The 115343-nt window shown below is 63.5% G+C and carries 97 protein-coding genes, 1 pseudogene and 2 riboswitches (2 of these 100 running past the window's edge); of the genes and pseudogenes, 46 read left to right on the top strand and 52 right to left on the bottom strand.

What is annotated here, in order from left to right:
- The 6 genes from AK81_RS08165 to AK81_RS08190 all read right to left on the bottom strand — a co-directional run.
- Window positions 1-652 carry the 5' portion of an esterase-like activity of phytase family protein gene (locus tag AK81_RS08165; RefSeq protein ID WP_043198151.1) on the bottom strand. It extends 335 nt beyond the left edge of the window, so 652 of the gene's 987 nt are visible here — the first part of the coding sequence; its start codon is at window positions 650-652; the stop codon falls past the left edge of the window.
- Window positions 649-2553 (bottom strand): DNA topoisomerase IV subunit B, encoded by a 1905-nt coding sequence (gene parE / locus AK81_RS08170; protein WP_043198153.1) that lies wholly within the window; start codon window positions 2551-2553, stop codon window positions 649-651. The genes AK81_RS08165 and parE overlap by 4 nt, the downstream gene beginning before the upstream one ends.
- Window positions 2554-2589: 36 nt before the next feature.
- The gene (locus tag AK81_RS08175) at window positions 2590-3198 is read right to left on the bottom strand and encodes a YqiA/YcfP family alpha/beta fold hydrolase (RefSeq protein WP_012274480.1); all 609 of its coding nucleotides are present in this window, start codon (window positions 3196-3198) and stop codon (window positions 2590-2592) included.
- A 252-nt stretch (window positions 3199-3450) separates the two neighbouring features.
- On the bottom strand, window positions 3451-4248 hold the full coding sequence (cpdA, locus tag AK81_RS08180; protein ID WP_043198155.1) for a 3',5'-cyclic-AMP phosphodiesterase: 798 nt from the start codon (window positions 4246-4248) through the stop codon (window positions 3451-3453).
- 1 nt (window position 4249) lies between these two features.
- Window positions 4250-4702, bottom strand: a complete 453-nt coding sequence (locus tag AK81_RS08185; RefSeq protein WP_016501905.1) for a DUF1249 domain-containing protein — start codon at window positions 4700-4702, stop codon at window positions 4250-4252.
- The gene (locus AK81_RS08190; protein ID WP_033701837.1) at window positions 4693-5310 is read right to left on the bottom strand and encodes an NUDIX domain-containing protein; all 618 of its coding nucleotides are present in this window, start codon (window positions 5308-5310) and stop codon (window positions 4693-4695) included. The genes AK81_RS08185 and AK81_RS08190 overlap by 10 nt, the downstream gene beginning before the upstream one ends.
- A 185-nt stretch (window positions 5311-5495) precedes the next feature.
- Between AK81_RS08190 and AK81_RS08195 the strand changes: the two genes are divergently transcribed.
- The gene (locus AK81_RS08195) at window positions 5496-6242 is read left to right on the top strand and encodes an RsiV family protein (RefSeq protein ID WP_043198160.1); all 747 of its coding nucleotides are present in this window, start codon (window positions 5496-5498) and stop codon (window positions 6240-6242) included.
- Here AK81_RS08195 and cytX read toward each other — a convergent pair.
- Both cytX and thiC read right to left on the bottom strand, forming a co-directional pair.
- The gene (gene cytX / locus AK81_RS08200) at window positions 6211-7494 is read right to left on the bottom strand and encodes a putative hydroxymethylpyrimidine transporter CytX (protein ID WP_043198162.1); all 1284 of its coding nucleotides are present in this window, start codon (window positions 7492-7494) and stop codon (window positions 6211-6213) included. The genes AK81_RS08195 and cytX overlap by 32 nt on opposite strands.
- A gap of 130 nt (window positions 7495-7624) precedes the next feature.
- Window positions 7625-9505 (bottom strand): phosphomethylpyrimidine synthase ThiC, encoded by a 1881-nt coding sequence (thiC, locus tag AK81_RS08205; protein ID WP_043198163.1) that lies wholly within the window; start codon window positions 9503-9505, stop codon window positions 7625-7627.
- A gap of 155 nt (window positions 9506-9660) precedes the next feature.
- Window positions 9661-9767: riboswitch (TPP riboswitch) on the bottom strand.
- Between the two features lie 160 nt (window positions 9768-9927).
- Here thiC and AK81_RS08210 point away from each other — a divergent pair.
- Window positions 9928-11364, top strand: a complete 1437-nt coding sequence (locus AK81_RS08210; protein ID WP_043198165.1) for a TolC family outer membrane protein — start codon at window positions 9928-9930, stop codon at window positions 11362-11364.
- A gap of 157 nt (window positions 11365-11521) precedes the next feature.
- Here the strand turns inward: AK81_RS08210 and waaA are convergent, their stop codons facing one another.
- Window positions 11522-12793 (bottom strand): lipid IV(A) 3-deoxy-D-manno-octulosonic acid transferase, encoded by a 1272-nt coding sequence (gene waaA, locus AK81_RS08215; RefSeq protein ID WP_043198166.1) that lies wholly within the window; start codon window positions 12791-12793, stop codon window positions 11522-11524.
- Between the two features lie 11 nt (window positions 12794-12804).
- Window positions 12805-13695, bottom strand: a complete 891-nt coding sequence (locus AK81_RS08220) for a LysR family transcriptional regulator (protein WP_043198168.1) — start codon at window positions 13693-13695, stop codon at window positions 12805-12807.
- Window positions 13696-13782: 87 nt separating this feature from the next.
- On the opposite strand from AK81_RS08220, the gene AK81_RS08225 reads away from it, so the two are divergent.
- From AK81_RS08225 to AK81_RS08240, 4 genes are all read left to right on the top strand, one after another.
- Window positions 13783-14115, top strand: coding sequence for a DMT family transporter (locus AK81_RS08225; protein ID WP_008095055.1), 333 nt, complete (start codon window positions 13783-13785; stop codon window positions 14113-14115).
- Between the two features lie 165 nt (window positions 14116-14280).
- The gene (locus tag AK81_RS08230) at window positions 14281-15456 is read left to right on the top strand and encodes an NAD(P)/FAD-dependent oxidoreductase (protein WP_043198169.1); all 1176 of its coding nucleotides are present in this window, start codon (window positions 14281-14283) and stop codon (window positions 15454-15456) included.
- Window positions 15453-16265, top strand: a complete 813-nt coding sequence (locus AK81_RS08235) for an aldo/keto reductase (protein ID WP_043198170.1) — start codon at window positions 15453-15455, stop codon at window positions 16263-16265. The genes AK81_RS08230 and AK81_RS08235 overlap by 4 nt, the downstream gene beginning before the upstream one ends.
- Before the next feature lie 52 nt (window positions 16266-16317).
- On the top strand, window positions 16318-17286 hold the full coding sequence (locus AK81_RS08240; protein ID WP_043198171.1) for a hypothetical protein: 969 nt from the start codon (window positions 16318-16320) through the stop codon (window positions 17284-17286).
- Between the two features lie 129 nt (window positions 17287-17415).
- Here AK81_RS08240 and hldE read toward each other — a convergent pair whose 3' ends face one another.
- The 3 genes from hldE to AK81_RS08255 all read right to left on the bottom strand — a co-directional run bounded on the left by hldE (window position 17416) and on the right by AK81_RS08255 (window position 21967).
- On the bottom strand, window positions 17416-18837 hold the full coding sequence (gene hldE / locus AK81_RS08245; protein ID WP_043198172.1) for a bifunctional D-glycero-beta-D-manno-heptose-7-phosphate kinase/D-glycero-beta-D-manno-heptose 1-phosphate adenylyltransferase HldE: 1422 nt from the start codon (window positions 18835-18837) through the stop codon (window positions 17416-17418).
- A 130-nt stretch (window positions 18838-18967) separates the two neighbouring features.
- Window positions 18968-20776 carry a lipid A export permease/ATP-binding protein MsbA gene (gene msbA, locus AK81_RS08250; RefSeq protein ID WP_043198173.1) on the bottom strand — a complete coding sequence of 603 codons (1809 nt, stop codon included), beginning with the start codon at window positions 20774-20776 and terminating at the stop codon, window positions 18968-18970.
- A 15-nt stretch (window positions 20777-20791) separates the two neighbouring features.
- Window positions 20792-21967, bottom strand: a complete 1176-nt coding sequence (locus tag AK81_RS08255) for an O-antigen ligase family protein (protein WP_043198174.1) — start codon at window positions 21965-21967, stop codon at window positions 20792-20794.
- A gap of 101 nt (window positions 21968-22068) precedes the next feature.
- Between AK81_RS08255 and AK81_RS08260 the strand changes: the two genes are divergently transcribed.
- Window positions 22069-22674 carry a toluene tolerance protein gene (locus AK81_RS08260; protein ID WP_043198175.1) on the top strand — a complete coding sequence of 202 codons (606 nt, stop codon included), beginning with the start codon at window positions 22069-22071 and terminating at the stop codon, window positions 22672-22674.
- 3 nt (window positions 22675-22677) lie between these two features.
- On the opposite strand, the gene AK81_RS08265 is transcribed toward AK81_RS08260, so the two are convergent.
- The 9 genes from AK81_RS08265 to putP all read right to left on the bottom strand — a co-directional run bounded on the left by AK81_RS08265 (window position 22678) and on the right by putP (window position 33528).
- Window positions 22678-23769: a glycosyltransferase gene (locus AK81_RS08265; protein WP_043198176.1), complete on the bottom strand. Its 1092-nt coding sequence runs from the start codon at window positions 23767-23769 to the stop codon at window positions 22678-22680.
- A 37-nt stretch (window positions 23770-23806) separates the two neighbouring features.
- Window positions 23807-24580, bottom strand: a complete 774-nt coding sequence (locus tag AK81_RS08270; protein ID WP_043198177.1) for a glycosyltransferase family 2 protein — start codon at window positions 24578-24580, stop codon at window positions 23807-23809.
- Between the two features lie 64 nt (window positions 24581-24644).
- Entirely contained in the window at window positions 24645-25601 is a 957-nt protein-coding gene (locus tag AK81_RS08275) for a glycosyltransferase (protein WP_019472402.1), read from the bottom strand.
- A gap of 48 nt (window positions 25602-25649) precedes the next feature.
- Window positions 25650-27053: a PIG-L deacetylase family protein gene (locus tag AK81_RS08280; RefSeq protein ID WP_043198179.1), complete on the bottom strand. Its 1404-nt coding sequence runs from the start codon at window positions 27051-27053 to the stop codon at window positions 25650-25652.
- Window positions 27050-27946, bottom strand: a complete 897-nt coding sequence (locus AK81_RS08285; protein WP_043198180.1) for an antimicrobial resistance protein Mig-14 — start codon at window positions 27944-27946, stop codon at window positions 27050-27052. Before AK81_RS08285 ends, AK81_RS08280 begins: the two co-directional genes overlap by 4 nt.
- Window positions 27946-29076: a glycosyltransferase gene (locus tag AK81_RS08290; RefSeq protein ID WP_043198181.1), complete on the bottom strand. Its 1131-nt coding sequence runs from the start codon at window positions 29074-29076 to the stop codon at window positions 27946-27948. Before AK81_RS08290 ends, AK81_RS08285 begins: the two co-directional genes overlap by 1 nt.
- Window positions 29060-30817 (bottom strand): carbamoyltransferase family protein, encoded by a 1758-nt coding sequence (locus tag AK81_RS08295; protein ID WP_016501928.1) that lies wholly within the window; start codon window positions 30815-30817, stop codon window positions 29060-29062. The genes AK81_RS08290 and AK81_RS08295 overlap by 17 nt, the downstream gene beginning before the upstream one ends.
- 210 nt (window positions 30818-31027) lie before the next feature.
- The gene (locus AK81_RS08300; protein ID WP_043198183.1) at window positions 31028-31864 is read right to left on the bottom strand and encodes a 23S rRNA (adenine(2030)-N(6))-methyltransferase RlmJ; all 837 of its coding nucleotides are present in this window, start codon (window positions 31862-31864) and stop codon (window positions 31028-31030) included.
- Between the two features lie 185 nt (window positions 31865-32049).
- Window positions 32050-33528 (bottom strand): sodium/proline symporter PutP, encoded by a 1479-nt coding sequence (putP, locus tag AK81_RS08305; RefSeq protein WP_043198185.1) that lies wholly within the window; start codon window positions 33526-33528, stop codon window positions 32050-32052.
- A 357-nt stretch (window positions 33529-33885) separates the two neighbouring features.
- Here putP and putA point away from each other — a divergent pair, with 357 nt between their 5' ends.
- Window positions 33886-37839: a trifunctional transcriptional regulator/proline dehydrogenase/L-glutamate gamma-semialdehyde dehydrogenase gene (gene putA, locus AK81_RS08310; RefSeq protein ID WP_043198187.1), complete on the top strand. Its 3954-nt coding sequence runs from the start codon at window positions 33886-33888 to the stop codon at window positions 37837-37839.
- Between the two features lie 343 nt (window positions 37840-38182).
- On the opposite strand, the gene AK81_RS08315 is transcribed toward putA, so the two are convergent.
- Complete coding sequence (locus AK81_RS08315) at window positions 38183-38743, bottom strand: hypothetical protein (RefSeq protein WP_043198310.1); 561 nt, start codon at window positions 38741-38743, stop codon at window positions 38183-38185.
- A 951-nt stretch (window positions 38744-39694) separates the two neighbouring features.
- Here AK81_RS08315 and AK81_RS08320 point away from each other — a divergent pair.
- The gene (locus AK81_RS08320) at window positions 39695-41344 is read left to right on the top strand and encodes an ABC transporter ATP-binding protein (RefSeq protein ID WP_043198189.1); all 1650 of its coding nucleotides are present in this window, start codon (window positions 39695-39697) and stop codon (window positions 41342-41344) included.
- Between the two features lie 124 nt (window positions 41345-41468).
- Here the strand turns inward: AK81_RS08320 and AK81_RS08325 are convergent, their stop codons facing one another.
- The 3 genes from AK81_RS08325 to AK81_RS29240 form a co-directional block, all read right to left on the bottom strand.
- Window positions 41469-41732: a DUF3077 domain-containing protein gene (locus tag AK81_RS08325; RefSeq protein WP_043198192.1), complete on the bottom strand. Its 264-nt coding sequence runs from the start codon at window positions 41730-41732 to the stop codon at window positions 41469-41471.
- Window positions 41733-41887: 155 nt separating this feature from the next.
- Window positions 41888-42130, bottom strand: coding sequence for a hypothetical protein (locus tag AK81_RS08330; RefSeq protein WP_043198194.1), 243 nt, complete (start codon window positions 42128-42130; stop codon window positions 41888-41890).
- A gap of 1097 nt (window positions 42131-43227) precedes the next feature.
- A complete protein-coding gene (locus AK81_RS29240; RefSeq protein WP_154100745.1) occupies window positions 43228-43737 on the bottom strand; it encodes a hypothetical protein in 510 nt (169 codons plus the stop codon).
- A 417-nt stretch (window positions 43738-44154) separates the two neighbouring features.
- Here AK81_RS29240 and AK81_RS08340 point away from each other — a divergent pair, with 417 nt between their 5' ends.
- The 7 genes and pseudogenes from AK81_RS08340 (at window position 44155) to yccS (ending at window position 55255) form a co-directional block, all read left to right on the top strand.
- Window positions 44155-45942, top strand: a complete 1788-nt coding sequence (locus AK81_RS08340; protein ID WP_043198198.1) for an acyl-CoA dehydrogenase — start codon at window positions 44155-44157, stop codon at window positions 45940-45942.
- Between the two features lie 32 nt (window positions 45943-45974).
- Window positions 45975-47417 (top strand): TldD/PmbA family protein, encoded by a 1443-nt coding sequence (locus AK81_RS08345; RefSeq protein WP_043198199.1) that lies wholly within the window; start codon window positions 45975-45977, stop codon window positions 47415-47417.
- Window positions 47417-48736, top strand: a complete 1320-nt coding sequence (locus tag AK81_RS08350) for a TldD/PmbA family protein (RefSeq protein ID WP_043198201.1) — start codon at window positions 47417-47419, stop codon at window positions 48734-48736. Before AK81_RS08345 ends, AK81_RS08350 begins: the two co-directional genes overlap by 1 nt.
- 127 nt (window positions 48737-48863) lie before the next feature.
- Window positions 48864-50291: a multidrug transporter subunit MdtD gene (gene mdtD / locus AK81_RS08355; protein WP_043198203.1), complete on the top strand. Its 1428-nt coding sequence runs from the start codon at window positions 48864-48866 to the stop codon at window positions 50289-50291.
- Between the two features lie 113 nt (window positions 50292-50404).
- Window positions 50405-51653, top strand: a pseudogene (dbpA, locus tag AK81_RS08360) (ATP-dependent RNA helicase DbpA).
- 153 nt (window positions 51654-51806) lie between these two features.
- Window positions 51807-52988 (top strand): NAD(P)/FAD-dependent oxidoreductase, encoded by a 1182-nt coding sequence (locus AK81_RS08365; protein WP_043198205.1) that lies wholly within the window; start codon window positions 51807-51809, stop codon window positions 52986-52988.
- A gap of 83 nt (window positions 52989-53071) precedes the next feature.
- Complete coding sequence (yccS, locus tag AK81_RS08370; protein ID WP_043198207.1) at window positions 53072-55255, top strand: YccS family putative transporter; 2184 nt, start codon at window positions 53072-53074, stop codon at window positions 55253-55255.
- Between the two features lie 130 nt (window positions 55256-55385).
- Here the strand turns inward: yccS and AK81_RS08375 are convergent, their stop codons facing one another.
- Complete coding sequence (locus tag AK81_RS08375) at window positions 55386-56123, bottom strand: substrate-binding periplasmic protein (protein WP_043198209.1); 738 nt, start codon at window positions 56121-56123, stop codon at window positions 55386-55388.
- Window positions 56124-56278: 155 nt separating this feature from the next.
- Here AK81_RS08375 and AK81_RS08380 point away from each other — a divergent pair, with 155 nt between their 5' ends.
- A complete protein-coding gene (locus tag AK81_RS08380) occupies window positions 56279-56731 on the top strand; it encodes a GNAT family N-acetyltransferase (protein WP_043198211.1) in 453 nt (150 codons plus the stop codon).
- A gap of 114 nt (window positions 56732-56845) precedes the next feature.
- On the opposite strand, the gene AK81_RS08385 is transcribed toward AK81_RS08380, so the two are convergent.
- From AK81_RS08385 to tkt, 9 genes are all read right to left on the bottom strand, one after another.
- A complete protein-coding gene (locus tag AK81_RS08385) occupies window positions 56846-57142 on the bottom strand; it encodes a winged helix-turn-helix domain-containing protein (RefSeq protein ID WP_003249396.1) in 297 nt (98 codons plus the stop codon).
- 12 nt (window positions 57143-57154) lie between these two features.
- Window positions 57155-57655 carry a M48 metallopeptidase family protein gene (locus AK81_RS08390; RefSeq protein ID WP_043198213.1) on the bottom strand — a complete coding sequence of 167 codons (501 nt, stop codon included), beginning with the start codon at window positions 57653-57655 and terminating at the stop codon, window positions 57155-57157.
- Between the two features lie 39 nt (window positions 57656-57694).
- Window positions 57695-59827, bottom strand: a complete 2133-nt coding sequence (locus AK81_RS08395; RefSeq protein WP_043198215.1) for a putative bifunctional diguanylate cyclase/phosphodiesterase — start codon at window positions 59825-59827, stop codon at window positions 57695-57697.
- Between the two features lie 213 nt (window positions 59828-60040).
- Window positions 60041-61105: a class II fructose-bisphosphate aldolase gene (fba, locus tag AK81_RS08400; RefSeq protein ID WP_016501943.1), complete on the bottom strand. Its 1065-nt coding sequence runs from the start codon at window positions 61103-61105 to the stop codon at window positions 60041-60043.
- Window positions 61106-61205: 100 nt separating this feature from the next.
- Window positions 61206-61535, bottom strand: coding sequence for an MliC family protein (locus AK81_RS08405; protein WP_043198218.1), 330 nt, complete (start codon window positions 61533-61535; stop codon window positions 61206-61208).
- A gap of 177 nt (window positions 61536-61712) precedes the next feature.
- Window positions 61713-61964 carry a hypothetical protein gene (locus AK81_RS08410; protein ID WP_043198220.1) on the bottom strand — a complete coding sequence of 84 codons (252 nt, stop codon included), beginning with the start codon at window positions 61962-61964 and terminating at the stop codon, window positions 61713-61715.
- A complete protein-coding gene (locus tag AK81_RS08415; protein ID WP_043198222.1) occupies window positions 61964-63127 on the bottom strand; it encodes a phosphoglycerate kinase in 1164 nt (387 codons plus the stop codon). Before AK81_RS08415 ends, AK81_RS08410 begins: the two co-directional genes overlap by 1 nt.
- A gap of 12 nt (window positions 63128-63139) precedes the next feature.
- Window positions 63140-64201, bottom strand: coding sequence for an erythrose-4-phosphate dehydrogenase (epd, locus tag AK81_RS08420; RefSeq protein WP_043198225.1), 1062 nt, complete (start codon window positions 64199-64201; stop codon window positions 63140-63142).
- Window positions 64202-64390: 189 nt separating this feature from the next.
- Window positions 64391-66388 (bottom strand): transketolase, encoded by a 1998-nt coding sequence (gene tkt, locus AK81_RS08425; protein WP_043198226.1) that lies wholly within the window; start codon window positions 66386-66388, stop codon window positions 64391-64393.
- A gap of 227 nt (window positions 66389-66615) precedes the next feature.
- On the opposite strand from tkt, the gene AK81_RS08430 reads away from it, so the two are divergent.
- The 4 genes from AK81_RS08430 to AK81_RS08445 all read left to right on the top strand — a co-directional run bounded on the left by AK81_RS08430 (window position 66616) and on the right by AK81_RS08445 (window position 71188).
- The gene (locus AK81_RS08430) at window positions 66616-67608 is read left to right on the top strand and encodes an ArsR/SmtB family transcription factor (protein WP_043198228.1); all 993 of its coding nucleotides are present in this window, start codon (window positions 66616-66618) and stop codon (window positions 67606-67608) included.
- 18 nt (window positions 67609-67626) lie between these two features.
- Window positions 67627-68817, top strand: a complete 1191-nt coding sequence (gene metK / locus AK81_RS08435; protein WP_043198231.1) for a methionine adenosyltransferase — start codon at window positions 67627-67629, stop codon at window positions 68815-68817.
- A 145-nt stretch (window positions 68818-68962) separates the two neighbouring features.
- The gene (ligB, locus tag AK81_RS08440) at window positions 68963-70648 is read left to right on the top strand and encodes an NAD-dependent DNA ligase LigB (RefSeq protein ID WP_043198233.1); all 1686 of its coding nucleotides are present in this window, start codon (window positions 68963-68965) and stop codon (window positions 70646-70648) included.
- 147 nt (window positions 70649-70795) lie between these two features.
- Entirely contained in the window at window positions 70796-71188 is a 393-nt protein-coding gene (locus tag AK81_RS08445) for a DUF1090 domain-containing protein (protein ID WP_043198235.1), read from the top strand.
- A gap of 128 nt (window positions 71189-71316) precedes the next feature.
- Here the strand turns inward: AK81_RS08445 and AK81_RS08450 are convergent, their stop codons facing one another.
- The gene (locus AK81_RS08450; RefSeq protein WP_043198236.1) at window positions 71317-71763 is read right to left on the bottom strand and encodes a c-type cytochrome; all 447 of its coding nucleotides are present in this window, start codon (window positions 71761-71763) and stop codon (window positions 71317-71319) included.
- Window positions 71764-71882: 119 nt separating this feature from the next.
- On the opposite strand from AK81_RS08450, the gene mltA reads away from it, so the two are divergent.
- Window positions 71883-73034, top strand: a complete 1152-nt coding sequence (gene mltA / locus AK81_RS08455; protein ID WP_043198238.1) for a murein transglycosylase A — start codon at window positions 71883-71885, stop codon at window positions 73032-73034.
- Window positions 73035-73145: 111 nt separating this feature from the next.
- On the opposite strand, the gene AK81_RS08460 is transcribed toward mltA, so the two are convergent.
- On the bottom strand, window positions 73146-73532 hold the full coding sequence (locus tag AK81_RS08460; RefSeq protein WP_043198239.1) for an MAPEG family protein: 387 nt from the start codon (window positions 73530-73532) through the stop codon (window positions 73146-73148).
- A 27-nt stretch (window positions 73533-73559) separates the two neighbouring features.
- A complete protein-coding gene (locus tag AK81_RS08465; protein ID WP_043198240.1) occupies window positions 73560-74393 on the bottom strand; it encodes a DMT family transporter in 834 nt (277 codons plus the stop codon).
- Window positions 74394-74683: 290 nt separating this feature from the next.
- Here AK81_RS08465 and AK81_RS08470 point away from each other — a divergent pair, with 290 nt between their 5' ends.
- On the top strand, window positions 74684-75919 hold the full coding sequence (locus AK81_RS08470; protein WP_043198241.1) for a cation:proton antiporter: 1236 nt from the start codon (window positions 74684-74686) through the stop codon (window positions 75917-75919).
- 117 nt (window positions 75920-76036) lie between these two features.
- Here AK81_RS08470 and AK81_RS08475 read toward each other — a convergent pair whose 3' ends face one another.
- Complete coding sequence (locus tag AK81_RS08475) at window positions 76037-76438, bottom strand: acyl-CoA thioesterase (protein WP_016489524.1); 402 nt, start codon at window positions 76436-76438, stop codon at window positions 76037-76039.
- Between the two features lie 178 nt (window positions 76439-76616).
- A riboswitch (S-adenosyl-L-homocysteine riboswitch) is annotated at window positions 76617-76713 on the top strand.
- Window positions 76714-76734: 21 nt separating this feature from the next.
- On the opposite strand from AK81_RS08475, the gene ahcY reads away from it, so the two are divergent.
- The 5 genes from ahcY (at window position 76735) to AK81_RS08500 (ending at window position 83407) form a co-directional block, all read left to right on the top strand.
- Window positions 76735-78144 (top strand): adenosylhomocysteinase, encoded by a 1410-nt coding sequence (ahcY, locus tag AK81_RS08480; RefSeq protein ID WP_043198243.1) that lies wholly within the window; start codon window positions 76735-76737, stop codon window positions 78142-78144.
- A gap of 109 nt (window positions 78145-78253) precedes the next feature.
- Entirely contained in the window at window positions 78254-79099 is an 846-nt protein-coding gene (metF, locus tag AK81_RS08485; protein WP_043198245.1) for a methylenetetrahydrofolate reductase [NAD(P)H], read from the top strand.
- Window positions 79100-79190: 91 nt separating this feature from the next.
- Complete coding sequence (locus AK81_RS08490) at window positions 79191-80267, top strand: hypothetical protein (RefSeq protein ID WP_043198246.1); 1077 nt, start codon at window positions 79191-79193, stop codon at window positions 80265-80267.
- 229 nt (window positions 80268-80496) lie between these two features.
- Window positions 80497-81285, top strand: a complete 789-nt coding sequence (locus AK81_RS08495; protein ID WP_043198249.1) for a substrate-binding periplasmic protein — start codon at window positions 80497-80499, stop codon at window positions 81283-81285.
- A 217-nt stretch (window positions 81286-81502) separates the two neighbouring features.
- Entirely contained in the window at window positions 81503-83407 is a 1905-nt protein-coding gene (locus AK81_RS08500; protein ID WP_043198251.1) for a DEAD/DEAH box helicase, read from the top strand.
- 93 nt (window positions 83408-83500) lie between these two features.
- Here AK81_RS08500 and AK81_RS08505 read toward each other — a convergent pair whose 3' ends face one another.
- The 3 genes from AK81_RS08505 to AK81_RS08515 form a co-directional block, all read right to left on the bottom strand.
- Window positions 83501-84079, bottom strand: a complete 579-nt coding sequence (locus AK81_RS08505; RefSeq protein ID WP_043198252.1) for a YceI family protein — start codon at window positions 84077-84079, stop codon at window positions 83501-83503.
- Window positions 84080-84113: 34 nt separating this feature from the next.
- Window positions 84114-84665, bottom strand: a complete 552-nt coding sequence (locus AK81_RS08510; protein WP_043198254.1) for a cytochrome b — start codon at window positions 84663-84665, stop codon at window positions 84114-84116.
- A gap of 256 nt (window positions 84666-84921) precedes the next feature.
- Entirely contained in the window at window positions 84922-86784 is a 1863-nt protein-coding gene (locus tag AK81_RS08515; RefSeq protein WP_043198255.1) for a flavin monoamine oxidase family protein, read from the bottom strand.
- A 211-nt stretch (window positions 86785-86995) separates the two neighbouring features.
- Between AK81_RS08515 and AK81_RS08520 the strand changes: the two genes are divergently transcribed.
- From AK81_RS08520 to AK81_RS08530, 3 genes are all read left to right on the top strand, one after another.
- On the top strand, window positions 86996-87487 hold the full coding sequence (locus AK81_RS08520; protein WP_043198259.1) for a hypothetical protein: 492 nt from the start codon (window positions 86996-86998) through the stop codon (window positions 87485-87487).
- Between the two features lie 79 nt (window positions 87488-87566).
- Window positions 87567-88973 (top strand): adenosylmethionine--8-amino-7-oxononanoate transaminase, encoded by a 1407-nt coding sequence (locus AK81_RS08525; RefSeq protein WP_043198260.1) that lies wholly within the window; start codon window positions 87567-87569, stop codon window positions 88971-88973.
- Window positions 88974-89120: 147 nt separating this feature from the next.
- Window positions 89121-89840: a 16S rRNA (uracil(1498)-N(3))-methyltransferase gene (locus AK81_RS08530; RefSeq protein WP_043198264.1), complete on the top strand. Its 720-nt coding sequence runs from the start codon at window positions 89121-89123 to the stop codon at window positions 89838-89840.
- Here AK81_RS08530 and trhA read toward each other — a convergent pair whose 3' ends face one another.
- From trhA to AK81_RS08565, 7 genes are all read right to left on the bottom strand, one after another.
- Window positions 89841-90458: a PAQR family membrane homeostasis protein TrhA gene (gene trhA, locus AK81_RS08535; RefSeq protein ID WP_043198266.1), complete on the bottom strand. Its 618-nt coding sequence runs from the start codon at window positions 90456-90458 to the stop codon at window positions 89841-89843.
- A gap of 158 nt (window positions 90459-90616) precedes the next feature.
- Window positions 90617-91090 carry a chemotaxis protein CheW gene (locus AK81_RS08540; RefSeq protein WP_043198267.1) on the bottom strand — a complete coding sequence of 158 codons (474 nt, stop codon included), beginning with the start codon at window positions 91088-91090 and terminating at the stop codon, window positions 90617-90619.
- Window positions 91083-96026, bottom strand: a complete 4944-nt coding sequence (locus tag AK81_RS08545; protein ID WP_043198269.1) for a hybrid sensor histidine kinase/response regulator — start codon at window positions 96024-96026, stop codon at window positions 91083-91085. The genes AK81_RS08540 and AK81_RS08545 overlap by 8 nt, the downstream gene beginning before the upstream one ends.
- 23 nt (window positions 96027-96049) lie before the next feature.
- Window positions 96050-98074 (bottom strand): methyl-accepting chemotaxis protein, encoded by a 2025-nt coding sequence (locus tag AK81_RS08550; RefSeq protein WP_241496066.1) that lies wholly within the window; start codon window positions 98072-98074, stop codon window positions 96050-96052.
- A 47-nt stretch (window positions 98075-98121) separates the two neighbouring features.
- Entirely contained in the window at window positions 98122-98676 is a 555-nt protein-coding gene (locus tag AK81_RS08555; RefSeq protein ID WP_043198273.1) for a chemotaxis protein CheW, read from the bottom strand.
- Window positions 98673-99038 carry a twitching motility response regulator PilH gene (gene pilH / locus AK81_RS08560; protein ID WP_016489541.1) on the bottom strand — a complete coding sequence of 122 codons (366 nt, stop codon included), beginning with the start codon at window positions 99036-99038 and terminating at the stop codon, window positions 98673-98675. Before pilH ends, AK81_RS08555 begins: the two co-directional genes overlap by 4 nt.
- Window positions 99039-99085: 47 nt before the next feature.
- Window positions 99086-99487, bottom strand: coding sequence for a response regulator (locus AK81_RS08565; RefSeq protein ID WP_043198274.1), 402 nt, complete (start codon window positions 99485-99487; stop codon window positions 99086-99088).
- A 152-nt stretch (window positions 99488-99639) separates the two neighbouring features.
- Here AK81_RS08565 and gshB point away from each other — a divergent pair, with 152 nt between their 5' ends.
- The 14 genes from gshB to AK81_RS08635 all read left to right on the top strand — a co-directional run bounded on the left by gshB (window position 99640) and on the right by AK81_RS08635 (window position 113536).
- Complete coding sequence (gene gshB / locus AK81_RS08570) at window positions 99640-100593, top strand: glutathione synthase (RefSeq protein WP_043198276.1); 954 nt, start codon at window positions 99640-99642, stop codon at window positions 100591-100593.
- Window positions 100594-100684: 91 nt separating this feature from the next.
- Window positions 100685-101590, top strand: a complete 906-nt coding sequence (locus tag AK81_RS08575; protein WP_043198277.1) for an energy transducer TonB — start codon at window positions 100685-100687, stop codon at window positions 101588-101590.
- Window positions 101591-101760: 170 nt separating this feature from the next.
- Window positions 101761-102330, top strand: coding sequence for a YqgE/AlgH family protein (locus tag AK81_RS08580; RefSeq protein ID WP_043198278.1), 570 nt, complete (start codon window positions 101761-101763; stop codon window positions 102328-102330).
- On the top strand, window positions 102330-102755 hold the full coding sequence (gene ruvX / locus AK81_RS08585) for a Holliday junction resolvase RuvX (RefSeq protein WP_016489546.1): 426 nt from the start codon (window positions 102330-102332) through the stop codon (window positions 102753-102755). Before AK81_RS08580 ends, ruvX begins: the two co-directional genes overlap by 1 nt.
- A gap of 49 nt (window positions 102756-102804) precedes the next feature.
- Entirely contained in the window at window positions 102805-103323 is a 519-nt protein-coding gene (pyrR, locus tag AK81_RS08590; RefSeq protein ID WP_016489547.1) for a bifunctional pyr operon transcriptional regulator/uracil phosphoribosyltransferase PyrR, read from the top strand.
- 12 nt (window positions 103324-103335) lie between these two features.
- Window positions 103336-104340, top strand: coding sequence for an aspartate carbamoyltransferase catalytic subunit (locus tag AK81_RS08595; RefSeq protein WP_008099987.1), 1005 nt, complete (start codon window positions 103336-103338; stop codon window positions 104338-104340).
- Window positions 104337-105608 (top strand): dihydroorotase, encoded by a 1272-nt coding sequence (locus AK81_RS08600; RefSeq protein WP_043198279.1) that lies wholly within the window; start codon window positions 104337-104339, stop codon window positions 105606-105608. Before AK81_RS08595 ends, AK81_RS08600 begins: the two co-directional genes overlap by 4 nt.
- 212 nt (window positions 105609-105820) lie before the next feature.
- The gene (hslV, locus tag AK81_RS08605) at window positions 105821-106351 is read left to right on the top strand and encodes an ATP-dependent protease subunit HslV (protein WP_043198280.1); all 531 of its coding nucleotides are present in this window, start codon (window positions 105821-105823) and stop codon (window positions 106349-106351) included.
- 76 nt (window positions 106352-106427) lie between these two features.
- Window positions 106428-107771 carry an ATP-dependent protease ATPase subunit HslU gene (gene hslU / locus AK81_RS08610; RefSeq protein WP_043198282.1) on the top strand — a complete coding sequence of 448 codons (1344 nt, stop codon included), beginning with the start codon at window positions 106428-106430 and terminating at the stop codon, window positions 107769-107771.
- Window positions 107772-107943: 172 nt separating this feature from the next.
- Window positions 107944-108321: a gamma-butyrobetaine hydroxylase-like domain-containing protein gene (locus AK81_RS08615; protein ID WP_016489550.1), complete on the top strand. Its 378-nt coding sequence runs from the start codon at window positions 107944-107946 to the stop codon at window positions 108319-108321.
- A gap of 268 nt (window positions 108322-108589) precedes the next feature.
- Window positions 108590-110269 carry a class II poly(R)-hydroxyalkanoic acid synthase gene (gene phaC / locus AK81_RS08620; protein ID WP_043198283.1) on the top strand — a complete coding sequence of 560 codons (1680 nt, stop codon included), beginning with the start codon at window positions 108590-108592 and terminating at the stop codon, window positions 110267-110269.
- A gap of 62 nt (window positions 110270-110331) precedes the next feature.
- On the top strand, window positions 110332-111183 hold the full coding sequence (gene phaZ, locus AK81_RS08625; RefSeq protein WP_016501982.1) for a poly(3-hydroxyalkanoate) depolymerase: 852 nt from the start codon (window positions 110332-110334) through the stop codon (window positions 111181-111183).
- A gap of 42 nt (window positions 111184-111225) precedes the next feature.
- Window positions 111226-112908, top strand: a complete 1683-nt coding sequence (gene phaC, locus AK81_RS08630; protein WP_043198284.1) for a class II poly(R)-hydroxyalkanoic acid synthase — start codon at window positions 111226-111228, stop codon at window positions 112906-112908.
- 13 nt (window positions 112909-112921) lie between these two features.
- Complete coding sequence (locus AK81_RS08635) at window positions 112922-113536, top strand: TetR/AcrR family transcriptional regulator (protein WP_043198286.1); 615 nt, start codon at window positions 112922-112924, stop codon at window positions 113534-113536.
- Window positions 113537-113704: 168 nt separating this feature from the next.
- Here AK81_RS08635 and AK81_RS08640 read toward each other — a convergent pair whose 3' ends face one another.
- Both AK81_RS08640 and AK81_RS08645 read right to left on the bottom strand, forming a co-directional pair.
- Window positions 113705-114481, bottom strand: a complete 777-nt coding sequence (locus AK81_RS08640; protein ID WP_043198288.1) for a phasin family protein — start codon at window positions 114479-114481, stop codon at window positions 113705-113707.
- Window positions 114482-114491: 10 nt separating this feature from the next.
- Entirely contained in the window at window positions 114492-114911 is a 420-nt protein-coding gene (locus tag AK81_RS08645) for a phasin family protein (protein ID WP_043198290.1), read from the bottom strand.
- A gap of 175 nt (window positions 114912-115086) precedes the next feature.
- Between AK81_RS08645 and AK81_RS08650 the strand changes: the two genes are divergently transcribed.
- A protein-coding gene (locus tag AK81_RS08650; RefSeq protein WP_043198292.1) for a DUF6543 domain-containing protein crosses the window boundary here: on the top strand, window positions 115087-115343 show its beginning. The gene runs 4441 nt beyond the window's last position; 257 of the gene's 4698 nt are visible here — the first part of the coding sequence; the start codon lies at window positions 115087-115089; the stop codon falls past the right edge of the window.

Raw genomic sequence — 115343 nt, forward strand, 5'->3', positions numbered from 1 at the left:
CCGGCTGCATCTCGACCCCGGCCTCGCTCAGCAGCACACAGCTGCGTCCGCAGGTCCACACCGATTGCTGGCGCTCGATGGCCACCAGGCCACGGCGCTCGCGTTCGGCAGCCAGCCACAGGCGATCGCCCGCCGGGTTTATCGCCAGGCCTTCGAACAGGGCATTGAAGTTCAGCAGCATGCCGCTGGCGCGGGCCTGGCGCACCATGGCCGGGTCGATCTTCAACCAGTCCGGCTCGCCTTCCAGCGGTAACTGCAACACGGCGGCATGGGCTTCGCTGGCCAGGTACAGGTTCCCCGCCTGGTCACAGGTGATACCTTCGAAATCCAGCTCGCCCCCGCGAATGTACGACGCCGCCCAATTTCGCGACTTCAGGCCCCACGGCAGGCCGCTTTCCGGCGGCGATGGCGGGGTAAAGGTCAGCGGTTGGGCGCGCCAGGTCGGGTTCTGCTGATCGAAGCGGTAGATGCGGTCGTCGTCGCGGTCGGACACGCCCCACAGCCCGCCCCGGCATTCCACCAGGCCGGACAGGTTGCCACCGCGCATGCCGTCGATCGGGTGCTCGGCACTCAGCTTCAGCTCCGGCCAGTTACCCGCCAAGGCAGGCAAGGCAACCAGCGCAAGGCAAACGGCAAGTACCTGCCGAATCAAACCATGACCTCAGCCAGGTTGCCTTTGGTCTCCAGCCAGCTCTTGCGGTCACCGGCGCGCTTCTTGGCCAGCAGCTTGTCCATCAGCTCGCAGGTGGCCTCAACGTCGTCCAGGGTCAGCTGCACCAGGCGCCGGGTGTTCGGGTCCATGGTGGTTTCACGCAGTTGCGGCGGGTTCATCTCACCCAGGCCCTTGAAGCGGGTAACCTGCGGTTTGCCGCGTTTCTTCTCGGCCACCAGGCGGTCGAGGATGCCGTCACGCTCGGCTTCGTCGAGGGCGTAGTAGATTTCCTTGCCCAGGTCGATGCGGTACAGCGGCGGCATGGCCACGTACACATGCCCGGCCTCGACCAGCGCCCGGAAGTGCTGGACGAACAGTGCGCACAGCAGCGTGGCGATGTGCAGGCCGTCGGAGTCGGCGTCGGCGAGGATGCAGACTTTGCCGTAGCGCAGTTGCGCCAGGTCTGTGGCACCCGGGTCGACGCCGATGGCCACGGCGATATTGTGCACTTCCTGGCTGGCCAGGACTTCGCCACCGTCCACTTCCCAGGTGTTGAGGATCTTGCCGCGCAGCGGCAGGATCGCCTGGAACTCCTTGTCCCGTGCCTGCTTGGCCGAGCCACCTGCCGAGTCACCCTCGACCAGGAACAGTTCGGCACGCATCGGGTCCTGGCCGGCGCAATCGGCCAGCTTGCCAGGCAGTGCCGGGCCCTGGGTGATGCGCTTGCGCTCGACCTTCTTGCTGGCTTTCAGGCGGCGCCCGGCGTTGCTGATGGCCAGCTCTGCCAGTTGCATGCCCAGCTCGGGGTGGGCGTTGAGCCATAGGCTGAAGGCGTCCTTGACCACCCCGGAGACGAACGCAGCCGCCTCGCGCGAGGACAGGCGCTCTTTGGTCTGCCCGGAGAACTGCGGCTCCTGCATTTTCATCGACAGTACGAAAGAAATGCGCTCCCAGATGTCCTCTGGCGCCAGCTTCACGCCACGCGGCAGCAGACTGCGGAACTCGCAGAACTCACGCATGGCATCCAGCAGGCCCTGACGCAGGCCGTTGACATGGGTACCGCCCTGCGCAGTGGGGATCAGGTTGACGTAGCTTTCCTGGACGCTGTCGCCACCTTCTGGCAACCACAGCAACGCCCAGTCCGCAGCTTCCTTGTTGCCCGCCAGGCTGCCGCAGAACGGCTCGTCAGGCAGGCGCTGGAACTCGCTGACCGCATCGACCAGGTAAGAACGCAGGCCGTCTTCATAGTGCCACTCCACCTTCTCGCCAGTGGCCTTGTCCTCGAAGCTGACCAGCAGGCCCGGGCACAGCACGGCCTTGGCCTTGAGCACATGCTTGAGGCGGCTGATGGAGAACTTGGGCGAGTCGAAGTACTTGGGGTCGGGGCTGAAGTAGACACTGGTGCCGGTGTTGCGCTTGCCGACCGAGCCGACCACTTCCAGCTCGCTGGCCTTGAAGCCATCGGCGAACGTCATCTGGTATTCGTTGCCGTCACGCTTGACGCGCACGCGCACCTGGGTCGACAGGGCGTTGACCACCGAGATACCCACCCCGTGCAAACCGCCGGAGAACTGGTAGTTCTTGTTGGAGAACTTGCCGCCGGCGTGCAGCTTGGTAAGGATCAGCTCGACCCCGGACACGCCTTCTTCAGGGTGGATGTCCACCGGCATGCCGCGGCCATCGTCGCTGACCTCCAGCGAATGGTCGGCATGCAGGATGACCTGCACCGAACGGGCGTGGCCCGCCAGGGCTTCGTCGACACTGTTGTCGATGACTTCCTGGGCAAGGTGGTTGGGGCGGCTGGTATCGGTGTACATGCCCGGCCGCTTGCGGACCGGGTCAAGGCCCGAGAGGACTTCGATGGCGTCTGCGTTATAGGCGCTAGCGCTGGGATTGGCCATAGGGTCTCGTCGTCAGTCTGGTGAGTGCAAAAAAAGTCAAAATACAGAAAAATCGAGCGCCGCATACTGCCCGCGAGCAATGCCGGCAAAGGCCAGCAGGGCCGGCAGGCGCTCGGCGAAGCCCTGGAAACTGTGGTCGCCACCGGCCTGGATACGCAGGGCACATGCACGGTAATAGCGCTCGGCGTGGCGATAGTCCAGGGTTTCATCGGCGGTCTGCAGCCACACTTGATAGCGGCTGGCATCTACCGGGGCCGGCACTTCCAGCTCGGCCAGGGCCTGTACGTGATCATGGGTCAGTTCCCAGGTTTCACCGCTGTAGTGATTGCGCTGAGTGCCCAGGTACCCGTCGAAATGCTTGTGCGGCGTTACCGCAGGGTTCACCAACAGGGCCTTGAGGCCATGGCGCTCGGCCAGATGGGTGGCATAGTAGCCGCCGAGCGAACTGCCCACCAGCAGCGGCGCGCCGAGCTCGGCGATGGCCGCTTCCAGCTGGGCAATGGCCTGCCGCGGGTGGTGATGCAAGGCGGGCACGCGTAGCTGGGCCGACAGGCCCAGTTGCTGCATCACGGCTTCGAGCTGGCGCGCCTTGGTCGAAAGCGGCGAGCTGTTGAAGCCATGGATATAGAGGATGGAACCCGACATGCTGCCCCCGAAATCTGTGGCTTCGCGCCTGATGATGCGGGCGCAGGGACGCGCAGTGTAGCGCGTTCGCCGGGTTTTGACGCATTACAACGGGTTTCGCAATAATTTCTTCAAAATGCCAGTACCAGCCCCTGCGCAATCCCTGTGGGAGCGGGCGTGCCCGCGAAGCAGGCGACGCGTTGGATGGCACGGGCTTCGCCCGTGTTCGCGGGCACGCCCGCTCCCACAGGGATGGAGCAGGCCCGAATACCTCTAATAACCTGGGCTATCGAAGTCGAGCTTTACATCGAAATCCAGCGCCCGCTCCACTCCGGTTTCCAGCCGCCCGTCGGCATGCAGGCGCAACCAGCGGTACCCGGGCTGCTCTTCGCTCACCTTGAAGTCCTCGCTGCGTGGCGCGAACTGAATGCAGGTCGAAGGCGTAGCCAGCAGACGCCGGCCATCGCGCAGCTCATCCCATTCCTGATGCACATGCCCCCACAGCAACGCCCGCACCTGTGGATAAGCCTCGACGATAGCGAACAGGGCCTGGGCATTGCGCAAGCCGATCGGCGCGATCCAGGCGCAGCCGATGTCCACCGGCTGATGGTGGAAACACACCAGGCAATGCCGCTCGCCCGCCTCGTTCAAGGCGTTTTCCAGCACTGCCAGCTGGTCACTCTCCAGCAGACCGTGTGTCGCGCCATGCACCGCGGTGTTGAGCATGACAATCCGCCACGCCCCAATGTCCGTCACCGCCTGCACCAGCTCCGGGGCCACTTCGGCCATGACCCGGGCCTCGTCATGGTTGCCCGGCAACCAGCGGGTGGGCACGGCAAACGGCGCGGTCAGCTCACGGAACGCTTCATAAGAGGCAACGCTCGCGTCCTGGGACAGATCACCCGTGCACAACAGCAAGTCGACAAGCGGTTGCTCTCGTCGCACCTGGGCTACCACATGGCGCAGGCTGTCACGGGTATTGAGGCCCAGCATGCTGCCGGCGGGGTCGGCGAAAAGATGGGCGTCGGTCAGTTGTACAACATGTACAGGGCGCGTCTGATCTGGATGCATGTCAACGAACGCTTGCCAGTTCGTGGCCACAGGCCAGGCAGTGGCTCAGCCATTCACCGAGGAACAGGTTGAGCTGGGCCTTTTCGTCCGGCTGGTGCATGGCCTCGTTCGGATACGGGTAGATACTGCGCAGGCGCCGGGTGTGTTCGGCGCTGACCACTTCGGCCATGCGTGCATCGTGGTACACCTGCACTTCCAGGTGCGGCACCGGCAGCCACGGCAGGCTGTGTTCCTGGCGCACGTGCAGGGTGGTGGTGTACGGGCAGGCCAGCACCACGTCCAGCACCAGCACGCCGAGCATCTGGTCGCCCTGGGTCATGCCGATGCGGCGCGAGCTCTGGGTGGTGCGCATGTCGGGCAACAGGCGCATCAGCCGGGCGTAGTTAGCCTCGCAGGCAGCCTGCAGCCCGACCAGGTCGACTCGATAGCGCTCGCGCAGCAGGTTCACTTCCACATACCTCGTACTTCATCACGGTTCAGCGCCAGCCATTGCAAGCCGATGATAGTCGCCGCGTTGCAGATGCGCCCGTCGCGCACGGCCTGCAAGGCATCCTCGAACGACCACACGCGCACGCGGATGTCTTCGCCCTCTTCTTCCAGGCCATGCAAGCCCCCGGCGCCCTCGCTGGTGCAACGGCCCAGGAACAGGTGAACGTATTCGTCACTGCCGCCCGGCGACGGGAAGTACCGGGTCATCGGCCACAGGGCGCTGAACGTCAGGCCGGCTTCTTCCTCGGCTTCGCGGTGGGCGACTTCCTCGGGTTGCTCATCCTTGTCGATCAGCCCGGCAACCATCTCGATCAACCAGGGGTTGGCGACCTTGTCCAGTGCGCCGACGCGGAACTGCTCGATCAGCACCACTTCATCACGCAACGGGTCGTAAGGCAGTACACACACCGCATCGTGGCGCACAAACAGTTCGCGGCTGATCTCGCGGCCCATGCCACCGGCAAACAGCTCGTGGCGCAGGTGCACCTTGTCGAGCTTGTAGAAGCCCTGGAAGCAGTTGGCCCGCTTGACGATCTCGACCGCCTTGGGCACCGAATTCAACGTGTCTGACATGGAAATCCTCGTTACCTCAATTACCGCATCGCGCCATCCTACTCTGCACGCTTTCCCGTTTCATCCCTTTCTGGCAACCGTTCGCACACTCGGGACAGCGCGTCTTCACTCTGTTAGCTTAGTGGCGAACTGAAGGCCGCGCAGACGGTCAAAGGCCGACTTTTCCCTGTTCTGCAAGGATCATCATGACACTTGTCAAACTGACTTCCGTGGCCGTGCTGGCACTCGCTCTGGGCGCCTGCCAGAGCCTGTTCACGCCCAACTACCGGGCCCCGCTCGAGGTCAAGCGCGACGCCTGGGAGCATGTCAAACCTGGCTGCAGCGAAAGCGACTGCCCGCTGGTGAACATCGACATGGTCCACTTCCCGGCCCTGCCCGCGCTCGACGGCATCGTCGAAAAACGCCTGCTGCAACTGACCGAAGACAATCAGCATGGCACCGCGCCAAGCACCTTGCAGGCCTACGAACAGCAATACCTGGCCAGTGCCGACAAACGTAACAGCAGTTACCTGCAAGCCAAGGTACGCGAGCAGCATGACGGGCTGGTGATCATCGAGTTGTCCAGTTATCTGGACAGCGGTGGCGCCCATGGCATGCCTGGGCGCGGCTTCATCAACTATTCGCGCAAGCTGGACAAGGTGCTGACCCTGCAGGACATGCTGGTGCCAGGCCAGGAGGACACCTTCTGGAAAACCGTCGAGGAGTCGCACCGCGCCTGGCTGATGAGCGTGGGCATGGACAAGGACGCCGAGTTCGTCAAAACCTGGCCCTTCAAGAAGTCGCCGCACATCGCCCTGACGTACGGCGCAGTCGTGGTCAAGTACGAGGTCTATGCCATCGCGCCCTATTCCATGGGCCACGTGGAACTGAAGATCCCCTACCCGCGCCTGAATGGCGTACTCAAGCCTGAACTGTTTCCCGGCCGCGGCTAAGGCTCAGTAACCCATGCAGCACACCTGCCAGCAGCAATGCTGGCAGGGTAGCCCCCAGCTCCGGTGCCTGCGCGGCAATCAGGTGATAGACCGCCACCCCTGCAAACCAGGCCACCAGCGCCTGCCAGTGCAAGCCGCCGACCTGTGCCGGCAAGCGGCGACGACGAATCACGTAGTGGTCCATCAACACCACGCCAAACAGCGGCGCGAACACCGAACCGATCAGCAGCAGGAAGTTTTCGTACTGGGCCAGTGGCGCCAGCAGGGCGATCAGGGTGCACAGCACGCCGATGGCCAGCGCCAGGTGCTCGACCTTCACAGGCACCAGCACGCCGGTGGAAACCGCTGCCGAGTGGATGTCGGCGAAGGCCTTTTCCGACTCGTCCAGCAGAATGAGCAGCAGCGGAATACCCATGCCGGCGCCGGCCAGGGCCAGCAGCAGGGCATTGACCTCGCCACTGGCAGCGAAGGCCAGGGTGTAGGCCACGCCCAGGCTCATCAGCCAGGTGTTGCCGATGAAATAGCCAATGACCGTGCCGCCGAACACGTGCTTGCCGTTGCGGGCGAAACGCGAGTAGTCGGCGATCAGTGGCAACCAGGACAGTGGCATGGCGATGACGATGTCGAAGCCCACGGCCAGTGACATCGAACCGTCACCGGCGCGGCCCCACAGTTCAGCCAGGTCGGCCTTGGCGAACAGGTTCCAGGTCAGCCACAGGCAAGCGCCCAGCAGCACCCAGATACCCCAGGCGCGCAGCACCTTGCGCACGAAGGCCAGTGGCCCGCTGACGGCCAGCAGGGTGGCCAGGGCACCGAAACACAGGGTCCAGAGCATCGGGCTGTTCCAGGCACTGTCCTCACCGAACGCCCGCGCGCCCAGCAGGCTGGCGGCATCGCGCATGACGATGATCTCGAACGCGCCCCAACCCACCAGTTGCAGCAGGTTGAGCACTGCCGGCAAGCGCGCGCCATGGCCGCCCAGGCTGAGTTTCAGGGTGCCCATGGCCGAAAGCCCGGTGTCGCTGCCGATGACACCGGCGGCGCCCAGCAGCAGCACACCCACGCCGGTACCCAGGGCGATGGCCAGCACTGCGCCGGCAAGGCCCAGACCTGGGGCCAGCATGGCGCCGACTTGCAGCACCATCAGGCCGATGCCGAGGGAGAACCACAGCGAGAACAGGTCGCGGGCGCCGAAGATGCGCTGGTGGGTGGGGACCGGGTGGTCGGGGGAGAATTGGCTGGGGGTGGTCATGCTTGCTGGCACTCGGCAGAGGAATATGGATGTATGCGGTCGTTGTAGGAGCGGCCTTGTGTCGCGATGGGCCGCAAAGCGGCCCCCGATTTCAGCTTCGCCGCTGATATTGCCGGGGTCAGCTTTGCAGTCAGACTTTCTGGTACAGCTGGCTGCCTTCCTGGCGGAACCGCTCGGCTTGCTCGCGCATGCCTTGCTCGACCGTCACATCCACGGCTTCGATCTTGGCGGCGTATTCACGCACTTCCTGGGTGATTTTCATCGAGCAGAACTTCGGCCCGCACATCGAGCAGAAGTGCGCGACCTTGGCCGATTCCTTCGGCAGGGTCTCGTCGTGGAAGGCGCGGGCGGTGTCCGGGTCCAGGCCGAGGTTGAACTGGTCTTCCCAACGGAACTCGAAACGCGCCTTGGACAGGGCGTTGTCACGAATCTGCGCACCTGGGTGGCCCTTGGCAAGGTCGGCGGCGTGCGCAGCGATCTTGTAGGTGATGATGCCGGTCTTGACGTCGTCCTTGTTCGGCAGGCCCAGGTGTTCCTTGGGCGTGACGTAGCAGAGCATGGCGCAACCGAACCAGCCGATCATCGCCGCACCAATGCCCGAGGTGATGTGGTCGTAACCCGGCGCAATGTCGGTGGTCAGCGGGCCGAGGGTGTAGAACGGCGCCTCGTCGCAGCACTCCAGCTGCTTGTCCATGTTCTCCTTGATCAGCTGCATCGGTACGTGGCCAGGGCCTTCGATCATGCACTGCACGTCGTGCTTCCAGGCGATCTTGGTCAGCTCGCCGAGGGTTTCCAGCTCACCGAACTGCGCGGCGTCGTTGGCATCGGCGATCGAGCCAGGGCGCAGGCCGTCACCCAGCGAGAAGCTGACGTCGTAGGCCTTCATGATTTCGCAGATTTCGTCGAAGTGCGTGTACAGGAAGTTTTCCTTGTGGTGCGCCAGGCACCACTTGGCCATGATCGAGCCACCACGGCTGACGATACCGGTGACGCGCTTGGCGGTCAGCGGCACATAGCGCAGTAGCACACCGGCGTGGATGGTGAAGTAGTCCACGCCCTGCTCGGCCTGCTCGATCAGGGTGTCGCGGAACAGCTCCCAGGTCAGGTCTTCGGCCACGCCGTTGACCTTTTCCAGCGCCTGGTAGATCGGCACGGTACCGATCGGCACCGGCGAGTTGCGGATGATCCACTCGCGGGTTTCGTGAATGTGCTTGCCGGTGGACAGGTCCATGACCGTGTCCGAGCCCCAGCGGATGCCCCAGGTCAGCTTGGCCACTTCTTCCTCGATCGAGGAACCCAGGGCGCTGTTGCCGATGTTGCCGTTGATCTTCACCAGGAAGTTGCGGCCGATGATCATCGGCTCCACTTCCGGGTGGTTGATGTTGGCCGGAATGATCGCGCGGCCACGGGCGATTTCCTGGCGCACGAATTCAGGGGTGATTTCTTTCGGGATGTTGGCACCGAAGCTGTGGCCGGCGTGCTGCTCTTTAAGCAGGCCTGCGGCGCGGGCCTCTTGAAGCTTCATGTTTTCGCGGATGGCGACGTATTCCATCTCGGCGGTGATGATGCCCTGGCGGGCATAGTGCATCTGCGAGACGTTGGCGCCAGCCTTGGCACGGCGCGGGTTGCGCACGTGGGCGAAACGCAGCTTGGCCAGTTCGGCGTCGTTAAGGCGCTGCTGGCCGAAGTCGGAGCTGAGCCCGCCCAGGCGCTCGGTGTCACCGCGGGCGTCGATCCACGCCGAACGCACGTCGGCCAGGCCCTTGCGCACGTCGATGATCACGTTGGGGTCGGTGTACGGGCCGGACGTGTCGTAGACCAGTACCGGCGCGTTGGTTTCGCCGCCAAAATCGGTCGGGGTATCGTCGAGGCTGATTTCACGCATGGGCACGCGGATGTCCGGGCGCGAGCCTTCGACATAGATTTTGCGCGAGCGCGGGAACGGTTGCACGGACTGCTGATCGACTTTTGCCGATTCGCTGAGGTTGATCGCTTTTTCTTGTTTGGTCATCACAGGCTCTCCAGACGGCTTCCTAGCAGTGGAATGTCGGGGAGAACCTGAAAAGCGCGGACGCACCCATGGACGGGTGCAGTGCCGGATATGGGGGTGCCTGAAGCTGCATGCAGCTGCGACATTCCCGGACCTGGCACAAGAGGCTCCCCGGGAAGGCGAGCAATCTTGTTCCCTACGCAGGCGCTAACCTGATCAGGTTCAACGGGATCCGCACCTCTGCGATCTCAGCCTTTGCTTCAAGGCACCCCGACAAGAACATGCGCAGTCTAGACTGGAGTGGTCGGCAAAGCCAAGCGGGTAAATGCGCGGTTGATGAAAGGCACACCGGGCGATTGTTGCCAGGGGCGCATGGCACTACACTGGCCCATCGCTCGATACTCAACAGTTCAGTAATTAAATTTCGTACAAGGATTGCCTCTATGCTGCGCAAACTCTCACTGGCGATAGCCGTGTCTTGTGCGTCCAACGGAGTGGTCTGGGCAGCGGACATGCCCACTACAGTCAAAACCGACCTCGTGAGCGTCTATCAGGAAGCGGTAGACAACAACGCCGACCTGGCTGCGGCACGCGCCGATTATGGCGCCCGCCGCGAAGTGGTGCCGCAGGCCCGCGCCGGTTTGCTGCCAAACCTGTCCGCCGATGCCGAGATGCTGAACACCCGCACCAAGCTGGACGAGCCCTCCATCACCTCCAACCGCAGCGGCAACTCATGGAGCGCGACACTGGCCCAGCCAATCTTCCGCGCTGATCGCTGGTTCCAGCTGCAGGCAGCCGAAGCGGTCAACGAACAGGCCGCGCTGGAACTGTCGGCCACTGAACAGAACCTGATCCTGCAAACTGCGCAGAACTACTTTGCCGTGCTGCGTGCGCAAGACAACCTTGCCGCCACCAAGGCCGAGGAAGCCGCGTTCAAGCGCCAACTGGACCAGTCCAACGAACGCTTCGATGTGGGCCTTTCGGACAAGACCGACGTACTGCAATCCCAGGCCAGTTATGACACGGCCCGGGCCAACCGGATCATCGCCGAGCGCCAGGTGCAGGATGCCTTTGAAGCGCTGGTCACCCTGACCAACCGTGAATACACCTCGATTCAGGGCGTGGTGCATACCCTGCCGGTGCAGGTACCGACGCCAAACGACGCCAAGGCCTGGGTCGAAACCGCCGGGCGCCAGAACCTCAACCTGCTGGCCACCAACTATGCGGTTTCTGCCGCCGAAGAGACCCTGCGCCAGCGCAAGGCCGGCCATGCGCCGACCCTGGATGCAGTGGCCAAGTACCAGAAGGGTGACAACGACAGCCTCGGCTTTACCAACCCGGCGCCGCAGCAAAACGTGCGCTACGGTGGTGATGTCGAACAGACCAGTGTTGGCCTGCAACTGAACATTCCGATCTACAGCGGTGGCCTGACCAGCTCGCAGGTACGCGAGGCCTACCAGCGCCTGAGCCAGAGCGAGCAGCAACGTGAGAGCCTGCGCCGCCAGGTGGTGGAAAACACCCGCAACCTGCACCGCGCGGTGAACACTGATGTGGAACAGGTACAGGCGCGCAAGCAGTCGATCATCTCCAACCAGAGCGCGCTGGAAGCCACCGAAATCGGCTACCAGGTGGGTACCCGCAACATCGTCGACGTGCTCGATGCCCAGCGCCAGCTGTACACCTCGGTGAGGGATTACAACAACAGCCGCTATGACTACATCCTCGACAACCTGAGCCTGAAGCAGGCGGCCGGCACCCTGAGCCCGCAAGACCTGCAGGACCTCAAGCGCTACCTGAAACCGGACTACAACCCGGACAAGGACTTCCTGCCGCCAGACCTGGCTGCGGCAGCGGCCAAGAACTTCGAGCGCCGCCCTTGAACTCAGGGTGTGCACGGACATTGTAGGAGCGGCCTTGTGTCGCGAAAGGGGTGCGAAGCGCCCCCGGGATCTTCGCATCCCCGCAAGATTGCCGGGGCCGCTTTGCGGCCCTTTCGCGACACAAGGCCGCTCCTACAGGACCGCACCGCTGCACAGATCAGCGGACCAGTGCGCCCAAGCCATCGAGCAAGCGCTGCAACGCGCCCTGATTGGCCCGCATCACCGCCCTGCCCGCCTCGCCCATGCGCTGCGCATCCTGCGGCAACTCGACCAGCCGCCGCACCGCTTCGGCCAGCCCGTCGGCATCGTCCACCTGCTGCAACGCCCCTGCCTCACGCAACATCGCGCTGATTTCAAGGAAGTTGAACACATGCGGCCCCATGAGCACCGGCAAGGCCAGCGCGGCTGGCTCCAACGGGTTGTGCCCACCGGTCGGCACCAGGCTGCCACCGACGAAGGCAATGTCGGCCAGGGCATACAGGAACAGCAACTCACCCATGGTATCGCCAAGCAACACCCGGGTTTGCGCCTCGACCGGCGTACCGGCAGAACGGCGCACGGTGGTGAATTGCTCGCTGCACAGCGCATGCACAGCGTTGAAGCGCTCGGGATGGCGCGGCACCAGGATCAGCAAGGCATCGCCATGCACCTGCAACAACTGCCGATGAGCCTGCAGAATCAGCGCATCTTCACCTTCGTGGGTACTGGCGGCAATCCACACCGGGCGCTGCTGCGCCCCCCACTGCTCACGCAATGCCTTGGCACGCGGCAGCAGTTGCTCATCGACCTTCAGGTCGAACTTGATCGAGCCGGTGACCTGCACGCACTCAGGGCGCGCACCCAGGTCGAGGAAGCGTTGCGCTTCGGTTTCGGTCTGCACGGCGATCAGGTTCATTTCCGCCAGCATCGGCCGAGTCAGCTTGGCAAAGCGCCCGTAGCCGCGTGCCGAGCGCTCGGACAATCGCGCGTTGGCCAGCGCCACCGGAATACCGCGTTTGGCGCACTGGTGGATGTGGTTGGGCCACAGCTCGGTTTCCATGATGATGCCCAGCTTCGGCTGCACATGGTCGAGAAAACGCCCGGCCGCCCACGGCAGGTCGTAGGGCAGGTAGCAATGCTGCACGCGCGGTTCGTCGGCGAACATGGCGCGAATACGCTCTGAACCGGTCGGCGTCATGCAGGTCAGCGTGATCGGCAATTCCGGGTAGGCCTTGAGCAAGGCCCGCACCATGGGTGCGGCAGCAATGCTCTCGCCCACCGACACCGCGTGCACCCAGAGGCCGCCCTGGCGCATGGCCGGCAGCTTGAAAGCAAAGCGCTCGCCGATGCGTTGCCCATAGGCCGGCGCCTTGCGTGCGCGCAGGTACAGGCGCAGCGCAACCAGCGGCAGGCCCAGGTGAAACAGCAAGGTATAGAGTGTTCTGTTCATGGCGGCGGAGTTTACCCGATCGCGCGCAGGTGCACCGCAAAGCGCTCGGCCAGCCACTGCGCGGCCGGCCCCAGGGGCGCATCACGGCGCCAGGCCAGTTCCGCCACCAGCGCCGGCGGGCGCCATTCGCTATCGAGCTCGACCATGTGCGCCTGGTAGGTCGGGTACTGCACCACGTGCCGCGGCAACCAGGCCCAGCCCAGGCCGCGCATCAACAGCTCAGCCATGGCGTAGAAGCTGTCGGCACGCCAGACCTGCGGGCTGATCGCTTCGCCGCCGGGGTAACCACTTTGCTGTGGGGTGATGAGCAATTGCCGGTGGCGCGCCAGTTGCTGGCGGGTGACCCGGCCTTCGCCCGCCAGCGGGTGGCCGACCGCGCATACCGTGACCATCTCCACACTGCCCAGCGCCCGCCGCTCCAGCGATGCCGGGATGCTTTCGTGGTGGAAGAACAGGCCCAGGTCGGCGCGCCGCTCCACCAGCTTGCGCGCCACATCGCCCTGGGCACCGCTGGCCAACTGAACCTCCAGGAACGGATAGCGGCTGGCCAGTTCGTCGAGGCTGTCGATCACCGGCTGATAAGGCATGGCTTCGTCCTGGGCAACCCGCAGCAAAGCCTCCTGCCCGCGCATGAGCGCCAGGGCACGACCATCCAGGTGTTCGCACTGGCGCAACAGTTCGCGGGCATCTTCCAGCAACGCGCTGCCATTTTCGGTCAGCTTCGGCTGCCGGCCACTGCTGCGCTCGAACAACGTGACACCCAGGTCTGCTTCCAGCAGGGCGATGGCATTGCTGATGGCCGATTGCGCCTTGCGTTGTTCGCGGGCCACGGCAGAAAAGGAGCGCAATTCGGCGACGCGCAGAAAAATACGCAACTGCTCCAGATTCCATTGCTCAGCCATCAACCTATCCCCATATCTGATAGGTAATGACTTTACCGCATCTGGGCAAGGTCTAGAATGCCCGACCAGTTACCAGAGGATCCCGCCATGAATGCCTATACCTATCTCGCCATCGCCATCTGCGCCGAAGTCATCGCCACTGCCTCCATGAAAGCGGTGAAAGGCCTGAGCACGCCGTTGCCACTGCTGCTGATGGTGGTCGGCTACGGCATTGCGTTCTGGATGCTGACCCTGGTAGTGCGCAGCATTCCGGTGGGGATCGCCTATGCCATCTGGTCGGGGCTGGGGATTGTGCTGATCAGCGTGGCGGCGCTGGTGATCTACGGGCAGAAGCTGGATGTGCCGGCGATGCTCGGCATGGCCATGATCGTGGGCGGGGTGGTGGTGATTCAGCTGTTCTCCAAGACAGCCGGGCATTGATGTTTGCCCGATAGACCCTGGGGCGGCGCCGGCCGCGGAATCTGCGCGGTCCCTGTAGGAGCGGCCTTGTGTCGCGATGGGCTGCGCAGCAGCCCCAGGATCGCAAAGCCCATGCATGCCCGACCCTGTATACTTGCCAGCTGTCCCAGTCTTCGAGGTACCGCCATGCCATCTGCCATTTCCACTGACGTGCTGATCGTCGGCGCCGGGGTCGCAGGCCTCTGGCTCAATGCCCGCCTGCGCCGTCAGGGCTACTCGACAGTGCTGGTGGAACGCGCCAGCCTTGGCGGCGAGCAGACCATCAAGTCGCAGGGCATTATCCACGGCGGCACCAAGTACGCCCTGCACGGTGCCCTTACCGGCGCCTCGGAAGCCATCGCCGACATGCCGCGCCGCTGGCGCGAGGCCTTGGCTGGCGACGGCGAACTCGACCTCGGGCGTACCCGCCTGCTCTCCGATGCCCATTACCTGTGGTCGCCGGGTACCCTGGCCGGCAACCTCACCAGTTTCTTCGCCAGCAAGGCCGTGCGCGGCCGGGTCGACCAGGTCAAAGGCGACCAGCTGCCGCCCGCGCTGCAGGACCGCGCCTTCAAGGGTAAGGTCTATCGCTTGGCGGAACTGGTGATCGATGTCCCGAGCCTGCTGGCCAACCTGGCCGAGCTGGCCGGCGACTCCCTGCTGGCAGGTGAGCGAATCGAACCGTTGCGTGAAGGTGATGCGCTGGTCGGCCTGCGCGTGGACGGCCGGGAAATCCGTGCCCAACGCATCGTGTTGAGCGCCGGTGCCGGCACCGAAGGGTTGCTGCAGGCGCTGGGCCTGGACCAGCCAGCCATGCAAACCCGCCCGCTGCACATGGTCATGGCCAAGGGCCCGAACCTCAAACCTCTGTACGCCCACTGCCTAGGTGGCGGGCCCAAGCCACGGGTTACGGTGACCACCCACCCGGCAGCCGATGGCCAGTGGGTGTGGTACCTCGGCGGCGATCTGGCGGAAGCCGATGGCGTAGCGCGCGAACCTGCAGCGCAGATTGCTGCGGCACAGAAGGAAATCGCCAACCTGCTGCCGTGGGTTGACCAGAGCCTGGTGCGCTGGGCCACCCTGCGCGTCGACCGCGCCGAACCTGCGCAATCGGGCCTGGTACGCCCGGACAACGCCTTCCTTGCCGACCAGCAACGCCTGATGGTGGGCTGGCCGACCAAGCTGGCTTTAGCGCCAGACTTCAGCGACCGGGTCATCGCCCACCTGGAGCGCGACGGCATCCGCCCGCAGGCACAAGCCGATCTGGCCGGCCTGCCACGCCCGCCGCTGGGCGTGCCGGCCTGGGAGCAACTGCTGCCATGACCCTGCCAACCCTGCACGATTTCCACCGCCCACTGGGCAGCACTGGCTTCAAGGTGTCCCCCTTAGGCTTGGGCACGGTCAAGCTGGGCCGCGACCAGGGTGTGAAGTACCCCACCGGTTTCACCATCCCCGGCGATGACGAAGCCCGCATGCTGCTGGCCCAGGCCCGCGAGCTGGGCATCAACCTGATCGACACCGCCCCCGCCTATGGCCGCAGTGAAGAACGCCTGGGCCCGCTGTTGCGCGGCCAACGCGATGAGTGGGTGATCGTCAGCAAGGTCGGCGAAGAATTCGACAACGGCCTGTCGCACTTCGACTTCAGCGCCGCCCACACCCGCCGGTCGGTGGAACGCAGCCTGCGCCGCCTGGAAACCGACCGCATCGAACTGGTGCTGGTGCATTCTGATGGCAACGACCTGGCGATCCTCGAACAGCAGGAGGTCTACCAGACCTTGGCGGAGCTCAAGCAGGAGGGCAAGATCCTCGGCTTCGGCCTGTCCGGCAAGACCGTGGCCGGCGGCCTGAAAGCACTGGAGCAAGGCGACTGCGCCATGGTCACCTACAACCTCAACGAGCAGGCAGAACGACCGGTGCTGGACTACGCTGCCGAACACGGCAAGGCCATCCTGGTAAAGAAGGCCCTGGCCAGCGGGCATGTCTGCCTGGCCCCGGGCGTTGACCCGGTGCAGGCAAGCTTTGAACTGCTGTTCGCCCACCCTGGCGTCAGCAGTGCTATCGTCGGCACCATCAATCCGCTGCACCTGGCCCACAACGTGGCCACCGTCGCCCGCATCCTGGGCCAGCAATGAGTTGCCCCTGGCCCAAGGGCCAGGAGAATGACCCGACGCAAGGAGGAGCCTCGTGGCGCGAACGCTGATCCGCAAGAACCCGAGCAACTTCAAGACACTGCCACTGCATGTCGAAGCCACACCCGAAGGCCTGATCTACCAGAGCATCGGCATGCCGCTGAACTTTGCCCAGACCCAACAGCGGCGCAAGGCTATCCAGCTGCCCAACACGCAGCGCTTCGTGGTCGAACTGGCCAACCTGGGCGTGTCGGTGCGCCTTACCCTGCATTGGCAAAACCGTGACTACTGGGTGTTGGTACGTCAGCGTCGGCAAGACCGGGGCGATGTGGTGTTGAAACTGATTTCCGGGTATGTACCCGCGCAGGAGCTGAACCTGCCGTTGCACACGGCTGTTCAGGAAGTGGCTGAGGAATGCCTGCTGGAAACCCCGGAAGGCTGGTTGGGCGGGCGCTTCAACGATACCTGGCTGCCTGTGCCGTACGCCGCTGCCCTGCACTATCGCGAAACCCCGCACTTCCTGCTGACCCCGGAGTCCGGCGCCGCCCGGCCCGTGCATTGCGGCAACCTGATGCTGCTGGAACGGCCACGGGCCTATGTGCACTTGCCCACCGCCTCGCTGCAGCTGATCTACGACATGCGCCTGCAGGTGCCTCGTGAAGCCAAGAAACTCAGCCTGTTCCACGTCGATGAGCGGCTGGAGGGCGGCCAGCTGGTAGCGCGGCTCAACCGCAAAAGGCCAGACCTGTACCTGATGCCGTTGAAGGACGGCCACCCGCTGGCGGAGCTGTATACGCTGAAGAAGGATGAGCTGGTGCCGGCTAGCACACGCGGGTTGTACCTGGCCGAGAGTTTTGCCCGGCAGGAAGGCTGGGTAGTGACGGACGAGCGGGTGCGCTGGAAGGACTGGGTGAAGCAGCAGGGGTTGGTGGAGAGCAAGCCGGCGCGTGCATCGCACCTGCAGCGCTTTGGCGACAAGGCGCGGGCGCTGCTGGAGCGGGCGCGCACTTCTCTACATAAATAATGACTGGCGCCGCGGTGCGCCGCTTCGCGGGCACGCCCGCTCCCACAGGGATGGTGCAGCCTTGAAGATTGCGCCGTACTTGTGGGAGCGGGCATGCCCGCGAAGGGCCGCAAAGCGGCCCCGGCTGTATCAGTTCTTGCGAATCTTCTCGACAATCGCCGTGGTCGAGCTGTTCTCGACCAGCCCCAGCACCTTCACAGTGCCGCCATACGCCTTGACGATGTCTGCGCCCACCACCTGGTCGATGCCATAGTCGCCACCCTTGACCAGCACATCCGGCTTGACCTGGCTCAGCAGGTTTTCCGGGGTGCCTTCAGGGAAGCTGATCACCCAGTCCACCGCGCCCAAACCGGCCAGTACGGCCATACGGCGGTCGACGCTGTTGATCGGCCGGCCAGGCCCTTTCAGGCGGCTGACCGAAGCGTCGTCGTTGACCGCGACGATCAGGCGATCGCCCTGGGCCCGCGCCTGTTCCAGGTAGGTGACATGCCCGGCATGCAGGATGTCGAAGCAGCCATTGGTGAAGACGATCTTCTCTTTGTGCGCCCGCGCATCATCGATGGCCAGCAGCAGTTGCTCCAGGCCCAGCACGCCGCGCTCGGAGCCTTCCTCACGCTGGATCGCCCGGCGCAGTTCGGGGGCACTGATCGCAGCCGTACCCAGCTTGCCGACCACGATGCCGGCCGCCAGGTTGGCCAGGGCCACCGCGTGGGGCAGGTCCTCGCCAGCCGCAATGGCCGCCGCGAGGGTGGAGATGACGGTATCACCGGCACCGGTCACATCGAACACTTCACGCGCCCGTGCCGGCAGGTGCAGCGCCGGCTGGCCAACGCGCAGCAGGGTCATGCCATGCTCGCCACGGGTGACCAGCACGGCGCCCAGGTCCAGGTCCTGCAGCAGCTGCAAGCCTTTGGCGACCAGCTCGGCCTCATCGGCGCAACGGCCAACGATGGTCTCGAACTCGCTGAGGTTCGGGGTGATCAGGCTGGCGCCGCGGTAGATGGAAAAATCCTTGCCCTTGGGGTCGGCCAGCACCGGAATGCCCTTGGCCCGCGCCGCCTGAATCAGGCTTTGGTGATTCTTCAGTGCGCCCTTGCCGTAGTCGGACAAGACCAGCACCTTGACGCCTTCGAGCAGGCTGTCGACCTCGGCACCCAGCGACAGCGGGTCGGTAGCGAACGGCTCTTCGAAATCGATACGCAGCAGCTGCTGGTGACGGCTCATGACCCGCAGCTTGACGATGGTCGGCTGGTGCGCAATGCGCTGGAACACCGAGCGCACCCCCGCAGCCTGCAGGCTGTTAGCCAGGCTGTCGGCGGCCTCGTCCTGGCCAGTAACACCGATCAGCGAAGCCGGCGCGCCCAGGGCAGCGATGTTCAAGGCAACGTTGGCCGCGCCGCCGGGGCGATCCTCGATCTGATCGACCTTGACCACCGGGACTGGCGCTTCAGGCGAGATACGCGAAGTACCGCCATGCCAGTAGCGGTCGAGCATGACATCGCCGACCACCAGAACCGGGGCTTGATCGAAACGCGGCATGGACAACTTCATGGGCAACCCATATGGAAATAATGAACAGGGGCAGGATATTAGCACAGGGTAGACGACGGCTTTATGGCCAGATCGCCCCCGGAAAATTCCCGTGACAATCGGGGCCGTTACGGCCCCGATCAGGGAGGACTCAGGTGATATCGGCCTTGACCGGCTCATCGAGGCCCATGGCATGCAGGCGGGCATAATGGCCATTCGCCGCGAGCAGCTCGGCGTGGGTGCCGCGCTCCACCAGACGGCCCTGGTCCATGACCAGGATCTGGTCGGCCTTCTCGATGGTCGACAGGCGGTGGGCGATCACCAGCGTGGTGCGGCCTTGCATGACGTGGTCCAGGGCAGCCTGGATGTGCCGCTCGGATTCGGTATCCAGGGCCGAGGTGGCCTCGTCGAGAATCAGCAGCGGCGCGTTCTTCAGCAGTGCCCGGGCAATCGCCAGGCGCTGGCGCTGGCCGCCGGAGAGCAGCACGCCGTTTTCACCCACGTCGGTGTCGAAGCCCTTCGGCAAGCGGTCGACGAACTCCTTGGCATAGGCGTCGGCCGCAGCGGCTTCGATGTCTGCCCGCGGGGCGCCCGCCAGATCGCCATAGGCGATGTTGTTGGCCACGGTGTCGTTGAACAGGGTGACGTGCTGGGTCACCTGCGAAACGTGGCGGCGCAGGTTGCGCAGGCGGTAGTCCTCGATCTCCACGCCATCGAGCAGGATCTGCCCCTGGTCATGGTGATAGAAGCGCGGGATCAGCGACGCCAGGGTCGACTTGCCGCTGCCAGAGCGGCCGACCAGGGCGATCATCTGCCCAGGCTCGGCGACAAAGCTGATGTCGCTCAGCACTTCACGCTCGGTACCCGGGTAGGTGAAGCTCAGGTTGCGCACTTCCAGGCGCCCTTCCACGCGGTCTTTCTCGACAGTACCGGTGTCCAGTTCAGGCTCTTCGTCCAGTTGCTCGAAGATGCTTTCTGCACCCGCCAGGCCCTTCTGGATGGTCGAGCTGACTTCCGACAACTGGCGAATCGGCTTGGGCAGCAAGCCGGCAGCGGTAATGTAGGCCACCAGGTCACCGGCGGTAGACTCACCGCGCAGGAACAGCACCAGGAACATCAGCGCGGCCATGGCGCTGTAGATCACCAGCTGCAGCATCGGCGTGTACAGCGAGCCGGTCTTGGTCATGCGCAACTGCTTGTCGGTATTGCTCTGGCTGGCCCTGCTGAAACGCTGCTCCTCGTAGGCCTCGCCGCCGAAGCTGCGCACCACGCGGTAACCCTGGATGGTTTCCGAGGCGACGTGGGTGACGTCACCCATGGCCACCTGAATCTTCTTGCTCTGCTTGCGGAATTTCTTGCTGGCAATGCTGACCATCACCGCAATCACCGGCAAGATGGCAACCATGACCAAGGTGAGGTGCCAGTTCATCCACAGCAGGTAGGCGAACAGGAACACCACGGTCAGGCCTTCGCGGATGACCACCTTGATTGCATCGGTGGCAGCACCGGTGACCATGGTCACGTTGAAGGTGATACGCGAAATCAGGTGCCCGGAGTTGTGGTTGTCGAAGTAGCGGTTGGGCAGTACCAGCAGCTTGTTGAACAACTCCACGCGCAGGTCGTGCACCAGGCACAGGGAAACCTTGGCCAGGAAATAGTTGCCAAGGAACGACCCCAGGCCCTGCCACGCGGCGATCAGGATGATCAGCAGCGGCACCGCCTGCAGCAATTGCAGGTCGCGAAGGTAGGGGACGTTGGGGAACAACACCGCTTCGGGGTTGCTCAGCCCATCGACAAAGTACTTGAGGATGCCGGCCAGCATCGGCTGGGTCGAGGCAAAGATCACGAAACCGACAATGCTCAGCAGGAAAATGCCGGCATAGGGTTTCACATAGCTCAACAGCCGGAAGTAGATCTTCAGGCTGGAGGTGTGCTCCGCCGGTCGCGGTGTTTCGGCCATTATCGAGCTCGCTGTTCAGGTTGAACCAGAAATTTTACCACAGGCGTCATTTTCGGCACGCCCCCATGGCAGCATCATGGCAAGGCCGACAGGCAACCAACTGATGAACCATTCGGCACGTGGGGTACCGGTGAGGCTGGCGGCATCGAACTGCATGGCCAGGGTCGAATACACCCAGAAGCCCAGCAGGACCTTGCCGAACAGCGTGCCGCGCGCGCGGATGATTTCGCCCAGGGTGAACAACCACACCATGACCCACAGCAGCATGCCCGGCAGGCCCATCTCCACGGCAACATGGGTGAACATGTTGTGGGTGTGGTCGAAGTGCTTGCCCACCGCACTTACGTCGTAGGCAGCCCCCAGGCCCAGGCCGGTCCAGGGGTGCGCGGCAATCATGTCGACGACGGCATGGAAAATTTCCGGCCGGTAGGAAGAGCCGCGCTTGGCGATCAGGTCGTACACCGCATAGAAAGCAAGGCCGGTAGCAATGACTGCCAGGATGGAAAACACCCGGCTGTGGCGGTCACGGAACCACAGCGGCGCCATGATGACGGTGAGCACCAGGGCCAGGAGCGCGCCTCGGCTCTGGCTGAGCATGGCAAACGCCCCCAGGCACACCAGTGCCGCCAACCACAACAGCTGCAGGCCACGCTGGCGAGGCGGCTCGTAAAGCAGGAAGAGCACGGCCGAGCCCACTACATAAGCACCCAGGATGGGGTGTGATATCTCGCCAATGCCGGCCAGGCGAGCCAGCAACGACTTACCCTGCAAACCATAGAAGTTGATGATCGAGACCAGTGCAGCGATGGCCAGCAGGCCACTACCGACCAGCAGCAGCTGCCGAATCCTCGCCAGGCCAAGCTGGGCCAGCAGCGGAAACGCCAGCAGGAACACCAGAATGTAGAGCAGGCGCTTGATCTCGCGCCCCGAGTCCTCTGCGGCCGACCAGGCCAGGCTAAGGCCACTCCAGGCCAACAGCAGCAGCAAGCTCAACCACAGAGCCGGCTGTCGCTTCCAGGCTTGCACCAGCACCTCGCGGGCGGACCATCCCAGCACCAACGTCGGCAGCCACAGGAACAACACCAGGCCTTGCTGATAAATCTTGTTGCTTGGTGCCAAGGCAATCGCCGCCAGGAACCAGACCAGACCCAACCCCAACCAGGCCCGCGCCCAGCTTTTTTGATACAACATCCTTTTCCCCCGATGAATCAAAGACACCATCCATGGTGCTACCGCATTATTTTCGGCATTATTGCCGGTCATTTTGCTCGCCAGACGACAAGGCTCTATTCATGCAATGCTCCCGGCTCACCCAGGTCGACTTCGATCAGCTGACACAAGGCGCACAGGTGCTTGAGGCAGACAGCCATGGCGCCAAAGTCTACCTGCTCGCGGATGGTAATTTCCTCAAGGTTTTTCGTAGGAAGCGGCTGATTTCATCTGCACTGCTGCGTCCTTACTCGCAGCGCTTCGTCGATAACGCCGCGCGCCTGGCGCAACTGGGCATCCCCACGCTCGAAGTGATCAGCCAGCACAAGCTCGACCTGCCAGGCCGCACTGCCGTGCTGTATCGCCCGCTACCCGGGCGCACCTTGCTGCAAATGTCGCGCGAGGAAGGCTTCAGCTGGGACACTTACCTGCCACAACTGATCCAGCTGGTCCGCCAGCTGCACCGCAGCGGGGTTTACTTCCGCTCGTTGCACCTGGGCAATGTCGTGGTTACACCTGACCAGCACCTCGGCCTGATCGACGTGGCCGACATGCGCTTCCTGCGCCCGCCGCTGTCGGCCCGCATGATTCGGCGCAATGTGCAGCACATGGTGCGCTATATCGAGCGGGAGAACCTGGGCGACCGGTTCCCCCTCGCCGCCTTCGAGGCAGCCCTGCTGGCGCGCTGACCGTCAGTTGCGCAGCAGGCTCTGCGAGCCGTTGCAGAAGGCCTGCCAGGCTTGCTCCGGCGCCAGCGCCTGACGCTGCCTCGCGGCTACCGCCGGGGCGCTGAGGGCTGTGCAGCGCTCGATCGCCTCAGCCCAGGCGCTCTCGTCGGCAACGGGCAGGTAGCCACCCGTGTCGCGCAACTGCTCACGGAACACCTGCAGGTCACTGCACACCACCGGTACATCGGCCATCACTGCCTCTTGCACCACCAGCCCCAGGCCTTCTGAGCGCGAAGGCACCAACAGCCAGTCGAATGCCCGATACAGCTGCTGCAGGTCTTCGCGGTGACCGCGCAGATGAACGCGCCCAGCCAGGCCCAGCGCGTCGACACGCTCCTGCAGCACGGCATGCTGCGGCCCCTCACCAATGATCGCCAGTTGCAGGCCCGGTTGCCGTGCACTGGCCTTGGCGAATGCCTCGATCAGCATTTCGAAGCCTTTGCTCTCTACCAACCGCCCTACCGCGCCCAGCATCACCCCGTCGGTCTGAGGCAACTGCAGCGCCTGCCTGGCCTTGTCCCGGCTCAGCAACGGCTCGGCGAACGCCAGCGGGTCGAGCGCCATGCGCAGCGTCTGCACCGGCCTGCCCAGGTCATGCTCCAGCGATTCAGCCAGCGTATGCGACACTGCCGCGATGCTCAGGCGCTCGGCCGGCAGCATACGCAACAGGCGAATATCGCTGCTGTTCAGGCGCGTCTTGCCATGGAACAGAACCTTGGCCCGCACCTGAGGAATGTTCTGCAGCAGCGGTAGCACAAGCCGCGCAACGCCAATACCATCGAGCAACACGATTTCTGCCTTGGCCTCGGTCAGCGCCTTGCGCAAACGCATGCGCAACCACGGCCGCAGCAGGCGCCACAGGTGCCGCCCTTTCAACGCACGGGGTGGCATGTGCCACTCCCGGGTCGAACCGAGCCCACAGCACAGCCCGCTACCCAGCAGTAACCAGTTACTGATTCGTGCATCTGTACCGGCGTGCGACAACACTTGCCGATGCACCTTGTGGATGGACATGTACGGCGTTCCACCCGCCCACATCATATTGACGATGTTCATGGGCCCTCTCCCGCTCATGTCAGGTGGGACAGCGACTTCATTGAACAAAAAGGGTGATAACCATGCCAATCAAGGCACCTGTCACCAGCGTCAATGCCAGCTTGATCCGATCACGTTGGCGACGCTTGGCCTTGCGCTCCACTTCAATGGGCAAGGTCACGTGATTGCCAAATCCTGTGTGCAATACTGCATCACCCTCCAAGGTGACCGCTGTCAGATTTAACTCAGCGTAGCGTCGGGAAAGCGCCTTCTCTCCAGCATAGGCGGCAAATGGCGCACAGCGCTGGTAATCGCTCAATCGACGCAGGCCGGGGTTGAGCGAAAATGCCTGCCATTCGGCCTTGTCGGACAGCAGCGGGTAGCACGGCACACCGGCGATGATCTGGCGATCGCCCAGGTGGATGTACGGGCTGTGTACGGCCAGGTCATGGGCATGGCTGCGCAGCCATACCTGCAACAGGTTGGGGCTGACTTCCAGGATGGCCCGCGAGTCTTCGACAAAGCCCTGGCGGTAGAAATGCCAGTCGTCTTCGCAGTGGAAGATGTACGGCGTCTTGACGTGGCTGTAGGCCAGGTCGATTGACGGTAACTGGCCGAGTTTGGGCCGGTTGACGAACACCTTGCAGTGCGGTTTCCAGTGCTCTGGCACTGCGCCATGCACGGCATCGTCACCGGAATCTTCGGTGATGAACACTTCGCGAATGGGCGCGGTGTTGTAGCGATCGAAACTCTCAAGGGTATCTTTGAGCAGATCGAACCGCCCACAACTGGTCACGACAAGCGTGACGTCACTCTCTTCTGAAAAGCGCACCGGACTCCCTCCGCATTGCGACTATCGGCTTCCGACACCCGCTCCTGGGCGCGAAAGCTCGTATTTAGATGCCCAGCTTCAGGCGCAGCCGCTGCCACGCAGACAACGGCGGGTGGGGCCTGAGCGCCGGGCGCATATGGTCGACGATGCTACGTCCAACTGCGGCGAAACTGAAACGGGAAACCGCCAGATGGCGGCCATTTTCTGCAATCTGCCGAGCCAGTTCAGGGTCTGCACGCAAACGGCGGAGCTTTTCCTGAAGGGTCGGGATGTTGTCATAGAACACCACGTTGTGCATGTCCTGCAGGCCCAATGCGCGGTTTTCTTCCTCGCCCTGGTCGTACGCCAGCAACACACAGCCACAGGCCATGGCTTCGAAGTTCTTGATCATGTATTCGCCCATGCCGACGTCGGCACTGACGAAGAAACGAATCCGGTTGAGCGTGTTGCAATAGTCTTCACCCGACTTGGTACGGGTTACCAGCAGGTTCTCGACCTGCCCCAACTCGTCCAGCAGCGCCTTGCGCCCACTGTAGGCCACGCTGTTGACACTGCCGACGAAGGCCAGTTCGATGTCGCGCTCACGCCCCTGGTCGGTCAGCAATTGCTCGTCGTAGCCCTTGGGCACGAACACGGCGTCGAAACCTTCCTGGCGCAGGCGCTCGCTGACCATGTAGCCAGAGCTGATCACCCGCGCCCATGGCAGCTGGCGGTAATGAGCGCTGAACTTGCCTGTGTACTTGCACGGGATGTAGTTCTGGTAGGCGTCGTGCTCGAGGATGACCAGGTTGGGTACGGTGCGAATGAAGGCCACCTGGCGGATCTCCTGCTTGAAGCGCAGGAAGAACACGATGCGGTCATAGCGCTCGACCTGCACTTCACGCTTGAAATAGCGACGCAGGTTGCGCTGGTCTTCGCTGGTCAGCCAACGCAGGTCGCACTCGCAGTTGGCCGCGACGCCATCGTACAGGCGGTCGAGAATCGCCCGCTGTTCCTTCTGCACCAGAAATAGGACTTTCATTGCTTTCCTTGGGCGCTCTGCGCCATCGCGGTCAACCATGGGGCGTGCTTACAGCTCGCGTCGCCAGAACAGTTCGTGTCGGCGCACGGCCTTGCGGAAGAACTCGTTCTCCCCATAAGGCGACGGCCGCCGCCCGGCCAGCCAGCGTTGCAGCAAGCGGCGCAGGCGGCGCTTGAACGGCGCGGGCGGCTGCAGGTCGTGCATCATGCCCAGGGCCATGGCCTTGTCGTGCTGGGTAGCCATGTCCAGCACCAGGCTGCAAGGTGCCCAGGCCTGTGCAGCACTCAACTGCGGCGGCAAGGCCACGCCATCGCCGCTGTCGCCCATGGGCCAGCGGTCGTTGTCATGCAGGTGGTTGGCGTAGCACAGCAGGGTTTGTGGCTGCCAGGCCAGGCCTTGGAAGGCCTCCAGTACCGCCGCCTGGGCGCAGATGTGATCGGGGTGCGGGTCGAGCTGCGGGTGCGGCATCACCAGTACTTCTGGCCTGGCCATTTCCAGCAAGGCACGCAGGTCGGCCAGCAGGTTGTGCCAGGTTGGCGCACCATCGCTGTCAGCCGGCAGTGGGAACGGGTTGAACTGGCGGAACACACGGATATCGGCCAGCTCGGCCTCGCGAGAAGCAGCTGGCTGCTCTGGCGCGGCCTGCATGGCAGGCAACTGCAGGCAGAAATAACCCAGTTGTACGCAACGCGACTCCGGCACACCGGCCCAACGCGGCACGGCGATACTGTCCCAGGCGCGCAGGCGCCCCTTCAGGCGCGCGGCCTCAGCCTTGGCCAGGCCCATCTGCTGGTAGTGCTCGGCCTCGATTTCACCGGCAGTCAGCGTCACCACCCAGGTTTCATCAGCCTGGCTGTAAAGGCCATACGCAGCCAGCTCGGCGTCGTCGGCATGCGGCGCAATCACCATCACCCGGCGCCGTTGCAGTTCGACCGCTGGCGTTATCCACAGGCGCGGTTGGCCCAGCAGCCGGCAATGACGACCACGCAGGCGCAACGTGCCGGCTTGCAGCGGCGCAGCCAGGCCGGTCAGGTTAAGAAAACGCACGCCATCGACGCCACGCTCGAAGGTTTGCCGGTCGGCCTGATCACCCGCCAGCAGCACGACCTGCGGGTCGAGGAACCGCCCGAGCCAGCTGCCTTTTACCCGCAGCTCAAGCACAAGGGTTTCATCGCCCTGTAGCACGCAATCGGCCTTCAGCAGGCCATCGTGCAGGCTGGCAACAACCTGCCGCGCCTGGTCACCGAAGTCGTAGACGTAGTCCTCGCCCGGCGCGTAGAACAGGTGGTCGGCAAACCAGGCCTCGTGGGCGGCCCAGAGCAGCGGCAACAGCAACAGCGGCAGCCACCACCAGGCGAATACACCCAGGGCGACCAGTGCAATCAGGCCCGCCAGCAAGCCCAGGCGCTTGTTGCGCCGGTGGCGCTTGAGCAACTGCTGCTTGCGGCTCACGCCTGATACACCGGCACAGGGTTGCACCAACGGTCCTTGTATTCGCGGTCGGCACGGCCGAACGAGAAGCGCAATGGCTTGTTGCGCGCACGGGCATCTTCCCAGGCGGCCTGGGTATTGAGGAAGCTCAGTACGCTGCCGGGGCTGAATGCCTTGGTTTCCGGGTCTACACCGCCATTGATGTACTCGACGCTGACCCATTCCGGCGCTTCGACGCGGTACACCAGCTGAATGGCAATCGGCTTGCCGTCCAGCATCAGCACCGAGCCGATCAACAACTCGCGCAGGCGTGCCAGCACCTCAGCCATATGCTCGGCACCGGTGGCCGGGAAACCCCAGCGGCGCTGGAACAGGTCGCAATACATGCTGGCGACTTCCTGCGCACTGAAGTCGCTGATCGGGCGTACAACGCCACCCGCCTCTTCCAGCAGGCGCAGTTCGCGGCGCTGGTTGTAGCGGAATTTCTTCGACAGGTCTTCATGCGCCCGCGCCATCGCCAGCTGTTCCTTCTGCGCCTTGAGGCCGCTGAAGCGGCCCTGATTCAGTTCGGACAGGTAGCGCGCGGTATGGCGCAACGGTGCAGCGGCATCGGCCGCCGCTGGCAGGATGATTTCGGCATTGCCCAGGTCGAACAGGGCTTTCTTGCCGGCATGCTTGAGCACGTCCTTGGCCAGCGCCAGGTGGCGCCCCCAGGTCGGGATGGCGGCTTTCAGCTCGCCGGCCTGGTACCAGCCCAGGTAACGCACCGGGATCTGCGCCAGGTCAGCCAGTTGCTCGACCACCAGCGGATGGGTGGCGACACTGCCACCAAAGCGCGCCCACGCCTCGGCATAGGCCTTGGCGTCGATAGTTTGCCAGCCGCGTTCGCGGAAGGCCTGGATACGATTGAGCATCAGGCCTGCCCCACCAGCGCACGCACCTGCGGCAGCTGCCAGAAGGCCTCGCGCACCGCCTGGTCGGAGAAGCGCTCATGCAGGCGTTGCAGCATGTGCTCGGCACAGGCCTGGCGCTGTTCTGCGTCCAGCGTGGCCATATGCTTCAGCCCCTGAGCCAGCTGTGCGGCATCGCCCAACGGGAACAGCACACCCACACCCTCGACCACTTCGCGGGCCCCGCCACAGGCCGTGGCCAGCACCGGCACACCGGCGACCATGGCTTCGAGCAGGACCATGCCGAACGGCTCGTGGTCGGAGCTCAGGGCAAACACGTCGAAGGCCTGGAAGTAGCGGCGTGCATCCGGCACCTGGCCCAGGAAGTCCACCTGCCCGGCAATGCCCAGCTCGGCGGCCAGGGCCTTGAGTTCGGCTTCCAGCCGGCCCTTGCCGAGGATCGCCAGGCGTGCACCGGCCGGCAGCCCGGGCAGCGCCTGGGCAAAACCGCGCAACAGCGTGGCCTGGTCCTTGTCCGGGTGCAGGCGCCCTACATTGCCGACGACCCACGCCTGCGCATCCAGGCCCAGGGCCTGGCGCGCCTCGGCGCGCGGCACCAGCGCCGCTTGCAGGGCGCCGATGTCGATGCGGTTGTACAGGGTCTGGATGCGTTCGGCCGGCCACTGTGGCAGGCAGCGACGCATGTCGTCACGCACCGCATCCGACACGCCCAAAAGGCTCAGGCGCTTGCTGAACAGGCTGGCGAACAGCCGACGGCCTTTGCGCTCATAGTCGCCAAAGGCATGGTGCACGCCGATCACCGGCAGGCCGGTACCCAGCAGGGCCACGTAGATCGGCTTGAAGCGGTGGGCAATGCAGAAGGCGAAGTTGCGCTCGGCCGCAATGCGCCGCAAGGCACGGATGGCGCCGAGCTTCAGGCCACGCACGGCCTTGGAGCTGAACTCCAGGAACAGCACCTCGTCCGATGCGCAGCCGGCCGCTACCTGCGGGTCGGCTGCACCGGTGAGGAACACCGTGGTGACCTGGTAGCCACGCCCCTGGAACAGGCTGGCGTACTGACGGGCACAGTCGAGGAACGGCCCGTCATAGCCATGGCAGAACTGCAGGATGCGCGGTTCAGAGCGGCTGGTCATACGCGGCCGCGCCGTCCTTCACAACCAGGATGTCTTCCATGATCAGGTACTGCAGGTCCGAGCCGAAGAACATGTTCAGGGCGTCGGTCGGCGAGCAGATCATCGGTTCACCACGGCGGTTCAGCGAGGTGTTCAGCGACACGCCGTTGCCGGTCAGGTCTTCCAGCGCCTTCATCATGTCGTAGTAGCGCGGGTTGTACTCGCGCTTGAGCACCTGGGCACGCGAAGTACCGTCCTCGTGCACCACTTCCGGTACGCGGGTCTTCCACTCTTCAGCCACTTCGAAGGTGAAGGTCATGAACGGCGCCGGGTGGTCGACCTTGATCATCTGCGGGGCGACGGTGTCGAGCATCGACGGGCAGAAAGGTCTCCAGCGCTCGCGGAACTTGATCTGGTGGTTGATGCGGTCAGCCACGCCTTCGACGCTCGGGCAGCCGATGATCGAACGGCCACCCAGGGCACGCGGGCCAAACTCCATGCGGCCCTGGAACCAGGCCACCGGGTTGCCATCGACCATGATCTGGGCGATCTGCTGCGGCATGTTGTCGAGCTTGCGCCACTTCGGCTGGTCCGGGTGACGGGCGCAGGCGGCGATCACGTCTTCGTTGGAGTACGACGGGCCGAGGTAGACGTGTTCCATCTTCTCGACCGGTACGCCACGGGCGTGGGAAACATAGGCTGCGGCGCCGACGGCAGTACCGGCATCGCCGGAGGCCGGTTGGACGAACAGCTCTTTCACGTCCGGACGGGCGATGATCTTCTGGTTGAGCTTGACGTTCAGCGCACAGCCGCCGGCGAAGGCCAGCTTGCCGGTTTCACGCAGGGTGTCGCCCAGGTAGTGGTCGATCATCTGCAGCGCCAGCTTCTCGAACAGCGCCTGCATGCTGGCCGCGTAATGAATGTAAGGCTCGTCGGCGATATCGCCTTCGCGCTTTGGGCCCAGCCATTCGATCAACTTCGGCGAGAAGTAGAAACCCTTGCCCTTCTCTTTATAGCGGCGCAGGCCGATGACGTTGGCGTACTCGGTGTTGATCACCAGTTCGCCGTTTTCGAAGCTGGCCAGGCGCGAGAAGTCGTACTTGCTGGCGTCGCCATAGGGCGCCATGCCCATGACCTTGAACTCGCCGTCGAGCATCTCGAAGCCGAGGAACTCGGTGATCGCGCCATACAGGCCGCCCAGGGAGTCCGGGTCGAAGAATTCCTTGATCTTGTGGATCTTGCCGTTTTCGCCGTAGCCAAAGAAGGTGGTGGCGTATTCGCCTTTACCGTCAATGCCGAGGATCGCGGTTTTTTCCTTGAAGCCCGAGCAGTGGTAGGCACTGGAGGCGTGGGCCAGGTGGTGCTCGACCGGCTCGATCTTGACCTTTTTCGGGTCGAAGCCCAGCTGCTCCAGGCACCAGACGATCTTCTTGCGGTAGCGCTTGTAGCGACGGTTGCCCATCAGGATGGCGTCGAGGGCGCGATCCGGGGCGTACCAGTAACGCTTGGCATAGTGCCAGCGCGCCTTGCCGAACAGGCTGATCGGGGCGAACGGGATGGCTACCACGTCGACGTCGGACGGCTTGATGCCTGCCTGCTCCAGGCAGAACTTCGCCGACTCGTAGGGCATGCGGTTCTTCGCATGCTTGTCACGCACGAAGCGCTCTTCTTCGGCGGCGGCAATCAGCTTGCCGTCAATGTACAGGGCCGCGGAAGGGTCATGGCTAAGGGCGCCGGACAGGCCAAGAATCGTCAATGCCAAGGGATTAGCCTCTTCATTCGGTAAAAATGCGCCAGCGGCCTCTTGGGCGGGTGGCGGCTAAAGGGCGGGATTATAACGCAAACATCAGGGGAGGCACTGCTTAACCTGTGGGAGCGGGCGCGCCCGCGAACACCGGCAAAGCCGGTGCCATGCACCGCAGCGCCTGCTTCGCGGGCACGCCCGCTCCCACAGAGACTCCAAGACAGTGGTTTACTCGGCAATCAGCCAGTCCATGCGGTAGCTACCATCCGTCTGCGCCAGCTCCTTGGCCAACCACGGCAGCAGCTCTTTGAGCTCTTCTTCCAGCCCCCACGGCGGGTTGGCGATGGCCAGGCCCGAACCATTGAGGCCCTGCGGGCTGTCCTGGTGGTGCACATAAAGCTCGACCCGCAGCAGCTTCGGCGCGCCGGTGCTGGTCAGGTCCTGGTAGTAACGCGTCAGCGAGCGCTGGTCCTTGATCGGGTACCAGATGGCCGCGACGGTCTGGCGCATGCGGCTGATCGCCTCTTTCATGGAATTGGTGCAGCGCTTGAGCTCATCGGCCTGTTCGAACGGCGGGTCGATCAGCATGATTGCGCGCTTTTCCGGCACCGGCAGCAAGGCCCGCGGCACATGCCAGCCTTCGCCCAGGTGCACGACCACACGCGGGTCTTTTTTCATGTTCTCTTTGAGCAGCGGCCCGTCTTCAGGGTGCTTCTCGTTGAGCAGGGCGCGATCTTGCTGGCGCATCAGGCGGCGAGCCAGTTCGGGCGAGCCGGGGTAGTAACGCAGCTCGCCGTCGGCGTTCAGGCGCTTGATGACGCGCAGGTAATCGGCAGCCATGGCCGGCACATCATCACGGCCCCACAGGCGGGCGACGCCCTCCAGGTACTCGCCGGTGCGGGTTGCCTGGTCGCCTTGCAGGTCGTACAGACCGAGCCCTGCGTGGGTATCGATGTAGGCGAACGGCTGCTCCTTGCGCGACATCAAGGCGATGAGGCGGGTCAGCACGATGTGTTTGAGGACGTCGGCGTGGTTGCCGGCGTGGAAGGCGTGACGATAGTTCATGGCAACTCCTGCGAAGGCGGCAAGTTTACCTTGCCTTGCAGGCGGAGTCAGGCCTGGCTGTCGATCGGCGGCGCCTGCTTCGCGGGTGAACCCGCTCCCACAGGGGCTGCACAGCTTTTGAAGGCCGTGGAGTTCCTGTGGGAGCGGGTTCACCCGCGAAGCAGGCGCCGCCGGTTCAACGGGTGTTACTTGTCAGCGTGATACGCCGCATCGGCAGTTTCGAAGCGCTGCACCATCGCCTGCGACGGGCTGCCCAGCTTGCTCACCACAACGATGGCGATGCTTGCCAGCAGGAAGCCCGGGATGATTTCGTACAGGCCCCAGGTATCGATCTGCTTCCACAGGATCACGGTCAGCGCACCGACCACGATACCGGCCAGCGCGCCGTTACGGGTCATGCCTTTCCACAGTACCGAAATCAGCACCACCGGGCCGAAGGCAGCACCGAAGCCGGCCCAGGCGTAGGCCACCAGGCCCAGCACGCGGTTTTCCGGATTGGCAGCCATGGCGATGGCAATCAGTGCCACGGCCAGCACCATCAGGCGACCGACCCATACCAGCTCGACCTGCGAAGCGTTCTTGCGCAGGAAGGCCTTGTAGAAGTCTTCGGTCAGCGCACTGGAGCACACCAGCAGCTGGCAGCTCAAGGTGCTCATCACCGCCGCCAGGATAGCCGACAGCAGCACACCGGCAATCCATGGGTTGAACAGGATCTTGGCCAGTTCGATGAAGATACGCTCGTGGTTCTCGGTGACCGGGCCTGCCAGGTCCGGGTTGGCCGAGAAGTAGGCGATGCCGAAGAAGCCCACGGCGCAGGTACCGGCCAGGCACAGGATCATCCAGGTCATGGAGATGCGGCGGGCGTTGGCGATGGATTTCACCGAATCGGCAGCCATGAAGCGCGCCAGGATGTGTGGCTGGCCGAAGTAGCCCAGGCCCCAGCCCATCAGCGAGATGATGCCGATGAAGGTAGCGCCCTTGAACATGTCGAAGTTCGCCGGGTTCACCGCCTCGATGGCGGCAAAGGTGGTGTCGAAGCCGCCCGTGGAGATCAGCACGATCACCGGGGTCAGGATCAGCGCGAAGATCATCAGCGAAGCCTGCACCGTATCGGTCCAGCTCACCGCCAGGAAGCCACCGACGAAGGTGTAGGCGATGGTAGCCGCGGCGCCAGCCCACAGGGCAGTCTCGTACGGCATGCCGAAGGTGCTTTCGAACAGACGGGCACCGGCAACGATGCCAGAGGCGCAGTAGATGGTGAAGAACACCAGGATGACGATCGCCGAAATGATACGCAGCAGGCCGCTCTTGTCTTCGAAGCGGCTGGCAAAGTAATCCGGCAGGGTCAGTGCATCACCGTTGTGTTCGGTCTGTACGCGCAGCCGGCCGGCCACGAACAGCCAGTTCAGGTAGGCACCAACGGTCAGGCCAATGGCGATCCAGGCCTCGGACAGGCCCGAGAAGTAGATGGCGCCCGGCAGGCCCATCAGCAGCCAGCCACTCATGTCGGATGCGCCGGCAGACAGCGCGGTAACCACGCTACCCAGGCTGCGACCGCCCAGAATGTAATCGGAAAGGTTGTTGGTGGAGCGATAGGCGGCGAAGCCGATCAGCACCATTGCCGCGATGTAGATCACGAAAGTGATCGTTAGTGGATTGCCCATGCGTGTGCCCTGGCGTTTGTTTTTATCTCATGCACAACCGCAGCCATGGCGGTTGCACCCAGGCGGCGAATCCTATGCAACAACGCAAAGCAGGTGCAACCATTTTTCTATTGCAAGTTGCACCCATTGGAGCATTTTTTGTAAAAGCCGCTTTTTTGCTCCTTTTGGGAGCATCAAGCCGGTTTTTCAGAATAAAACGCACCGTAAACGCCCCTTTTCAGGGTGTGGAAATGTCTGTCAGACGAGTTGCACCTTTTACACAAAAAATTCGGGTTGCACCTGGTTGCACCCGAATTGTCCTACAGCTACTCTTGGCGCCAGCTTAGGCCACAGCCGTGGCAATAACGAGGATAAGAAATGGCGACGACCACCCTTGGGGTCAAACTCGATGACCCGACCCGTGAGCGACTCAAGGCAGCTGCGCAGTCGATTGACCGCACGCCGCACTGGTTGATCAAGCAAGCGATCTTCAATTACCTGGAGAAGCTCGAGGGTGGTGCCACCCTGACCGAACTCAACGGCCAAGCCACCAGCCTGGCTGATGACGCCGGCGATGTTCAGGCCGACCACAGCCACCAGTGCTTCCTCGAATTTGCCGAAAGCATCCTGCCGCAGTCGGTACTGCGCTCGGCGATCACCGCCGCCTACCGCCGCCCCGAGCAGGAAGTGGTACCGATGCTGCTGGAGCAGGCGCGCCTGAGCGCCCCCCTGGCCGAAGCCACCAACAAGCTGGCCGCCGGCATCGCCGAAAAACTGCGCAACCAGAAGAGCGCTGGCGGCCGTGCCGGCATCGTCCAGGGCCTGCTGCAGGAGTTCTCGCTGTCATCCCAGGAAGGCGTGGCGCTGATGTGCCTGGCCGAAGCCCTGCTGCGCATCCCCGACAAGGGCACCCGCGATGCGTTGATCCGCGACAAGATCAGCACCGGCAACTGGCAGCCGCACCTGGGCAACAGCCCGTCGCTGTTCGTCAACGCCGCCACCTGGGGCTTGTTGCTGACCGGCAAGCTGGTCAGCACCCACAACGAATCCGGCCTCACCTCCTCGCTCACCCGCATCATCGGCAAGAGCGGCGAGCCGATGATCCGCAAGGGCGTCGACATGGCCATGCGCCTGATGGGCGAGCAGTTCGTCACCGGCGAGACCATCGCCGAAGCCCTGGCCAATGCCAGCCGCTTCGAGGCCAAGGGTTTCCGCTATTCCTACGATATGCTCGGCGAAGCCGCCCTTACCGAGCATGACGCGCAGAAGTACCTGGCATCCTACGAGCAGGCCATCCACTCGATCGGCAAGGCCTCCCATGGCCGTGGCATCTATGAAGGCCCGGGCATCTCCATCAAGCTGTCGGCACTGCACCCGCGCTACAGCCGCGCCCAGTACGAGCGCGTGATGGAAGAGCTGTACCCGCGCCTGCTGTCGCTGACCCTGCTGGCCAAGCAGTACGACATCGGCCTGAACATCGACGCTGAAGAGGCCGACCGCCTGGAGCTGTCGCTCGACCTGCTTGAGCGCCTGTGCTTCGAGCCGTCGCTGGCGGGCTGGAACGGTATCGGCTTTGTCATCCAGGCCTACCAGAAGCGCTGCCCGTATGTGATCGACTACGTCATCGACCTGGCCAAGCGCAGCCGCCACCGCCTGATGATCCGCCTGGTAAAAGGCGCCTACTGGGACAGCGAGATCAAGCGCGCCCAGGTCGAAGGCCTGGAAGGCTACCCGGTCTACACCCGCAAGGTGTACACCGACGTGTCCTACGTCGCCTGCGCCCGCAAGCTGCTGGCCGTACCTGAAGCCATCTACCCGCAGTTCGCCACCCACAACGCCCACACCCTGTCGGCGATCTACCACATTGCCGGGCAAAACTATTACCCGGGCCAGTACGAGTTCCAGTGCCTGCACGGCATGGGCGAGCCGCTGTACGAGCAGGTGGTCGGCAAGATTGCCGATGGCAAGCTGAACCGCCCGTGCCGCGTCTATGCACCGGTCGGCACCCACGAAACGCTGCTGGCCTACCTGGTGCGTCGCCTGCTGGAAAACGGCGCCAACACCTCGTTCGTCAACCGCATCGCCGACCACTCGATTTCCATCCAGGAACTGGTCGCCGACCCGGTCGCCAGCATCGAGCGCATGGGCACCCAGGAAGGCAACATCGGCCTGCCGCACCCGCGCATTCCGCTGCCGCGTGACCTTTATGGCACTGAGCGGGCCAACTCGGCCGGCATCGACATGGCCAACGAACACCGCCTGGCGTCGCTGTCCTGCGCCATGCTGGCCACCGCTCACAACGACTGGAAGGCCGTCCCGCTGCTGGCCTGCGCCGCCAGCGAAAGCGCTGCCGCGCCGGTACTGAACCCGGCGGATCACCGCGACGTGGTCGGCCATGTGCAGGAAGCCACCGTTGCCGACGTGGACAACGCCATCCAGTGCGCACTGAACGCCGCGCCGATCTGGCAGGCCACCCCGCCGGCCGAGCGTGCTGCCATTCTGGAACGCACCGCCGACCTGATGGAGGCCGAAATCCAGCCGCTGATGGGCCTGCTCATCCGCGAAGCCGGCAAGACCTTCGCCAACGCCATCGCCGAAGTGCGTGAAGCCGTTGACTTCCTGCGCTACTACGCAGTGCAGGCACGCAACGACTTCAGCAACGACGCCCACCGCCCGCTGGGCCCGGTGGTGTGCATCAGCCCGTGGAACTTCCCGCTGGCAATCTTCACCGGCCAGGTGGCCGCTGCCTTGGCCGCCGGCAACCCCGTACTGGCCAAGCCCGCTGAGCAAACCCCGCTGATCGCGGCCCAGGCCGTGCGCCTGCTGCTGGAAGCCGGCATCCCCGAGGGCGTGCTGCAACTGCTGCCAGGCCGCGGCGAAACCGTCGGTGCCGGCCTGGTCGGTGACGAGCGCGTCAAAGGCGTGATGTTCACCGGTTCCACCGAAGTGGCCCGCCTGCTGCAACGCAACGTTGCCGGCCGCCTGGACAACCAGGGCCGCCCGATTCCGCTGATCGCCGAAACCGGTGGCCAGAACGCGATGATCGTCGACTCCTCGGCACTGACCGAGCAGGTGGTGATCGATGTGGTGTCCTCCGCCTTCGACAGCGCCGGCCAGCGTTGCTCGGCCCTGCGCGTACTGTGCCTGCAGGAAGACTCCGCCGACCGCGTGATCGAAATGCTCAAGGGCGCCATGGCCGAAAGCCGCCTGGGTTGCCCGGACCGCCTGGCCGTGGACATTGGCCCGGTGATCGACGCCGAAGCCAAGGCCGGCATCGAGAAGCACATCCAAGGCATGCGCGAGAAAGGCCGTTCGGTCTATCAGGTGGCCATTGCCGATGCTGCCGAGGTCAAGCGCGGCACCTTCGTCATGCCAACCCTGATCGAGCTGGACAGCTTCGACGAGCTGAAGCGCGAAATCTTCGGCCCGGTACTGCACGTGGTGCGCTACAACCGCCGCAACCTGGACCAACTGATCGAGCAGATCAACAACTCCGGCTACGGCCTGACCCTCGGCGTGCACACCCGCATCGACGAGACCATCGCCAAGGTGGTGGAAAACGCCAACGCCGGCAACATGTACGTCAACCGCAACATTGTGGGTGCAGTGGTAGGTGTGCAGCCGTTCGGTGGTGAAGGCCTGTCTGGCACCGGCCCGAAAGCCGGCGGCCCGCTGTACCTGTACCGCCTGCTGTCGACCCGCCCGGCCGACGCGATTGGCCGCCACTTCCAGCAGCAGGACGGCGAAGGCAAGCCGGACCGCACCCTGCACGAACAGCTGGTCAAGCCGCTGCACGGCCTGAAGGCCTGGGCCGAGAGCAACCAGCTGGCCGACCTGGCTGCGCTGTGCGACCAGTTCGCCAGCCAGTCGCAAAGCGGCATCGCCCGCCTGCTGCCAGGCCCTACCGGCGAGCGCAACAGCTACACCATCCTGCCGCGCGAGCACGTGCTGTGCCTGGCGGACAACGAAGTCGATCTGCTGGCGCAACTGGCTGCAGTCCTGGCCGTTGGCAGCTCGGCGGTGTGGGCTGACAGCGAACCGGGCAAGGCCCTGCGTGCCCGCCTGCCGCGTGAGCTGCAGGCCAAGGTCAAGCTGGTGGCGGACTGGAACAAGGATGAAGTGGCGTTCGACGCCGTGATCCACCATGGCGACTCGGACCAGCTGCGCGGCGTGTGCCAGCAGGTGGCCAAGCGCGCCGGGGCGATCGTCGGTGTGCACGGGCTGTCCAGCGGGGATCACCAGATTGCGCTGGAGCGGTTGGTGATTGAGCGGGCGGTGAGTGTGAACACTGCGGCGGCGGGTGGTAATGCCAGCCTGATGACCATTGGCTGATCGCTGTTGATAAAAAAGGAGAGCTTCGGCTCTCCTTTTTTATGGGCGCTTGTCTTCAGATAGGGTTGGGCTGACAGGTGCTCGCCACAACATTGTCTGCGCCTATGAGACCGAGCGCCGCCCGCGCGGCGCATCGCGACGCAAGGCCGCTCCTACATTTGTTTCGGGCCAGTCTCTCCTGTGCCTATGGCGCGCGTACCCTGGGTGCATGGCTGGAGATCGATTAAAGAGCGACTGCGCTCCCTTCGATACCGCATGGAGCAAACAAGGCGGACAGCGGTGCCTCACTGGATGGACTGGCCCGAAACAAATGTGGGACAACAAGTCGCCCCACTGACAGGCATCAAGCCATTGCGATTACAACCAGAGCAAACACCATCATCAACTGAAGCCCAATACCGGGCAGCATCCACAGCCAGTTGGCCAGCGTCAGGCGGTTGTTGGATTGCCCCGACACATCCCCCGCACTGAGGTTGATGCCGTTCTGCATCGCGATAAAGAGCATTACCCACGCTGCCTGACACACGAACGACGCCAGCAGGACAGCTGCCGGTCGCCCTTCAAGCATTGCGTTGACGGCGACTCCGGCCACGGCCAAAGCGTATTGCGCAAGCGTTAACCCGAGAATGGACCACTCACTGGCCTTTCCCGACTCACGAATACAGTCGTTCACCCGCCTCAACAGTGGGTAGATGAAGAGAAACGCGAAAAAGCAGCGCCAGAAAGGGCTAACCTCCTCACCGGTTCTGGCTTTGTGCAGTTTCCAGTTTTGATAAAAGCAATAAAGCCAGTAAATGCCAAAGGTAAAGAACCCCACGACAGCCAACTTGCCCGATGAAACCACGAAGAAAGGCGGTTGTTCAGCTTTATTATCAGCCGTGACGCCATTTGCAAAATCACTCATATGAAATGTGTCCCCTTTAAATACGCGAACGCGCATTCAAAGCCATGCGGCACTCCATCCGCAGCAGTCCGGCACCAGCGGACTGCGTGGGAAACATCGCTTCAGTTTGTAAGATGAACTGGCGCTGTTTGTGTCGGCGTGTATGGCCGCGCGCGCACGGCGGGATTGTAGGTGTCTGCCCCAGATATTACAGCGTTCAGCAGTCCACGCGCGGCACGACCAGAAGTGGCCTCTAAAGCATAATCACAAAAATATCTATCATAGATTTCATATTTGGACTCCACTGCTTCACCGACAACATGGGCGCTTGGCTTACGATGGGGTTGGGCTGACAGGTGCTCGCCACAACATTATCTGCGCCTTTGAGATCGAGCGCCGCCCGCGCGGCGCATCGCGACGCAAGGCCGCTCCTACATGGCTGGAGATCGATAAAGAGCGACTGCGTCCCCTTCAATACCGCATGGAACACACAAGGCGGATAGCGGTGGTCTCACAGGATGGACTGGCCCGAAACAGATGTAGGAGCGGCCTTGCGTCGCGATGCGCCGCGCGGGCGGCGCTCGATCTCAAAGGCGCAGATAATGTTGTGGCGAGCACCTGTCAGCCTTCATGCGATCCGAAGACAAGCCCTCACTGCCGCATGCCCAACTGAGCAACTTCCATCAGCGCCATTAATCAATCCCTTTGAGGTATCTCTGCTGCCTGGTCGGGCCTCTTCGCGGGTAAACCCGCTCCCACAGGGTCACCCCAGGCTTCAAGGCAGATGCAGTACCTGTGGAAGCGGGTTCATCGAGGCGTTGAAACGCCGCCCGGATACATTTCCAAACGCTTGGCAGGCAGACAACCCGCTGAACTTATTGAAAGATAAAACCTTCCAGCGCCACTCCGTTCCATGCCGTCATCAGCAATCAGGCCCGGCATCCCAGCACATGGAGAACGCACGCAAGGCATATGCATATCTATCCCGGCATCCTCGCCGCGTTGAGCGCGACGTTAGTTCTCAAAGTCGCGACCGTCGTACCAGCCCTGATCCTGGCTGACATTATCGACAACCTGTCCACCTCGGCCTCGTCTTCTCTCGTTCTGCTCGGTGCCTTCATATGCCTTGTCGCCCTACAAGCCTCGTTGACCCCTTTGCAAGCCTGGTGCCTGGCGCGGCTCTGCCAGGAGCGCGTGAAGCAGCTTTCCATGCGCTGGTGCCGAGGGTTGCTGGACAAACGTTTCGAGGCTTATGGACAACTCCATGGCGGAACCTTGGTAAAGGTGCTGGATAGAGGAATTACGGCCCAGGAGCGATGGCTAGGCTTTCTGATCGGCTCGGCATGGCCGGTACTGGTCGAAGCTGTGGTACTGATCACGCTGTTCACGTACCTCGGAGCTACCTCGGTTTTGATCGGCCTGGTCCCCTTGAGCTTGGCGTACCTGTGGGCAAACGATCGGCTGGTGCGCTGGCGCCGGCCCCGTATCGAGGCAGTCAACTCGCGGGAGGACGAGCTGGCGGAACAATGGGTTGATACCTTCGCCAGCGCCTCAACGGTCAAGCTGGAGAAGGCCGAGGATGCCGCAATGATTCCCGTGAACCAGACACTGTCGGGCTATGCCGACTCAGCGGTAGGGGTTGCCTACAGTGGCGGATGGCTTCAGGGCTTGCGTACTCTATTCATTGGCCTGGGCAGTGGTGGTTTGCTCTTGTGGGGTATTCAAGATCAATCCCAGGCAACACCGCATCTGAGCCTGGGCGAGCTTGTTGCCCTCTTTACCCTGGTGAGTGGATTGCTCGCCGGCGTTGCACAACTGGCGGAAGCCTGGCGGGTGCTCGACCAATTCAGACTCGACAAACGCAAGCTCGAACACTGGCTCGGGCTTCCTGTGTTCGGACCGACAGTCTCCATAGAGGCAGAGCCTAAAAATGAAAACGCAGGGCTTTGCATTACCCCCTGCCAACTCAGCGCTCGAAACGCGCTGCAACTGCTGATCGATGAGCCCTTGGTAATTCGTGCAGGAGAACGGGTCGCACTGGTTGGGCCCAGCGGGTGCGGCAAGTCGACACTTCTGCATGCGCTGGCAGGAACGGTATTCCAGTTGCGCATGCATGTTCACTTGCACGGCAGATGCCTGGCTGCGCTCGGCGCGTGTGAGCAATTCAGTCGTTTACGACTCTGCCCTCAGGATGCTTACTTCATACCCGGTCCACTGCCCCGGGCGGTATTGTTCGAGCATGCTCATGATCGCGCTCAAATCGAACGATGGCTTGAACACCTGGGGCTGAGCAAAGACTGGTACGAGCTTGATCTGGATGCACGCGCAGAATCCATTTCGGGTGGAGAAGCACGCAGGCTGACGTTGCTTCGCTTGCTTAACCGGCCCGGCGAATTCAATTTCTTTGACGAGCCCACAGCTGGGCTTGATGCCGGATCGGCTGCGCGAACCTGGGATCTGCTGTTCGAAACATTCCAAGGGAAAGGGCTGATCTGCGTAACGCACGATCAGAGTGCCCTTTCACGCTTTGATCGGGTGATCACCATGAGCGAGGGACGGATCATCCACCAAGTGAAAACGAAGATCGCTCAGGACGCTGGGCTACCGGGCGCTCGCACATAACCTACATTGCATTACCAGGCCCTGTAGGAGCGGCCTTGTGTCGCGATGCGCCGCGCGGTCTCACAGGCGCAGAAAATGTTGTGGCGAACACCTGTCAGCCTTCATGCGATCCGAAGGCGGCCACTCACTGCTTCATGCCCAACTCGGCATCATCCATCAGCGCCTTGGCCATAGCGCTCAGGTAGTGCGCAGCCCAGATCATCATCGGTTTCTCGTCCATCAGCCCGGTGATGGTCAGTTCGCGTACATAGCCCATCAATTCCGAGGACTGCTCGCGGGCATCCCTGCACGGAATGCCGGGCTCGATTCGGAACAGTGGATGGGTGCCGTTTTCGCCTTGGTAAAAAGCGGTCTTGCCGACGGTGAACTGGGTGTCTTCTGTTGTCATTGTTCGATCCCCTGAAGATTCTCTAATGCCTGGGCCGGCCCTTTCGCGGGCACGCCCGCTCCCACAGGTACTGTGCAAGTCTTGAAGATTGTGGTGAACCTGTGGGAGCGGGCGTGCCCGCGAAGGGGTCGGCCCTCACAACACATTAATCAGCCTTAGTGCGAAGTCCGCGGCTCCGCTGGCATCTGCACCTGAACCAATGCCGACTCAAGCAAAGCCCGCAGCGCCTCAAGTTCATGCATCGAGGTCATCATCAGGATCGAAGCCGGTGATCTGGGCTGAAGCAGCAACGCCTGATGCACCACGGTGGCTGCGCATAGCGCGTAGTCCGTGGCCTGGATCAGGGTGTCTTCAAGGGAATGGGCGTTATAGGGTGGATCGGGGACTATCTTCAGCATTGGATTTTTTCTCGGTAAGGACCACCACCATCTGCTGTCAAACAAGAGGGTGGCAGCTGTGCATGGGTTGACAGACCGGCAGAAAAAACCAAAAACCCGGCGCACACGAAGTGCCCCATACACAGCCGCCATAAAGACGAAGGCCATGAGAATTTTCTGGACGGCCTGTCAAAGCCGGTCACTGATTTGGCAGCGACCATCCGAGACTAGGGCCCGATCCAGAGCACCGCAATGGCTTGAAGGGGGTTGGGAGTATGTTTGGGAAATGGACTACATGGAATAGGTGAAAACCTAAAATGGTCTGCCGAAGCTGGCCGGAATGCGGTGAGGCTGGAAGGTGTTCGCCTCAGCCTTTGCAGCGCCTGTGAGATCGAGCGCCGCCCGCGCGGCGCATCGCGACGCAAGGCCGCTCCTACATTTGTTTCGGGCCAGTCTCTCCTGTGCCTATGGCGCGCGTAGCCTGGGTGCATGGCTGGAGATAGATAAAGAGCGACTGCGCTCCCTTCAATACCGCATGGAACAAACAAGGCGGACAGCGGTGGTCTCACAGGATGGACTGGCCCGAAACAAATGTAGGAGCGGCCTTGCGTCGCGATGCGCCGCGCGGGCGGCGCCCAATCTCACAGGCGCAGAAAACATCAAGGCAAGCAACTTTATGCCCTAAGTCCTTCACGTACGCCTTCGCCAGAGCCACCAAAGGCTCCAGACTTTAGCCCCTTCAGATGCAACGACAAGGGTCAACCAAAACCACGTGCTGGTATCAGGCAATAGCAAAATCAAGGAAAACGAGGGAATTATAAAGAAAATGCGAAAAGGGAATTGAACACCAGCCAAGTAGACTCCGGAGATTTTCCCCAAACATAGCAATATACTACTGGCGATAAGGGATATCTGGACGGCCAGCCCCATCCAAATAATGAACTCAAGCCCTCCCCCCCACTGCTCCATGTTTGCAAGGGCAGAATTGAAGTCACTCACAAAGGGCGTCACACCTCTATTCAAGCTACTGAATACCACGAAAGAAATGTAAAAAGCATCCATACCCGCCCAAAGCAAACCGACCAACCGCGTTGACTTTGTCAAATCCATGCTCCAAGTCATTTTTGTTTTAGCTCATACTCTTCGTTGGCGATGACTGGCCGCCAATGCCATGAAGCTCCCGATACATCCCAGGCATCATCAGCCTCCACATAAATTTGCGTGACTATCCGCTCCATACCATATCTATGGATTGCTGAAGACGATGCAACGTTGCGATCCTCAGCGCCAAGCGGCACCCACTCCTGAGTTACCGTTCGCGTCGTATTCGCAAAATCTTTCCCTGACGACAAAAAGGCTCGACCTTCATCGCCTCTCGACACCAGGTAATTCGCAACAAAGGCAGCACTCGAGGCAAATTTATTAACACGCATAGACGTTATCTTCCATTTGCCCGGACCACTCACATCAGAGACAGTGTTAATCAAAAAATCGCCATCATTTTGCCTACTGCAAAGCCTCGCATACCAATTCTCTTCGGTATTTATGGGCTTGAATGCTTCGTCTCTAATCAGCATCCACTCGCCTGACGCAACCGGCCTGAGTGCCCTATCAACTTGATCGCTCATAAGGCTAACCGAGCTTTAATACAGACCACATTCCTTCAAGAGCTCGGTCACACCAAATATTTCTCGAACATAACCTCTACTTTTCAAATTATCTCTAACTATCGAGACCGCAAAGAATGGGTTTTCGACCTTGCACAGATCCTTCTTCCTGACATCCGTCCAGCGAGTGAGCTTTTCCATTGCCAATCCTTTATTCCAAAAACTGACAATTACATGGTTTAACTCAAGAAAGCTGCATGGCAACGTCCGAAAACGTTGTGGGAAATTTCTCTGTTTTGCCTGGGTAATAAGATCCAGCAGATGCCCGACCGCTAGGTCTCATTGCACTTTCTACACCCATATCACCCAAACCTATTAACCTCCCCCCACCCCACCCGATTCCCTACACTCGCAGCATCCCGCCTCAGGACCGCCACCATGAGCCCCCGTAACCTCGCCTTCGGGCTCTACGAAGTACTCGACGCCGAAGCCCTCACCCAGCGCCCGCGCTTCGCCGAGCACAGCCGTGAAACCTTCGACGCGGCACTGGCTACCGCCCGCACCATCGCCGAAAAGTACTTCGCCCCGCACAACCGCAAGGCCGACGAAAACGAGCCGCGCTACGTGGATGGCCGCGCGGAGCTGATCCCCGAAGTGAAGCCCGCCGTCGATGCCTTCCTCGAAGCCGGCTTCCTCAACGCCAACCGGGACTTCGAGGTCGGCGGCATGCAGCTGCCCAGCCTGGTCTCGCAGGCCTGCTTCGCCCACTTCCAGGCCGCCAACGCCGGCACCACGGCCTACCCGTTCCTGACCATGGGCGCGGCCAACCTGATCGAGAGTTTCGGCACAGAGGAACAGAAGCGTCTGTTCCTGCAGCCAATGATCGAGGGCCGCTACTTCGGCACCATGGCGCTGACCGAGCCCCACGCAGGCTCTTCACTGGCCGACATCCGCACCCGGGCCGAACCTGCGGGCGACGGCAGCTATCGGCTCAAGGGCAACAAGATCTTCATCTCCGGTGGCGACCACGAACTGTCGGAAAACATCGTGCACATGGTGCTGGCCAAGCTGCCGGATGCACCGCCCGGAGTGAAGGGCATCTCGCTGTTCATCGTGCCGAAGTACCTGGCAAACCCGGACGGCAGCCGTGGCCCGCGCAACGACGTGCTGCTGGCCGGGCTGTTCCACAAGATGGGCTGGCGCGGCACCACCTCCACCGCGCTGAACTTCGGCGACAACGGCCAGTGCGTCGGCTACCTGGTCGGCCAGCCGCATCAGGGCCTGGCCTGCATGTTCCAGATGATGAACGAGGCGCGCATCGGCGTTGGCATGGGCGCGGTGATGCTTGGATACGCCGGTTACCTGTATTCGCTGGAATACGCCCGCCAACGGCCACAAGGCCGGCTGCCGGACAGCAAGGACCCGCTCAGCCCGGCAGTGCCGATCATCGCGCACACCGATGTGAAACGTATGCTGCTGGCGCAGAAGGCTTACGTGGAAGGCGCCTTCGATCTGGGCCTGTACGCCGCGCGCCTGTTCGACGACACCCAGACTGCCGATGACGAAACGTCCCGCAACCAAGCGCAGGCGCTGCTCGACCTGCTTACCCCGATCGTCAAGTCCTGGCCCTCGACGTTCTGCCTCAAGGCCAACGAACTGGCAATCCAGATTCTCGGTGGCCACGGCTATACCCGCGAATACCCGGTGGAGCAGTACTACCGCGACAATCGCCTGAACCCGATTCACGAGGGTACCGAAGGCATCCAGTCGCTCGACCTGCTCGGCCGCAAACTGGCACAAAACAACGGGGCCGGGCTCAAGCAGCTGATTCGCCTGATCGCGGGCACCGGCGAACGTGCCAGCCACCACCCCAACCTCGACCCCTTGCGCCAGCCGCTGGAGCAACTGGTCAACCGCCTGCAAGGCGTCACCCTGGCCTTGCTCGGCGACCTGGCCCAGGGCACGGTCGCTGGCGCCTTGGCCAACTCGGCCCTGTACCTCAAGGCCTTCGGCCACTGCGTGATCGGCTGGCGCTGGCTGGAGCAGGCGGTTCACGCCGAGCTTGGCTTGCTCAAGGGCAACCCCGCCGACCGCGACTTCTACCTCGGCAAGCTGCAGGCCGCGCGTTATTTCCTGACCTGGGAAGTACCGGGCTGCCATAATGAGCTGGCATTGCTCGAGGCGCGCGACAACACTTGCCTCACCATGCAGGACGAGTGGTTCTAAGGGGGAGCCACCGTGTACACGGAGGCTTTTGCATGTTCGATTCCAGCGCCCTGCTGCGCCAGCGCTTTGCCGCGCTGCGCAGTACGGCCGAGTTGTTTTCCCTGCGCCATGTGAAACAGTCGCACCAGGCGCTGTCGGTTCGTCGCAACGTTGCCGAACCACCGTTCTTCAGCCAGGACGAAGGCGCCATGCTCACCGTGCGGGTCAATGGCGTGGAGGCTTACGCGGCCACCGCCGACCTGTCCCAGGCTGGTCTGCAACGCGCACTGGAACAAGCCGAGGCACTGGCCCGGCAGATCGCCCCGCACAGCCTGCTCGACCTGCGCGACCAGCCAGTGACCAATGCCCGTCACGACCACATTTCGCCCAATTTCGAGCAACCCGTGCCCTCCCTCGCCGACTGCCTTGGCCTGCTGGCTGCCGAATCGGCCAGCGTGCCCAAGGACAGCCGCCTGGTGGACTGGCAGGCCAACCTGGGCCTGACCTTGGTCGAGCAAACCTACCTCAACTCGGCGGGTGCCGAACTGCGCCATGCCCAGCGTTTCCTGTTCCCGGGGCTGGGCGTAACCGCCAGCGATGGCCAGGACAGCCAGAGCCGTAGCCTGGGCCGCGACAACTTCGGCCAGCAGGGCGGTTTCGAGATCATCGAGCGCTGTGGGCTGGTCGGCGCCGCCCGGCAGGTCGCCGATGAGGCGCTGCAACTGCTGCTGGCCCCCAACACCCCCAGCGGCCCGCGCGACCTGCTGCTGATGCCCGACCAGATGATGCTGCAGATCCACGAGTCCATCGGCCACCCGCTGGAAATGGACCGCATCCTCGGCGACGAGCGCAACTACGCGGGCACCAGCTTCGTCAAAGCCAGCGACTTCGGCCACCTGCAGTACGGCTCCAGCCTGTTGAACGTGACTTTCGACCCGACCATCGGCGAGGAGCTGGCCAGCTACAGCTTTGATGATGACGGCACCCCGGCCAGCAAGCAGTTCCTGATCCGCGACGGCCTGCTGCTGCGCCCACTGGGCGGCGCGCTGTCGCAGTTCCGTTCCGGCCTGGACGGCGTGGCCAACAGCCGCGCCTGTGGCTGGAACCGTGCGCCGATCGACCGCATGGCCAACCTCAACATCGAACCGGGCGACCAGCGCCTGGAGCAGCTGGTGCAGGGCATCGAGCACGGCATCCTGATGCGTACCAACCGCTCGTGGTCCATCGATGATGCGCGCAACAAGTTCCAGTTCGGCTGTGAATTTGGCCAGTTGATTGAAAACGGCGAGCTCAAGGGCATCGTCAAGAACCCCAACTACCGCGGCATCTCCGCACAGTTCTGGCGCAACCTGTCGGCCGTCGGCGACCGCAGCACCTTCCAGGTACTGGGCACGCCCAACTGTGGCAAAGGCGAACCTAACCAGGTGGTGCGGGTCGGCCATGCCTCGCCGGCCTGCGTATTCCGCCAGATCGACGTATTCGGAGGGGACGCCTGATGAAACACACTTTCGAAACACTGGTCAGGGATGTGCGCGCCGCCCTGCAAGCAGGCGAGCAGTTCACCCTCGGCTACAGCGCCGAACAGTCGCAATTCGTGCGCTTCAACCACGCCAAGGTGCGCCAGGCCGGTGAAGTGAGCCAGGCCAGCGCGCAACTGCGGCTGGTCCGTGACGGGCGCCAGGCGGAACAACAGGTGACCTTGAGCGGTGACGTGCAACTGGACCGCCAGCGCCTGGCCGATGCCCTGGCACAACTGCGCCAGACCTTGCCGCTGTTGGCCATCGACCCTTACCTGCGCCTGGACGAAAGCGCCTGGCACAGCCACAGCCTGCAGGAACAACCCCTGCCCGAGCTGGACGAAGTGCTGGCCTTGCTCGACGGCGAGGCCGGTGACCTGGACCTGGTTGGCATCTACGCTGCCGGCCCGATCTGCCGGGGCTTTGCCAGTTCGTTCGGCGCCTTTGGCTGGCACCAGGCCAACAGCTTCAACTTCGATTGGAGCCTGTTCCACGAAAACGGCCAGGCGGTGAAGGCCAATTATGCCGGCCAGCTGTGGAACGCCGACGACTTCACCGAGCGCCTGCGCCAGGCACGTGAACAGCTCGGCTTCCTCGGCCGCCCGGCAGTTACCCTCAAACCCGGTAGCTACCGTGCCTATCTGGCGCCTGCGGCCATGGACGAAATCGCCGGCATGCTGTGCTGGGGCGGTTTTTCCGCACAGGCCCTCGCCACCGGCAACAGCGCCTTGCAACGCCTGTACAACGCCGATGCACGGTTAAGCCCACTGGTGAGCGTTACCGAGCAGGTCAGCGGCTCGCTGAGCCCGGCGTTTTCCGATGAAGGCGCACCACGCCTGGATGTGCCGTTGATCCAGCAAGGCGAGGCGCAGCAACGCTTGATCAGTGCGCGCAGTGCTGCCGAGTTCGAGCTACAGGCCAATGGTGCCGATAGCTACGAGTCGCCCTGCGCGCTCAGCCTCGCACCGGGCAACCTGGCCAACGAGCAGGTCCTTGAGCGGCTGGGCACCGGGCTGTACATCAGCAACCTGTGGTACCTGAACTACTCTGACCTGCCGGCAGCACGCATGACCGGGCTTACCCGCTTCGCCACCTTCTGGGTGGAAAACGGGCAGATCCAGGGGCCGGTGAGCACCATGCGCTTCGACGACAGCCTGTACAGCCTGCTGGGTAGCCAGCTGGAGGACCTGACCCGGGAGCGCGAGATGATCTTGTCGACCAGCACCTATGGGCAGCGCAGTACCGGGTCGAGTCATTTGCCCGGAGCACTGGTCAAAGGCCTGACCCTGACATTGTGACTGGACTTGCCGGCCCTTTCGCGGCTAAAGCCGCTCCCACAGGATCTCCACTGCCCTCAAATGTGGTGATATTCCTGTGGGAGCGGGTTCACCCGCGAAGAGGCCGGCACTGACAAACGAGGAAGTCATGCCCGAACGCCCCCCGCTGGACCCCGTCACCGCCCGCTGGATCCCCTGGGTGGTGGCCATCGCTTTCTTCATGCAGTCCCTGGACGGCACCATCCTCAACACCGCGCTGCCGGCCATGGCCCGCTCGCTGGCCGAAGACCCGCTGCGCATGCAGGGTGTGATCATCGCCTACATGCTCACCGTGGCCTTGCTGATCCCCGCCTCGGGCTGGATCGCCGACCGCTTCGGCACCAAGCGCATCTTCTTCAGCGCCATCCTGCTGTTCAGCTTCGGTTCGCTGCTGTGCGCAGCAGCCAACAGCCTCGGTTTCCTGATCTTCGCCCGCGTCGTGCAGGGCCTGGGCGGTGCGCTGATGCTGCCGGTCGGGCGGCTGGTGGTACTGCGCGCCTACCCGCGCAGCGAACTGGTGCGGATCATGAGCTTCATCACCATCCCCGGCCTGCTCGGGCCATTGCTAGGCCCAACCGTCGGCGGCTGGCTGGTGGAAATCCTCAGCTGGCACTGGATCTTCCTGCTCAACCTGCCGGTCGGCCTGATCGGCTGCATTGCCGTATGGAAGTTCATCCCGGACCTGCGCGGCGCCGAGCGTACCTCGTTCGACGGCCCTGGTTTCCTGCTGTTCGGCGCGGCGATGGTGCTGATCACCATTGCCATGGAAGGCCTGGGCGAGTTGCACCTGCCGCACCTGCGGGTAATGTTGCTGCTGTTCGCCGGCATGGCCTGCCTGGCCGCCTACTGGCTGCGTGCCGGGCGCGACCCGGAGCCGCTGTTCTCGCCCAGCCTGTTCCGCGTGCGCACCTTCGCCATCGGCATCCTCGGCAACCTGTTCGCTCGCCTGGGTAGCGGCGCCCTGCCGTTCCTGGTGCCGTTGCTGCTGCAGGTGGCGCTGGGCTACTCACCCGCCCAGGCCGGCATGAGCATGATCCCGCTGGCGGCAGCGGCCATGCTGGCCAAGTCCGTCGCAAGGCCGCTGATCGAACGGTTCGGTTATCGCATCATTCTCACCGGTAACACCTTGCTGCTGGGTGCCCTGCTGGCAAGCCTCGGGCTGGTGGACGAGCAGACCCCCTACTGGCTGCTGTTGGTGCAACTTGGCCTTCTGGGGGCTGTGAACTCCATGCAGTTCACCGCGATGAACACGGTTACGCTCATCGACCTCGACGATGCCAGCGCCAGCAGCGGCAACAGCCTGCTGTCGGTGGTCGCGCAGTTGGCGCTGAGCCTGGGTGTGGCCTGTGCCGGCGCCTTGCTTGGAGGTTTTACCGCAGCCGGCAGCGCCGAGGGCGTTGAGAGCACCTTGGGCGCCTTCCAGCTGACGTTTGTCACCATCGGCATAATGGCCATGCTGGCGGCGGCAATCTTCCTGCAACTGGCGCCGACGGACGGAAGGCGTGCCCGTCGTCCGGAACAACACATGGAACCTTAGGGCGAATGGCCACGAGGCTGGTAGACTGTGCGGCATTTTTCGCTTTCGCAACGCAGGCCCGCCTCGTGACCACCGAATCCACCGCCTTTGCCAAACTGCCGTTGTCCGCCGCCATGCTGGCGAACCTGGACGCCCTCGGCTATGCCTCGATGACGCCGATCCAGGCCCAGAGCCTGCCGGTCATCCTCAAAGGCCTGGACCTGATTGCCCAAGCCAAGACCGGCAGCGGCAAGACCGCCGCCTTCGGCATCGGCCTGCTGAACCCGATCAACCCGCGCTACTTCGGCTGCCAGGCCCTGGTGCTGTGCCCTACCCGCGAGCTTGCCGACCAGGTGGCCAAGGAGCTGCGCCGCCTGGCCCGCGCCGAGGACAACATCAAGATCCTCACCCTGTGCGGTGGCGTTTCGCTGGGCCCGCAGATCGCTTCGCTGGAGCACGGCGCGCACATCATCGTCGGCACCCCGGGGCGCATCCAGCAGCACCTGGACAAAGGCACCCTGGTGCTCGACGGCCTGAACACGCTGGTGCTGGATGAAGCCGACCGCATGCTCGACATGGGCTTCTTCGACGCAATCGCCAGCATCATCGGCAAGACCCCGTCGCGCCGCCAGACCCTGCTGTTCTCCGCCACCTACCCGTCCGGCATCAAGCAACTGGCCGCCGACTTCATGCGTAACCCGCAACAGGTCAAGGTCGAGAGCCTGCACACCGACAGCCAGATCGAACAGAGCTTCATCGAGATCGACCCGCAGCACCGCCTGGAAGCCGTCACCCGCGTGCTAGGCCACTACCGCCCGCAGTCCTGCGTGGCGTTCTGCTTCACCAAGCAGCAGTGCGAGGACGTGGTTGCCCACCTGACTGCCAAGGGTATCGTTGCCCAGGCCCTGCACGGTGACCTGGAGCAGCGCGACCGCGACCAGGTACTGGCCATGTTCGCCAACCGCAGCAGCTCGGTGCTGGTGGCCACCGACGTGGCCGCGCGCGGCCTGGATATCGATGGCCTGGACATGGTCATCAACGTGGAACTGGCGCGTGATGCCGAAATCCACGTGCACCGCGTGGGCCGTACTGGCCGTGCCGGCGAGAAAGGTGTGGCGGGAAAGGAACAAGGGCGGCGAACCACTGCTGCCGGTGATGACCACGCTGTGCATTGCCGCTGGCCGCAAGGACAAACTGCGCCCTGGTGACATCCTGGGGGCACTGACCGGTGATGCCGGCATCCCGGGCAAGCAGGTGGGCAAAATCGCCATCTTCGACTTCCAGGCATTTGTTGCCGTGGAGCGCGCACTGGCCAAGCAGGCCATGCAGCGGCTGAACAGCGGCAAGATCAAGGGCCGCGCCCTGAAAGTCCGCATCATCTGATCTATTTGGGGCCGCTTTGCGGCCCTTTCGCGACACAAGGCCGCTCCCACAGGGTATTGCGCAAATTTCAGACTTTGTGCAATCCCTGTAGGAGCGGCCTTGTGTCGCGAAAGGGCTGCAAAGCAGCCCCGGCAATTCTGAAGAGGTAACATCGTGCACTCCACCGACGTGATCATCCTCGGCGCCGGCGCCGCCGGCCTGATGTGCGCCCAGCTCAGCGCCCGCCGTGGCCGCCGCGTTCTGCTGCTCGACCACGCCAACAAGCCGGGCAAGAAGATCCTCATGTCCGGCGGCGGGCGTTGCAACTTCACCAACATGTATACCGAGCCCGCCAACTTCCTCTCGCACAACGCGCACTTCTGCAAGTCGGCCCTGGCCCGCTACACCCAGTGGGACTTCATCGAGCTGGTGTGCAAGCACGGCGTGGCCTACCACGAGAAAAAGCTCGGCCAGCTGTTCTGCGACAACAAGGCCAGCGACATCCTCGACATGCTGCTGGCCGAATGCGACGAGGCCGGCGCCGAGATCCGCATGCACACCAGCATCGAACAGATCGAAAAGACAGAAAACGGCTACCTGTTGCAGACCAGCGGCGGCCAATTCGCCTGCCAGTCGCTGGTGATCGCTACCGGCGGCCTGTCGATCCCGACCCTGGGCGCGACCGGTTTCGGCTACCAGGTGGCGCGCCAGTTTGGCCATACCCTGCTGCCGACCCGCGCCGGGCTGGTGCCGTTCACCATCACAGAGCCCCAACTCAAGGCACTGTGCACCGAGTTGTCCGGCACCTCGCTGGACTGCACTGCCAGCTGCAACGGCACCAGCTTCCGCGAGAACCTGCTGTTCACCCACCGCGGCCTGAGCGGCCCGGCGATCTTGCAGATTTCCTCGTTCTGGGAAGCCGGTGACACGGTCGAAATCAACCTGCTGCCCGACCGCGATGCGCTCACCTGGCTGCAACAGATGCAGGCCGAACGTGCCAACGCCGAACTGAAGACCGTGCTGGGCGAGGTATTCACCCGCAAGCTGGCCAACCTGCTGGCCGAGCAATGGTTCGAGTCCAGGCCGATGAAGCAGTACACCCCGGCGGAGCTGGCGCAAATCGCCGAAAAACTGGCGAACTGGCAAGTGGTGCCGGCCGGCACCGAAGGCTACCGCACCGCCGAAGTGACCCTGGGCGGCGTGGACACCCGCGAAGTGTCGTCCAAGACCATGGAATCGCTGAAAAGCCCCGGGCTGTACTTCATCGGGGAAGTGCTGGATGTCACCGGCCACCTGGGCGGTTTCAACTTCCAGTGGGCCTGGGCATCGGCCAACGCCGCGGCGCAGTTCGTGTAGAGTAGAATCCATTCAGCAGCACGGAACGCTTCTTGCTGGCCCGTGCTGCAATGCATTCTTCGCTCACTGCCTAGCAGGCCATCATGTCATCGAGCTCGTTCCGTCAGTCACTGCGTCGCCTGTGGGGCCAAGACAAGTTCAGCTACAGCATCCGGGTCACCATCGCCCTCACCGGCAGCCTGGCCCTGTGCTGGTACCAGAACGAGATGGCCCTGCTGATTCCGCTGTTCCTTGGCATCATCGCCAGCGCCCTGGCCGAAACCGACGACAGCTGGCAGGGCCGCCTCAGCGCCCTGGCCGTTACCTTGGTGTGTTTCGCCATCGCTGCGCTGGCGGTCGAGTTACTGTTCCCCTACCCCTGGATCTTCGCCGTCGCCCTGGCTTTGGCGGCGTTCGGCCTGACCATGCTGGGCGCCTTGGGCGAACGCTATGGTGCGATTGCCTCGGCGACACTGATCACGGCGGTGTACACCATGATCGGTGTGGACCAGCGCGGTGGCCAAGTGACGGACTTCTGGCACGAGCCGCTGCTGCTGGTGGCCGGTGCAGCCTGGTACGGGCTGCTATCGGTGCTGTGGCAGGCGCTGTTCTCCAACCAGCCGGTGCAGCAGAGCCTGGCCAAGCTGTTCTTCGAACTGGGCAGCTACCTCAAGCTCAAGGCCAGCCTGTTCGAGCCCATCCGCACCCTCGACGTCGAGGCCCGGCGCCTGGAGCTGGCCCAGCAGAACGGCAAGGTAGTGGCGGCGCTCAACGCAGCCAAGGAAATCATCCTGCACCGGGTGGGCAACAGCCAGCCGAACTCAAAGGTTAGCCGCTACCTCAAGCTGTACTTCCTGGCCCAGGATATCCATGAGCGAGTCAGTGCCTCGCACTACCCCTACAACGGCCTGACCGAGGCGTTTTTCCACAGCGACGTGATGTTCCGCTGCCAGCGCCTGCTGCGTAAACAAGGCTCGTCCTGCCAGGAGCTGGCCCGCTCGATCCGCCTGCGCCAACCGTTCGTGCTGGCCAGCGGTTATCCAGAAGCCCTCGAAGACCTCAACGCTTCGCTTGAGCACCTGCGCATGCAGAGCAACCCGGCCTGGCGCAGCCTGTTGCGTTCGCTGCGGGCACTGGCCGCCAACCTGGCAACGCTGGACCGCCTGCTAAGTGCCGCCAGCAACCCGGACAGCCTGGCCGATGCCAGCGACAGCAGCCTGCTCGACCGCTCGCCACGCTCGCTGAAGGACGTGTGGAAGCGCCTGCGCACCCAGCTCACGCCAACCTCGCTGTTGTTCCGCCATGCCCTGCGCCTGCCGCTGGCGCTGTCGATCGGCTACGGCATGGTGCACCTGATTCACCCGACCCAGGGCTACTGGATCATCCTCACCACGCTGTTCGTGTGCCAGCCCAACTACGGTGCAACCCGGCGCAAGCTGGTGCAGCGAATCTTCGGCACCGCCGTCGGCCTGACAGTGGGCTGGGCGTTGTTCGACCTGTTCCCCAACCCGGTCATCCAGTCGCTGTTTGCCGTGGTCGCCGGGGTGGTGTTCTTCGTCAACCGCACCACCCGCTACACCCTGGCCACGGCCGCGATCACCCTGATGGTGCTGTTCTGCTTCAACCAGATCGGCGATGGCTACGGGCTGTTCCTGCCGCGCCTGTTCGATACCCTGGTGGGCAGCCTGATCGCCATCCTGGCGGTGTTCCTGTTCCTGCCGGACTGGCAAGGGCGGCGGTTGAACAAGGCGCTGGCCAATACCCTGGCCTGCGCCAGCGTGTACCTGCGCCAGATCATGCAGCAGTATGCCCATGGCAAACGCGATGACCTGGCCTACCGCCTGGCCCGGCGCAATGCCCATAACGCCGACGCGGCGCTGTCCACTACCCTGGCCAACATGCTGATGGAGCCTGGGCACTTCCGTAAGGAGGCCGACGTCGGCTTCCGCTTCCTGGTGCTGTCGCACACCTTGCTCAGCTACCTTTCCGGGTTGGGCGCACACCGCGACACGGCCTTGCCGGCAGAGGTGCAGGAGCAGTTGATCGAGGGCGCCGGGCAAAGCCTGGCCAGCAGCCTGGACGAGATTGCCAACGGCTTGGCCGCACGGCTACCGGTGGCGATTCACAGCGATGCCGAAGAGGCGCTGGCCAATGCCCTGGAACAGATGCCGGAAGAGCTGGATGAGCATCAGCGGCTGGTGCAGACACAGTTGGCGTTGATTTGCCGGCAGTTGGGGCCGTTGCGGACCTTGGCGGCACACCTGATCAAGGAGGGTGCGCCGGCCTGATTTTTGGGTTGCCTGGGCTGGCCTCTTCGCGGGCAAGCCCGCTCCCACAGGACCACCACAGGATTCAAGACTTGCACATTACCTGTGGGAGCGGGCTTGCCCGCGAAGAGGCCGGCACAGGTGATAAAGATCAGAAGCCATGCTGGCGCATCAGCCGGGCATAGCTGCCATCGGCCTTCATCGCCGCAATCGCCTGCTCGAAGCGCTCGACGATGCGCTTATGCTCCGGGTGCTTCAGGCTGACCAGGATATGCAGGGTGTTCTCCCCCAGCGGCGGCTCCACCAGCATCACCCCATCGCGCACCTCCTGCGGCTCACGCTGCAGGTTGTAGCGGGCCACATACTCGTCTTCCACCGCCAGGTTCACCCGCCCTGCCGCCAGCATGCGTACCGCCGACGAAAAGTTGCGCACCGGCACCTTGTGCAGGCGGGTATCGCCGTCAAACTCCGGTGAATAGGCGTAATCACGCACCACGGCGATGCTGTAGGGGTACAGGTCCGACTGGCCTTTGTAATGGAACGCTTCGCCCTTGCGTTGCAGCAGGCGAATGCGGTTAGTCAGGTAGGCGTTGGAAAACTGCCCGATGTTGGCGCGTGTGTCGTTGTACCAGGCATTGATCAGTACGTCGTAGCGCCCCTCACTTACCCCCAGCAACGCCCGCGCCCAGGGCGCCTCTTCATAGCCGCTGGTGTAGCCGGCACGGGCCAGCGCCGTGGTGACGATGCTGGTCGCCAGGCCGCCGCCCGGCATGTTGGCATCTGTGAACGGTGGCCAGCTGTCAGCCACCAGGCGTAGTTTGTCGTGACCCGGGGCGGCCGTTGCCACCAGCATTGCCAGTAATCCCAGAACACAAAGCAGTGGCCGCATGCTCAAGTCCTTTCGCAATGGGGGGCACACACTGCCGAAGAGATTACACAAAGCCGTTGCCGAGGGCAGCGGCCAATAGTGTCATTTAGCCTCTATTTTGGCCGAAGGGCATACACCATGCGATGATCGAAGGCCCACTCAAGGAGTTCGCGCCAATGTCCGTCGACTGGATCTGCAAGCACCACACCGACCTCGGCAAGGACCAGCTCTACGCCATTCTGCAATTGCGCACGCAAGTGCTGGTGGTCGAGCAGCGCTACGCCTATCAGGACGTCGATGGCCAGGATCTCACTGACGATACCCTGCACCTCATGGCCTGGCAGGATGACCAGCTGGTGGCCTACCTGCGCCTGCTCGATCCGCAGTCCCAGGGCGGGGATGTAGTGATCGGGCGGGTGGTGACCTCACCCGAAGCACGCGAGCTGGCGTTTGAAGAACACTTGCTGCTCAAGGGGCTTGAGGCGGCGGAGCATTGCTGGCCGGGGGTGCCGGTTTACCTGTCGGCGCAGGCGCACTTGCAGGGGTTTTATGCCCGCCATGGGTTTGCGGTGGTGGGCGAAGAGTCGCTGGAGGACGGCATTGCGCACATCGGGATGCGTAAAGGCTGACATTGCCGGGGGTGCTTTGCACCCCTATCGCGACACAAGGCCGCTCCTACAAGAGATCGCGTTTTGTAGGAGCGGCCTTGTGTCGCGATGGGCTGCACAGCAGCCCCAAATTCTTCAGGGGTAACCCAGCACTTCGCGGATCTGGCGCAGGTGGCGGATGATCCACTGCTTGTCGATCGCCCCCCAGTCATGAATGCGGTAATGCCCGGCGTGGTTGCGGGCACCTTCCTGCTGTTCGAACTCGCAGACGATGTCCAGGTCGGCCAGGGCGGCGATGGTGTCCTGGGCCGTGCGCCGCGGCATGCCGGTGGCCTCCATCAGGGCGGGCACGCTGGTCGCGGTCTGGCTGTCGATCAGCCAGGCCACGTACAGGCGACGGTAGAAGCTGCTCTTGGTCTTGCTCACTTCCATGCTGCGTAGTCCTTAACAGTTGCCCGGCAGCTCCCGATAGGTCAGGTAGACGCGCAGGTCGAATTCCAGTTGGTGGTAGTCCGGCTCAATGTGCTGGCAGAGCTGGTAAAACGCCTTGTTGTGATCGCGCTCGCGCAGGTGCGCCAGTTCGTGCACCACGATCATGCGCAAGAACTGCGGCGCAGCTTCCTTGAACAGCGAGGCAATGCGGATTTCCTTCTTCGCCTTGAGTTTACCGCCCTGTACCCGCGACACCGCCGTGTTCAGGCCCAGGGCCCGATGGGTCAGGTCGAGGCGGTTGTCGAACAGCACCTTGTCCAGGTTCGGCGCACTGCGCAGGTACTGCTGGCGCAGATCCTGGGCATAGCCGTACAGCGCCTTGTCGCTTTGCACGTCATGGCGGTCGGGGTAGCGGCGCTGCAGGTATTCGCCCAGGCGGTCGCTGTCGATCATCTGCCGCACCTGCTCTTGCAGGTGCGGGGGGTAGGCTTGCAAATAACGTAGTACGGTCATGGCGCTGCATTCGGCGTAACGAATGCCGATTCTAGCCAATCAAGGCCCGGGCCAGGAGAAAATCGCCGGGAAGCCGCTGGCATCCGCCGCAGTCATCGGGTACGCCACCAGGAACCCCTGCACGTATTCGCAACCATTGGCCTTCAACCAAGCCGCCTGGGCCGGGGTTTCCACACCCTCGGCGATCACCGTGATGCCGTAGTCGGCGCACAGGCCGATGACGCTGCGGACCAGTGCAGCATCCACCGCCGAATCGGGCAAGCGCGCCACCAGGTGGCGGTCGAGCTTCAAGGTGTCGATCGGCAAGTCACGCAGCATGCGCAACGAGCAGTCGCCTGCGCCAAAATCGTCCAGGGCCACCCTTACCCCCAGCTCGCGCAAGCGGTGTATCTGTTTGACGGCCGCATCAATGTTGTACATCAGCGAGGTTTCCGCGACTTCCACCTCCAGCTGCGCCGGGTCCAGCTGGTAAAGCTGGATCACCCGATGCAGCTCTTCGACCAGGCCGGGCATGACAAACTGCGCGCGGCTCAGGCTGATGCCGAGTACAAGGTCGGCGGGAAAGCGGTCGTACCAGGCCTGGCGCTGGGCGGCCCCCTGGCGGTAGATCCAGCTGGCCAGGCGGTTGATCAGACGGGCTTCTTCCAGCAACGGAATGAACAGCCCCGGCGGCACGTCGCCGACGCTGGGGTGCTGCCAGCGCAACAAGGCCTCGAAGCCACGCAGTCGGCCATCAATGAAGGACACCTGCGGCTGGTACACCAAGGTGAAGTCCTGCTGCTCGATGGCAGCGCGCACACTGTCTTCCAGCATCAGCCGCGAACGCGCCCGGCCGTTGAGCTCCTGGTCGTAGAAACGGTACTGCTGGCGCCCGGCCTGCTTGGCCGCATACATCGCCGCATCGGCTGCGCGCAGCAGGCCCTCTACATTCGCCCCGCAGTCCGGGTAGGTGGCGATGCCGATGCTGACCCCAAGGCATACATCAAGGCCTTCGATCTGGTGGCTGATCGAAATACGCTCAAGCAGTTGCTCGGCATAGCGCCCGGCCTGTTCGGGATACGGCAGGCTGTCGAAAAGCGCCGTGAATTCATCACCCCCCATACGTGCCAGCAAGGCCTCGCTGCCCAGGCAGTCCTTGAGTTGCTCGCCCACCCAGCGCAGCACACGGTCACCGGTGTCGTGGCCCAACGAGTCGTTGATGCGCTTGAAGCCATCCAGGTCCATGTACATCAGTGCCTGCGCCTTTTCCGAGCGCTCGTTGCGCAGCAGCGCACCTTCGGCAGCCTGGTAGAAACCACGGCGGTTGAGCAGGCCGGTGAGCGGGTCGGTCACGGCCTGGTATTCCAGCTGCTGGTGCAGGTTGCGCACCACAGACATGTCGAGCACGGTGACCACCATGGCCTGCTGGTCAGCCGGCAGCGGTGCGCAGGACAACGCCACCGGCACCAGTTCGCCACCGAGGGTACGCAGCTGGGCATCATGCACGCGGAAGATGCGCCGCCCCAGGTAGGCCTGGTAGAAATCCGACTCACCCCACAGGCTGGCACTGGCCAGTTGCACCAGGTCGAGCAGGTGCACGCCCTGCAGTTGCTGCACCGGGGCAGACAGCAAGCGTGAAATGGCCGGGTTGGCAAAACTGATGATGCCCTGGGCATCCACCACCAGGATGCCTTCGGCAGCATTCTCCAGGATCGACGCATTGAACGCCCTTGCCACTTCCAGCTCGCGCGTCAGGCGTTGCAGCATGCGCCGGTTGCGCTGCTGGTCGAGCAAGGCCTGGACCTTGGGCTTGAGAATTTGCGGGTCGAACGGTTTGAACATGTAGTCTACAGCGCCGCTGGCGTACCCTTTGAGCACGGCGGCTTCGGACTGTTCGTTGGCGGTGAGGAATATGATCGGTGTCAGCCGGGTGCGCTGGCTGCCACGCATCAGCCGGGCGACTTCGAAACCATCCATCTCCGGCATCTGTACATCCAGCAAGACCAGGTCGACATCATGTTCGAGCAACGCACTCAAGGCTTCCGTCCCCGAGCTTGCGGTCAACACTTGCCAATCCTGCCGGGCCAGCAACGCCCGCATGCTGATGAGGTTCTCCGGGTAGTCATCCACCACCAGAAGAACCGAGCTGCCATCCAGTGGCTGTAGTTGAACTTGAGCTTGAGCGCCATCCATGCTGCTTCTCGATTATGTGACCGACTTCAAAATACGGTTGGATCCATTAGTACTCTAGACCTGAGGTGGTAACACGCAATGCAATCAGAACGCTATCAGCGGTTCAACTGTACGGTAGCCGACTAACGGTCGGTCTGCCGGATTTATGCTCCGGCTTTTTGTCGCCCATAAAAAAACCCGCATCACTGCGGGTTTTTTACGGCTGCCAGTCGATCAGTTGACCTTGGCGGCCAGCTCACCTTTCAGGTAGCGCTGGTACATGCCTTCCAGGGAGATCGGCTTGATCTTCGAGGCATTACCAGCAGTGCCGAAGGCTTCGTAACGGGCGATGCACACGTCACGCATGGCTTTTACGGTTTCACCGAAGAACTTGCGTGGGTCGAACTCGCTCGGGTTCTGCGCCATCAGGCGACGCATTGCACCGGTGGAAGCCAGACGCAGGTCGGTGTCGATGTTGACCTTGCGCACGCCGTGCTTGATGCCTTCAACGATCTCTTCGACCGGTACGCCGTAGGTTTCCTTGATGTCGCCGCCGTACTGGTTGATGATCGCCAGCCACTCTTGCGGTACCGAGGAAGAACCGTGCATCACCAGGTGGGTGTTGGGGATGCGCTTGTGGATTTCCTTGATGCGGTCGATGGCCAGCACGTCACCGGTAGGTGGCTTGGTGAACTTGTAGGCACCGTGGCTGGTACCGATGGCGATCGCCAGGGCGTCGACCTGGGTCTTCTTGACGAAGTCGGCCGCTTCTTCCGGGTCGGTCAGCATCTGGCTGTGGTCCAGCACGCCTTCGGCGCCGATACCGTCTTCTTCACCGGCCATGCCGGTTTCCAGCGAACCCAGGCAGCCCAGCTCGCCTTCTACCGAAACGCCGCAAGCGTGCGCCATGGCAACGGTCTGCTGGGTAACGCGGACGTTGTACTCGTAGTCGGTCGGGGTCTTGCCGTCTTCACCCAGCGAGCCGTCCATCATCACCGAGCTGAAGCCCAGCTGGATGGAGCGCTGGCAGACGTCAGGGCTGGTGCCGTGGTCCTGGTGCATGCACACCGGGATGTGCGGGAATTCTTCGATGGCAGCCAGGATCAGGTGACGCAGGAACGGGGCACCGGCGTATTTGCGGGCGCCGGCCGAAGCCTGGACGATCACCGGGGAGTCGGTCTTGTCAGCCGCTTCCATGATGGCGCGCATCTGCTCAAGGTTGTTGACGTTGAAAGCTGGTACGCCGTAACCGAACTCGGCGGCGTGGTCCAGCATCTGGCGCATGCTAATGAGTGCCATTGTGTATCTCTCTCCCGACAAGCGTCGTTTGTTTCGTGCAAGCCTGCCGCAGGGGCGGTTGCTGTTCAAGTAGTGTGGGCCATTCACGCGGCCCGGCCAGTCACGGTGCCTTGCAGCCCCGCCCAATCAGATCGTTGGTTGCCACCCAGTACACCAGGCCTTCTTCGCCCTTGGTGTGGAAGGCCAGCATGCCATCGCTGTACAGCGCACCCGATGCACCCGGCTCGGACTTGAGCCGGTAGACCTGGTCACCGCCGCCAAGGCGTACGTCGACCTGGTCGCGTTGTGCATCGGCGAAGCGCCACAGCACTTCGGCCTGGGTGTCACAGACCCAACGGGTCCAGGTGTCTGCCGGGGCGGGTTGCGCCGGCTGCAGCAGTGAGCATCCTGCCAGTGTCGCCAGGGCCGTTACGGCCAAAAGCGCTTTCATTCAGTTTCCTCGATTTGGGGCTGCTTTGCAGCCCTTCGCGGGCATGCCCGCTCCCACAGAGACCGCACATTCTTGAACGTGACACTATACCTGTGGGAGCGGGCAAGCCCGCGAAGGGCCGCACAGCGGCCCCTTCTTCAAGACCACAAATCAACCTTCAGGTTGCCTACCACCCGATCAAGGGCAACCCGGCGCCTTGCGCTGGTGGTCTTCGTCGTACTTTTCCAGGCCTTCCGGGCCCACGCGCTTGCTGATGACCGGCACGGTTTCGGCCTGCCACTCGGACTGGTAGCAACCGCCCTTGGGCGGCTGCGCCGGGTCGTCATCCGAGGCAGGGCTGCCAGAGCAGGCGCTCAGCAGGCCAGCCAGCATCATCACAGGCAATTGCTTGACCATCAGGCCACTCCCTTTGCCAAGCGCCGACGTCATCAGGCCTTGGCCCGCTCTTCCAGGATTGCCACCGCTGGCAGGACCTTGCCCTCGACGAACTCGAGGAAGGCACCACCACCGGTAGAAATGTAGGAGATTTCCTTGCTGACGCCATATTTGTCGATGGCTGCCAGGGTGTCACCGCCACCGGCGATGGAGAACGCAGCGCTGTCGGCGATGGCCTTGGCCAGTACCTTGGTGCCGTTGCCGAACTGGTCGAACTCGAACACGCCGACCGGGCCGTTCCACAGGACGGTCTTCGACGACTTCAGCAGCTCGGCGAAGTTGGCCGCGGTTTGCGGGCCGATGTCCAGGATCATGTCGTCGGCAGCAACGTCGGCGATGGCCTTGACGGTGGCTTCGGCAGTTTCGGCGAACTCCTTGGCAACCACCACGTCGACTGGCAGCGGTACGTTGACCTTGGCGGCGATGGCCTTGGCGGTCTCGACCAGGTCAGGTTCGTACAGCGACTTGCCCACCGGGTGGCCGGCAGCAGCCAGGAAGGTGTTGGCGATGCCACCACCGACAATCAGCAGGTCACAGATGGCGCTCAGGCTGTTGAGCACATCCAGCTTGGTGGACACCTTGGAGCCGGCAACGATGGCCGCCATCGGCTTGGCCGGGGCTTTCAGCGCCTTGCCCAGGGCATCCAGCTCGGCCGCCAGCAGCGGGCCGGCAGCGGCAACCTTGGCGAACTTGGCCACGCCATGGGTCGAACCTTCGGCGCGGTGAGCGGTGCCGAAAGCGTCCATGACGAACACGTCGCACAGGGCAGCGTATTTCTGCGCCAGCTCGTCGGCGTTCTTTTTCTCGCCCTTGTTGAAGCGCACGTTCTCGAACAGCACCAGTTCGCCGGCCTGTACCGCGACACCGTCCAGGTAGTCGGCAACCAGCGGCACGTCACGGCCCAGGGCCTTGCTCAGGTAGTCGGCAACCGGCTTGAGGCTGTTCTCGGCAGAGAATTCGCCTTCGGTCGGCCGGCCCAGGTGCGAGCAGACCATTACCGCCGCGCCCTTCTCCAGGGCCAGCTTGATGGTCGGCAGCGCTGCCAGGATACGCGCGTCGCTGGTTACCACACCGTCCTTCACAGGCACGTTGAGGTCTTCGCGGATCAGTACGCGCTTACCTTGCAGGTCGAGGTCGGTCATCTTCAACACGGTCATGAATGCAGTCCTTCAGGGCTGTTTGTTGCGGGTTGGGTGGACGACGTGCAGAAAGTGTTCGGCAACGTCGAGCATACGGTTGGCAAAACCCCATTCGTTGTCGAACCAGGCCAGCAGGTTCACCAGGCGGGGGCCGGAAACACGGGTCTGGCTGGCATCGACAATCGCCGAATGCGGGTCATGGTTGAAATCACAGCTGGCGTGCGGCAGCTCGGTATAGGCCAGCAAGCCTTTCAGCGGGCCTTCCAGCGCGGCCTCGCGCAGCACCCGGTTGACCTCGGCCGCGCTGGTGTCGCGGGCGGTCTGCAGAGTGATGTCCAGGCACGAGACGTTGACGGTCGGTACACGTACCGCTTTGGCCTGGATTCGCCCGGCAAGTTCCGGGAGCAGGCGCTCGATGCCACGTGCCAGACCAGTGGACACCGGGATCACCGACTGGAAGGCCGAACGCGTGCGGCGCAGGTCTTCGTGGTGGTAGGCGTCGATCACCGGCTGGTCGTTCATCGCCGAGTGGATGGTGGTGATCTGCACGTATTCGATGCCGAACGCCTGGTCCAGCACACGCAGCAGCGGCACGCCACAGTTGGTGGTACACGAAGCATTGGACACCAGGCGTTCGCTGCCGGTCAGGCAGGCCTGGTTGATGCCGTAGACCACCGTGGCGTCAACGTCGGCCTCGCTGGCCATCGGCTGCGAGAACAGCACACGCGGCGCGCCGGCGTCGAGGAAGCGCTGGCCATCGGCACGGGTGTTATAGGCACCCGAGCACTCCAGTACCAGGTCGATACCCAGCGAGGCCCAGTCGATGCCTTCGGGGGTGGCACTGCGCATTACCTTCACGCAGTCGCCATTGATATGCAGACAGTCGCCATCGACCTTCACCTCGCCGGGGAAACGCCCATGGGTGGAGTCGAAGCGTGTCAGGTATTCCAGGCTGGCCTGGTCGGCCAGGTCGTTCAGCGCGACGATCTCGAAACCGGCCTTCGCCCCCCGCTCGAACAGCGCGCGCAGGACACAGCGGCCGATGCGGCCATAACCGTTGAGTGCAACTTTGTAGGGACGCAAGTGGGGCATTCGTTGGCTCGCTAACGCATGATGGCTTTTGGGGCCGCGTTGCGGCCATCGCGACACAAGGCCGCTCCCACAAGAACCGCGCCGTCATCTGAACAGCGCCGTACCTGTGGGAGCGGCCTTGCGTCGCGATGGAGGGCGAAGCCCTCCCCTTGCACGACCTGGAGGGCGTCACTGCCCTCCATTGTTACATCAGTCTTCCAGCAGCTCTTCGGCAGTGCCCAGGATGTTCTCCAGGGTGAAGCCGAACTCTTCGAACAGTGCCGGAGCTGGCGCCGACTCACCGTAGGTGGTCATGCCAATGATACGACCTTCCAGGCCGACGTACTTGTACCAGAAGTCGGCATGGGCGGCTTCGATGGCGATGCGCGCACCCACTTCCAGCGGCAGCACGGACTGCTTGTAGGCCGCGTCCTGAGCGTCGAACACGCTGGTGCTCGGCATCGACACGACGCGCACCTTGCGGCCTTGCTCGGTCAGTTTGTCGAAGGCCTGAACGGCCAGGCCCACTTCGGAACCGGTGGCGATCAGGATCAGCTCAGGCTCGCCAGCACAGTCCTTGAGCACGTAACCGCCACGGGCGATGTCGGCGATCTGCGCATCGCTGCGCACTTGGTGCTGCAGGTTCTGACGCGAGAAGATCAGCGCCGATGGGCCGTCCTTGCGCTCCAGGGCGTGCTTCCAGGACACGGCGGATTCCACGGCGTCGGCCGGGCGCCAGGTGTCCAGGTTCGGCGTGCAGCGCAGGCTGGCCAGCTGCTCGATCGGCTGGTGAGTCGGGCCGTCTTCGCCCAGGCCGATGGAGTCGTGGGTGTAGACGTGGATCACACGTTGCTTCATCAGGGCAGACATGCGCACGGCGTTGCGGGCGTATTCCATGAACATCAGGAAGGTCGCGCCGTAAGGCACCAGGCCACCGTGCAGGGCAACGCCGTTCATGATGGCGGTCATGCCGAACTCGCGCACGCCGTAGTACATGTAGTTGCCGTTGGCATCTTCATGGCTGACGCCCTTGCAACCTTTCCACAGGGTCAGGTTGGAGCCGGCCAGGTCGGCCGAGCCGCCCAGCAGTTCCGGCAGCAGCGGGCCAAAGGCGTTCAGGGTGTTCTGGCTGGCCTTGCGGCTGGCAATGGTTTCGCCCTTGGCCGCGACTTCAGCAATATAGGCAGCGGCTTTTTCTGCGAAGTCGGCTGGCAGCTCGCCGTTCAGGCGGCGCTTGAGCTCGCTGGCCAGTTCCGGGAAGGCAGCAGCGTAAGCGTCGAAACGCGTGTTCCATTCGGCTTCGGCCTTGGCACCGGCTTGCTTGGCGTCCCACTCGGCGTAGATGTCGGCAGGGACTTCGAACGGACCGTGGTTCCAGTTCAGTTCCTTGCGGGCCAGGGCGATTTCGTCGTTGCCCAGCGGAGCACCGTGGCAGTCTTCCTTGCCCTGCTTGTTCGGCGAACCGAAACCGATGATGGTCTTGCAGCAGATCAGGGTCGGGCGATCGCTCTTGCGGGCGGTCTCGATGGCGGTACGGATCTCGTCGGCGTCGTGGCCGTTGACGTTGCGGATCACCAGCCAGTTGTAGGACTCGAAACGCTTCGGCGTGTCGTCGGTGAACCAGCCTTCCACTTCACCGTCGATGGAGATGCCGTTGTCGTCATAGAAGGCAACCAGCTTGTTCAGGCCCAGGGTGCCGGCCAGCGAGGCGACTTCGTGGGAGATGCCTTCCATCATGCAGCCGTCGCCCAGGAACACATAGGTGTTGTGGTCGACAACGTTGTGGCCGTCACGGTTGAACTGGGCGCCCAGCACTTTTTCGGCCAGGGCAAAGCCCACGGCGTTGGCCAGGCCTTGGCCCAGCGGGCCGGTGGTGGTCTCTACACCCGCGGTGTAGCCGAACTCCGGGTGGCCCGGGGTGCGGCTGTGCAGCTGGCGGAACGATTTGAGGTCATCGATGGTGACGTCGTAGCCGGTCAGGTGCAGCAGCGAGTAGATCAGCATCGAGCCGTGGCCGTTGGACAGCACGAAGCGGTCACGGTCGGCGAAGTTAGGGTTGCTCGGGTTGTGCTTCAGATAGTCGCGCCAAAGCACTTCGGCGATATCCGCCATGCCCATGGGGGCACCTGGGTGGCCGCTGTTGGCCTTTTGCACGGCATCCATGCTGAGTGCACGAATGGCGTTGGCACGTTCACGACGGCTGGGCATCGCTGATCTCCTGGGGGCTTGAATAGGTAGTGTTACGAAAAAAGGCGGCCATTTTCGCCCACTGGGGGGTTTGGGGCAATGACGTATGGTCGCAGTCGGGGGATTTTCCTGTGATTGGCATTCAATTCGGGGCAAAACCGGGTTAAGCGTCCCGCCCATCACCCAATATCAAAACTTTTTGATATTGGCCTTGCTAGGGCATCGATGCCTGTCTAGACTGCCGCCCCATGAACCTCCGTGCGCAATCGATCCCCGAGCAACGCGAAGCATTGGCCGCCCTGTGCAAAGCCAGTGGCGACGCGCTGCGCCTGAACGTTTTGCGCGCACTGGCCAACGATTCGTTCGGCGTGCTGGAGCTGGCGCAGATCTTCGACATCGGCCAGTCGGGCATGAGCCACCACCTGAAGGTGCTGGCCCAGGCCGAGCTGGTGGCAACCCGCCGCGAAGGCAATGCCATCTTCTATCGCCGCGCCCTGCCCGACAGCCTGCGCCTGGGTGGTAGGCTGCATGCGGCGCTGCTCGAAGAAGTCGACGACCTGGTCCTGCCGCCCGATGTGCAGGCGCGGATCGCCCAGGTGCAACAGCGCCGCGCGGCCACCAGCCAGGACTTCTTCTTGCGCGTTGAAGAAAAGTTTCGCGCCCAGCAAGACTTGATAGCCGGCCTGCCGCAGTACCGCGAAAGCCTGCTGGCGCTGCTCGACAAACTGCATTTCGACCCGACCGCCAGCGCCCTGGAGGTGGGCCCCGGTGACGGCGGCTTCCTCCCCGACCTGGCCCGGCGCTTCGCCCAGGTGACCGCCCTGGACAACAGCCCGACCATGCTCGAACTGGCGCGCCAGGTGTGCCAGCGCGAGGGGCTCGACAACGTGAACCTGCAGTTGGCCGATGCACTGGGTGCAACGGATGTGGCCGCCGACTGCGTTGTGCTGAACATGGTACTGCACCATTTCAGCGACCCGGCCCTGGCCTTGTGCCAGTTGGCCAAACGGGTGAAGGCAGGCGGCAGCCTGCTGGTCACCGAATTGTGCAGCCATGACCAGGGGTGGGCGCGGGACGCCTGCGGCGACCTGTGGCTTGGCTTTGAACAGGACGACCTGGCCCGCTGGGCCAACGCCGCCGGGCTGGCCCATGGGGACAGCCTGTACGTGGGCTTGCGTAACGGTTTCCAGATCCAGGTCCGCCATTTCCAGCGGACGGCTGGCGACATACACCATCGGTAAATTTCAGGAACCTTCGAGATGAGCGAATACTCCCTTTTCACCTCCGAGTCCGTGTCCGAAGGGCATCCGGACAAGATCGCCGACCAGATTTCGGACGCTGTCCTTGATGCCATCATCGCTCAGGACAAATACGCCCGCGTAGCGTGCGAAACCCTGGTCAAGACCGGTGTCGCCATCATCGCCGGCGAAGTCAGCACCTCGGCCTGGGTCGACCTGGAAGACCTGGTGCGCAAGGTCATCATCGACATCGGCTACAACAGCTCCGACGTCGGCTTCGACGGCGCCACCTGCGCCGTGATGAACATCATCGGCAAGCAGTCGGTGGACATCGCCCAGGGCGTAGACCGCTCCAAGCCAGAAGACCAGGGCGCCGGTGACCAGGGCCTGATGTTTGGCTATGCCAGCAACGAAACCGAAGTGCTGATGCCAGCACCGATCTGCTTCTCGCACCGCCTGGTCGAGCGCCAGGCCGAAGCGCGCAAGTCCGGCCTGCTGCCGTGGCTGCGCCCGGATGCCAAGTCGCAGGTCACCTGCCGCTACGAAAACGGCAAGGTCGTCGGTATTGACGCCGTGGTGCTGTCGACCCAGCACAACCCGGAAGTGTCGCAGAAAGACCTGCAAGAAGCCGTGATGGAGCTGATCGTCAAGCACACCCTGCCTGCCGAGCTGCTGCACAAGGGCACCCAGTACCACATCAACCCGACCGGCAACTTCATCATCGGTGGCCCGGTGGGTGACTGTGGCCTGACCGGCCGCAAGATCATCGTCGACTCCTACGGCGGCATGGCCCGCCACGGTGGTGGTGCGTTCTCCGGCAAGGACCCGTCCAAGGTCGACCGTTCCGCCGCCTACGCCGGCCGCTACGTGGCCAAGAACATCGTTGCCGCCGGCCTGGCCGAGCGTTGCGAGATCCAGGTGTCGTACGCCATTGGCGTGGCCCAGCCGACCTCCATCTCGATCAACACCTTCGGTACCGGCAAGGTCTCCGACGACAAGATCATCCAGCTGGTGCGTGAGTGCTTCGACCTGCGCCCATACGCCATCACCACCATGCTCGACCTGCTGCACCCGATGTACCAGGAAACCGCTGCCTACGGCCACTTCGGCCGCGAGCCGCAGCAGAAGACTGTCGGCGACGACACCTTCACCACCTTCACCTGGGAGCGCACCGACCGCGCCCAGTCGCTGCGTGACGCTGCCGGCCTGTAAGTTTCCTACAGCGCCAGGCGAAAGCCCCTGCCGAGCAATCGGCAGGGGCTTTTTTGTGACATATCGGCTGACAATCGCGCGGCATCAAGCACCTGCGAACCTGCCTAGGCTGGGGGCTCCCGCCCGCCACGCAAGGATGCTGGCCATGCCGTACACACTGTTGTTCACCCTGTTGCTGTTGCTACACGCCCCGTGGGCCCGGGCTGAACAGTGCCCCGACTGGACGCCACCACAAATCGACGCCGAAGTCGCGCAACTGCTGGCCACACTTGCCCGCTGGGACGACCAGTACCATCGCCAGGGCATCACGCCGGTGGCCGACGAACTGTACGACCAGAGCCGCCAGCGTCTGGAGTACCTGCAGCAGTGTTTTAGCCTCGCGGCCAGCCCGTCGCCCTTGGCCAGCGCTGGCGGCCCGCTCACCCATCCGGTGCCGCATACCGGTGTCGAAAAGCTGGCCGATCGCCAAGCGGTGCAACGCTGGATGGCAGGCAAGACCGAAGTGTGGGTACAACCCAAGGTCGATGGTGTTGCGGTTTCCCTGATCTATCGAAAGGGCCACCTGGTACAACTGATAAGCCGCGGTGACGGGGTGCAGGGCCATGACTGGAGCCGACACATTCCCCTTCTCGGCACCATCACCCGCCAGTTGCCTCAGGCAATCGACCTTCAGTTGCAGGGTGAGCTTTATCTGCGCCTGGACCAACATGTGCAAGCCCAGGCAGGCAGCGCCAACGCCCGCGGCACCGTAGCCGGGCTGCTCGCCCGCAAGCAACTGAGCGTCGAGCAAGGGCACGCTGTCGGCCTGTTCGTGTGGGGCTGGCCGCAGGGCCCCGACCAACAGGCCGAACGCCTCGCACAGCTGGCACAACTGGGTTTCCCGGATAGCCAGCACTACAGCATCGCCATCGACACGCTGCAGGATGCTGCGCACTGGCGTGAGCACTGGTACCGCTCCCCCCTGCCCTTTGCCACCGACGGGGTGATCCTGCGCCAGGGCAGCCGGCCGCCCGCCCAGCGCTGGCAGGCCAAGGCGCCGTACTGGATCGCGGCCTGGAAATACCCCTTTGTGCAAGCCTTGGCCGAAGTACGCGACGTGCGCTTTCGGGTTGGCCGCACCGGCAGGGTCACGCCCATTGTGCATGTGCAGCCGGTAACCCTCGATGACCGGCGCATTACCCAGGTAAGCCTTGGCTCGCTGGCGCGCTGGCAAGCCTGGGATATTCGCCCCGGCGACCAGGTGGCCATCAGCCTTGCCGGGCTGACCATTCCACGCCTGGACCACGTTGTGCACCGCGCTGTCGAGCGCCAGCCACTGGCCGTGCCTGCACCCGACCAGCATCATGCCCACAGCTGCTGGCGGGCCAGCGAGGGCTGTGAGGAACAACTCATTGCCCGGCTCACCTGGCTTGGCGGCAAGCAGGGCCTGGCCTTGCCGCGCACCGGCCCTGGCACATGGCGTCGGCTGGTCGAAGCTGGCCTGGTAACGTCGATGACCGATTGGCTGCTGCTCGATGCCGAGCGCCTGCAGCAGGTACCCGGAATCAGCAGCCTCACGGCGGCACAGCTGCTGGGCAGCTTCGACGAGGCCCGCTCACGCTCCTTCGATCAGTGGCTGCGCGGTGTTGGCGCGCCCCTCAGCAAGCATCTGCAATTGACAGGCGACTGGGCAGAGCTGGCCTCACGCAGTGCCGAGCAATGGCAAAGCGTGCCCGGCATCGGTGCAAAACGCTCGCGCCAACTTGTGGATTTCTTCGCAGAAAATGAGGTGCAGGCCATTGCCGCACGGCTGGCGGAAGCCGGCATAGAAGGGTTCCTCGCCACGCCCTAGCCCATTGAGCAATGATTTTTTACCAATTTACTTGTAAGAAAAACCCGAGATTCAGCCGGAAAACCTCACCAAGGGTTTCTAAATAGGCAAAACCAAGGCAGGATTTCCACCAACTTTTGCTGCCCCGCCCCGTTCAGGAGGCTTTTTATGAAACGTATTTCGACTCTTTTCCTGCTCGCATCACTGGGTCTGGCTGCAGGCGCCGTGCAAGCTGCCCAGCCGGAGCCTGGCCTGACCGGTTGTGCAGCCAAGCGCAGCGCCATCGAGAACCAGCTGAAAATTGCCCGCGACCACGGCAACAGCGACCAGGAAGCAGGGCTGGAAGAAGCACTGCGCGGCGTGGACAACTGCACCGATGCCAGCCTGCGCAAAGAGCGTGAGCAGAAGGTGCTCGATGCACGTCACGAAGTGGCGCAGCGGGAAAAAGACCTGAAGAAAGCCGAGAAAAAAGGCGACGCCGAGAAAATCAACAAGCGCAAGGACAAGCTGGCCGAATCGCGTAAAGAATTGCAGGAAGCCGTGGACGATCTGGATCGCTGACAGCGATTCGCGTTGCCCTTACTGGCCTCATCGCCGGCAAGCCAGCTCCCACAGGTATCACACTGCCTTCAATTACTGCGCAGTACCTGTGGGAGCTGGCTTGCCGGCGATGCGGCCACAGCAGGCCATCAATGATTACGAAACTCGGTATGGCACGCCTTGCACGCCGCTTCGACCTTGTCCATCGGCGCCTTCAATTGCGCAGCGTCCAGCGGCTGGCTGCGGCTGACATCGACCAGTTCGCCCGTGACGCTTTCCAGCTGCCGGGCCAGGTCATGAAAACGCGCCTGGCGCTCCCATACCTCGGGGCGCGCGGCGCTGTCGCCCTCATCACGTACCTGTGGAAAGTGCTGCCAGGGCTGGTGCGACAGGCTGTCCAGCTTCAGCGCACCGTCGGCAAACTTCAGCCCGTCGAACGGCAACCGGCCACGCAGCATGCCGCCCAGGTCTTCGCTGGTCTTGAGCATGTCCTTGAAGATCACCTTGCGTTTGCCCAGTGGCGAGTTCGGGTCAACCCGGTCACAACCACTCAGGGCCAGGGCTGCCAGCAGAACAACGGTCAATCGCTTCAACATCACGCTCACTTCGGCCTACGCAAATGGGCGGCCAGTATCGCTGCCCAAGGGCCAAACACCAATAGCCACATAAAAAACAGGGGCGAATCTTCATGTTCGCCCATGACAGGAATGCACACATGAAATCTGCCCTGCGCCACCTGGCCTGGACACTCCCGGTACTGGCTTTGCTGGCCGGCTGCAACGGCGGCGAAAGCGCCAAGCCCGAGCCCCACGCCATTGCCACCTACGCCCCGGCCACGTGGAAAGACCTGCCCGCAGTCAGCGACGAAGACCTGCTGGCCGGCTTCTACGCCTGGCGCAGCGGCTGTGAGAAGCTCAAGCGCGACCCGGTGTGGGCCGCCACCTGCGAAGCGGCCGGCAGCGACACGGCGAGCGCCGCCCAGGTGCGTACTTTCCTTGAACAGAACCTGCAGGTTTATGGCCTGCGCTCTGCCGAGAACAACGCCAACGGCCTGATTACCGGCTACTACGAGCCGGTCTACCCCGGCAGCCTGAGCCAATCGGCAACCAACCATGTTGCGGTCTATGGCACCCCGGATGACATGATCGTGGTCGACCTGGCCAGCGTGTACCCCGAGCTGAAGGGCAAGCGCCTGCGCGGTCGGCTTGATGGCCGGGTACTCAAGCCGTACGACACTGCCGAAGTGATCAACCGTAACGGCGTCAAGGCACCGGTGCTGGCCTGGCTGACCGACCCGATGGACCTGCAGTTCCTGCAGATCCAGGGTTCGGGCCGGGTACAACTGGAGGACGGCCGTCAGCTGCGCCTGGGCTACGCCGACCAGAACGGCCACCCCTACCGGCCGATTGGCCGCTGGCTGGTGGAACAGGGCCAGCTGAAAAAAGAAGAAGTGAGCATGGGTGCCATTCATGCCTGGGCCCAGGCCAACCCACAGCGCGTACCGGAACTGCTGGCCAGCAACCCCAGCTATGTGTTCTTCAGCACCCGCCCGGACAGCAACGAAGGCCCGCGCGGTTCACTGAACGTGCCGCTGACAGCGGGCTACAGCGTGGCCATCGACCGCAAGGTGATTCCGCTGGGGAGCCTGCTGTGGCTTTCCACCACTCGTCCCGATGGCTCGCCGGTAGTGCGCCCGGTGGGTGCGCAGGACACCGGTGGGGCGATTGCGGGTGAGGTGCGTGCCGACCTGTTCTGGGGCACCGGGCCGGAAGCCGGCGAGCTGGCCGGGAACATGAAGCAGCAGGGGCAGATCTGGATGCTTTGGCCTAACGGCAAGCCACTGCCTGAGGTACCTAAGGTACCTTGATCGGCGGTGGATTCTTCGCGGGCTTGCCCGCTCCCACGGGTACACCACAGTACTCAAGGGCTGTGGTGTACCCGTGGGAGCGGGCAAGCCCGCGAAGAAGGCAACCCGGTTTCAGACAGAAACCGCGAAGAACGACACGATAATTGCCAACCCGGCAAACCACACCAGCGAGCGCAAGGCCGCCCAATCGGCCAGGTAGCAGATGATGTAAAGCAAGCGGCTGGTGATGTACATCACCCCCAGCACATCCTGCGTCACCTGCTCGGCATTGCCGACGATATCCGCCACCAGCACCGCAGCCGCAAATGCCGGGAAGGCCTCGTAGCCATTCTGCTGGGCAGCATGGGCACGCCGCGGCAGGCCCGCCAAGGTATCAAGGAAGGCGCGAGGGTCGTGATTGTCCTTGAGGCCGAACCGGCCGCTGCTCACCTTGGCGATCAAGGCACAAAGCGGGTTCAGCAGCAGCGCGATCAGGATGCACCACAGGGCAACGGTCATGCTCAGGACTCCTTGTTCAAAAATGGGTTAGAGCTTCATCACCAGCATGCCAGCCAGGACCAGCCCGCAAGCTAGGAGTCTCGGCCCGCCAAAAGGTTCTTTGAGGTAGCGCATACCCAGCAGCACCACCAGGATCACGCTCAACTCCCGCAATGCGGCCGCCTCGGCCACCGACCCCAGGTGCATGGCCCACAACACCAGGGCATAACTGAACAATACGCAAAACCCTACCGCCAGCCCCAGGCGCCATTGCGTTCGCCAGAACAGGGCGAACGGTGCCCGCCGCGCCACACTGGCCAACAGCGGGAATTGCCAGGCACTGAGCAGGGTCAGCCATACCAGGTAGTCCCACGGTTTGCCCCACAAGCGCACGGCCTGGCCGTCGAACCAGGTGTAGCAGCCGATGCACAGGCCGATCAGGGCCACCACCGGCAGCATCGACCAGGGCAGCCGGTCACCGCCGCCGCCCTGCCACAACAGGCAGGCCATGCCACAGGGGATCAGCAGGATGCCGATGATCTGCTGCTGGCTCAGCGACTCCCCGGCAAAGGCCAGCGTCAGCCCCAGCACCACCAGCGGCGACAGCCCGCGCATCAGAGGATAGACCAGCCCCAGGTCGCCCACGCGGTAGGCCTTGATCAGCAGGTAGCGGTACAGCTGCTCGGCCAGCGCCGAGGCTATCAGCCAGGGCCATATCTGCGCCGGCGGCAGATCGACGAAGGCCACAGCCAGCACTGCGAACACCAGCGCCACCGTGTCCATGCTGGCGATCACCAGCAAGCGCTCGCCGCTGAATTTGATCAGGGTATTCCACGTCGCATGCAGCAGGGCGGCGACCAGCACCAGGGATGTTGCCAACACGCCTTCTTATCCTTATAGCTTTTTATGGCTGTGAATATTACAGCGTGCAGGGGGACCGTCCACTTTGTGGGAGCGGGCATGCCCGCGAAGCATGCAACTCGGTGTATGGCACCGGCTTTGCCGGTGTTCGCGGGCACGCCCGCTCCCACAGGGTAACCAGTGCAGACTGTTACGGGAACGATTTGGACTAATTGGGTCAAACCCTGTGTCCCGAACCCCGCGCAAGGTCATCAAAGAACTGCCCGAGTCATTCGGGTAACGACTTGGAAGCCACTGTCACAGGATTCGGGATGCTTGAATTAGTTGCCGCGTTTATCTGCCTCACCACCCTCCTTACCTATGTAAATTACCGTTTCATCGGCCTGCCCCCCGCCATCGGCGTGATGGTCACGGCACTGCTGTTCTCCCTGATGCTGCAGGGCCTGAGCCTGATCGGCTTCCCTGGCCTGGAAGAACGCGTCGAAGGGCTGATGAACCAGATCGATTTCAACGACCTGCTGATGCACTGGATGCTGGCGTTCCTGCTGTTTGCCGGCGCCTTGCACGTGAACCTCAGCGATTTGCGCAGTTACCGCTGGCCGATCGGCTTGCTGGCGACGATCGGGGTGCTCATCGCCACCGTGGTCATCGGCTACCTGTCGCACTGGGTATTCGCGATGTTTGGCTGGCAAGTGCCGCTGATCTACTGCCTGCTGTTCGGTGCGCTGATCTCGCCCACCGACCCGATTGCCGTGCTGGGCGCGCTGCGTACCGCCAACGCCTCCAAACCGCTGAAAACCACCATCGTCGGCGAATCGCTGTTCAACGACGGCACCGCAGTCGTGGTGTTCACCGTGTTGCTGGGCATCATCCAGCTGGGTGAAACGCCGAGCATGACCGACACGGCGATCCTGTTCGCCCGCGAGGCCATCGGCGGCGTGGTCTTTGGTGGCCTGATCGGCTACGCCACCTACCGCATGATCAAGAGCATCGAGCAGTACCAGGTGGAAGTCATGCTGACGCTGGCACTGGTCATCGGCGGCTCGGCCATGTGCTACGAGCTGCACGTTTCGGCGCCGATCGCCATGGTGGTGGCCGGCCTGATCATCGGCAACCTGGGGCGCAACCTGGCGATGAACGACATGACCCGTCGCTACATGGACGGTTTCTGGGAACTGATCGATGACATGCTCAACGCCCTGCTGTTCGCGCTGATCGGCCTGGAGCTGCTGCTGTTGCCGTTCAACTGGATGCACCTGGCGGCCGGCAGCGTGCTGGCGCTGGCAGTGCTGCTGTCGCGGCTGCTGACCGTGGCGCCGGCCATTGTGTTGCTGCGCCGCTGGCGGCCGGTGCCGAAAGGCACGGTGCGGGTGTTGACCTGGGGTGGCCTGCGTGGCGGGGTGTCGGTGGCCCTGGCGCTGTCGCTGCCACTGGGCGAGGAGCGGGACCTGCTGCTGTCGATCACCTACATCGTGGTGTTGTCGTCGATCCTGGTGCAGGGTTTGAGCATCGGGCGGGTGGTGCGCAAGGTCAGCGTACAACCTTGAGAATGCTGGGGCCGCTTTGCGGCCCAATCGCGACACAAGGCCGCTCCCACAAGGAGAATGCGATTGCCTGTAGGAGCGGCCTTGTGTCGCGATGGGCTGCAGAGCAGCCCCAAAAAATCACTCGACTGCCGAATCCGGGAACTGGTCCTGGACATACTTGATCTCGGTACGCCCGTGCGCTGCCGGCAAGCCATCATCACCCAGGTTGACGAACACCATCTTGTCGACGGTCAAAATGCTCTTGCGGGTGATCTTGTTGCGCACTTCGCACTTGAGGGTGATCGAGGTGCGGCCGAACTCGGTGGCGGTGATGCCCAGCTCGATGATGTCGCCCTGACGCGAAGCACTGACGAAGTTGATTTCCGATATGTACTTGGTCACGACGCGCTGGTTGCCCAGCTGGACGATGGCGTAGATGGCCGCCTCTTCGTCGATCCAGCGCAACAGGCTGCCACCGAACAGGGTGCCATTGGGGTTGAGGTCTTCGGGTTTAACCCACTTGCGGGTGTGAAAGTTCATCTGTACTCCTGACCTGCTTGGCTAACGTGTAGCAATGATGGCAGAGCGGCCGCCATCGCTCCATTGAACATCGACTATCGTCTCGATTAATCGACAGAAAACCTTGGGCAAGTGGCCGCGCGCGGCTATAATCTGCGCCGTTTCACATGGTCGCCCACTGCGGCGCCATGCCCGCCACCTGTCCGAGGGGCGCTGCAGCAGGCTAGGCCTGTCAGGCTCGGATGGGGCGTTGTCCGCTCCCGCGGACGCTCAACGCACAACGGCGCCCATTCGCACACTACGAATGGAGGCTCTTCATGAGCGCTGTAAACACGCCTGCTGGTTTCACCGATTTCAAAGTCGCCGACATCTCCCTGGCCGCCTGGGGCCGTCGCGAAACCATCATCGCCGAATCGGAAATGCCAGCCCTGATGGGCCTGCGTCGCAAGTACCTGACCGAGCAACCGCTCAAGGGTGCGAAGATCCTGGGCTGCATCCACATGACCATCCAGACCGCCGTGCTGATTGAAACCCTGGTAGCCCTGGGTGCCGAAGTGCGCTGGTCGTCCTGCAACATCTTCTCGACTCAAGACCAGGCCGCCGCATCGATCGCCGCCGCCGGCATCCCGGTTTTCGCCTGGAAAGGTGAAACCGAAGAAGAGTACGAGTGGTGCCTGGAGCAGACCATCCTGAAAGATGGCCAGCCATGGGACGCCAACATGATCCTCGACGACGGCGGTGACCTGACCGAGCTGCTGCACAAGAAGTACCCGCAGGTACTGGACCGCGTGCACGGTGTAACCGAAGAGACCACCACCGGCGTGCACCGCCTGCTGGACATGCTGGCCAAGGGCGAGCTGAAAGTCCCGGCGATCAACGTCAACGACTCGGTCACCAAGAGCAAGAACGACAACAAGTACGGCTGCCGTCACAGCCTGAACGACGCCATCAAGCGTGGTACCGACCACCTGCTGTCGGGCAAGCAGGCCCTGGTGATCGGCTACGGTGACGTGGGCAAGGGCTCGGCCCAGTCCCTGCGTCAGGAAGGCATGATCGTCAAGGTCACCGAAGTTGACCCGATCTGCGCCATGCAAGCCTGCATGGACGGCTTCGAGCTGGTCTCGCCGTTCATCGACGGTATCAACGACGGCACCGAAGCCAGCATCGACAAGGCCCTGCTGGGCAAGATCGACCTGATCGTCACCACCACCGGTAACGTCAACGTCTGCGATGCCAACATGCTCAAGGCCCTGAAGAAGCGTGCCGTGGTCTGCAACATCGGCCACTTCGACAATGAGATCGACACTGCCTTCATGCGCAAGAACTGGGCCTGGGAAGAGGTCAAGCCGCAGGTGCACAAGATCCACCGCACCGGCGCTGGCAGCTTCGACCCGCAGAACGATGACTACCTGATCCTGCTGGCCGAAGGCCGCCTGGTCAACCTGGGTAACGCCACTGGCCACCCAAGCCGCATCATGGACGGTTCGTTCGCCAACCAGGTACTGGCACAGATCTTCCTGTTCGAGCAGAAGTACGCCGACCTGTCGGCCGAGAAGAAAGCCGAGCGCCTGACTGTTGAAGTGCTGCCGAAGAAGCTCGACGAAGAAGTGGCCCTGGAAATGGTCCGTGGCTTCGGCGGCGTGGTCACTCAGCTGACCAAGCAGCAAGCCGACTACATCGGCGTGACCGTCGAAGGCCCGTTCAAGCCGCACGCCTACCGCTACTAATGTAGTCGCAGGCAACGCTTCGCAACGATGCCCAAGCCAGGCCGGCCCACACCGCCCTGGCTTTTACTTGCAGCCTTGCCCTTGAAGCAGGTTGCTTGAGGAACGAGTAATGTCACAAGAGCGCCGCTACAGTTTCGAGTTCTTCCCGACCAAGACCGACGCCGGTCACGAAAAGCTGATGGGCGTTGCCCGCCAGCTGGCCACCTACAACCCGGACTTCTTCTCCTGCACCTACGGTGCCGGGGGCTCGACCCGCGACCGCACGCTGAACACCGTGCTGCAGCTGGAGAGCGAAGTGAAGGTGCCGGCCGCACCGCACCTGTCGTGCGTGGGCGACTCCAAGGACGACTTGCGCGCCCTGCTGGCGGAATACAAGGCTGCCGGCATCAAGCGCATCGTTGCCCTGCGTGGCGACCTGCCATCGGGCATGGGCATGGCCAGTGGCGAACTGCGCTACGCCAGCGACCTGGTCGAGTTCATCCGCCAGGAAACCGCTGACCACTTCCACCTGGAAGTGGCCGCCTACCCGGAAATGCACCCCCAGGCGCGCAATTTCGAAACCGACCTGGCCAACTTCGTGCACAAGGTCAAGGCTGGCGCCGACAGCGCCATCACCCAGTACTTCTTCAACGCCGACAGCTACTTCTACTTCGTCGAGCGCGCACAGAAGCTGGGCGTGGACATCCCGGTGGTGCCCGGCATCATGCCGATCACCAACTACAGCAAGCTGGCCCGCTTCTCCGACGCCTGTGGTGCCGAGATCCCGCGCTGGATCCGCAAGCAGCTGGAAGCCTATGCCGACGACACCGCCAGCATCCAGGCATTTGGCGAAGAAGTGATTACCCGCATGAGCGAACAGCTGCTGCAAGGCGGCGCACCGGGCCTGCACTTCTACACCTTGAACCAGGCCGAGCCGAGCCTGGCGATCTGGAACAACCTGAAGCTGCCGCGCTGAAACTTTTTGGCAAAGTATGCTTAAGAAATAATTAAGGCTTTGGTCATAGACTAAAGCCTTATTCATTTTCCGGTTACAGGTCTTGCCAGCCATGCAGCATCCCCAGCCATCGCGCCCACAGCTTGTCTACCTGGCTTTCGGCCCGGCAACCTACCATCAGGAAGCCTGCTTCAGCATCGTCAGCGCCCTCGCCCACCTGGGGCCGGCAGCAGCCGAAGCCATGGACATCCAGGTGTACACCGACAACCCGCAGCCCTACGCCAAACTGCCCGTCACCGTCCACTTGCTGGACGAAGCCACGCGCCAGGCATGGAACGCCCCACACGGTTATCATTTTCGCAGCAAGCATGTGCTGCTGCGCCAAGTGCTGCAGCAACACCCGCTGGCAGTGCTGATCGACACCGACACCTTCTTCCGCACATCGCCGCTGCAGCTGTTCGCCCGCGTGGCCCCTGGCAAGCTGCTGTGCAATGCCATCGGCCCGCGCTATGGCGCAAACCAGAAGTGCCTGCTGTACAAGAACCTGCTGTCCATATTGCAAGCCCGGGGCCTGGCCGACTGCCAGATGTCACTGGTCAACTCTGGGGTAATCGGGCTTACGGCCGAAGACGCCAGCACCCTGGACCGCTCCATCGACATGATGGACGAGTTCCACCCGCTGGCGCGCGAGGCCTACACCCTCGAAGAGTTCTGCCTGGCGGTGGCGGCGTACCGAAAACTGGAGCTGGCCGAGTGTACCGATGTCATCCACCACTACTGGAGCCGCAAGGCGCAGTTCCGCGCCAAGATCCAGGCCTGGTTGCGCAAGCACGACCATGACCCGCTGAGCCAGGCGGCACTGGCCGACGTCACGCTGGTCAACGATCAGCTACCACGGCCTCCTGCCCTGCACCGCCTGGGCTACAAGGCGCTGAGCCTGATCCTGCCCCGCCACGAACGCCAGTTCGCCCGCGAGCTGCTGTATGGCTGTTACCCCTACCCCAATGAGTTCGACCGCGCCTGCGCACCGGCCTGGTGGGACAAGGCCCTGGAAAACCTCAATGCCCGCCATGGCCGCATGGAGCCCGAGCGGCTGCGCCAGTGCCTGCGTCACCCCGGGTTGCGCCTGTCACTGGGTGAACGGCGCAAAGATATCGAGGTGCATCTGCTGAGAACATCGCAAGGCTGATACGCCCGCAAACCCATTGCCTTGCTCAATCCCTGTGGGAGCGGGCATGCCCGCGAAGCAGTCAACGCGATAGATGGCACCGGCTTCGCCGGTGTTCGCGGGCATGCCCGCTCCCACAGTGATCGCACGCGCCTTCAGTGTACGAGCAAGGTAACTGGCCCAAAGGATCGCGGCCGCTTTGAATATCAGGCCTCTGGCCTTGATTCGGCCGACCGCGTAATCTCCGGCCATGCCACTCGTCGCCCGCCTGTTCTGGATCCTGCTGCTCGCCTGCCTGAGCCCGTTGGCTCTGGGCGAGCGCCTGCGCCTGGTGTCCGATGACTGGGCGCCCTACATTTATCAGCACGATGGCCAGCCACGCGGCATCGATTACGAGGTCACCACCGAGGTGTTCAAACGCCTGGGTGTCGAGGTGGAATGGCAGTTCTTGCCGTGGAAGCGCTGCCTGGCAATGATCGAGCAAGGCCTGGCCGACGGCATTCTGGACATCTTCCAGAACGAAGCCCGGAGACCCTATCTGGTGTACGCCCCCGAGCCATTGTCGGAGGTCGAGTTCGTGCTGTTCCAGGCTCGAGCACGCCGCCATTCAGTGACCGGGCCGGACGACCTCGCGGGCCTCACCGTAGGCACCTCGCCCGGCTACGCCTACGGCGCCGCGTTCAACCAGGCTACACATTTTCGGCGTGAAGCCGCGCCCACCCAGGAAGCCAACTTCGGCAAGCTGATGCTGGGCCGTGTCGACCTGGCGATCACCGACCGCAGGGTTGGGCATTACCTGATCCGGCATCTGCGCCTGGAACAGCAAGTCGAGGAACTGCCGCCGGTGATCAACCGCCAGGCACAATATCTGGGGTTGGTGCGCAAGCCGGGGCGCGAAACACTGGCCCTGGCCTTTGCCGAAGAGCTGCAGCGCTTCAAGCAGGAACCGGCCTTTGCCGCCATCAGCCACCGTTACACAGGCGACATCGGAAACATTCTCAACGCCGTTGAGCAGCAGGAAAGCAGCACAGCGCGATAGCTCTGTTATACTCGGGCCTTCCCGCCCGGCTCACGCCCGGACGCTCGGCCTCGCAACAGGCATCCCGATCGGCACCGACGCCCCCAGGCGTTACCCTCCGTTTCCCGGATGTGCAGTGAAAGCCCAGCTGGACCGGACGCGATCGCATCCCACCGATGCCCGTCGCGCCAGGCAGAACATCCCAACGGGCCCAGCCCACACGAGAACAGGATCGCCCATGTCCTTTGCTTCCCTCGGTCTCTCCGAGGCTCTTGTCCGCGCTATCGAGGCTGCGGGCTATACCCAGCCGACCCCCGTGCAACAGCGGGCGATTCCCGCCGTGTTGCAAGGCCGCGACCTTATGGTTGCCGCACAGACAGGTACTGGTAAAACCGGCGGCTTTGCCCTGCCGATTCTCGAGCGCCTGTTCCCGGCCGGCCACCCCGACAAGTCGCAGCGTCACGGCCCGCGCCAGCCGCGCGTGCTGGTCCTGACCCCGACCCGCGAGCTGGCAGCCCAGGTGCACGACAGCTTCAAGGTCTATGCCCGTGACCTGCCACTGGTCAGCGCCTGCATCTTCGGCGGCGTTGGCATGAACCCGCAGGTCCAGGCGATTGCCAAAGGCGTTGACGTGCTGGTTGCCTGCCCGGGCCGCCTGCTCGACCTGGCCGGCCAAGGCAAGGTCGACCTGGCCCACGTGGAAATCCTGGTGCTCGACGAAGCCGACCGCATGCTCGACATGGGCTTCATCCACGACGTCAAGAAAGTACTGGCACGCCTGCCATCCAAGCGCCAGAACCTGTTGTTCTCGGCCACTTTCTCCAAAGACATCACCGACCTCGCCGACAAGCTCCTGCACAACCCGGAGCGTATCGAGGTCACGCCGCCGAACACCACCGTCGAGCGTATCGAGCAGCGCGTCTATCGCCTGCCCGCCAGCCACAAGCGTGCGCTGCTGGCACACCTGATCACCCTGGGTGCCTGGGAACAGGTATTGGTGTTCACCCGTACCAAGCACGGCGCCAACCGCCTGGCCGAGTACCTGGAAAAGCAAGGCCTGACCGCCGCCGCGATTCACGGCAACAAGAGCCAGAACGCCCGCACCAAGGCCTTGGCCGACTTCAAGGCCAACAGTGTGCGTGTACTGGTCGCCACCGACATCGCCGCCCGCGGCCTGGACATCGACCAGTTGCCCCACGTGGTCAACTTCGAGCTGCCCAATGTCGAGGAAGATTACGTACACCGTATCGGCCGTACTGGCCGCGCCGGTCGTTCGGGCGAGGCCATTTCGCTGGTCGCACCGGATGAAGAAAAGCTGCTCAAGAGCATCGAACGGGTCACCCGGCAGAAGATCGCGGACGGCGACCTGATGGGCTTTGACGCCAGCCAGGTGGAAGCCGAGAAACCCGAGGTACGCGAGCGCCCGCAGGGCAACGGCCGTGGCGGTCGCAACCAGCAGGCCCGTGGCGAAGGTGCTAAAGACTCCAACGGCGGCCGCAAGGACAAGGGCAAGGGCAAGGATAAAGGCAAGGCCAAGCCACAGGCTGCCGACAAGCCGGCCGACAAGGAAAAGAGCGGCGACAAGCAGCAGGCGCGTAAACCGCGTGACAAGAAACCGCGCCAGCCACAGCAGCAGGCCAGCAGCAACAGCGAGCCTAAAGCACAGGGTAACCGCGACCCGGAAGCGTTCCTGGACGACGACGTCGACAACTTCGGCAACCGCGCCGACTATGTCAGCCCGTACCAAGGCAAGAACCAGGGCCGCAATCGCCGCCCAGGTGGTGGTGCTGGTCAAGCTCCGCAGGGTACCGGCCAACGCAGCAACGCTGGGGGCCAGGGCCAAGCTCGCAGTGGCGGCCAGCAACGCAATGGTGGCAGTGCCACCGGTGAAAAACGCCCGCCCCGCGCCAACAACGGTGGCGGTGCCCGTCGTGATGGTGGCGGCGGTGGCCGTGGTCGCCCGGCCCGTGACGATGCTGCCCGGCAAGAGCCGGCCGTGAGCAACCAGCGCCAGCCGGAAAAACAGCCGGTGATCATCCGCAAGGAATCCAAACTCGACCGTTTCCCGACGCCTGAGCAACTGGATGACCTGCCAAGCCGCCCACGCGGTGAGCGCCCTGCCCTGTTGACCCGAAAGGGTTGAGCCAGAGGTAGCCTGTATCGGCCCTGTCAGGGCCCTGAACGGGAAATGAAAACGCCGCCCAATGGGCGGCGTTTTCTATTGCCAAGGCAATGCTTACTTCTGCTTCACACCTTCAACACTGATATCCAGGTCCAGGGTCTGCGAAGACGGGCCTGGGCCTTTGATGCCGAAGTCGTTCAGGTTAAGGGTGGTGGTGGCGTTGAAGCCAGCGCGCTCGCCGCCCCATGGGTCCTTGCCTTCACCGTTGAAGGTAGCCTTGAAGGTGACCGGCTTGGTCACGCCGTGCAGGGTCAGGTCGCCGGTCACGTCAGCGGTCTTCTCACCGGTGGACTTGACGGCGGTGGAGACGAACTTGGCTTCAGGGTACTTCTTCACGTCGAGGAAATCGGCGCTGGCGATGTGCTTGTCACGCTCGGCATGGTTGGACGTCAGGCTGGCGGTTTTCAGGTCGACGCTGATCTTGCTGGCTTCTGGCTTGGCGCTATCCCAAGTGAAGTTGCCGTCGAAGTCCTTGAAGGTACCGTGGATGAAGCTGTAGCCCAGGTGGCTGATTTTCCAGTCGACGAACGCGTGCTGGCCTTCCTTGTCGATCTTGTACTCGGCAGCCATGACCTGGCCGGCGGAAAGCAGAGCGGTACCGAGCGCCAGAGCGGCAAAAGTCTTTTTCAACATCCTTATTTCCTTCCTATGCAATTGAGGTTGAGAGTCAAGCTTTGCGGCCCAACATGCGAGCCAGGGTCGCGTCACGGTCGATGAAATGGTGCTTGAGCGCTGCCAGGGCATGCAGCACGGCAAAAATCACCAGGCCCCAGGCCAGCCAGAGATGAATCACACCCGCAACATCTGCCTGGTCAGGCAGGTCGCTGATCAGTGCCGGCACTTCGAACAGGCCGAACACCGGAATGCCGACGCCGTCGGCGGTAGAAATCAGGTAACCGGCAGCCATCACCGCAAACAGACCAAGGTACAGGCCCAGGTGGCCCAGCTTGGCCGCCAGGCGTGTGACTGCGCCGTGGTTGGCGGGTGCCGGTGGTGGCGGGCTGATGAAACGCCAGACTACCCGCAGCAGCATCACCGCCAGCAGCGCCAGGCCGATGCTTTTGTGCAGGTCCGGGCCGGCTTTGCGCCAGGGGCTGTAGTAGTCGAGGCCGACCATCCACAAACCCAGGCCGAACAGGCCGAAGACTGCCAGCGCCACGCCCCAGTGCAGGATGATGCTGACCACGCCGTAGCGAGAAGGTGAATTGCGCAGTTGCATGTTGGCGTGTATCCCCGTGAAAGCTGTGCACAGACTAACGCGTAACGTATCGAATAAAAGCGGAAAAAGTTGCTTCGGTTTATCGAGAAATCCGATATGTATTCTGGAAGCTTCCCATTAAGGAAACATTAACGATAGTCGGGGAAATAGAGGTTGCCAGTACTGGCCTCTTCGCAGCACAAGGCTGCTCCTACAGGGGTATGCGGTGCCTGTAGGAGCAGCCTTATGCTGCGAAAGGGCCGGCACTGTCGATCAATCAGCCAGCCTTGGCCTGGGTATTGGCCACAGCCTTCTTCGCAGGCTCGGATTTGGCTGTCGCCTTCTTGGTCTCGGCAGGCTTGTGCGCTGGTTTGTGCGCTGGTTTGTGCGCGGGCGCATGCTTGGCCGGGGCGGCCTTGGTTGCCGCAGGCTTGGCTGCCGCTTCCTTGACCACAGGTGCGGGTGCTACCGGGGCCGGCGCGGCTTGTGGAGCAGGCACAGGTGCTGGCGCCACTTCCTCGGCCTTGGCGATTGGCTCAGCCTTCACCTCTGGCGTTTGCGCCCCGCCAAACAGGCGCTTGAAGAAGCCTGGCTTGTCCTGCCTGGCCTCATCGACCTTCTTCGGCTCGGCTTTGACAGGTGCTTTTTCAACCTTGTCGGACGAACCACCAAACATATTGGAGAAGAACCCGCCCTTGCTGTCCTTGGCCGCCGCCGCACCTGCTGCTGCCGCAACCGGCACCGCCTTGGCGGGGTCGAACGACTTGCCGGCCAACAGGTCCTGTGCCTGGCTGGCCGCACGCTGGCCACTGCGCAGGGCGCCTTCCAGGGTGCCCGGGTACAGGGCGTCGGTATGCTCACCGGCAAAGGTGATGCGCTGCACCGGGCGCTCCCACAGGCGCCAGTATTTGCTGATCTGCCCCGGGCCATAGGCCAGGTAGGCGCCGCCGGTACCGGCGTCAGTGCTGTAGCGCTTGACCTCGTAACCGGTGAAGGCACCACGGGCCTGCGGATAGAACGCATGCAGGCGGATCAGCACCTGGTCGACCATCTGCTTGTCGCCGAACGCCTGCAGCAGGCGGGCGTTGTCGCCGGAAAGGTTGATCACCACGTTGGCGCCGCCCTTGAGCGCCGGCTCGATCCACAGCATGCCGAGGCCGGCGTTACTGAAGATTTCGCCCGACATGCGCGCGCGGCTTTCCCACACGGGCTTCTTGAACTTGAGCATCAGCTGGTCGCGCCAGCCATAGTTGGTGCCTTTGAGCGCCGCCACGTGCTGGTTGTCCAGGCCCGGGGTCATCTGGATCTTGGCCAGGGCACGCAGCGGTACGGCCATTACTAGGTAATCTGCCTGGTAGCCGACGCTGCCGACTTTAACCGTTACGCCATCCTTGTCCTGGACGATGGCGGTGACCGGCGAGCTGGTCTTGATGGTCTTCAGTTGCTTGACGAAGGCCTGGGCCAGCACCGGGCTGCCGCCGGGCAGGCGCGCGGCACGCAGGTCGCGGTCGCTGACGCCACGGTACACGCGGTTCTGCTGGGCGAAATACAGCAGCGACAGGCGCGACGGCTCATCGTAACGGGTGCGGATCTGCTGGTTGACCAGCTGACGGGCGGTGGCCGGCAGTTGCAGTTTGTCCAGCCAGGTGGAGACGTTGATCTGGTCGAGGGCGAACAGCGTGCTGGTTGCCTGCGGGTTCAGCGGGTCATCGATCGAACGGGCCAGGTCATCGAGGGTTTTCTCGTAGCGCTTGAGCGCTTCGGCGGTAGCAGGTTGCTTGGTGGCCAGGTCGGTAGCGCTGAAATACTCACCGTCGATCAGGTAACCGGGGGTACGCACGAACTCCGGGGCCGGCAGTGTTTCAAGCTTGAAACGGTCAAGGTACTGGTTGAGCACCGGCTGCGCCTTGGCATTGCCGATCCACTCGCTGGTGGCCAGGCCCGAACGCCCGCCCATGCCCGACTTGGCCTCCAGCAGGGTCACCTGCCAGCCTTTGTTCTGCAGCTCGTAGGCTGCCGTCAGGCCTGCCAGGCCGCCACCCACGACAATCGCCGTGGGCGTCTTGTCCTTTGCCAGCGCGGCGCCGCTGGAGACACCAATCAATACCAACGCGCACAGGCGCACCCAAGCAGCAGCCATGTCGGCGAACTCCGAGTCAGGGGTTACAGAAACAGGGAGAGGCAGGAATGCCCCGAGAGATATGCGTTAAGAATACGTCAGGTCCGACCACCCTGCCAGCGCAGTGACATCAAGTCCTTTTGGCAACTGACATTTTTGCCAGTAGCCATGTCACACGGCGGCAGGCGAAGCTGGCGAAACTGGCCAGAAGCCCCGCCAGGAGGGCAAGCGCATGATCTTCGAGGAGCACTTCCAACACGTCGAACGGCAGTATCTGTGGCACAAGCAGACGCTTCATACGGCCTCTGGCCTGGCTATCCGCTCCAACAGCACCTCATGGACCGGCTTTCATGAAGCCTTCAAGGGTGAAGACGGTACCGAGCTGGTCATCGGTGAACACAGCGATGTGGAAATCGTCTTTGCCCAGGAAGTCGAGTGCCTGCGCCTGGAATACTACGTGGTCAGCGACTTTCTCTGCGACGACCTGCACATGCTGCTCGATGCCGAAAAGATAGATTACGACCTGGCCGCCCCGATCCCGCGCAACTTCTACTGGCTTACCGTGGAAGGCAGCGGTTTTCGCGACCTGCGCCCGGGCCCCATCGCCACACACCCCTACCACCAGTTGATCGACGGCCCCTTCCGCCGCCTGACCATCTCCACTTCGCAGGCCGGTACCGTGCACATCCGGCGGCTCGAATGGACCGGCACCCACCGCCATTGAAAGGCAGCGGTTGTCCTGCCTTGCGGCATTGCTTAGGCTTACGCGGTCGAACCACGCCGCAAAGCCAGGAGAAGTGCCCATGGGCCTCAACGATCAGTGGATGCAACGCGACCTCAAGGTCCTGTGGCACCCCTGCACCCAGATGAAAGACCACGAGCAGCTGCCGCTGATCCCGATCAAGCGCGGCGAAGGCGTGTGGCTGGAGGACTTCGAAGGCAAGCGCTACCTGGACGCGGTGAGCAGCTGGTGGGTCAATGTGTTCGGCCACTCCAACCCGCGCATCAACCAGCGCATCAAGGACCAGGTCGACCAGCTGGAGCACGTGATCCTGGCCGGTTTCAGCCACCAGCCGGTGATCGAGCTGTCCGAGCGCCTGGTGGCCATGACCCCGGCCGGGCTCGACCGGGTGTTCTACGCCGACAACGGCTCGTCGTGCATCGAAGTGGCGCTGAAGATGAGCTTCCACTACTGGCAGAACGTCGGCCAGCCGGGCAAGAAGCGCTTCGTCACCCTGACCAACAGCTACCACGGCGAAACCATCGCCGCCATGTCGGTAGGTGATGTGCCCCTGTTCACCGAAACCTACAAGGCGTTGCTGCTGGATACCATCAAGGTGCCTAGCCCCGACTGCTACCTGCGCCCCGAGGGCATGAGCTGGGAAGAGCACTCGCGCAACATGTTCGCCGCCATGGAGCAGACCCTGGCCGAGCACCACGCCTCGATCAGCGCCGTGATCGTCGAGCCGCTGATCCAGGGTGCTGGCGGCATGCGCATGTACCACCCGGTGTACCTCAAGCTGCTGCGCGAGGCCTGCGACCGCTACGACGTGCACCTGATCCACGACGAGATCGCCGTGGGCTTTGGCCGCACCGGCACGATGTTCGCCTGCGAACAGGCCGGCATCCGCCCGGACTTCCTGTGCCTGTCCAAGGCCCTGACCGGTGGCTACCTGCCGCTGGCCGCCTGCCTGACCACCGACAAGGTGTACCAGGCGTTCTATGACGACTACCCGACCCTGCGCGCGTTCCTGCACTCGCACAGCTACACCGGCAACCCGCTGGCGTGCGCTGCGGCGCTGGCGACCCTGGACATCTTCGAACAGGACAACGTGATCGAAGCCAACAAGGCCCTGGCCACGCGCATGGCCACTGCCACTGCACACCTGGCCGATCATGCTCACGTTGCCGAAATCCGCCAGACCGGTATGGCCCTGGCCATCGAGATGGTCAAGGACAAGGCTGGCAAGGTGGCCTACCCCTGGCAGGAGCGGCGTGGCCTGAAGGTGTTCGAGCACGCCCTGACCCGCGGCGCCCTGCTGCGCCCGCTGGGCAGCGTGGTGTACTTCCTGCCGCCGTACGTGATCACCCCGGAGCAGATCGACTTCCTGGCCGAGGTGGCCAGCGAAGGCATCGACATCGCTACCCGCGACAGCGTCAGCGTTGCCGTGCCGGCCAACTTCCACCCCGACTTCCGCGACCCGGGCTAAGCCCAGCTGTTCGCCACACCACTTTCCCTGTGGGAGCGGGCGTGCCCGCGAACAAGGGCGAAGCCCTTGCCAGGCACCGCGGCGCCTGATTCGCGGGCATGCCCGCTCCCACAGGGGATCTGTGTCTCTCTTTTATCGAGCAAACCCATGAGACTGTCCCGCTTCTTCATCGACGCCCCCCTGAGCATTGGCGAGCACGACCTGCCCGAAGCCCAGGCCCACTACATCGGCCGCGTACTGCGCATGGCCCCCGGCGACGCCGTGCAGCTGTTCGACGGCAGCGGCCAGGAATACCTTGGCCAGTTGCTTGAAGTGGGCAAGAAAACCGTCCGCGTCAGCCTCGACCAGGCCCTTGCCGGCCAGGCCGATTCACCGCTGCACGTGCACCTCGGCCAGGGCCTGTCCCGTGGCGAGCGCATGGATTGGGCGATCCAGAAAGCCACCGAGCTTGGCGCCAATGAAATCACCCCGATCGTCAGCGAACGCTGCGAAGTGCGTCTGAAAGACGAACGCGCCGACAAGCGCCTGGCCCACTGGCGCCAGGTGGCGATCAGCGCCTGCGAACAATGCGGCCGCTCTACCTTGCCGGTCATCCACCCACCCGTGACCCTGGCCGAATGGCTGGCGGGCACCCAGGCTGACCTGAAACTGGTGCTGCACCCGGTGGCCGAGCCGCTTACCAGCCACGACAAACCTGCGACCCTGGCCTTCCTGATCGGCCCCGAAGGCGGCCTGAGCGACGCCGAAGTCGAGCAGGCCAAAGCGTCTGGCTTCCACGCCGCCCGCCTCGGTCCACGCGTGCTGCGCACCGAGACTGCGCCAGTGGTGGCGCTGTCGGTGGCACAGCAACTGTGGGGCGATTTCTAACTAGCGCACGTAGAACGACACCGCCACGAAGTGCAGCAGGCTGCCGGCAATCACGAACAGGTGCCAGATGCCGTGCCCGTGGCGCAAACGGCTGTCTAGCGCGAAGAAGATGATGCCCACGGTGTAGAACACCCCGCCGGCGGCCAACCAGGCAAAGCCGGCGATGCCCAGTGAGCGCAGCAACGGCTTCACTGCCACCAGCACGATCCAGCCCATTACCGCGTAGATGATGATGGACAGGACCCGCGCCTCGGAGCGCGGCTTGATCTCCTGCAGCATGCCGATCACCGCCAGCCCCCAGACCACGCCGAACAGGCTCCAACCCCAGGGGCCGCGCAGGCTGACCAGGCAGAATGGTGTGTAGCTACCGGCGATCAGCAGGTAGATCGACAGGTGATCGAGCTTGCGCATGATCACCTTCGCCCGCCCGCGGGTGCTGTGGTACAGGGTGGAGATGCTGTACAGCAACAGCAGCGTGCCGCCGTAGATGGAAAAACTGACGATCTTCCACGGGTCGCCTTGCAGGCCCGCGACCACGATCAGCCAGATGGCACCGATACAGGCCAGGACAGCACCGACCAGGTGGGTCCAGGCGTTGAAGCGTTCACCGTAATACATGCAAACACAGACCTCCTTAGGTGGGCTGGGTTCCTGATGTGATGCTGATGGCCTCTTCGCGGGCAAGCCCGCTCCCACAGGTAATGCACAGGACCCAAGGTCAGTGGTGTACCTGTGGGAGCGGGCTTGCCCGCGAAGAGGCCCGCACAGGCATCATCCTACCCAAGGTCAGGTTGCAGATCCGCGTCACGCACCAGCCTTTCCAGTGCAACCAGGTCCGGCACCCGTGCCACCTGCTCGCCCACCTGCACCGCCGCCAGCTCCAGGCGACCCAGCGCCACATCCACATAATTCAGCTGGCTATCGAGCTTGCACGAGCGCGGGATGTCCTGCAGCAACAGCGCCAGGTAGCGCAGGCCGGTATCACCCAGCGCATTGAGCACCACCACCCGAGCCCGCTCACCGCACGGCGTCTCCCCCCCGCACGCGGCCTCGAAGCCGATCAGCGGCAGGCGCTGTTGGCGCCAGTCGATCCAGCCCAGGTGCCAGGCAGGCTCACCGCGCTGGCACAGCGGATTGCGCTGGCCGCTCAGCTCGGCCACCGCCACGTTGGGCAGCACAAGCGTACGGTCGCCCAACGGCAGCAACAGCCCGGTCAGGCTGCTGCGCTGGCCGGAGATCAGTTCAAGCATGGGTCTGGCTCCAGTGGGCAATGCTCTGCAACAGCAGCGACTCCTGATACGGCTTGCCCAGGTATTCGTTGACGCCGATGGCCATGGCACGGTCGCGATGCTTCTGCCCGGTGCGCGAGGTGATCATGATGATTGGCAGGTCCTTCAGCCGCTCGTCACGGCGAATGCGTGTGGCCACCTCGAAGCCGTCCATGCGTGGCATTTCGATGTCGAGCAGCAACACGTCGGGGCGGTGTTCTGCCAGCAGGGCCATGGCATCGACCCCGTCCTTGGCCGTCAGCACGCTCATGCCGTGGCGCTCCAGCAAGCGGCTGGTGACTTTGCGCACGGTCACCGAATCATCCACCACCATCACCAGCAACGCCCGCCGCGGCGCCGGCCCCAGCAGTTGGCGCTGGGTGCCGCCGCCGGGCAAGCGGGCCAGGCGCCGCTGCTGGCCGCGCAACTGGCCAAGCAGGTCGAGAATCAGCACCACCCGGCCATCGCCCAGCAACGTCGCCCCCGACAACCCGGCAACCGCAGCAAACTGTGGCCCCAGGCTCTTCACCACAATCTCGCGGCTGGGCGACAGGCTGTCGGCCTGGATGGCGAACGACTGCTCCTTGGAATGCACCAGCAGCACCGGCAACGGCACGCTCTGCCCCAGCAGCGCGGGGCGCGGCAGGCCTTGCAGCAACTCGCCCAGGTAGCGCAGCTCGTACTCGTGCCCGGCGTAGACATAGCGGGGCGTATCCAACTGATAACACGCCGCCAGCTCTGCCGGCGGCACACGGACGATGCCCTCGATGGTGTTGAGCGGGATGGCGTATTGCTCTTCGCCCAGGTGCACCATCAGCACACGGTTGATCGATACGGTGAACGGCAGGCGGATCAAGAAGCGCGCGCCCTTGCCCTGGGCCGACTCGATGCTCATCGCGCCACCCAGTTGCTTGACCTCCTCGTGCACCACATCCATGCCCAGGCCGCGCCCGGAAATCTGGGTGATCTTCTCGGCGGTGGAAAAGCCCGGGCGCAGGATGAACTGCAGGATCTCGTGATCGCTGAGGTTCGCCTGCGGGTCCAGCAGGCCGCGCTTGATGGCCTTGCGCCGCACTGCGTCCAGTGGCACGCCGGCACCGTCATCGGTCATTTCGATAACGATATCGGCACCTTCGTGCAGCAAATTCAGGTGGATCGTGCCCTGCTCCGGTTTGCCGGCAGCCAGGCGCGCTTCGCGGCTTTCCAGGCCATGGTCGACGGCGTTGCGCAGCATGTGCTCCAGCGGCGCCACCATACGTTCGAGCACACTGCGGTCCAGTTCGCCTTCGGCGTTGCCGACCACCAGTTCCACCTGCTTGCCCAGCTCGCTGGCCACCTGCCGCACCACACGCTGCAGGCGGGGTACCAGGCGTTCAAAGGGCACCATCAGGGTGGCGGTCAGGCCTTCCTGCAACTGGCTGTTCACCCGCGCCTGCTGCTGCAGCAGGCTGTAGGCCTCCTGGGCACGCTGGGCCAGGGTTTCCTTCAGGTCGAGCAAGTCCGAGGCAGACTCGAACAAGGCCCGCGACAGTTGCTGCAACTGCGAGTGGCGGTCCATCTCCAGGGGGTCGAAGTCGTCATAGGCATCGCTTTCGAACGGCTGACGGCTGGAGATCCGCCCCTGGGTCTCGATGTCCAGGCGCAGCAACTGGTCGCGCATGCGCTCCAGGGTGGTTTCCATCTCGTTGAGGGTGAACTGCGCATCGTTGACCTGCTGCTCGATGCGCCCGCGAATGATCGAGTGTTCGCCGGCCAGGTTGCCCAGGTCATCGAGCAACTCGGCATCAACCTTGACCATGTCGCCTGGCGCGCGCTCTGGCGCTGCCGCTGGCAAATCGCTGGCGGCGGCTTCCACCGGCCCCTGGCCGGCTGCACTGTCGGTCAGGGCTGCGCTGCTGAAGTTACGGATATAGTCGATCAGCGCTGTGGCGGCATGCAGCGGCTGCCCCAGGCGCACGGCATCGAGCATGTGCGCCAGGCGGTCATGGCAGTTCTGCAGCAAGGCGAACAGTGGCGGGCTCGGCGGCAAACGCCCGGCAGCCAGCAGCTCGTAAAGAAACTCCAGTTCGTGGGCCAGGTCACCGATCGGGGCAATTTCGACCATGCGCGCCACGCCCTTGAGGGTGTGCAGGTCGCGCATCAGGTTGTCCACCTCGACGCTGCTGCGCGGGTCGGCCTGCCAGCGCGCCAGGGATGCGGCAGCGCTCTCGACGATGTCCGAGCTTTCTTCGAGGAACACTTCCAGCAGCTCTTCGCCGGGGCTTTCCGGCTCTTCAGGCAGTGGCTCGCCCACCTCTGGCAGCAACGTGTCATGCGACAGCCCCAGGGTACCGGTCAGGTCCATGTCCGGGTGCAGCGGTGTAACCGTGTCGATGCCCACCAGGCCGGTGGCATCCGGTGCCAAGGCCTCGTCCAGCAGGTTGCGCAGGCTGTCGACAAGCTCTGGCCGTGACGCGATATCCTGCCCGGCCGCCACTTCGTCGAGCATGTCCAGCAGGGCTTCATGGGCGCGCTGCGCCTGGGCGAAAAAGCGTGCATCGGCAGGCAGGCTGCCCTCTTCTACCGCGCCGTACAGGTCCAGCAAGGCCTCGCACACTTCATCCATTTGCCACAAGTCAGCCAGGTGCGCGGCGTGGCCCAGTGTGGTCAGCTGGTCGAGCAAGGTATCCAGTGCGTCACGCTGGCCAGGCTGCTGCTGCCAGCGCGATAGCAAGGACTCGGCATCGAGCAGAATGTCCATGGCCTGGGCCAGGAAACTGGCAACCAACTGCGGGTCACGCTTGCTGCGCCGGGCATGCTGCGGGTCGTCATGCAGGCTGGCCAGGCGGCCATCTACTGCCTGGCCAACCGCTTCGATCAGTTCTGCAGCGCCTGGGATGGCTGCCAGCGGCGTGCTGTCGAGTTGCGCCAGGCCCAGATGGAACAGCGAGCGCGCGGCTTCCAGCCATTCGATCTCGGCCATTTGCAGTGGCAGTTGATGGCCCTTGTATTCACGGGCCAGGCGGTCGAAGGCGGTGGCCAGCTCGGCGACCGGCATTACCCCAGCCATGGCGGCACTGCCCTTGAGCGTGTGCAGGGCACGTTGCAGGCCGTCGCTGACCGGCGTGTCGTGGCCGTCGGCGCCCTGCAGGAAATCATCGAGGCTGGCCAGGTGGCCCTGCGCCTCACTGCGGAAGATATCCAGCAACTGTGGATCGAGGCCATCGATATAGGCCGGCGCCGGTGCGTCGTTTTCAGCCAGGGCATGCAGGTGCCCAGCCAGTTGTTCGATTTCGGTCAGTTGCGGCAGCTGGCCAGCGGCAAAGTCGGCCAGCAGATCGGGCAGATGGACGAACACCTGCTGCAGGGCCACCACGCCTTCCGGGCTGAGCACGCTGCGGCCCTCCAGCACTCGGCTCAGCAGGTGCTCGGCGCCCCAGGCCAGTTCGGCCACCGCCTCAGCATGCACCATGCGGCCACTGCCTTTGAGCGTATGCAGCGCACGGCGCACTTCCCCCAGTGCCCCGCGCTGCTGGTTGTCGGCACGCCAGCGCAGCCAGTGGCGCTCGATTTCCGGCAGCAACTCGCCCGCTTCCTCGAGGAACACCTCGCGCAGCTCGTCATCAATGCCATCGCCATTGGCATCCAGGCCCGCTCGGGCCTCGGCCTGCGCACAGTGCACGCCCAACGCCGCCAGGCTGGCACGCGCCATGTCGATGAACGGCTGGCCGTCCGCCAGCGGGTCGGCCACCCGCCACTGCAGGTAGCATTCAGCGGCGCTCAGGGCCTCGGCCAGGTGGGCCAGCTCGGCGGCTGGCGGCTCCACTTCCAGGTGCTGCAACCAACGCTGCACATAGCTTGCGCAGCCAGCGATCAGCTCGGCCACGGCGGGCAGCATCAACATGGCCAACGCCCCGCGAACCTGCTGCAACAGCCCTGGCAAGGGTTGCAGCCGCTGCCGGGGCCAGTCGGACTCAAGGTAATCGCCGATCAGGTCCTTGGCCTGCTGCAACACGTTCAGCGATTCGTTCAGCACCAGCTGGCGTATCTCGGCCAGGTCCGAGCCCGGCAGGCCGCCCTGGCCGTTTTCCTCCAGCGGGCCGACCATGCCGTTCAGGGAGGCTTCCACATACAACAGGGCGCCCGCCACATCCATCAACACCGCGTCGTCCACCACCCGCTCGCCCTGGGCCAGGGCTTGCAGCGCCAGCACCTGGTCGATGATCACCCGCCGTGGTTGCTGGAAGCCCAGTACCGCCAAGGTGTCGGCCACGTGGCGCAGCGGCGCCAGCAGGGCATCGAGCTGTTCGCTGTGCTGGCGATCGCTGCGCACGAACTGGTCCAGGCGCTCCTTTATGCGCATCAGGTCGTCGCACAGTGCCGTCACCACCGAACGCAGGGCATCGCGGCCCGGCCCGGCCTGCAATTGTTCGCGCCAGTTGCCCAGCGACAAGTCGAGGTTGGCCAGGTCGTCGGAGCCGGCAAAGCGCTGCGCAGCACCGCTGATCAGGCTGGCCTGGGCCAGTGGCTCGATGCCACGGCAGGCGCGCAGCTGGTTGAGCAGCGGCAGCATCACCAAGGGCAGGTCGTGGCGGGCACCGCGCAAGCGCTCAAGATATGAGGGCAATTGTTCCAGGCCGCGGAACAACGCACCCAGGCAATCACCCCGTGGGCTCACCTGGCCATCGGCCAGGGCCTTGGCAAACAGCTCCAGCTCTTCGGCCAGGCGCGTCGCACCCCGCAGTTCAAGCATGCGCAGGCAGCCATGCACCTGGTGCAGGTTGTCGACCACGAAGGCCAGCATCGAAAGGTCGCCGGGTTCGCCGGCAAAACGCTCCAGCGCCTGGCGGGCCTGGCCAAGGCAATCGAGGATGGCAGCCTTGGTCCAGGCCAGCGCCACTGTGTCGTGGCGTTCGGGGCTTACTGCAGCAGATGCCATGGGCACTTCCTCGGCGCGGCGCTTCACTTGGGCTCGGCTGGTGGTGGCAGGGTGAAACCGGACACCGAACGGCGCATCTCGCTGGCCATGCGGGCCAGGTGGCGGATGCTGTCGGCGGTGGCCCCGGAGCCGGCGGAGGTTTGCGCAGTAATCTGCTGGATGACCGCCATGGTGTGGGAGATCTGCCCCGCCGACGATGTCTGCAACTGGGCAGCGTCGGAGATGCTGTGGATAAGGTCGGCCAGGTTCTGCGATACCCCTTCGATCTCGGCCAGTGCCACCCCGGCATCCTGGGCCAGGCGCGCGCCGCGCACCACTTCGGCGGTGGTCTGCTCCATGGAGATCACCGCCTCGTTGGTGTCGGCCTGGATGGTGCGCACCAGCGCCTCGATCTGGCGGGTGGCCGATGACGAGCGTTCGGCCAGGCGCTGCACCTCGTCGGCGACCACGGCAAAACCACGGCCGGCCTCACCGGCCAGCGAGGCCTGGATCGCCGCGTTGAGGGCAAGGATGTTGGTCTGGTCAGCAATGTCGTCGATCAGGCTGACGATGTCGCCGATTTCCTGGGAAGACTCACCCAGGCGCTTGATCCGCTTGGCGGTGTCCTGGATCTGCTCGCGAATGTTGTCCATGCCATTGATGGTGTTGTGCACCACCTCGTTACCCTTGTTGGCGATGGCCACCGAGCGTTCGGCCACCTTGGCCGATTCGTAGGCATGCGCTGATACCCGGTCGATCGACTCGACCATGTCGCCGACCGCCTCGGAGGCCTCGCTGATCTGCGCGGCCTGGTGCTCGGAGGCCTTGGCCAGCTGGCGAGCGGTGTTCTGCGTGTCCTGCACGGCTGCGGCCACCTGCACGGCGCTATGGTTGATGGTGGCGACCAGGTCGCGCAGCTGGTCCACGGAATAGTTGATCGAGTCGGCAATGGCGCCGGTGAAGTCTTCGGTCACCGACACGGTCACGGTCAGGTCGCCATCGGCAAGCTCTTCGATTTCGTCGAGCAGGCGCATGATCGCCTGCTGGTTGCGTTCGTTCTTTTCTGCCGTTTCGCGCAGCTGGCGGTTGGTGGTGCGCACCATGACCAGGCCGATGAGGATGATCGAAGCCAGCGCCAGCAGGCCCAGGGCATAGCCGCCAACGGTGTCGAGGGTGCGCCCACCGGCCAGGTTCTCGAACCCGTTGGCCAGGTGCGACGCTTCATCGAGCAGGGTTTGCGACAGGCTGAAGATGTTGCCCGCAGCCTCGCGCACGCGGAACAGTTCGGGCGAGGTTTCGAGGATTTCATCCACAGAGCCGGCGACGAACTGGAACAGTTCGGCGATTTCGGCCAGGCGCGCGCGGGCGTCGGCGTCTTCCACGCGGGTTACCTGGATTGCCGAGTTGCCGCTGAGCATGCCCTCCAGTACCTGGCCAAAACGCCCGGCATCGCGGCCAAAGGCGTCGGCCGCCTGGGCTGCGGTGTCGTCACCGGCCAGCACGGTGTTGACCGAACCGAGGATGCGCTCGGCCAGCAGCAGCTGGCGCTGGGCTACCGCCACCTGGTTGGCCGGGGCGCCGCTTTGCAGCAGGATCTCGACCACCTTCTCGTATTCCACCTGCAACTGCGGCACGGTTTCGGCCAGCGTCGCTGCCACCTGGTGCAGCGACAGCACGGTCTGCTCGCTGGCCAGGATGGTGTCGGTGTTCTTGCGCAGGTTTTCCCAGTCGCGGCGTACCGATTCCATCTCGTCACGCACCGTGGGCGGCGCGGGCGGCAGGCCGGTGGACTTGTCACCCTGGCGCAGGTAGCCCCAGCGCCGTTCAAAATCGTTGCGGGCATCCGACAGCAGCTTGAAGGCCAGTGCCTTGCCGGCAGCGGCTTCGGTGGCGTTCTTGGCGATGCGTTGCGACAGCACCCGCAGTTCGCCGGCATGGCCGATGTACTGCTTGTCGTAGTTGGATTGGGTGTTCAGGTACGCGAAGTTGGCGAACAACAGGATGATCGACAGGATCAGGATCAAAAACAGCACAGTGATCTGCGCGATGCTGCGGGTACGCGGGCTCACGGTGGTGGCGGTGACGGAGGTGGCAGGCTTGTTCACGTTCGCAGGTCCTATAACGCCACATCGAGAAAGCCCGGCGCCTGGGCCAGAGCGAAGGGGCTGAAGATCGCCCAATTGCGTTCACGCGGGAAATGCCCCTGCACAAAACGTGCAGCGGCGCGCAGCAGTGGCTGCGGCGGCGACAGCTGCAGGCTGTCCAGGTCAAAGTGCTGCAAGCCCAGTACCTCGTCCACCAGCAGGCCGACGAACAGGGCTTCGTGGTCCAGCACCAGCACCCGCCGTTGCTTGCCCGGGGCGACGTGGCCCAGGCCGAAGAAGCTGCTCAAGTCCATCACCGGCAACAACCGGCCGCGCAGGTTGGCTACCCCGCACACCCATGGCTGCACACCGGGGACGCGGCTGCTGCGCGGTTCGCGCAGCACCTCGGCCACCTCGCCCATGGGCGCGACAAACCACTGCCCGGCAATGCGAAAACCGATACCGCTCCACTGTTGCAGGCGGTTGTCCTGCGGCGGTTGGTCGGCGACCAGCAGGCGGCAGCGCCGATCAATGTCCAGCAACAGCTCGAAGGCGGTCAGCGACGCGCCTTGCGGGCGGGTGGTCAAGCGCCTAGCACTTCTTTGAGCTTGGCGATCAGGTCGTCTTCTTCCACAGGCTTGGTCACGAAACCCCTCGCGCCCTGGCGCTTTGCCCAGATGCGATCGGTTTCCTGGTCTTTGGTGGTAACGACCAATACTGGAATGGCGCTGGTCTCGGGGTCCTTGCTCAATTGCCGGGTCGCCTGGAAGCCGTTGAGCACAGGCATGACGATATCCATCAGCACTGCATCAGGCTTTGCCTGGCGCGCCAGAGCCACGCCATCGGCACCGTTGCTGGCTTTGAGCACCTCATGACCGTGCTTTTCAAGCCATCCGGCCAATTTGTACATCTCTGTCGGCGAGTCGTCGACAATCAGAACTCGGGCCATGCTGTTTCCCCATCAGGAAAGTAAGGCCGTGCCATGGCGGGGCGCGGTCAGGGTGCGTGTTGTTGAGGCGCAGTAAACCCGGGCACGTGGGCACGGATCGCGTCGAGCAGCTCTTCCTTGCTGAACGGTTTGGTCAGGAACTGATCAGAGCCGACCACCCGGCCGCGGGCCTTGTCGAACAGCCCGTCGCGCGACGACAGCAGGATGACCGGGGTGTCCTTGAAAGCACTGTTGTGCTTGATCACGGCGCAGGTCTGGTAGCCGTCCAGGCGCGGCATCAGCACATCGACGAAGATGATGCTGGGCCGGTGGTCGACGATCTTGGCCAGGGCATCGAAGCCATCGCTGGCGGTGATCACCTCGCAGCCCGCTTCACCGAGCAGCATCTGCGCGGTGCGGCGGATCGTGCGGGAATCGTCGATCACCATCACCTTCAGGGGTTGTTCCATAGACGCCTACCAATGGAAATTAGCTGCACTTTTAGCATACTCCGGGTGGCCATTCCATCTGCGCCGCCCCTTGACCGGCGGCGTTCGCGGCGCCACCCTGAGCCACTTTTCTATCGCCATCGCGGCCACCTGCCGCCAAGAGGAACCACCCCATGAGCGTTCGCCTCGGCATTGTCATGGACCCCATCGCGTCCATCTCCTACAAGAAGGACAGCTCGCTGGCCATGCTGCTGGCCGCCCAGGCACGCGGCTGGAGCCTGTTCTACATGGAACAGCAAGACCTGTACCAGGGCGAAAGCAAGGCCCGCGCCCGCATGCGCCCGCTGAAGGTGTTTGCCGACCCGGCGCACTGGTTCGAGCTGGGCGAGGAGCAGGACAGCCCGCTGGCCGAGCTGGACGTGATCCTGATGCGCAAGGACCCACCCTTCGATATGGAGTTCGTCTACAGCACCTACCTGCTGGAGCAGGCCGAGAATGATGGCGTGCTGGTGGTCAACCGCCCGCAGAGCCTGCGCGACTGCAACGAAAAGATGTTCGCCACGTTGTTCCCGCAGTGCACCACCCCCACCCTGGTCAGCCGCCGCCCGGACATCATTCGCGAATTTGCGGCCAAGCATGTTGACGTGATCCTCAAGCCGCTGGATGGCATGGGCGGTACGTCGATCTTCCGCCACCGCGCTGGCGACCCCAACCTGTCGGTGATCCTGGAAACCCTGACCGCACTGGGCACCCAGCAGATCATGGCCCAGGCCTACCTGCCAGCGATCAAGGACGGCGACAAACGCATCCTGATGATCGACGGCGAGCCGGTGGACTACTGCCTGGCGCGTATTCCGGCCAGCGGCGAGACCCGCGGCAACCTGGCCGCCGGCGGGCGTGGCGAGGCGCGCCCGCTGACCGAGCGCGACCGCTGGATCGCCGCCCAGGTCGGCCCGACCCTGCGCGAAAAGGGCCTGTTGTTCGTGGGCCTGGACGTGATCGGCGACTACCTCACCGAAATCAACGTCACCAGCCCCACCTGCATCCGCGAGATCGATGCCGCCTTCAACACCGATATCGGTGGCAAACTGATGGATGCCATTGATCGCAAGCTCAAGGCACGCTGACAGCCAACGCGAAGCAAAACCCTGGAGTGGGGTATGATGCCGGTTCTATTCGACTGAGCTGCTGCCCCGCCCTGCGGTTGCTGGATACCTGATGACGCTGCCCGCTGACATCCCTGCCGACCTGCTGCCTCCCCGTGTTCGCCCGGTGGACCGGCTCGGCTTTACCCTGTTCCTGGCTGCCCTGGTGCACCTGGCGCTGATTCTTGGCGTCGGCTTCACCGTGGTCAAACCTGCCGAAATCCGCCACACCATGGACATCACCCTGGCCACCTTCAAGAGCGAGAAAGCGCCCGAGAAGGCCGATTTCCAGGCTCAGGAAAACCAGCAGGGCAGCGGCACGCTGGACAAGAAAGCGGTGCCCACCACCACCGAGCTGGCGCCCTTCCAGGACAGCAAGATCAACAAGATCACCCCGCCACCCGCCGCCAGGCCCGAGGTGGTACCACCCCCTACCCCACAAAAGTCGGCGGTAGTGACGACTGCGCCCAAGCCGCAGAAGGTCGAACCCAAGCCCAAGGAAAGCAAGGCACAGCCCAAGCCGGCCGCGCCAGCGCCAGACTTCGACAGCTCGCAATTGTCCAGCCAGATCGCCAGCCTGGAGGCAGAGCTGTCCAACGAACAGCAGATGTACGCGAAGCGCCCGCGCATCCACCGCCTGAACGCCGCTTCGACCATGCGCGACAAGGGCGCCTGGTACAAGGAAGAGTGGCGCAAGAAGGTCGAGCGGGTGGGCAACCTGAACTACCCCGACGAAGCACGCCGGCAACAGATCTACGGCAACCTGCGGATGATGGTATCGATCAACCGTGATGGCTCGCTGTACGAAGTGCTGGTACTGGAATCGTCCGGGCAGCAGGTACTGGACCAGGCAGCGCAACGCATCGTGCGGCTGGCGGCGCCGTTTGCACCGTTCACCGGGGACCTGGCCGAGTTTGACCGGCTGGAGATCATTCGTACCTGGCGCTTTGCCCGTGGGGACCGCTTGTCCAGTAACTGATTTTCTGGCTGTACTGGCCCATTCGCGGGCACGCCCGCTCCCACAGGATCTTCATTGAATCTGGAGCTTGTGGGGTAACTGTGGGAGCGGGCATGCCCGCGAATAGGCCTGTACAAGCGACACAAATCCGCACCTTGTCAGCCTCGCCACCTGGCGCCACACTATCCCCCATGAAAACCCTCGCCCCGAGCTACCTCAAGCACCAGTTCCTGATCGCCATGCCGCACATGGCCGATCCGAACTTCGCCCAGACCCTCACGTACATCGTCGAGCACAATGAGCATGGCGCCATGGGCCTGGTGGTCAACCGGCCGCAGGAACTGAGCCTGGCCGACATCCTCGAGCAACTGCGCCCGGACGAAACGCCGCCGGCCAGCACCTTGCAGGTGCCGATCTACCAGGGTGGCCCGGTACAAACCGACCGTGGCTTCGTACTGCACAGCAGCGAATGCAGCTTCCAGGCCACCGTGGCCCTGGAAGGGCTGTCGCTGACCACATCGCAGGATGTGCTGCTCGCCATTGCCGCCGGGGTAGGCCCGAAACAGAGCCTGATCACGTTGGGGTATGCCGGCTGGGAAGCGGGGCAACTGGAAGCGGAACTGGCCGACAACGCCTGGCTCAACTGCCCGTTCGACCCACAAATCATCTTTGACCGCGCCAGCGACCTGCGCCTGGAAGCAGCGGCCGCCAGCCTTGGGATCAACCTGCACCTGCTGACCAGCCAGGCGGGCCACGCCTGATGGCTGAACTACGCCTATTGCTGGGTTTCGACTACGGCAGCAAACAGATCGGCGTGGCTGTCGGCCAGGTAATCACCGGCCAAGCCCGCGAGTTGTGCACCCTGAAAGCGCAGAACGGCGTGCCGGACTGGGCTCAGGTGGAAAAACTCATCAATGAGTGGAAACCCGATGCCATTGTCGTCGGCCTGCCATTGAACATGGACGGCACACCCAGCGAAATGAGCGCCCGCGCTGAAAAGTTCGCCCGCCGCCTGAACGGCCGTTTCAACCTGCCCGTGCACACCCATGACGAACGCCTGACCACCTTCGAGGCCAAGGGCGAGCGCATGGCCCGTGGCGGCCAGCGCGGCAGCTACCGCGACAACCCGGTCGATGCCATCGCCGCCGCCCTGTTGCTGCAAGGCTGGCTGGAGGCCAATACCTGATCATCTTTGCCGCCGGGCCCGCCCGGCGCACCCTTCCGAGGAGCCCGCAATGAGCCTACCCAATCCCGCCGACCTGATTCGGCAGATGGCTGTCGACCTTCGTGCCCACCTGGCGCGCCGGGCAATTACCGAGCCCCGTTACATCGGTATCCGCACCGGCGGTGTCTGGGTTGCCCAGGCCCTGCAGGAAGCCATGGGCGACAGCAGCCCAATGGGCACCCTCGACGTCTCGTTCTACCGCGACGACTTCAGCCAGAACGGCCTGCACCCACAAGTGCGCCCGTCCGAGCTGCCGTTCGAGGTCGAAGGCCAGCACCTGGTGCTGGTGGATGACGTGCTGATGAGCGGTCGCACCATCCGTGCGGCGCTCAACGAACTGTTCGATTACGGCCGCCCGGCCAGCGTCACCCTGGTCTGCCTGCTGGACCTGGATGCCGGCGAATTGCCGATCCGTCCGAATGTGCTCGGTGCCACCCTGTCGCTGGCCGCCCATGAACGGGTAAAATTGACCGGACCCGCACCGCTCGCCCTCGAGCGCCAGGACCTCGCCTCCGCTTCCGCCCTTTAAGAGTCCCCCGCGATGACGCCAATCGACGCCAAGCGCCCGCTGCAGCTCAATGATCAGGGCCAGCTGCGCCACTTCCTCTCGCTCGACGGTTTGCCCCGCGAACTGCTCACCGAGATCCTCGACACCGCCGACTCCTTCCTGGAAGTCGGTGCCCGGGCCGTGAAGAAAGTCCCGTTGCTGCGCGGCAAGACCGTGTGCAACGTGTTCTTCGAGAACTCGACCCGTACCCGCACCACCTTCGAACTGGCGGCCCAGCGCCTGTCGGCCGACGTGATCAGCCTGAACGTGTCGACCTCCTCGACCAGCAAGGGCGAGACGCTGTTCGACACCCTGCGCAACCTCGAAGCCATGGCTGCCGACATGTTCGTCGTGCGCCACTCCGACTCCGGCGCCGCGCACTTCATCGCCGAGCACGTATGCCCGGATGTCGCCGTGATCAACGGCGGTGACGGCCGCCACGCGCACCCGACCCAGGGCATGCTCGACATGCTCACCATTCGCCGCCACAAGGGCAGCTTCGAGAACCTCTCGGTAGCCATCGTCGGCGACATCCTGCACTCGCGCGTGGCCCGCTCCGACATGCTGGCGCTCAAGGCGCTGGGCTGCCCGGACATCCGCGTGATCGGCCCGAAAACCCTGATCCCTATCGGCATCGAGCAGTACGGCGTGAAGGTCTACACCGACTTGGCCGAAGGCCTGAAGGATGTCGACGTGGTGATCATGCTGCGCCTGCAGCGTGAGCGCATGGCCGGCGGCCTGCTGCCCAGCGAAGGCGAGTTCTACCGCCTGTTCGGGCTGACCACCGCGCGCCTGGCCGGGGCCAAGCCCGACGCCATCGTCATGCACCCGGGCCCGATCAACCGTGGCGTGGAAATCGAGTCGGCGGTGGCCGACGGCAAGCACTCGGTGATCCTCAATCAGGTCACCTACGGCATCGCCGTGCGCATGGCCGTGCTGTCCATGGCCATGAGCGGGCAAAACGCGCAACGTCAATTCGACCAGGAGAACGCCCAGTGACCATCAGTATTCTTGGCGCCCGGGTCATCGATCCCAAGACTGGCCTGGACCAGGTCACCGACCTGCACCTGGACGGTGGCCGCATTGCCGCCATCGGCGCCGCGCCGGCCGGTTTCAGCGCCAGCCGCACGATCCAGGCCGATGGCCTGGTCGCCGCACCTGGCCTGGTCGACCTGGGCGTGTCCCTGCGCGAGCCGGGTTACAGCCGCAAAGGCAACATTGCCAGCGAAACCCGCGCTGCCGTGGCCGGCGGTGTCACCAGCCTGTGCTGCCCGCCGCAGACCAAGCCGGTGCTGGACACCTCGGCGGTGGCCGAGCTGATCCTGGACCGCGCCCGCGAGGCCGCCAACAGCAAGGTGTACCCAATCGGCGCCCTGACCAAAGGCCTTGAAGGCGAGCAACTGGCCGAGCTGGTGGCCCTGCGCGACACCGGTTGCGTGGCCTTCGGCAACGGCCTGAAACAAATCCCCAACAACCGTACCCTGGCCCGCGCCCTGGAGTACGCCGCCACCTTCGACCTGACCGTGGTGTTCCACTCCCAGGACCGCGACCTGGCCGAGGGTGGCCTGGCCCACGAAGGCGCCATGGCCAGCTTCCTCGGCCTGCCGGGTATCCCGGAAAGTGCCGAAACCGTGGCCCTGGCGCGCAACCTGCTGCTGGTGGAACAAAGCGGCGTGCGTGCGCACTTCAGCCAGATCACCAGCGCCCGTGGCGCACAGTTGATTGCCCAGGCACAGGAACTCGGCCTGCCGGTGACCGCCGATGTGGCGCTGTACCAGCTGATACTCACCGATGAGTCGCTGCGCGAGTTTTCCAGCCTGTACCACGTGCAGCCACCGCTGCGCACCGCCAAGGACCGGGATGGCCTGCGCGCCGCGGTCAAATCGGGCGTGATCCAGGCGATTTCCAGCCATCACCAGCCCCATGAGCGCGACGCCAAGCTGGCCCCGTTCGGCGCCACCGAGCCGGGCATCAGCAGCGTCGAGTTGCTGCTGCCACTGGCCATGACCCTGGTGCAGGACGGCCTGCTCGACCTGCCTACCTTGCTCGCCCGCCTGAGCAGCGGCCCGGCTGCAGCCCTGCGCCTGCCGGCCGGTGAGCTGAAAGTGGGTGGCGCGGCCGACCTGATGCTGTTCGACCCGCAAGCCTCCACCGTTGCCGGCGAGCAGTGGTTCTCGCGTGGCGAGAACTGCCCGTTCATCGGCCACTGCCTGCCGGGTGCGGTGCGTTATACCTTGGTCGATGGGCACGTCTGCCACGAGGCCTGAGTAACATGCTTCGCGGGCACGCCCGCTCCCACAGGATCACCACCATTCCAAGGCATGTGGTAACCCTGTGGGAGCGGGCATGCCCGCGAATGCCCTCGCGCGGTTCCCCCTGCCAAGCGCGACCATTCATCCCCGACGGTTGAAATCTTTCCCCCCACCCCCATATGAGTCTGCATCAGGCACTTTCGCCCCGCTGCGTGGAGACTCTCCCCTTGACCACCATCGTTTCTGTCCGCCGTAACGGCAAAGTCGTCATGGGCGGCGACGGCCAGGTATCCCTCGGCAACACCGTGATGAAAGGCAATGCCAAGAAAGTGCGCCGCCTGTACCACGGCCAGGTCATCGCCGGCTTCGCGGGTGCCACCGCCGATGCCTTCACCCTGTTCGAGCGCTTCGAAGCCCAGCTGGAAAAACACCAGGGCCACCTGGTCCGCGCCGCCGTCGAGCTGGCCAAGGAATGGCGTACCGACCGTTCCCTGAGCCGCCTGGAAGCCATGCTGGCCGTGGCCAACAAGGATGCCTCCCTGATCATCACCGGCAACGGTGACGTGGTCGAACCCGAAGACGGCCTGATCGCCATGGGTTCCGGTGGCGCCTACGCCCAGGCCGCAGCCCGCGCCCTGCTGAACAAGACCGACCTTTCGGCCCGTGAAATCGCTGAAACTGCCCTGAACATCGCCGGCGACATCTGCGTGTTCACCAACCACAACCTGACCATCGAGGAGCAGGACCTGGCCGACTGATTCAGTTGCTTTGGCGCCTCTTCCCGGTGAAGGGGCTTTTCCACGCTGACTCATCTGCCCAAGGACCCTATTGATCATGTCCATGACCCCCCGCGAGATCGTCCACGAACTCAACCGCCACATCATCGGCCAGGACGACGCCAAGCGCGCCGTGGCCATTGCCCTGCGCAACCGCTGGCGCCGGATGCAGCTGCCTGCCGAGCTGCGTGCCGAAGTGACCCCGAAGAACATCCTGATGATCGGCCCTACCGGCGTCGGCAAGACCGAAATCGCCCGTCGCCTGGCCAAGCTGGCCAACGCGCCGTTCCTCAAGGTCGAAGCCACCAAGTTCACCGAAGTGGGCTATGTGGGCCGCGACGTCGAGTCGATCATCCGTGACCTGGCCGACGCCGCGCTGAAGATGCTGCGCGAGCAGGAGATCATCCGCGTGCGCCACCGCGCCGAGGACGCCGCTGAAGACCGTATCCTCGATGCCCTGCTGCCGCAGGCGCGGGTCAGCAGCTTCACCGAAGAAGCCGCGCAGACCAGCAGCGATTCCAACACCCGCCAGCTGTTCCGCAAACGCCTGCGTGAAGGCCAGCTGGACGACAAGGAAATCGAAATCGAAGTGGCCGATGCCGTAGGCGTCGAAATTGCCGCGCCGCCCGGCATGGAAGAAATGACCAACCAGCTGCAAAGCCTGTTTGCCAACATGGGCAAAGGCAAGCGCAAGGCGCGCAAGCTGAAGGTGAAAGAAGCGCTGAAGATGGTTCGCGACGAAGAAGCGGGCCGCCTGGTCAACGAGGAAGAGCTCAAGGCCAAGGCCCTGGAAGCGGTCGAGCAGCACGGCATCGTGTTCATCGACGAAATCGACAAGGTTGCCAAGCGTGGCAACGTTGGCGGCGCAGACGTTTCCCGTGAAGGCGTGCAGCGCGACCTGCTGCCACTGATCGAAGGCTGCACCGTCAACACCAAGCTGGGCATGGTCAAGACCGACCACATCCTGTTCATTGCCTCGGGTGCGTTCCACCTGAGCAAGCCGAGCGACCTGGTGCCCGAGCTGCAAGGCCGCCTGCCGATCCGTGTCGAGCTGAAGGCACTGACCCCGGAAGACTTCGAGCGCATCCTGCAAGAGCCGCACGCTTCGCTGACCGAGCAGTACCAGGCCCTGCTGAAGACCGAAGGCCTGAACATCGAGTTCATCGGCGATGGCATCAAGCGCCTGGCCGAGATTGCCTACCAGGTCAACGAAAAGACCGAGAACATCGGTGCCCGCCGCTTGCACACCCTGCTTGAGCGCTTGCTCGAAGAGGTGTCGTTCAGCGCTGGCGACCTGGCCAGTGCCCATGACGAAACGCCGATCCGGATCGACGCTGCGTATGTGAACAGCCACCTGGGTGAACTGGCGCAGAACGAAGACCTGTCGCGCTACATCCTGTAAGACCGCAGGGGGCCGCTGTGCGGCCCTTTCGCGACACAAGGCCGCTCCTACAGGGGACCGCAATTTCCTGTAGGAGCGGCCTTGTGTCGCGATGGGCTGCAAAGCAGCCCCCTTGCACATTCCCCCAAATCTCCAGAAGCTGTGCTTCATCAGCTCCCGAGAGATTCCAGCCATGGCCCGCCTGCCCACCGCCATAAACCTGCACAAAGCCTCTAAAACCCTCACCCTCACCTACGCCCCCGGCGAGGTCTACCACCTGCCCGCCGAACTCCTGCGCGTGCACTCCCCCTCCGCCGAGGTCCAGGGCCACGGCAACCCCATCCTGCAATTTGGCAAGATCAACGTCGGCCTGGTCGGCCTGGAACCTGCCGGCCAATATGCACTGAAACTGACCTTCGACGACGGCCATGACAGCGGCCTGTTCACCTGGGAATACCTGGAACAGCTGTGCCTGCGCCAGGAACAGTTGTGGGCCGAATACCTCGACGAGCTGCACAAAGCCGGAAAGTCCCGCGACCCGGCCGAATCGGTGGTCAAGCTCATGCTCTAGCGCAAGGCCTGCAGGTTTTAGAGCGCATTTTCTAAATTCATCTGTTTGAATGACTTACAGACAGCCCAGTGAAGGGCTGTCTTGCGCATTACATGAAAGTCGGGTAACCAATGGGTGTGGCAAGTTCCCTGCATCACTTTGCAGGCAGTCAGAACCCCCGCAGCACCGCTGTTCCTTATCACTGGTCACCCGAGTAGCAGTACCGGGCTCAGGACTGTGCACCTGCCACAGCAACCGGTACTCGTCTCAGGACAACGGAGCGTCGTAGATGAGTAACAAGAACAACGATGAGCTGCAGCGGCAGGCCTCGGAAAACACCCTGGGGCTTAACCCGGTCATCGGCATTCGCCGCAAGGACCTGCTGAGTTCGGCACGCACCGTGCTGCGCCAGGCCGTGCGCCAACCGCTGCACAGCGCCAAGCATGTGGCCCACTTTGGCCTGGAGCTGAAGAACGTGCTGCTGGGCAAGTCCAGCCTGGCCCCGGAAAGCGACGACCGCCGGTTCAACGACCCGGCCTGGAGCAACAACCCGCTGTACCGCCGCTACCTGCAAACCTACCTGGCCTGGCGCAAGGAGCTGCAGGACTGGATCGGCAACAGCGACCTGCCACCCCAGGACATCAGCCGCGGCCAGTTCGTCATCAACCTGATGACCGAAGCCATGGCGCCGACCAATACCTTGTCCAACCCGGCAGCGGTCAAACGCTTCTTCGAAACAGGCGGCAAAAGCCTGCTCGATGGCCTGTCCAACCTGGCCAAGGACATGGTCAACAACGGCGGCATGCCCAGCCAGGTGAACATGGACGCCTTCGAGGTGGGCAAGAACCTGGGCACCAGTGAAGGCGCGGTGGTGTACCGCAACGATGTGCTCGAGCTGATCCAGTACAGCCCCATCACCGAACAGGTGCACGCCCGCCCGCTGCTGGTGGTGCCACCGCAGATCAACAAGTTCTACGTATTCGACCTGAGCCCGGAAAAGAGCCTGGCGCGCTACTGCCTGCGTTCGCAGCAGCAAACCTTCATCATCAGCTGGCGCAACCCGACCAAGGCCCAGCGTGAGTGGGGCCTGTCCACCTACATCGATGCGCTCAAGGAAGCCGTCGACGCGGTGCTGGCGATTACCGGCAGCAAAGACCTGAACATGCTCGGTGCCTGCTCTGGCGGCATCACCTGCACCGCGCTGGTGGGCCACTATGCCGCGATTGGCGAAAACAAGGTCAATGCCCTGACCCTGCTGGTCAGCGTGCTGGACACCACCATGGACAACCAGGTCGCATTGTTCGTCGACGAGCAGACCCTGGAAGCCGCCAAGCGCCACTCCTACCAGGCCGGCGTGCTGGAAGGCAGCGAGATGGCCAAGGTGTTCGCCTGGATGCGCCCCAACGATCTGATCTGGAACTACTGGGTGAACAACTACCTGCTCGGCAACGAGCCGCCGGTGTTCGACATCCTGTTCTGGAACAACGACACCACACGCCTGCCGGCCGCCTTCCACGGCGACCTGATCGAAATGTTCAAGAGCAACCCACTGATCCGCTCGGACGCACTGGAAGTGTGCGGCACGCCGATCGACCTGAAAAACGTGCACTGCGACATCTTCAGCGTTGCCGGCACCGCCGACCACATCACCCCGTGGCAATCGTGCTACCGCTCGGCGCACTTGTTTGGTGGCAAGATCGAGTTCGTGCTGTCCAACAGCGGCCACATCCAGAGCATCCTCAACCCGCCAGGCAACCCCAAGTCGCGCTTCATGACCGGTGCTGATCGCCCGGGTGACCCTCTGGCCTGGCAGGAAAACGCCACCAAGCACGCCGACTCCTGGTGGCTGCACTGGCAGAGCTGGCTGAGCGAACGTGCCGGGGAGCTGAAAAAAGCACCGACCCGCCTGGGCAACCGCGCGTATGCCGCTGGCGAAGCTTCACCAGGCACCTACGTTCACGAGCGTTGAGTTGCGTTGCCGTGGTCGCCATGAGGGCGCCACGGCACTTTTTTCACGACAGAGTCGAACGCATGCCGGAACCCTACATCTTCAGGACCGTCGAACTGGACGACCAGTCCATTCGCACCGCCGTGCGCCCGGGCAAGCCGCACCTGACACCGTTGCTGATCTTCAACGGCATCGGCGCCAACCTGGAGCTGGTGTTCCCGTTCATCGAGGCGCTGGACCCGGACCTGGAGGTCATCGCCTTCGACGTGCCCGGTGTGGGTGGTTCATCCACCCCGCGTCACCCTTATCGCTTTCCTGGCCTGGCCAAGCTGACCGCGCGCATGCTCGATTACCTGGACTACGGCCAGGTCAGCGCCATCGGTGTGTCCTGGGGCGGCGCCCTGGCCCAGCAGTTTGCCCACGACTACCCGGAGCGCTGCAAGAAACTGGTGCTGGCCGCCACTGCCGCCGGCGCAGTCATGGTGCCGGGCAAACCTAAAGTCTTGTGGATGATGGCCAGCCCCAGGCGCTACGTGCAGCCTTCCCATGTGATCCGCATAGCACCGCTGATCTACGGCGGCGCCTTCCGCCGCGACCCGGACCTGGCCATGCACCATGCGTCCAAGGTGCGCTCCGGCGGCAAGCTGGGCTACTACTGGCAGCTGTTTGCCGGCCTGGGCTGGACCAGCATCCACTGGCTGCACAAGATCCACCAGCCGACGCTGGTGCTGGCCGGTGACGACGACCCGCTGATCCCGCTGATCAACATGCGCCTGCTGGCCTGGCGGATTCCAAATGCCCAGCTACACATAATCGACGATGGCCACCTGTTCCTGATTACCCGGGCCGAGGCCGTCGCACCGATCATCATGAAGTTTCTCCAGGAAGAACGTCAGCGCGCGGTCATGCACCCGCGCCCCGCCTCTGGCGGTTGATTGTCGCTGCCCAAGCATCGGGTAAGACGAGGGAGTGTTGCCATGACAGACAAACCGGCCAAAGGAACGAAAACGCTTCCCGCCACCAGCATGAACGTGCAAAACGCCATACTCGGCCTGCGCGGGCGCGACCTGGTGTCGACCCTGCGCAGGGTCGGCCGCCACGGCTTGACCAACCCGCTGCACACGGCGCGGCACCTGTTGGCGTTCGGCAGCCAGCTGGGCCGCGTGATGCTGGGCGACACGCCCTACCAGCCCAACCCTCGGGACGGCCGCTTCAGCGACCCGACCTGGAGCCAGAACCCGTTTTATCGCCGGGGGCTGCAGGCCTATCTGGCCTGGCAGAAGCAGACGCGCCAATGGATCGACGAAAGCCACCTGGACGATGATGACCGGGCCCGTGCGCACTTTCTGTTCGGCATGATCAATGACGCCCTGGCACCGAGCAACTCGCTGCTCAACCCGCTGGCGGTCAAAGAGCTGCTGAACACCGGCGGGCAAAGCCTGGTGCGTGGCGTGGCCCACCTGCTCGACGACTTGCGCCACAATGACGGCCTGCCGCGCCAAGTGGACGAACGCGCCTTCGAGGTGGGTGGCAGCCTGGCGGCGACGCCCGGCGCGGTGGTGTTTCGCAACGAGCTGCTGGAGCTGATCCAGTACAAGCCGATGAGCGAAAAACAGCACGCCAGGCCCTTGCTGGTGGTGCCGCCGCAAATCAACAAGTTCTATATCTTCGACATGCAGGCGCACAACAGCTTCGTCCAGTACATGCTCAAGAACGGCCTGCAGGTGTTCATGATCAGTTGGCGCAACCCCGACCCGCGCCACCGCGAGTGGGGCCTGTCCTCCTACGTACAGGCCCTGGAAGAAGCACTCAACGCCTGCCGCAGCATCAGCGGCAACCGCGACCCCAACCTGATGGGTGCCTGCGCCGGCGGGCTGACCATGGCCGCCCTGCAGGGCCACCTGCAGGCCAAGCATCAGCTGCGCAAGATCCGCAGCGCCACTTACCTGGTCAGCCTGCTCGACAGCAAGTTCGACAGCCCGGCCAGCCTGTTCGCCGACGAGCAGACCGTCGAGGCCGCCAAGCGCCGTTCCTATCAACGGGGCGTGCTGGACGGCGGCGAAGTCGCCAGGATTTTCGCCTGGATGCGCCCCAACGACCTGATCTGGAACTACTGGGTCAACAACTACCTGTTGGGCAAAGCCCCACCCGCGTTCGACATCCTCTACTGGAACGCCGACAACACGCGCCTGCCCGCAGCACTGCACGGCGACTTGCTGGACTTTTTCAAGCACAACCCGCTCACCCACCCGGCTGGCCTTGAAGTGTGTGGCACGCCCATCGACCTCAAGCAGGTTGACCTGGACAGCTTTACCGTGGCCGGCAGCAACGATCACATCACCCCGTGGGACGCCGTGTATCGCTCGGCCTTGCTGCTCGGGGGCGACCGGCGTTTCGTGCTGGCCAACAGCGGGCACATCCAGAGCATCATCAACCCGCCGGGCAACCCCAAGGCCTACTACCTGGAAAACCCGAAACTTTCAGGGGACCCGCGCGCCTGGTTCTACGAGGCCAAACGCAGCGACGGCAGCTGGTGGCCCTTGTGGCTGGAATGGATCACGCCGCGCTCCGGCCCGCTCAAGGCTCCCCGTACCGAGCTGGGCAACAGTACCTATCCACTGCTCGGCCCGGCGCCAGGCACCTATGTCCTGACCCGATGAGCCCAACGACTGGATGAAGACCCGCGACCGTATCCTCGAATGCGCCCTGCAGCTGTTCAACCAGCAGGGCGAACCGAACGTATCCACCCTGGAGATTGCCAACGAACTGGGCATCAGCCCGGGCAACCTGTACTACCACTTCCACGGCAAGGAGCCCTTGGTGCTGGGCCTGTTCGAGCGCTTCGAGGATGCGCTGATGCCCCTGCTCGACCCGCCCCTGGACGTACGCCTGGAGGCTGAGGACTACTGGCTGTTCCTGCACCTGATTGTCGAGCACATGGCCCAGTACCGTTTTCTGTTCCAGGACCTGTCCAACCTCACCGGCCGCCTGCCCAAGCTGGCACGCGGCATGCGCAGCCTGATCAATGCCCTCAAGCGTACGCTGGCGGCGTTGCTGGCCAGCCTCAAGGGCCAGGGGTTGGTAGAGAGTGAGACCCAGGCGTTGGGGCAACTGGTGGAACAGATCTCAATGACGCTGCTGTTCTCGCTGGATTACCAGCGGGTGCTGGGGCGCGAGGCGGATGTGGGGATTGTGGTGTACCAGGTGATGATGCTGGTGGCGCCGCATCTGCAGGCCCAGGCGCGGGCAGCGGCGGAGCAGTTGGCGGTACGCTATCTGGAGGGGTAAACCTGCTGTTTCGGCGCTGGGGCCTTCGCGGGCATGCCCGCTCCCACAGGGCCAGCGCTGACCTGCTGATCGGCGCTGTTCCTGTGGCTCCCACAGGGACTGCACTGACTGGCTGATCGGCGCTGTTTCTGTGGGAGCGGGCAAGCCCGCGAAGAAGGCGACGCGGTATCAGATCAGGGTACCGGTGCCCGTTGGTGCCGATGGCGCGCTGCTGGCCGGGGCGGCGGCAGGTGCCGGTGCGGCGGTAGCGGCCGGTGCGGCGTTGGCCGCTGGGGCTGCTGGCTTGGCGGCGGCCGGTTTGGCCGGGGCTTTCTTCACCGCAGGTTTCTTCGCTGCCGCTGGCTTGGCCGCTGCCGGTTTCGCCGCAGGCTTGGCCGCTACAGGTTTGGCCGCAGGCTTGGCCGCTGCCGTTTTAGCTGCAGGTTTGGCCGCCGCGGTTTTCGCCGCAGGCTTGGTCGCTGCTGCCTTGGCCAGTGGTTTGGCCGCTGCCTTGCTCGCAGCCGGCTTGGCGGCGGCAGTGCGCGACGAAATCGGCGTAACCGAAGCACCGGTCAGCTTCTCGATCTGCTTGGTCAGGCTGTCCACCTGCTGGTGCAGGGCCTTGATCTCGTTGCGGCTCGGCACGCCCAGGCGCGAGATGGCGCTGTTCAGGCGCTTGTCGAAGGCCTCTTCGAGTTCGCTCCACTTGCCCAGCGCGAGGTCCTTCACGCCAGACACGCGCGAAGTGGTCGACGACTTGGCAGTTTCGGCGACATCTTCAGCCGTCTTCTTCGCCTGCTTCTCGGCCTTCTCGCCATCTTTCACCAGCGAGTCGAACAGCTTCGGGCCGTCCTGGTCGACTTTCGAATAGATACCCAGCCCCGCCAGCCAGATCTTGCGGGAGTACTTCTCGATCCCGCCGACCCAGGAGCTGCCTTCTTTTTCGGTATTCTTCTTGCCAGCCATCCTGCTCTCCTTATGGTTTGTGCGCGACGCGCTCAAGCAGCTCGTGCAGCTGTTCAAGCTTGACCGACAACGCCTCAACGTCATGTTTAGACGGAATGCCGAGGCGATTCAAGGCGCGCCCTACCCGTGCGTCGAAAGCTTTTTCGATCTTGTCGAGTTGAATTTCTACCTTGCCGCGTACGCGGCTGACTTCTTCAGCAGCTTCGTCGATCTGGTGGTTGGCAGCATCGAGCTCTTTGTCGATGCGTTTCTTGCCGCGCTTCTCGACGCCTTCGCCGGCCTTGACCAGCTCCTGGAAGTAGTCGGAGCCTTCCTGGCCGACCCGCGCATACGCGCCGATGCCAGCCAGCCAGATCTTGCGCGCGTAGCCACGCACTTCGCCCAGCGTACCCGGGGCGTCGTCCTTTTTCTTCACAGTCACTTTGGTCATGCTCTGTACCTCATGCTCATGAGTGGAGGAGAACCGCCCATGGAGGTTGGGCTTGAGCATAAGGTAGGGCCAGGAATTAGAATCTTCACCCTAAGATCGCCGCACTGATGTATCTACCGCAGCTGCTGCAGGCTGGCGTTCCAGCATTCGGCTCCCTTTTACCGGAGCCTTTGCCATGCCCCTGACACCGACCACGCCAGCTACATCGTTCAGGCAACGGGTAGCGATGCAGTTCGCCAATCGCCCCAGCTTGCGCGAGGTCGTTGCCGCCGCTGGCTTCGACGCACTCGCCGCACGCTACCCGTGGACCCGCAACAACCACCCGCAGTTGCGGTCGTTGAAGGGCTTCAGCATCCTGCCTGGCCCGGACGAAGAACCACCGACACAGCCAGGCAACCTGGTCGACACATTGCTTGAGCATTTCCTCACCGG

It is taken from the genome of Pseudomonas putida W15Oct28 (assembly GCF_000708715.2).
Lineage (GTDB): Bacteria > Pseudomonadota > Gammaproteobacteria > Pseudomonadales > Pseudomonadaceae > Aquipseudomonas > Aquipseudomonas putida_R.

Excerpts from the sequence above, each read along its gene's own strand:
- parE (WP_043198153.1), bottom strand. The coding sequence starts at position 2,553 with ATGGCCAATCCCAGCGCTAGCGCCTATAACGCAGACGCCATCGAAGTC.
- AK81_RS08175 (WP_012274480.1), bottom strand. The coding sequence starts at position 3,198 with ATGTCGGGTTCCATCCTCTATATCCATGGCTTCAACAGCTCGCCGCTT.
- cpdA (WP_043198155.1), bottom strand. The coding sequence starts at position 4,248 with ATGCATCCAGATCAGACGCGCCCTGTACATGTTGTACAACTGACCGAC.
- AK81_RS08190 (WP_033701837.1), bottom strand. The coding sequence starts at position 5,310 with ATGTCAGACACGTTGAATTCGGTGCCCAAGGCGGTCGAGATCGTCAAG.
- AK81_RS08195 (WP_043198160.1), top strand. The coding sequence starts at position 5,496 with ATGACACTTGTCAAACTGACTTCCGTGGCCGTGCTGGCACTCGCTCTG.
- cytX (WP_043198162.1), bottom strand. The coding sequence starts at position 7,494 with ATGACCACCCCCAGCCAATTCTCCCCCGACCACCCGGTCCCCACCCAC.
- thiC (WP_043198163.1), bottom strand. The coding sequence starts at position 9,505 with ATGACCAAACAAGAAAAAGCGATCAACCTCAGCGAATCGGCAAAAGTC.
- AK81_RS08210 (WP_043198165.1), top strand. The coding sequence starts at position 9,928 with ATGCTGCGCAAACTCTCACTGGCGATAGCCGTGTCTTGTGCGTCCAAC.
- waaA (WP_043198166.1), bottom strand. The coding sequence starts at position 12,793 with ATGAACAGAACACTCTATACCTTGCTGTTTCACCTGGGCCTGCCGCTG.
- AK81_RS08220 (WP_043198168.1), bottom strand. The coding sequence starts at position 13,695 with ATGGCTGAGCAATGGAATCTGGAGCAGTTGCGTATTTTTCTGCGCGTC.
- AK81_RS08225 (WP_008095055.1), top strand. The coding sequence starts at position 13,783 with ATGAATGCCTATACCTATCTCGCCATCGCCATCTGCGCCGAAGTCATC.
- AK81_RS08230 (WP_043198169.1), top strand. The coding sequence starts at position 14,281 with ATGCCATCTGCCATTTCCACTGACGTGCTGATCGTCGGCGCCGGGGTC.
- AK81_RS08235 (WP_043198170.1), top strand. The coding sequence starts at position 15,453 with ATGACCCTGCCAACCCTGCACGATTTCCACCGCCCACTGGGCAGCACT.
- hldE (WP_043198172.1), bottom strand. The coding sequence starts at position 18,837 with ATGAAGTTGTCCATGCCGCGTTTCGATCAAGCCCCGGTTCTGGTGGTC.
- msbA (WP_043198173.1), bottom strand. The coding sequence starts at position 20,776 with ATGGCCGAAACACCGCGACCGGCGGAGCACACCTCCAGCCTGAAGATC.
- AK81_RS08255 (WP_043198174.1), bottom strand. The coding sequence starts at position 21,967 with ATGTTGTATCAAAAAAGCTGGGCGCGGGCCTGGTTGGGGTTGGGTCTG.
- AK81_RS08260 (WP_043198175.1), top strand. The coding sequence starts at position 22,069 with ATGCAATGCTCCCGGCTCACCCAGGTCGACTTCGATCAGCTGACACAA.
- AK81_RS08265 (WP_043198176.1), bottom strand. The coding sequence starts at position 23,769 with ATGAACATCGTCAATATGATGTGGGCGGGTGGAACGCCGTACATGTCC.
- AK81_RS08275 (WP_019472402.1), bottom strand. The coding sequence starts at position 25,601 with ATGAAAGTCCTATTTCTGGTGCAGAAGGAACAGCGGGCGATTCTCGAC.
- AK81_RS08285 (WP_043198180.1), bottom strand. The coding sequence starts at position 27,946 with ATGCTCAATCGTATCCAGGCCTTCCGCGAACGCGGCTGGCAAACTATC.
- AK81_RS08290 (WP_043198181.1), bottom strand. The coding sequence starts at position 29,076 with ATGACCAGCCGCTCTGAACCGCGCATCCTGCAGTTCTGCCATGGCTAT.
- AK81_RS08300 (WP_043198183.1), bottom strand. The coding sequence starts at position 31,864 with ATGAACTATCGTCACGCCTTCCACGCCGGCAACCACGCCGACGTCCTC.
- putP (WP_043198185.1), bottom strand. The coding sequence starts at position 33,528 with ATGGGCAATCCACTAACGATCACTTTCGTGATCTACATCGCGGCAATG.
- putA (WP_043198187.1), top strand. The coding sequence starts at position 33,886 with ATGGCGACGACCACCCTTGGGGTCAAACTCGATGACCCGACCCGTGAG.
- AK81_RS08315 (WP_043198310.1), bottom strand. The coding sequence starts at position 38,743 with ATGAGTGATTTTGCAAATGGCGTCACGGCTGATAATAAAGCTGAACAA.
- AK81_RS08320 (WP_043198189.1), top strand. The coding sequence starts at position 39,695 with ATGCATATCTATCCCGGCATCCTCGCCGCGTTGAGCGCGACGTTAGTT.
- AK81_RS08325 (WP_043198192.1), bottom strand. The coding sequence starts at position 41,732 with ATGACAACAGAAGACACCCAGTTCACCGTCGGCAAGACCGCTTTTTAC.
- AK81_RS08330 (WP_043198194.1), bottom strand. The coding sequence starts at position 42,130 with ATGCTGAAGATAGTCCCCGATCCACCCTATAACGCCCATTCCCTTGAA.
- AK81_RS29240 (WP_154100745.1), bottom strand. The coding sequence starts at position 43,737 with ATGAGCGATCAAGTTGATAGGGCACTCAGGCCGGTTGCGTCAGGCGAG.
- AK81_RS08340 (WP_043198198.1), top strand. The coding sequence starts at position 44,155 with ATGAGCCCCCGTAACCTCGCCTTCGGGCTCTACGAAGTACTCGACGCC.
- AK81_RS08345 (WP_043198199.1), top strand. The coding sequence starts at position 45,975 with ATGTTCGATTCCAGCGCCCTGCTGCGCCAGCGCTTTGCCGCGCTGCGC.
- AK81_RS08350 (WP_043198201.1), top strand. The coding sequence starts at position 47,417 with ATGAAACACACTTTCGAAACACTGGTCAGGGATGTGCGCGCCGCCCTG.
- mdtD (WP_043198203.1), top strand. The coding sequence starts at position 48,864 with ATGCCCGAACGCCCCCCGCTGGACCCCGTCACCGCCCGCTGGATCCCC.
- yccS (WP_043198207.1), top strand. The coding sequence starts at position 53,072 with ATGTCATCGAGCTCGTTCCGTCAGTCACTGCGTCGCCTGTGGGGCCAA.
- AK81_RS08375 (WP_043198209.1), bottom strand. The coding sequence starts at position 56,123 with ATGCGGCCACTGCTTTGTGTTCTGGGATTACTGGCAATGCTGGTGGCA.
- AK81_RS08380 (WP_043198211.1), top strand. The coding sequence starts at position 56,279 with ATGTCCGTCGACTGGATCTGCAAGCACCACACCGACCTCGGCAAGGAC.
- AK81_RS08385 (WP_003249396.1), bottom strand. The coding sequence starts at position 57,142 with ATGGAAGTGAGCAAGACCAAGAGCAGCTTCTACCGTCGCCTGTACGTG.
- AK81_RS08390 (WP_043198213.1), bottom strand. The coding sequence starts at position 57,655 with ATGACCGTACTACGTTATTTGCAAGCCTACCCCCCGCACCTGCAAGAG.
- AK81_RS08395 (WP_043198215.1), bottom strand. The coding sequence starts at position 59,827 with ATGGATGGCGCTCAAGCTCAAGTTCAACTACAGCCACTGGATGGCAGC.
- fba (WP_016501943.1), bottom strand. The coding sequence starts at position 61,105 with ATGGCACTCATTAGCATGCGCCAGATGCTGGACCACGCCGCCGAGTTC.
- AK81_RS08405 (WP_043198218.1), bottom strand. The coding sequence starts at position 61,535 with ATGAAAGCGCTTTTGGCCGTAACGGCCCTGGCGACACTGGCAGGATGC.
- AK81_RS08410 (WP_043198220.1), bottom strand. The coding sequence starts at position 61,964 with ATGACGTCGGCGCTTGGCAAAGGGAGTGGCCTGATGGTCAAGCAATTG.
- AK81_RS08415 (WP_043198222.1), bottom strand. The coding sequence starts at position 63,127 with ATGACCGTGTTGAAGATGACCGACCTCGACCTGCAAGGTAAGCGCGTA.
- epd (WP_043198225.1), bottom strand. The coding sequence starts at position 64,201 with ATGCCCCACTTGCGTCCCTACAAAGTTGCACTCAACGGTTATGGCCGC.
- tkt (WP_043198226.1), bottom strand. The coding sequence starts at position 66,388 with ATGCCCAGCCGTCGTGAACGTGCCAACGCCATTCGTGCACTCAGCATG.
- AK81_RS08430 (WP_043198228.1), top strand. The coding sequence starts at position 66,616 with ATGAACCTCCGTGCGCAATCGATCCCCGAGCAACGCGAAGCATTGGCC.
- metK (WP_043198231.1), top strand. The coding sequence starts at position 67,627 with ATGAGCGAATACTCCCTTTTCACCTCCGAGTCCGTGTCCGAAGGGCAT.
- ligB (WP_043198233.1), top strand. The coding sequence starts at position 68,963 with ATGCCGTACACACTGTTGTTCACCCTGTTGCTGTTGCTACACGCCCCG.
- AK81_RS08445 (WP_043198235.1), top strand. The coding sequence starts at position 70,796 with ATGAAACGTATTTCGACTCTTTTCCTGCTCGCATCACTGGGTCTGGCT.
- AK81_RS08450 (WP_043198236.1), bottom strand. The coding sequence starts at position 71,763 with ATGTTGAAGCGATTGACCGTTGTTCTGCTGGCAGCCCTGGCCCTGAGT.
- mltA (WP_043198238.1), top strand. The coding sequence starts at position 71,883 with ATGAAATCTGCCCTGCGCCACCTGGCCTGGACACTCCCGGTACTGGCT.
- AK81_RS08460 (WP_043198239.1), bottom strand. The coding sequence starts at position 73,532 with ATGACCGTTGCCCTGTGGTGCATCCTGATCGCGCTGCTGCTGAACCCG.
- AK81_RS08470 (WP_043198241.1), top strand. The coding sequence starts at position 74,684 with ATGCTTGAATTAGTTGCCGCGTTTATCTGCCTCACCACCCTCCTTACC.
- AK81_RS08475 (WP_016489524.1), bottom strand. The coding sequence starts at position 76,438 with ATGAACTTTCACACCCGCAAGTGGGTTAAACCCGAAGACCTCAACCCC.
- ahcY (WP_043198243.1), top strand. The coding sequence starts at position 76,735 with ATGAGCGCTGTAAACACGCCTGCTGGTTTCACCGATTTCAAAGTCGCC.
- metF (WP_043198245.1), top strand. The coding sequence starts at position 78,254 with ATGTCACAAGAGCGCCGCTACAGTTTCGAGTTCTTCCCGACCAAGACC.
- AK81_RS08490 (WP_043198246.1), top strand. The coding sequence starts at position 79,191 with ATGCAGCATCCCCAGCCATCGCGCCCACAGCTTGTCTACCTGGCTTTC.
- AK81_RS08495 (WP_043198249.1), top strand. The coding sequence starts at position 80,497 with ATGCCACTCGTCGCCCGCCTGTTCTGGATCCTGCTGCTCGCCTGCCTG.
- AK81_RS08500 (WP_043198251.1), top strand. The coding sequence starts at position 81,503 with ATGTCCTTTGCTTCCCTCGGTCTCTCCGAGGCTCTTGTCCGCGCTATC.
- AK81_RS08505 (WP_043198252.1), bottom strand. The coding sequence starts at position 84,079 with ATGTTGAAAAAGACTTTTGCCGCTCTGGCGCTCGGTACCGCTCTGCTT.
- AK81_RS08510 (WP_043198254.1), bottom strand. The coding sequence starts at position 84,665 with ATGCAACTGCGCAATTCACCTTCTCGCTACGGCGTGGTCAGCATCATC.
- AK81_RS08515 (WP_043198255.1), bottom strand. The coding sequence starts at position 86,784 with ATGGCTGCTGCTTGGGTGCGCCTGTGCGCGTTGGTATTGATTGGTGTC.
- AK81_RS08520 (WP_043198259.1), top strand. The coding sequence starts at position 86,996 with ATGATCTTCGAGGAGCACTTCCAACACGTCGAACGGCAGTATCTGTGG.
- AK81_RS08525 (WP_043198260.1), top strand. The coding sequence starts at position 87,567 with ATGGGCCTCAACGATCAGTGGATGCAACGCGACCTCAAGGTCCTGTGG.
- AK81_RS08530 (WP_043198264.1), top strand. The coding sequence starts at position 89,121 with ATGAGACTGTCCCGCTTCTTCATCGACGCCCCCCTGAGCATTGGCGAG.
- trhA (WP_043198266.1), bottom strand. The coding sequence starts at position 90,458 with ATGTATTACGGTGAACGCTTCAACGCCTGGACCCACCTGGTCGGTGCT.
- AK81_RS08540 (WP_043198267.1), bottom strand. The coding sequence starts at position 91,090 with ATGCTTGAACTGATCTCCGGCCAGCGCAGCAGCCTGACCGGGCTGTTG.
- AK81_RS08545 (WP_043198269.1), bottom strand. The coding sequence starts at position 96,026 with ATGGCATCTGCTGCAGTAAGCCCCGAACGCCACGACACAGTGGCGCTG.
- pilH (WP_016489541.1), bottom strand. The coding sequence starts at position 99,038 with ATGGCCCGAGTTCTGATTGTCGACGACTCGCCGACAGAGATGTACAAA.
- AK81_RS08565 (WP_043198274.1), bottom strand. The coding sequence starts at position 99,487 with ATGGAACAACCCCTGAAGGTGATGGTGATCGACGATTCCCGCACGATC.
- gshB (WP_043198276.1), top strand. The coding sequence starts at position 99,640 with ATGAGCGTTCGCCTCGGCATTGTCATGGACCCCATCGCGTCCATCTCC.
- AK81_RS08575 (WP_043198277.1), top strand. The coding sequence starts at position 100,685 with ATGACGCTGCCCGCTGACATCCCTGCCGACCTGCTGCCTCCCCGTGTT.
- AK81_RS08580 (WP_043198278.1), top strand. The coding sequence starts at position 101,761 with ATGAAAACCCTCGCCCCGAGCTACCTCAAGCACCAGTTCCTGATCGCC.
- ruvX (WP_016489546.1), top strand. The coding sequence starts at position 102,330 with ATGGCTGAACTACGCCTATTGCTGGGTTTCGACTACGGCAGCAAACAG.
- pyrR (WP_016489547.1), top strand. The coding sequence starts at position 102,805 with ATGAGCCTACCCAATCCCGCCGACCTGATTCGGCAGATGGCTGTCGAC.
- AK81_RS08595 (WP_008099987.1), top strand. The coding sequence starts at position 103,336 with ATGACGCCAATCGACGCCAAGCGCCCGCTGCAGCTCAATGATCAGGGC.
- hslU (WP_043198282.1), top strand. The coding sequence starts at position 106,428 with ATGTCCATGACCCCCCGCGAGATCGTCCACGAACTCAACCGCCACATC.
- AK81_RS08615 (WP_016489550.1), top strand. The coding sequence starts at position 107,944 with ATGGCCCGCCTGCCCACCGCCATAAACCTGCACAAAGCCTCTAAAACC.
- phaC (WP_043198283.1), top strand. The coding sequence starts at position 108,590 with ATGAGTAACAAGAACAACGATGAGCTGCAGCGGCAGGCCTCGGAAAAC.
- phaZ (WP_016501982.1), top strand. The coding sequence starts at position 110,332 with ATGCCGGAACCCTACATCTTCAGGACCGTCGAACTGGACGACCAGTCC.
- phaC (WP_043198284.1), top strand. The coding sequence starts at position 111,226 with ATGACAGACAAACCGGCCAAAGGAACGAAAACGCTTCCCGCCACCAGC.
- AK81_RS08635 (WP_043198286.1), top strand. The coding sequence starts at position 112,922 with ATGAAGACCCGCGACCGTATCCTCGAATGCGCCCTGCAGCTGTTCAAC.
- AK81_RS08640 (WP_043198288.1), bottom strand. The coding sequence starts at position 114,481 with ATGGCTGGCAAGAAGAATACCGAAAAAGAAGGCAGCTCCTGGGTCGGC.
- AK81_RS08645 (WP_043198290.1), bottom strand. The coding sequence starts at position 114,911 with ATGACCAAAGTGACTGTGAAGAAAAAGGACGACGCCCCGGGTACGCTG.